Below are 115343 nucleotides of genomic sequence, written 5' to 3'. Positions count from 1 at the left end.
CGCCCGCCAGACCGACCGGCAGCCCGCGGTACTGCAGCAGCGGCGTCAGGACCAGTTCGGAGACGGCCATCAGGGACATCGCCGCCGCACTGGTGACGTAGATGGGCCAGCCGGACAGCACCACGGAGGTGGGCGCGCGTCCACCGCTCGCGCCCGCGTCCGCCTCCACAGCTCTGGCGGAGCGCAGCGTGAACACCATCGCCGTGCCGAGCACGAGACACAGCGCGCACACCGCCATGGGCACGCCCGGACCGGCCTGGAGGGCGAGCAGCACCACCAGGCCGGGCGCGGCGAGCCACACCAGTTCCGTCAGGACGGAGTCCGCGCTGAACGCCCGGGCGACGTCCTTGTCGCCCACCACCGAGGTCAGCAGCGTCCGCAGCGCGCCGGGGCTCGCGGCGGGCGCCCCGCCCGCCACGAACGAGGCGGCGGCCAGAACCGGTGGTGCGGAGTCGGGCCACAGGGCGAGCGCGGTGAACGCCGCCGCGCCGACGGCGAGCCCCGCCGACAGGTGCAGGCGCAGCCGGCGCGGATGCAGGAACGTGCCCAAGGCCCAGGCGCCCACCACCTCTCCGGCGATGAAGAACGCGGCGAGCACGCTGCCCGTCGAGTAACCACCGGTCGCCCCGTGGCCGAGGAAGACCATGGCCAGCGGCGCCATGGCGACGGGCAGTCGGGTCATGGAGGCGGTCAAGGCCCAGGCTCCGGTCTGCCGGGTGAGGATCGTGCGGTAACTCATGGGCTGCTCTCACTTCAGGGCGTACCGGTCGGGCGCGGGGGACGGGGCCGGATGCGGGCAGTCATCTCTTGGTCTCCTCGATCGACCGGGCGGATACGCACCGGAAGCCTACGGAGGGGGGACCCGGAAAGCAGCTCCTCACTTGGGCAGGTGGGTGGCGAACGAGAGGCGAACGACCTTTCGCATGGCGCAGGGGCGGCCTTCTCAGCCGCCCCTGCGGTGTCATGCGGCCCGCGGCAGGCCGCCCGACGGCCGTCAGGCCACCGGCAGCATGTCCTCGCGCGTGGGCGCCGTCACGAGGGGCGCCGGGGCCGGGGCTGCGGAGGCGACCACCTTGCGGTACACGGCCTCGTACCCGGCCGCCATGGTCTCCGGCTGGAAGTGCTCGATGACGTGGTTGCGGCAGTCCCGCGAGTCGATCGCGCCCACCGCCTCGATGGCGTCCGGCAGTTCGGTGACGTCGTCGCGGACCAGGCCGGTGACGCCGTCGAGGACGACCTCCGGCACCGAGCCGCGGCGCAGCGTGACGACCGGCGTGCCGCACACCATCGCCTCGATCATCACCATGCCGAACGGCTCCTCCCACTGCAGCGGGAACAGCAGGCAGCGCGCCCGGGCCAGCAGGTGCTTCTTGCGCTCGCCCGTCACCTCGCCGAGCCACTCCACGCCCCGGCCCAGGCGGGGCTTGATCTCGGCCTCGAAATAGGCGTGTTCGGCGGGCTCGCTGCACTTGGCGGCCAGCTTGATCTCGCGGCCCGCGGCGAGGGCGGCGTCGATGGCCAGGTGCATGCCCTTGTCGGGGGTGCAGCGGCCCAGGAAGAAGACCCAGTCCTCCTTGTCGCGCCGGTAGGGGAAGTCGGAGGCGCGCAGCGCGTTGTGCACGGTGCCCGCCCAGTTGAGGTCGGGGGCCTGGGAGCGCTGCGACTCCGAGATGGCGACGAGGTGCACACTGTCGCCCAACTGCCGGTAGTAGTCGCCGGGTTCGCCGTCCAGCGGGCCGTGCGTGGTGACCACGGTGGGCACGTTCCGGCCGCGGGCGAGGAGCGGCCCGGCGAGGGTGTGGTCGTGGACGACGTCGACGTCGAGGTCGTCCAGCAGGCGGGCGGCGGCCGCGGTGTGCCACACCTCGGGCAGCGGTTCGCCGAGGCGGGGGCCCTGCGGCACGTCGTAGGTGCGCAGCATGCGGTGGGCGCGGGTGCCGTTGCGGCCCGCCGCGATCAGGGTGACGTCGTGGCCCCGGGCGACCAGCGCGTCGGTGAGGTCGGCGCACATCGCCTCGATGCCCCCGTAGCCGCGCGGCGGGAGCTCGAACCACGGCGGCGCGACCATGGCGATACGAAGCGGCCGGTTGCTCACGTACGGCTCCTTTCGGTCATGGGTGAGCCTCGGGGCGTGCCCCTGCGGCTCACGGTCGCGCCCGGGCCTCCGCACACGGCACGGCGACGCCTCGCCATGGCGTGCCATGTCATGCCCGGATGCGCGGGCGGCGGATGTGGGTGTCACCGGCCGCGGGCGGCGTCGGCCGCGGCGGCGGTTCGGGAGGAGGAAAGTCTGCGGGGAGAGGACCCCGGACAGCCGACCGCCTGTCAGCGCGGCGGGTCCACGGCCGTGCAGGGGCATCGTTCCTGCGTCAGGGTCACGCCGGACGGCAGCCCGGTGACCTCGGCCCTGCCGTCCTCGGCGACCGTCACGCCGACCCGCGCCGTGCCCACCGGTACGTCGGTCAGCCGCAGCGCGCCGAAGCGGGCGGGCAGGTACGGGTCGAGGCGGAGGACGCCGTGCGGGACGCACACCTCGGCGCCCAGCAGTACGCGCAGCAGGTACAGGGGCGTGGCGGAGGCCCATGCCTGCGGTGAGCAGGCCGCCGGGTACGGGACCGGCTGCGCGTACTCGGCGCGGTCGAAGCCGCACAGGAGCTCCGGCAGCCGCCCGCCGAAGGCCGCCGCGGCGTCCAGGACGGCCTCGGCGACGCGCCGGGCGTGGTCGGTGAAGCCGTAGCGCATGAGCCCGGCGGCGACGAGGCCGCTGTCGTGCGGCCACACCGAGCCGTTGTGGTAGCTCATCGGGTTGTACGCGGCCATGGAGGTGGCCAGCGTGCGCACGCCCCAGCCGCTGAACATCTGCGGCGACAGCAGCCGTTCGGCGACCGCGGGCGCCCTGCCGGCGTCGACGATGCCCGTCCACAGGCAGTGCCCCATGTTGGAGGCCAGCGCGTCCACCGGCTGCTTCTCGCCGTCCAGGGCCTCGGCGTACCAGCCGTGCTCCGGCAGCCAGAACCTTTCGTTGAAGCGCTCCTTGAGCTGCCTGGCCCGCTCCCGCCACTGCCCGGCCGCGTCCGGGTCGTCGAACCGCTCCGCGAGCAGCGCCCGCGCCAGGTAGGCGCCGTGGACGTAACCCTGGACCTCGGCGAGCGCGATGGGCGGCTCCGCGATCCTGCCGTCGGCACTGTTCACGCCGTCCCAGGAGTCCTTCCAGCCCTGGTTGGCCAGGCCCCGGTCGGTGGCCCGCCGGTACTCGACGAACCCGTCGCCGTCGCGGTCGCCGTACCTGTCGATCCAGGTCAGCGCCCGGTCGGCGTGCGGCAGCAACGCGCGTACGGCGTCCGGTTCGACGCCCCAGCGGCACAGCTCTCCGAGCAGCATCACGAACAGGGGAGTGGCGTCGACGGTGCCGTAGTACACCGTGCCGCCGAGCGCGAGCGACGCCTCTACGCCGAACCGCAGCTCGTGCGGGATGCGACCGGGCTCCTCCTCGGTCACCGGGTCGGTCTTCGTGCCCTGATGGCGGGCGAGCGTCTGGGCGGTACCGAGGGCGAGTTGGGGATCCAGCGGCAGCGACATCAGCGCGGTGAGGATGGAGTCCCGCCCGAACAGCGCCATGAACCAGGGCGCGCCGGCCGCCACGACAGGCGTGTCCGGGTACTCCGGGTCGAAGATCCTCAGCGCCCCCAGGTCCTGACAGCTCCGCCGCAAGGTCAGCGCCAGCGACTCGTCACCCACCCTGATCCGCGGCCCGGACTCCCGCCACTCGGTGGTCCGCACCGAGGGGCCGGCCTGCTCCACCGGCCGCTCCAGCGGGAACGACGTCGGCGTCTCCACCCCGTCGATCACCGGGGTGACCAGCATGGACGACCGCCAGGTGCCGCGCGGCGGCACGACCGCACGGAAGGTGAGCTGCCCGGGCGAGCTGATCGCGCCCTCCGCGACGATCCGCACCCCGCGGCTCTGCCCACGCCACTGCCGGGTGAGGGCGAGGACCCCGTCGCCGTAGTCGACGCCGTACTGGCCGCGCGGCCGGACCCGCCCCTCCTTCACCTCGAACAGGTCGGCGAAGTCGGCCTCGACGCGCAGCGTGAGCACACAGGCGGCGGCCTCGTTGCCGAGGTTGCGCAGCACCAGGTCCTCGCGCATGCCCGCGCCCACGAAGCGGCGCCGCTCCAGCAGCACGGTGGCCTCACTGTGCCCGGGACGCGGCCGGGCCCGCCCCAGGAACAGGGCCTCATACGGCTCCTGCGCGATGACGGAGAGCGGGTCGATCTCCTCGTCGTCCAGGCGCAGTTGCCACACGGACAGGATGCGGGTGTCGCGGTGGAAGAGCCCGTGGGGCATGCCGGGCACGAGGTCCCCGCCCCGCTCGGACAGGCAGAAGGACGACCCCTCGATCAGGGTCACGGAGTCCCCACCGCTCTGCGTGGCTTCCCCGGCGAACGTCCAGCCCTCGCCCATCGATCACCTTCCTCGTGAGAAAGACGATTCGACCGGGATTTCTTATACGACGAAGCTCAACTTTCCTGCAAGTCCGCGCACGGCTTCCGCGGTGCGCCCGGCTGAGGTTCGAGCGGGACGAACCCGGTGGGGGCCGGCCGACCGGTGCCCGGCGGCCCCTTCCCATAATGGTTTGACGAAGTCCTGTCGGATGTCTTGACACCCCGGGCGGCTGCGGCGAGGCTCTCGCCCGAAAGGTGATCGTCCGAGCGTGACAGCACGTCAGGCTCCCGTGGCTTCGGTTCCGTGCCTGCCGCTGCCGCCCCAGGGCACCACAGGTTCTTCCTCCCCCCCGGTGCGCGGTTGCGCGCGTCCGCACGCCGTCTCTCAGCCCCACCCGCACAGGAAGGTCCCCGCACATGTTCCGCTCCGCCCGCAGGGCCGCACAGCGCACCACCAGGCTCACCCGCACCGTCATGGCGGCGGCGGTCGCCCTGAGCAGCGGTGCCCTCATCGGCCTGGCCACCGTCCCGGCGTCGGGCGCCGACAGACCGGCCGCCTCCCTCAACCCCGGCCAGTTCAACGGCGTGAACTGGGCCGACCCCCGCGACAACTACGCCAACGACCCCGTGGTCCTGTCCGGTCTGAGCCTCACCGACGACTACGCCACCACCTACGCCAAGGCCAGCGGCGTGATCAAGGGCTTCCGGAAGAACCTCCGGGCCAACACGGTGCGGCTGCCCATCAACCCCTACACCGTGAACGGCTCCTACTGGAGCTCCTACCGCGCCGTCATCGACGCGGCCACCGCCCACGGCTTCAAGGTCATCCTCAGCTACTGGGAGGGCACCGGCGCCCAGAAGGACGGCTTCGTCGACAACCTGCCGGACTTCTGGCGCATGTGGGGCACCGTCACCCACACCTACCAGCGCAACCCACTGGTCTACTTCGAGCCGATGAACGAGCCGCACGGCTACACCGCGGGGGCGTGGGCCGACCTGGTGGCCCAGTGGATCGGCAATTACCCGTCCGTCCCCAGGAGCAGGATCTTCGTCAGCGGCTCCGGCTACAACGACAGCGTCGTCAGCGTCTGCGCGGACCACCGCCTCGACGGCACGTACCTGTCCCTGCACCACTACGGCTTCTGGAAGCAGAGCGCCACGTACTCCGAGTGGGTCAGCGACCTCAAGGCGCGCCTCGGCACCTGCGCCTGGCGCACCGTCGCCGACGAGTTCGGCGCCCCCATGACGACCGGACTGAACTACAACCGGCCCGCCGCGGCCGGCAGCGACCCCAACTCGGTCGCCTTCATACAGGCCGACACGGACGTGTTCCGGCAGCTCCACATGGGATCGGTCTACTGGCCGGGCCTGCGCACCGGCGACACCTACAGCATCCAGACCCTCACCGGCAGCGGCACCCACCTGGGCCTGGCCACCACCAACCAGTCCGGCGCGGACCGTCTCGCCTGGGCATGGGGCAAGGGACACCCGGCGACCGAGCAGTGACTACGACCCGGTGACCCCGGGGGAGAGCAGGACGTCCGCGAGACGCTCCGCGAACTCCCCCGGGTGTTCCACCGCGCCGATGTGGCCGCCCGGGAACTCGGTGAACGCGGCACCGGTCAGCTCGGCCGCCGACGTGGCCGTGCGGTGGAGGAGCCCGCCGCGGGAGTCGGCACCGGCGGCGAGGGTGAGACGTGCGGAGACGGTCTTCAGGGCGGCCAGGTCCGGTGCGTACGCCGTGAACGAGGGCAGGACGCGGGTGAGGAAGATCCCCATCGGGGTGGTCAACTCCTCGCCGAGCGCGGGTGGTTCGCCCTCCGTCGGACCGGCGGTCGCGGGCCTGCCTTCCAGCCCGGCGGCCAGCCGGGCCCCGGCCGCCTTCACCCCGGCCGCGCGATAGGTGTCGCACACCTCCGCGAACATCGCCCGCTGCCGGTCCGCGTCCGCAAGCACCTCCACCACGGGCGGCTCGTGCGCGACCACGTGCCGCAGCCGCTCGGGGTGGCGCGCGAGCAGGTCGAGGGCCGCGATCCCGCCGGAGCTGAGGCCGAGGACGTACGCGGAGGCGCCTTCGGGAAGGACGGCTTCGAGTACCCGGCGCGCACCCTCGCTCCAGTGCGCGACCCGCTGATCGGTGACGGGCCGTCCGAGGTGGCCGTGTGCGAGGCCGAGCGGGTCGTAGGTGACGACGGTGAAGCGGTCGGTGAGGCGGTCCGTCATCCCGTCCAGCCCCATGGGGTGCCCCGCCCCGCCGGGGACGACCAGCAGGACGGGACCTGTGCCGCACACGTCGTGGTGGAGGTCAGTCACGGTTCTTCGTCTCCTCACGGGGCCAGTTCGCCAGAGCGACGTGCAGGGCCTCGATCGCCCTGTCCCAGGACGCCTGTACGTCCCGGGGCGCGCCGAAGCCGCCGGTGGCCTCCAGGGCGCAGTATCCGTGGAAGGTACTGCGCAACAGCCGGACGGCGTCGGTGAGATCGGGCTCTTCCAGGCCGTAGGCGCGCAACATGCCGTAGGTGATCTCGGCGGTGCGGCGCAGGGCGGGGGAGTCGGTGACGAGGGCCTGGTCGATCCGGATCTGTGTGGCCGCGTACCGGCCCGGATGCCGGTGGGCGTACTCCCGGTAGGCGCCCGCGAAGGCGGCCAGCGCGTCCTTGCCGGCGCGCCCGGCGGCGGCGGCGGCGATGCTGTCGATCATCTCGCCGCCGGCCAGCAGGGCGATGCGGGTGCGCAGCTCGCGTAGGTTCCTGACGTGCGAGTAGAGGCTGGCGTCCTTCACGCCGAAGTGACGGGCCAGGGCGGACACGGTGACGTTCTCGAAGCCCACCTCGTCCGCCAGGTCGGCTGCCGCCGCGACCACCCGCTCGACGGTGAGCCCGGCTCTGGGCATACGAGGACCACCTTCCAAAACCTAGAGGGTCTAGCCTATCTCCTAGGATCCCTTCCAGCAGTCCTTTGCCCATGCCGTCTGTCGTGGGCCGTGCCGGCCGGGTGTCGGCGTGGACGGCGTCAGCCACCTGCGGTGTTCCGCCCGTCCGCCGTGTGACGTCGAGGAGGCGCCAGGCCCGGCCCGGTGCTGTCATGGAGACGGCGGAGGAGCCGGCGGCGCAGCGGAGTCCGGCGCGTCGCGCGTCGTCCGCCCGGGCGGTCCGACCGGGGCCGTCTCGTCGCACCGCGGAGGAGGCTGATTGTCATGCTGCACCGCCGCACGGTCGGTGACGTGATGACCGAGGACGTGATCACCCTCCGCCCCGACACACCGTTCCACGAGGTCGCCGCCCTGCTGGACGCGAACGACATCGCCGCGGCGCCGGTCGTCGACGAGGACGGCGCCCCGGTCGGCGTCGTGTCCGCGTCCGACGTGCTGCGGCACGAGACCGGGATGCCCGATGCACAGGGGCGGGACGGGGACGACGAGCATGCCTGGGTCAAGGCGCGGGCCCGGACCGCGGGCACGCTCATGAGCAGCCCCGTCTTCGCCGCCCGCGCCGACTGGACGATCCCCCGGGCCGCCCGGGAACTCCGCAGGCGGCACGTCAAGCAACTGCCGGTGGTCGACGACGACGGCCTGCTCACCGGCATCGTCAGCCGAAGCGACCTGCTGGACGCCTTCATTCGCTCCGACGCCGAGATCCGCAGCGAGGTCGAGCGGAATGTCCTCGGACGCATCCTCGGCCTGCACGAGGGAACCATCGCGGTCGAGGTCCGGGAGGGCGCCGTCACCCTGCGGGGCCACGTCCCGGAGCCCCGTCTCGGCCCGGTGGTGGTGGGGCTGTGCCAGGGCGTCGACGGTGTCGTCGCCGTGGACGCCCATCTCGTCGCGGGGCGGCCGGGACTTTCGCAACAGGCCCCGGGGTCACCGGGCGGAACGTGAGGTCGTCCGGGCGGAGGCGGCGGCCGCGCGGAGTACGAGGTGTGACGGGACGGCTCAGGGCCGCCGTCCGCTCGGCGTACAGGCGTACGGTGGTACGTCTTGATCGTTCGTCGCGTACGAGGGTGTGCGGGCAGGGGGGAGCGACCGGTGCGGGAGGGCACAGATGCGGGATCGCCGGAGCGGAACCGGGACTTCGGGATCTTCTGGGCGGCGCAGACCCTCTCGGTCCTCGGTGACTCCTTCGCCCTGATCGCGCTGCCGCTGCTGGTGCTGGAGGCCACCGGGTCCCTCGCCCGGATGGGGCTGTTGACGGCGGTCGGGGGTGCGGCGTCGGTGCTGACCGGTGTGTTCGCCGGTGTGGTGGTGGACCGGTTCGACCGCAGGAAGCTGCTGATCGCCTGTGACCTGGCGCGGATGGTGCTGTACGGGCTGGTTCCGCTGGTGTGGCTCGGCGGACCGCGGGTCTGGCTGCTGTACGCGGTGCTGCCCCTGTGCGAGGCCGTCGGGATGGTGTTCTCCGTCGCGTACGTCACCGTGGTGCGCGGCCTCGTCGACGGCGAGCGGATCACCGCCGCGAACGGCCGGCTGAACGCGACCGCCGCGGCGGCGGGGGTGGTCGGCCCGCTCGGCGCGGGTGTCGTGGCCGCGTGGGCGGGGCCGGCCGGAGCCGTCGCGGTGGACGCGGTGAGCTTCGGCGTGTCGGCGCTCTGCCTGACCCTCGTACGGCTCCGGAAGTCCCCACTCCCCGCCCCGGCGACGACCCGGCGGGGACTGGCGAAGGACCTCCTCGCCGGTGCGTCCTTCCTGTGGCGCCACCCGGTGCTGCGCGCCCTGACCGTGCTGCTGTCCCTGTTCAGCTTTCTCGAGCTGGGCCTCGACGACCTGCTCATCTACCACCTCAAGCACGACCTCGGGAAGACCGACGGCACCGTCGGCACCGTCCTTGCGGTCGGCGCTCTCGGGACCATCGCCGGGGCCCTGCTGGTGGCACGGGTGCGGCACGGGCTCGGTTTCGGACCCACCTGGATCGGGGCCGTGACCGTCTGCGGCGGCGCGCTCGCCGGCATCGGCTGGGCCCGTGACGTACCGGCCGTCGCCTTCCTCATGGCGGCGTTCCTCGGATGCGTCAGCATCGCCGGGACCTGCTCGATGTCCCTGCGCCAGCAGGTGACCCCCGAGCACCTGCTGGGCCGGGTCACCTCCGCGTTCTGGACGATCCACTACGCGGCGGCCCCGGTCGGCGCGGCCGTGGTCACCTGGGCGGCCCAGCACCACGGTACGGCGCCGGTGGGGGTGGTGGCCGGAGCCTGCTGCGTGGGCATCGCGGCCCTGGCCCTGTTCACCCCTGTACGGACCCGCCACCCGGAGGCGGCCCCCGAGGCCGCCTGACCGGTCCTGCACGGCCGTCACCCGTTCACCCTCGTGTAGTGCCCAGGCTCCACCGCCACAGCAGCCGAGCCCCCGGATACGCGCCACGGCGGCGGGATGCCGGTCAGCATCTTGATGGTGGCCCGCGAAGTGCAGGCTCAGGCCGAGACCGGCACCCGACGGCGACAGGCCGTACTCGGCGCGCAGGCCCGGGACCGGCGGGCCGTAGAGCGCCTGGAGCATGCCGATGAGGACGAAACCGACGCAGGACGCGGCCGCGGCCGGACGACTGAACAGCCGTCCGGCCGCGGAGGTCCTCAGGACCGTGTCCGTCAACTGACCTCCGAGAAGACGAAGGAGAACTCCGCGGGCTCGGCCCGCAGGACGTACTGCGGCAGCGGGCCCGGACCGCACGACTGGGAGCCGATGCCGTGCTGGCCGTGGTCGAGGTTGACCCACACCGTGTCGCCGGGCGTGAGGTCGGTGCGGTGCCGGGCGGCGTCCAGCTGCTCGTTCGTCCAGCGGCGGGCGCTGAAGAAGAACTCCGGGTCGCCCTCGATGCGCAGCCCGCCGATCTCCGCCCAGCGGACGTCGGCACGGGCGCCGTTCTCCTGCGGGCGGACGTACGGCGTCTGCAGACCGTCGACCGTGGACTCCCAGCGGCCGAGCTGCGAGGCCGACCTCGTGTCCGGGTACGCCTCGCCGGGGCCGCCGCCGAACCAGGTGACCCGGTCCGCCGACCCGGACAGCCCGAACCGGATGCCGAGCCGGGGCAGCGGCACCGTCCAGTCGCCCTCCGGCCCCACGGACACGGTCAGCCGCAGCCGCTGACCGTCGGACGTCCAGCGGTACACCGTGGCGAGGCCCACCTCCCAGGCCGCGGGCGCCACCCGGGTCCGTACGGTCAACGCCCCGTCGCCGAGCTCGACCGCGTCCAGACGGTGCCGCATGCGGTGCAGGCCGAGCTTGCGCCACATCAGGCCGTAGCGGAGGTCGGTCTGCCACTCGGCGCCGTCGTCGTTGTCGGTGGTGGCCCGCCACACGTCCAGGCGCAGACCCGTCACGTCCACGCCGCCGACGGCCGTCAGCGCGCCCGTGCGGGCGTCGAAGGTACCCGGGCCGAGGGTGATCCGGCCGTCGGTGAGTGCGGGAGCCGCGCCCGCGGCGGCCGGGACCGGCACCCGTCCGGAGACCGGGAACTGGGCCCACGCCACCTGGTGGCCCTTCGGCCCCCACACGGTGTCCGCCGCCAGCACCGCCCGCACCGTCCACTGTGTCTCACCGCCACGCGCCTCGGGCGGCTCGGGCAGCTTGACCTCCGCCGACTCCCCGGCCGCGAGCACCGGCACCGAAAGCGAACCCGACTCCACGGTCTCGCCGTCGACCTGGAAGGACCACTCGAAGGCGAGCGCGGAGAGGTCCGCGAAGTCGTGCGCGTTGCGGACCCGCACTGTACCGCCGTCACCGTCGCCCTCGATGCGGACCGGCTCGATCACCTTCTTGTACTCGCCGAGGCCCGGTGACGGCTCGCGGTCCGGGAACAGCAGACCGTCGCAGACGAAGTTCCCGTCGTGCAGCTCCTCCCCGAAGTCACCGCCGTAGGCGTAGCCCAGCTCCGGGTGCTTGATGCCGTGGTCGATCCACTCCCAGATGAAGCCGCCCTGCAGCCTGTCGTAGGACTCGAACAGCCGCTGGTAGTCGGCGATGCCGCCGGGCCCGTTGCCCATGGCGTGCCCGTACTCGCAGAGGATGAAGGGCAGCTCGCGGCGCTTGTGCGTGCCTCCGTCCAGTTCGCGGCCGATCCGCTCCACCTCGGCGTGGCTCGCGTACATCCGCGAGTACACGTCCGTGTCACGGCAGTTGGTGTCGCCCTCGTAGTGCACCAGCCGCGAGGAGTCCCGCCCGTGGATCCACTCGGCCATCGCGGTCAGCCCCCGCCCGGTGCCGGCCTCGTTGCCCAGGGACCAGATCACGACCGACGGGTGGTTCTTGTCGCGCTCGACCATGCGGGCGGCACGGTCGAGCAGCGCCGGCGTCCAGCGGTCGTCGTCGACCGGGTTGTCGCGCCAGGCCTGCTCGACGAAGCCGTGGGTCTCCAGGTCGCACTCGTCGATGACCCACAGGCCGTACTCGTCGCACAGGTCGAGGAAGGCCGGATGCGGCGGGTAGTGGGAGGTGCGGACGGCGTTGATGTTGTGCCGCTTCATCAGCAGCACGTCCTCGCGCATCGTCTCCAGGTCGAGCGCGCGGCCCTTCTCCGGGTGCCACTCGTGCCGGTTGACCCCCTTGAAGAGGACCGGCCTGCCGTTGACCTTGATCAGGCCGTCGTCGAGGACGACGGTCCGGAAGCCGATCCTGAGCGGTACCCGCTCGCCCTCCGTGGCCAGCACGCCGTCGTACAGCTTCGGGGTCTCCGCGGTCCACGGCTCGACGGGCACGGTCACGGACTCGCCGGTGGCGACATCGATGTCGAGTGCGGGCACGGTCACCCGGCCGGCCACGTCCGAGTCGACCTTCAGCGTGCCCTCGCCGGTCGTGTGGTCGTAGGAGGCCTGCACGAAGAAGTCCAGGACACTGCCGGCCGGGCGGTGCAGCAGGGTGACGTCCCGGAAGATGCCCGGCAGCCACCACTGGTCCTGGTCCTCCAGGTACGAGCCAGCCGACCACTGGTGGACCCGGACCGCGAGCACGTTGCCGCCGGGCTTGAGCAGATGTCCGACGGCGAACTCGTGCGGCAGCCGGGAGCCCTTGAACTCCCCGACGTCCGTGCCGTTCAGCCAGACGCGGGCACAGGACTCGACGCCGTCGAAGCGGAGCACCGCCCCGCCGTCCGACGGCCAGTCGGACGGCAGGTCGAAGGCGCGCAGATGGTCACCGGTCGGGTTCTCGGTCGGCACGCGCGGCGGGTCGACCGGGAAGGGGTAGAGGTGGTTGGTGTAGATGGGGGATCCGAAAGAGCCGTCGCCCTGGAGGACCCAGTGGCCGGGGACCGAGACCTCCGCCCAGTCCCCCGCGTCGTATCCGGGCTCGGCGAACGCCTCGTCCTCCGCGTCCGCCGTCGCCGACAGCCGGAACCGCCAGTTGCCGTTCAGTGAGAGGGACGCGGCATCCGAGGACGCGTACCAGGCACGCGGCGGCAGGGCGCCGCTGCCCGGGGAGACGTCCTCGACGTAGTCGATGGAGGGAGGGGTGCGGAAGGTCATCGGTCTCCTAGGTCGGCCCGGTCAGCCCTTGATGCCCGTCCGTGCGACGCCCTGCACCAGCCAGCGCTGCAGGAAGAGGAAGACGAACACCAGGGGAAGGATCGAGATGGCGGTGGCCATGAAGATCAGGTGGTAGTTGACGGTCTGGTTGGTCATGTACGAGGAGAGGGCGACCTGGACGGTCCAGGCGCTGGGGTCCTGGCCGATGACCAGCGGCCACAGGAAGGCGTTCCAGCCGCTGATGAAGGTGATGGTCGCCATCGCGGCGAAGAAGTTCAGCGAGTTGGGGACGACCACCCTCCAGTACGCGCTCCAGTGGCTGAGCCCGTCCACGCGTGCCGCCTCCTCCAGTTCCTTGGGGAACCCGAGGTAGTACTGCCGGAACAGGAAGCAGGTGAAACCGCTGAACAGGCCCGGGATGATGAGACCGCGGTAGGAGTCCACCCAGCCGAGTGACGAGACGAGCACGAAACTCGGCACGAAGGTGACGGCGGTGGGGATCATCAGAGTGACGAGGACCGCGTAGAACACCTTGTTGGCGTGCTTGTACGGGATGCGGGCCAGGCCGTAGCCGGCCAGCGAGCAGATCAGCAGGGTGCCCACGGTCATCAGGACGGCGACCACCGTGGAGTTCCACAGGGACCGGCCGAAGTCGACGGTCTCGTCGTGGAACAGCTCGCTGACGTTGCCCCACTGGATGTGGCTCGGCAGCCACTTCCAGTTCTCGCCCGTGATCTCCGGGTCCGTCATCAGGGCGTTGCGGACGATCAGATAGAAGGGGATCAGGAAGAGCAGCGCGGCGACGCCGGTGGCGACGTACAGACCCGTGTTGCCGATGACGCTTCCGCGCCTGACGCGGCGCGGCTTCCCGCTCTCCGGTGCGGTGGTGGTCACTTGGACTCCTCCCCACTGCCGAAGCCCATGATCCTGCCCTGGAAGAGGGTGACGACGCAGATCAGCAGGGTCAGGATGACGGCGCCCGCGCTGCCCGCGCCGTAGTCCTGCTCCGTGCCGAGGGCCGTCTTGTACAGCTCCATGAGGGGCGTCTGGGCCCAGGTCGCCTTGGTACCGATGAGGTTGAAGAACTCGTCGAACGCCTGGTACGCCGCGATGAGGAGCAGCAGGATCACCGCGGTGGAGGTGGCGCGCAGCTGGGGCAGCGTGACGTATCGGAAGGTCTGCCAGCCCGGCTTGGCGCCGTCGATGGCGGCGGCCTCGTACAGCTCCGAGGGGATGTTCTGCAGCGCGGCCAGGAAGAGGATCATGTAGAAGCCGGCCTGGAGCCACAGGCGCGCGGTCACGAGGACCAGCCAGTACCAGGGCGGGCTCGGGTTCGACAGCCAGGCGATGTTGTCGACGCCGAGCCAGCCGAGGACGGTGTTGGCCAGGCCGAAGCGGACGCCGTTGAAGAGGGACATCTTCCAGATCAGCGCGGCGGCGACGTAGGAGCACGCGGTCGGCAGGAAGAAGACCGACCGGAAGAACGCCTTCATGAACCGCAGCCGGTGCAGCATCAGCGCCAGGCCCAGCGAGAGCGCCCAGGTGGTGGGCACGATGAACGCGGCGAACACGGTGAACGTGACCAGGGAGCCGGTGAAGTCTCCGTTGGTCAGGATCTGCGTGTAGTTGCCGAGGCCGACGAACTTGCTCGGCGTGACCGTGTAGCGGGCGTCGAAGAAGCTGAGCCAGACGCTCCACACGATGGGCACGAAGACGAAGATCACCAGGCCGATCAGGAACGGCCCGGTGAAGAGCCAGAAGTTCAGGGTGGTGCTCGCCGCCAGGCCCCGCCGCGGTCGGGCCTGGGAGGCCTTGGCCGGGGCGGGGTGGGCGACCCCGCGCGTGGTGGTGGTCGACATGTCGTGGTCCGCCCGGGCGCCTATCCGAACAGCTTCTTCAGCTCGCGGTTGACCTTCTTGTCGCAGGCGTCGAGCGCCGCCTGCGGGTCTCCGTTCTTGCGGACGGCGTTCGCGATCACGTCGTTGAACGCCGTGATCATGGCCTGGGTCCAGCCGATGTTGTCGAAGTGCCCGTAGGTGTTGAACAGCTTGACGCCGTCGGCCGCCGCGCCCGTCTTCAGCTTGGTGGCCTGCGCGGCGATCGACGCGCGGGGCGGGATGTGGAAGCCGTAGGAGGTGGAGAAGTCCGCCTGGTACTGCTTCTGGTCGATCCACAGCCACTTCACGTACTCCTTGGCCGCGTCGACGTTCTTGCTCTTGGCGTTGACGAACATCGACCAGCCGCCGTTGTACACGGACTGCTTGCCCTTCGAGCCGACCTTCGGGAAGGGGAAGACGCCGAAGTCGTCGCCGAGTGCCTGCTGCATCGCGGGCATCGACCACATGCCGCCCCACTGGATGGCGCACAGGCCCTGGTTGATCGCGGAGGGGTCCCAGAAGTCGGTCGGGGCGTCCAGCAGCAGGTGGCCGCTGGTGAACAGGGTGTGGAGCTTCTTCAGGCCCTCGGCGACGCCGTCCGTGTGGTAGGCGATCTGGTTCTTCGCGTCGAGGAAGTCGGCGCCGGCCGACCAGACCAGGGGGTTCTGGACCGCGGTGAGGTCGTTTCCGAGGAAGAGGCCCTTGACCTTGCCGGTGGTGAGCTTGGCGGCGGCCTCGATCAGCTCGTCGAGCGTGGTCGGTACCTGCACGTTCGCCTTCTCCAGCATCGACTTGCGGTAGAAGAAGAACTGCGGGTCGTCGATCATCCGGATGCCGTATATCTTCCCGTCGACCGTGTGCGACGTGATGTCGGCCGGGTCGAAGTCGTCCTTGACCGGGGCGATGATGTCGGTCAGGTCGGCCACCTGACCGCTCTTGACGAGCTGGATCTGCGGGTGGAACTCGAAGACGTCGGGTGCCTGGGCGGTCAGCACGGCCGAGAACAGCTTGGACTCGAAGTTGTTGCTGGTGATCCACTGGGTGGCCACGTTGGCCTTGGTGTAGGCCTTCGCGTAGCGCTTGACGGCCTGTTCGACGCCCGGCTCACCGTACGCGTGGAAGTACTGGACCAGGTTGATGCCCGAACCGCTGCCTCCGCCACGGCCGTTGTTGCTCCCGCAGGCGGAGAGCGTGCCGGCGGCGGCCAGGCCCGCTGCGGCCTTCAGGAGTGATCGGCGGTCCCAGTTGCTGCTGCTCATTGCCGACATGCTGACGTCCTTGTCTCGAAGCGCGGCTGCGGCTCTTGCGGCTTCGCGCGAGGTGGCTCAATGAGGTGCGGTGCGGGACGTTAGGGCTTCGGCTAAGACTTCGGCAAGGGGTTGGACAAAGCCTGCGCGAAACGCGTTGTGCCCGGTTCGGAGTGCCGAACGAGGGGGCCGGGCCCGGACGGTGAGGGCCGCCGGGTCAGGGGTGCCGACGGCCCTCGGTCCGAGGGGTGCTACCGCGGTGTCACTGCCTGGTCCAGGCCGTCCTCGGAGAAGAGCAGCTTCGCCACCCGGGCCTGGACGGAGGGCGAGAAGTGCTGGAGGTCGTTGACCCACCAGGCAGCGGAGGCGCCGATGTTGTCGATGGTCTGAGCCGCGTGCGGGGAGACCACGGCCGCCGATGGGGGCCGACCCTGGGCGAGCGGAGCGGAGAGCTTGGGGGAGTCGGCGGCCCCGGCGGGCGGTGCGGAGATCAGGGCGCCGGTGACCGCCAGTGCGGCTGCGGCGGTCGCGAGGAGGGATCGGTGGGGGGAACGGATCGTGGATCTGCTGGCGCGCGTCAACGGTGCAACCCTTCCGTCGTCATGAAGGTGGTGCGGTACGGCTCCTTGTGGGGGTGGCGCTTCTTTTGGCGGCGGCGGGCCTCTGGCTCACCGACTGGAGCGCGCCTTCGAGGGCGAACGTCGCGGCTCCGAGGCACACCGGATCGGTGGGGATGGGGGACAGGACGATCTCGGTGGCGGCGAACGGCCGCTTCAGGGCGTGCCGGGCGACGGCCTCGCGCACCTCGTTCAGCAGCGGCTCGCCGAGCGTGGCCGCGACCCAGCTGCTGAGCACGACCACCTCCGGGTTGAACAGGTTGACCAGGTCGGCGATCCCGGCGCCCAGGTAGCGGGCGGTGTCCCGCACGACCTTCAGTGCGACCGGATCCTGCGCCGCGACCCCGCGCGCGAGGGCGTCGATGGTGGCGGTCTGGTCCTCGGGGTGCAGCAGGGGGCTCTGCGGGCTCAGCTCCCGCAGGTTGAGCATGATGCCGGGGGCGCCGACGTACGTCTCCACACAGCCGTGGTTGCCGCAGTGGCACAGCCGCCCGTCCAGCACCAGCGTCGTGTGGCCCCATTCGCCGGCGCTGTTGCTGACGCCGCGGTGCAGGCCACCGCCCAGCGCCAGCCCGGCGCCGACGCCCGTGCCGAGATTGACCACCACGGCGTCCCCGTGCCCGCGGGCCGCGCCGAACCACAGCTCGGCGACCGCGCAGGCGCGCAGCGGGTTGTCCAGGTACAGCGGGTAGGCGATGTGCTCGGTGAGCAGGTCGAGCAGCGGCACGTCGTGCCAGTCCCAGTTCGGGGCGTACTCCGACACGCCCCGGTCGCGGTCGACCTGGCCCGGGACGCTGACGCCGGCCCCGAGGACGCGGGCGCCCTCCACCCCGGCCTGGGTGACGACCGAGCCGACGGCCGCGGCGACATGGGCGACGACCTGTTCGGGCCGGTTCTCGCCGGGGCGCATGTCCTCGTCGGCGCGGGCGAGCATGTTCAGCGCCAGGTCGAACAGCTCGACCCGGACGTACGTCTCGGCGATGTCGACGCCGATCAGCGCGCCCCCGGCGGCGTTGACCGCGACCAGGCCGCGCGGTCGGCCGCCCGCCGAGTCCTCGAACCCGACCTCGGTGAGCATCCCGAGGTCCAGCAGCTCACCGACGAGAGTGGCGACCGTGGCCAGACTGAGCCCGGTCGTCGCCGCCAGCTCCTGACGCGAGGTGGGGGAGTGGGCAATGATCTGGCGCAGCACCTCGTAGCGGTTCGCGGTGCGGATGTCGCGTGAGGTGCGCTTGACCGGCACGTCCCCGATCCTCCCCAGGTCACGGCGAGGCCCCGTGCCTCGGCGCGGCAGGAGCCTATGCCGGGACCGTCCTTTCTACAAGGGGTTAGGAAAGGGGCTTTAGGAAGTCGCCCGTGCCCCTGTCTCCTCCTGGGTCAAAAAGCGATCACGTCCCGCACGAAAGCGTTCCGGAACTTGCCCGCCGGGTCCAGCTCCGCCGCCAGCGCCGTGAAATCGTCCAGCCTCGGGTAACGCTCACGCAGCACCTCCGCCGGCATGGTGAAGACCTTGCCCCAGTGCGGCCGCGCCTCCAGACCGTCCAGCGCCTCCTCGACCCGGCGCACCACGGGCAGCACGGCCGCCGTGTCCTCGACCCAGGTGAAGTGCAGTGCCACGGTGTCCCGCCCGTACGCCGGGCTCAGCCACTGTGCGTCGGCGGCCACCGTCCGGACCTCGCAGGTCTGCAGCACGGGCGCGACCGTCGCCCGGATCGCGTCGAGGGCGTGCAGCGCGTTTGGCGCGTACGGGCGCGGCAGCAGATACTCGGACTGCAGCTCGGCGCCGCTGCTGGGGGTGAAGTCCGCCCGGAAGTGCGGCAGCCGCTCGTGCCAGGGGCCCGGCACTCCGAACTGCTCGGTGCAGTTGACCGCGGGCATGCCCGGCACCGGGTGCATCGCCTGGGTGGCGGGGGAGGCCCACGGGAAGTCGGGCAGCGGCTGGTCGGTGCGGCGCTTGAGCCACACCTGCCGGAAGCCAGGGGCGCGCCAGTCGGTGAACAGGCTCACGCTGTACGCCGTCGCCGCCACCGTCTCGTAGTCCAGCTCCTCCAGGGGCAGCTCGGTGAAGACGTGCTGCTCGACCTCGTACGACGGCTCCAGGTCGAGGGTGAGAGCCGTGACCACGCCGAGCGCGCCGAGGGAGGTCACGGCACCGTCGAAGCGGGGCTCGCCCCGGGAGATCCGGAGCGTCGACCCGTCCGCGGTGACCAGCTCCACCTCGCGCACGGCCGAGGCGAGCGAGCCGTTGCTGACGCCCGAGCCATGGGTGCCGGTCGCCACCGAGCCCGCCACCGAGATGTGTGGCAGGGAGGCCATGTTGTGCAGCGCGAGCCCGTGCTCGTGGACCACCCGGGCGAGCTGGGCGTACCGGACGCCACCGCCGACCCGCACCGTACGGGCCGCCGTGTCGACCTCGACCTCGTCCGGCAGGGCGGCCAGCGAGAGCAGGACGCCGTCGGCGCCCGGGTCGGCGATCTCGTTGAACGAGTGCCCGCTGCCGAGCACCCGCACGGTCGCACTGTCCGTGACGAGGGAGCGCAGCGCGTCGAGCGAGTGCGGGCGGTGCAGTTCCTTGGCGGCGTAGGTGATGTTGCCCGCCCAGTTGGTCACGGTCTCGGTCATCCCGTCGTCCCTCCCCGGGGATTGCAGTGGTTACCGGAATCCCAGCCCAAGGGCACCGGGTGATCAAGCCCGTTCGCCCTGTTTGCGTGACCGAATCCGCCCGCCTACCGCCGGTGCAAACCCGGTGAAAGGCCTCATAAGTGGGCAACGCGCGCGTCGTGCGGGGACCCGGCACGCCCGGCGGTCCGCCGGAGGCATACCGTGAGGAGTCGAGCAACACACGCCGGGAACGAGGAGAACGGGATGGGTGACAGTCGCACCGCGCTGGTCGAGGACCTGATGGAGCGTTTCCCGCACGTGCCGCGGGAGGCCGTCTTCAAGGAGGACCTGCTGCGGGGTGGAGTCGCCTTCGACCAGTCGGCGCTCAGCGACAATGAGGACGGCGACGTCAAGCCGAAGTCGTACTTCATCTTCTCCTTCGACCACGGCACCCTGCCGGAGCTGGGCGAGGCCGCGCTGCGCCGCCCGCCCGAGGAGATCATCCTCACCGGCGGCCCCTACGACCTGCGGCGGACCGTCGTCTCCGTGCGGGTGAACCCCGCCTCGCCGTACCGGGTCGCCGCCGATGACGAGGGCCTGCTCGGGCTGTACCTCGACGGCAGGCGGATCGCGGACGTCGGTGTGCCGCCCATGCCGGAGTACTACCGGCACACCCTGTCCAACGGGAAGTCCGTGATGGAGGTCGCCCCGACCATCCAGTGGGGCTACCTGATCTACCTGACCGTCTTCCGGGTCTGCCAGTACTTCGGCGCCAAGGAGGAGTGCCAGTACTGCGACATCAACCACAACTGGCGCCAGCACAAGGCGGCCGGCCGGCCGTACACGGGTGTGAAGGACGTCGAGGAGGTGCTGGAGGCGCTCGAGATCATCGACCGCTACGACACCCAGAAGGCGTCCACGGCCTACACCCTCACCGGCGGCGCGATCACCTCCAAGGTGGCCGGCCGCGACGAGGCCGACTTCTACGGGCACTACGCCAAGGCCATCGAGGAGCGCTTCCCGGGCCGCTGGATCGGCAAGGTCGTCGCCCAGGCGCTGCCGAAGGACGATGTGCAGCGGTTCAAGGACTACGGAGTCCAGATCTACCACCCCAACTTCGAGGTGTGGGACCGCCGCCTGTTCGAGCTGTACTGCCCCGGCAAGGAGCGGTACGTCGGCCGGGACGAGTGGCACCGGCGCATCCTCGACTCGGCGGAGGTCTTCGGCGCGCGCAACGTGATCCCCAACTTCGTCGCGGGCGTGGAGATGGCCGAGCCCTTCGGCTTCACCACGGTCGACGAGGCCATCGCCTCCACCACCGAGGGCCTGCGCTTCTTCATGTCGCACGGCATCACGCCCCGCTTCACCACCTGGTGCCCGGAGCCCACGACCCCGCTCGGCAAGGCCAATCCGCACGGCGCGCCGCTGGAGTACCACATCCGGCTCCTTGAGGCCTACCGCGCCACCATGGACGACTTCGGGCTCTCCTCGCCCCCCGGCTACGGTCCGCCCGGTCCGGGCCGCGCCGTGTTCTCCGTGAGTTCGTTCATGGACAGCCTCCCGGCGGACGATGTCGTGGAGGAAGGGGCCGAAGAACCGTCGCATGCGTAACAATGCGATCACGTGCCCCGCGCGCTGAGTCGCGGCGGGGCCGTGGTCCGTACAACTCCACACCGCGCAACCACTGACAAGCGGCATCTGAAGACGCCGCTTGTCAGTTGTGTGGGAGCCGTGAAAGGCTCTGGGCCTGTCGCGAGACGACCCTCAACTCCCTTGTTCTCCAGGTGAGTTGCTTTGTGGAAGCAGTTGACGCAGGAGCCCCCATGCCCGACCTGCCGACCCCCCAGGACGCCGCCGAGGCCGCGCTGTTCTCGGAGTGCTGGGACGCGGTCCTGTCGTACGCCGACCTGTGCACGTCCGGTTCGGCCACCGGCAGGCAGCTGGCCACCGAGGCCTTCTCCCACGGCATCCAGGAGGTCCGCGCGGGCGAGGCCCGGGGAAAGGCCACCGGGCGCCGCGTGCCACGCCTGCCCCGGATCCCCCTGTTGCTGACCTCGGTGCGCACCACCGCCGCGGCCTGGGAGGCGGAGGGCAGGGGACACCACCTCGACCCCGACCTGCGGCTGTGGCTCAACTCCGACAAGGCCGCCCGCTACACCGGTCCGCCCCTGAAGCGCCCGCTCGCCCTGCGTGGCCTGAAGGACATGCAGGAACCGGACGCGGCCCTGCTGTGGCTCGCCGAGGTCGAGGCGCTGCCGCTGCCCGACGTGGCCCGCCGGCTCGGCCTCGACCCGTCGGCCGCGGCCGAGGAACTCGCCCAGGTACGCGCCCTGTTCCGCGACCGTTGCCGGCGCAACCACCTCGACACGCCGATGGACCCGGACTGCCGCAGCTACGCCCGGCTGCTCGACGCGGTCACCCGCTCCTCGGGCGCGGACACACCCGAGGACCTCTCCCGGCACCTCGCGACCTGCGTGGAGTGCGCCGAGGCGGCGGCCTGCCTCAGGCTGCACGGCGGCGGCACGCCCGCCGCACTCGCCGGCGGCGTGATCGGCTGGGGCGGGCTCGCCTACCTGGAGCGGCGCCGCCGGGCGGCGGAGGCCGGGCTGAGCGGCGGGCGCGCGGACGCCGGCACGGACCGGGGCATCACCGTGGGCGCCCAGGCCAGGCCCCGGATCGGCAGGACCGGGATCCTCGCCGCCGCCGTGATCGTGTCCGCGCTCGCCCTCACCGTCTCGCTGCTGCAACTGGGCAGTTCGGACGGGGACACCACCGCGGGCGGCGAAGTGACCGGCCAGTCCGTCGCCGGACCTGGGCTGTCCTCGCCGCCCCACGGCCCGGCCGCCGGCAACGGCACGGCCGGCGCCTCCTCCACCTCCCGCCCGACCGGCTTGCACAGCGCGACGAAGAGCGGGGACTCCGACACCGAACCGCAGGGCACCTCGACGAGCCCGGTGGACGACCGGTCCACCGCCTCCGGTACCGACAAGGCCACCCCGTCGACGTGCCGGGTGAAGTACGCAGTGGTCAACCAATGGCCCGAGGGCTTCCAGGCCACCGTCACGGTGACCTCGACCCGGGCGCTCGCCGACTGGCGCATCGGCTGGACGTTCCAGGACGGCCAGCGCATCACCCAGATGTGGGACGGCACCTACACCCAGCACGGCGCCGAGGTCACCGCGAAGGCCGCCGACTACGACAAGCAGGTCGCCGCGAACGGCACGTTCGCGGTCGGCTTCCTCTCCTCCTGGCACGGCAGCAACGCCCAGCCGCGCGCCTTCACGGTGAACGGGGCGCGCTGCACGACGGCGGACTGAGCGGGCCGGAAAATGTGTTGGCGGGCTGCCGAGGCCCCGGGCTAGGGTGGCGGCAGCCACGAGCGGAGAAGGAGGTGTTGACCGATGACTGTCCTTGCGATGGGCACTGCCCGCATTCAGGAGTTCATCAAGTCCACCTCCGTGGCCACCGGCTGACACCTCGCCGCTCCCACCCGAGCGCGCCCGCCGGGGCCACCCTTGTGAAGGGTTTCCCTTGACCACCCTCTCCGCTTCCTCCGCGTCTTCTGCCTTCTCCGCACTCGTCCCCTACGGCTGGGACGACGCATGGGCGGACGCGTTCGCCCCGTACCACGCCGAAGGACTGATCGCCGGGCGTGTCATCCGCGTCGACCGCGGCCAGTGCGACGTGGTCACCGCCGACGGGCCGCTGCGCGCGGACACCGCCTTCGTCACCCCGCACGATCCCCTCCGGGTCGTGTGCACCGGCGACTGGGTCGCCGTCGAACCCGGGGGCAACCCCCGCTACGTACGGACGTATCTGCCACGCCGTACCGCCTTCGTGCGCTCCACCTCCTCCAAGCGGTCCGAGGGGCAGATCCTCGCCGCCAACGTCGACCACGCGGTCGTCGCCGTCTCGCTCGCCGCGGACCTGGACCTCGGCCGCGTCGAACGCTTCCTCGCCCTGGCCTGGGAGTCCGGGGCGCAGCCGGTCGTGGTGCTCACCAAGGCCGACGTGGTGCCGGACGCCACGACGCTCTCGTACCTGGTCCACGACGTGGAGACCACCGCCCCCGGGGTGCCGGTGCTGCCGGTCAGCGCACGGCAGGGCGAGGGGCTCGACGTGCTGACCGCGATCCTGTCCGGCGGTACGTCCGTGCTGCTCGGGCAGTCCGGCGCGGGCAAGTCCACCCTGGCCAACGCACTCCTCGGCGAGGACGTCATGCACGTCCGGGCCACGCGGGAGGTGGACGAGAAGGGCCGCCACACGACGACCACGCGCAACCTCCTCGCGCTGCCGGGCGGGGGAGTGCTGATCGACACGCCGGGGCTGCGCGGGGTCGGTCTGTGGGACGCCGAGAACGGGGTCGGGCAGGTCTTCTCCGAGATCGAGGAACTGGCCGAGCGGTGCCGCTTCCACGACTGCGCCCACGCGGCGGAACCGGGCTGCGCGGTGCTGGCGGCGGTGGAGGCGGGGGAACTGCCGCAGCGGCGCCTGGAGAGCTACCGGAAGCTGCTGCGGGAGAACCAGTGGATCGTGGCGAAGACGGACGTGCGAGTCCGGGCGGAGCTGCGGCGGGACTGGAAGAGGAAGGGAGCACAGGGGAGAGCGGCGATGGAGGCGAAGCGGGGGCGGTGGCCGTCCTAGGGCCCGGACGCCGCTCCTTCACGGGCAAACGTTGCCTGTCGGGGCACTGGCCGCCGACCGCTTTCGTGTCACTGTTCGACGTGTCGTCCGACATGGCGCGGGGGTCGGTCGACCGGCCGGAATTTTCCTGATGTCCCGTTTCCCACCGCCCCCAGCGGTGACAATTGGGGGCATGAGCCAGCAGGGGGACAGGCCCACCGGCCACCAGGACGACTGGTGGGGGCAGTTGTACGACGACTCCACCGGGGACACGGGACCGGCCCCCGCGGCCGACACCCTCGACGACCGCTTCGCCTCCGTCGCGGGGGCGGTGGGGCAGGATGCGCCGCGGGGGAGCGAGCCCCAGGGGACGGAGCCGGCGCCCGGCGACACCGCGCCGAAGCCACCACCGCTCCCCGAGGCTTCGTCCGACGCGGTGCCTCCGCCGCCTCCTGGCGCTCCGTCCGACGCTGTGGAGGGCCAGTCCCCTGACGCTTCGTCGGACGCGGTGCCTCCGCCGCCCCTGCCGCGCATCCCGCCCCCGGTCGACTACATCGGCTCCGGCCCGCCGACCTACGACCCGGAGCCCACCGCCCTCCCGCAGGCCGACCCCGACCGTCTCTCCGACCTGGTCCCCGACACCGCGCTGGACGGCGCCCGGTTCGGGTCCTGCACCCTGCGGGCGGTCTCTGCGCGTGGGGACTCGGCCCGCTTCCGGGGCGAGCCGCGACGCGACTGTCTGCTCACCGCCCGCTTCGGCACCGGGGACCAGGCCCTCGTGCTCGTCGCCATGGCCACCGGCCGCCGCGGCGCGCCCGGCGCCCACCGCGCCGCCGCCGAGGCGTGTCACTGGATCGGCCGTGCCGTCGGCCGCAGCCACCTCCGCCTCGGCGAGGACATCCGCGCCGCCCGGCGCGGCGACCTGAAGTCCGGCCTGCAACGGCTCACCGACCGGAGCCTCGGCAAGCTCCGCGCCGGCGCCGCCGCCCAGGGCGCCGACCCGGACGAGTACACCGCCGGCCTGCGCTGTCTGCTGCTGCCCGCGGACCCCGCCTGCCGTATCCGCGTCTTCTTCGGTGTCGGCGCCGGCGGCCTGTTCCGGCTGCGGGGCGGCGAGTGGCAGGACATCGAGCCGCGCGCCGCCGACACCACCGGCGAGCCGGTGGTTGGCTTCGGCTCCCCGCCCGCCGAGACCTCCGAGGGCGACCGGCTCACCATGGACCTCGGCATCACCACACCCCCCAGCCCGTACGAACCGGCGGTCGAGCCGCCCCGTTCACCCTTTCTGTTCCGTGCCTCCGTCGCCCAGCCGGGGGACACGCTCCTGCTGTGCAGCGCCGGTCTCGCCGACCCGCTGCGCGACGAGCCCGAGCTCGCCGAGCACCTGACGACCCGCTGGTCCACGGGCGAGGTGCCGGGTCTCGCCGCCTTCCTCGCCGACACCCTGGTGAGGGTGAAGGGCTACGCCGATGACCGTACGGCGGCCGCCGTCTGGGAGGCGTGATCGCGGTCCGTGTGGATACATGGATCCAGGGACAGCGAAGGGATGCGTGGATTCCATGGCCAAGCAGAACGTCGCCGACCAGTTCGTCGACATCCTCGTCCGGGCGGGGGTCGAGCGCCTGTACGGGGTGGTCGGCGACAGCCTCAACCCGATCGTGGACGCCGTACGCCGCAACTCCGCGATCGACTGGGTGCACGTACGGCACGAGGAGACCGCCGCCTTCGCGGCCGGCGCCGAGGCCCAGATATCCGGCAGGCTGACCGCCTGCGCCGGTTCCTGCGGGCCCGGCAACCTCCACCTCATCAACGGCCTGTACGACGCCCACCGCTCGATGGCCCCGGTGCTCGCCCTCGCCTCGCACATACCCTCAAGCGAGATCGGTCTCGGGTACTTCCAGGAGACCCACCCCGACCAGCTGTTCCGCGAGTGCTCCCACTACAGCGAGCTGATATCCAACCCCCGGCAGATGCCCCGGCTGCTGCAGACGGCCATCCAGCACGCCATCGGCCGCAGCGGCGTGAGTGTCGTCGCGCTCCCCGGCGACATCGCCGCCCAGCCCGCCCCCGACGGGTCCGCGGAAACCGCCCTCGTCACCTCCCGGCCCAGTGTCCGCCCGGGTGACGCCGAGATCGACCGGCTCGTGGAGATGATCGACGAGGCGGAGAAGGTCACCCTCTTCTGCGGCAGCGGCACCCGGGGCGCGCACGCCGAGGTGATGGAGTTCGCCGGGAAGATCAAGTCCCCGGTGGGACACGCCCTGCGCGGCAAGGAGTGGATCCAGTACGACAACCCGTACGACGTCGGCATGAGCGGCCTGCTCGGCTACGGCGCCGCCTACGAGGCCACCCACGAGTGCGATCTGCTGATCCTGCTGGGCACCGACTTCCCGTACAACGCCTTCCTGCCGAAGGACGTGAAGATCGCCCAGATCGACGTCCGTCCGGAGAACCTGGGCCGCCGATCCAAGCTGGACCTCGCGGTGTGGGGCGATGTGAAGGAGACCCTGCGCTGTCTCGTCCCGCGCGTGCGGACGAAGGAGAGCCGGCGCTTCCTCGACAGGATGCTCAAGAAGCACGCCGACGCGCTGGAGGGCGTCGTCAAGGCGTACACGCGGAAGGTCGACAAGCACGTCCCGATCCACCCGGAGTACGTGGCCTCCGTCCTGGACGAAGTGGCCGATGACGACGCGGTGTTCACGATCGACACGGGGATGTGCAACGTGTGGGGCGCCCGCTACATCTCGCCCAACGGCCGCCGCCGCATCGTCGGTTCCTTCTCCCACGGCTCCATGGCCAACGCGCTGCCCATGGCGATCGGTGCCCAGTTCACCGACCGGCGCCGGCAGGTGGTGTCGATGTCCGGCGACGGCGGGTTCTCCATGCTGATGGGCGACTTCCTCACCCTGGTGCAGTACGACCTTCCGGTGAAGGTGGTCCTGTTCAACAACTCATCGCTCAGCATGGTGGAACTGGAGATGATGGTCTCCGGGCTGCCCTCGTACGGCACCGCCACCAAGAACCCCGACTTCGCGGCCGTCGCCCGCGCGTGCGGTGCGTACGGCATACGGGTGGAGAGGCCGAAGCAGCTCGCGGGTGCCCTGAAGGACGCTTTCCGGCACAAGGGTCCGGCGCTGGTCGATGTCGTCACCGACCCGCACGCCCTGTCCATACCGCCGAAGATCAGCGCGGAGATGGTGACGGGCTTCGCCCTGTCCGCCTCGAAGATCGTTCTGGAGGGCGGGGTCGGCCGCATGGTGCAGATGGCACGCTCCAACCTGCGCAACGTGCCCCGGCCGTGACGCCGCGCGCCTCGCTGTGCGAGGCTCCAAGACCGGAACCCCGGCCCGATTCCGGCGGGCCGGGGTTCTCGTTCTGTTGTGTCAGACTCGGACGGCTCGGTCACTTGCCCTCGTGCTCGCGCCCGTGCTCGTGCTCGTGCTCGTGCTCCTCTTCCTCGTGGTGGTGCCGGATCACGCGGAAGCTGCCCACGACGCCGTGCTTGACCTTGACGCCGCCCTTGACGTGACGGGGGTGCACCCCGTCGCTCTGGCTCCAGGGGCCGACGATGGCGATGGGAGCGCCGTTGTCGCAGGTGGCCCCGGAGAAGACCTCGACGGTCTTCCTGCTGTCGTTGCGGATGTTGAGGCTCTTGGAGCCGAGGCCGCTCACGATCGTGACGCAACCGTCCGGGATGGCCGGGTACTCACGCTCGTTGATGCGGACCTTGCCGAAGTGCTCGTGCTCGTAGCCGCGACCGTAGTCCTCGTCGTGGTCCCCGCGGTCCTCACGGCCCTCACGGCCCTCACGGCCCTCGTTGCCCCTGCTGTTGTCGCCGTTGCCGCCCTGCGGGAGGGCGGGGGCGGCAGCAGGGGCGGGGGCCGCGGCGACCGGGGCGACGGGAGCCGCCTGGGCCGGCTCGGAAGCCGCGTTGGCGTAGGTGATGCCGGTGGCCGCCAGGGCCGCGGCAGCCGCGATCGCGGCGGTTACAACGGTGGAACGCGTTGCCATGTGCTTCTCCTGTCTGAGAGACGTCGGCTGAAAGCCGATGCGTGATTGAACGTACAGACCGTGACGATCTCTGTCATATCCGACATACCGACAATATGAATAACAATCCTTTTGGAGTAATGACGGCTGATGTCGCGTCACCGAGGAACGACCGCGTGTCCGGAAGTCGAGGAGAAACGCCGTCACGATGACTGCCGGTCTGTCGGCGGGGCATGCATGTCCGTGGAGGTGTTCGAGCAGAGGGGAACCGGCATCCATCTACGGGGCGGGGGTCATGAAGAGGCGAGCACGAGGGGGCGGTCCCGTGGTCATCGGGGCCTCCTCGGCGAAGACGACGGAGGAAGTGACCGACACGCCGACGGACCACTCGGCGGCCCCCCAGCTCAGGCGCCGGCTGGGACGGGCGGATCTACGGGCGGTGCCCGAGGCGCGCAGAGCGCTCAGGGAGTTGCTGCGGCACTGGGGAAGGCCGGGACGCTCCGAGATAGCCGAACTGCTCACAAGTGAGCTGGTCACCAACGCGCTCATCCACACCGACCGTGACGCGGTCCTCACCGCCACCCTCTCGTCGCGCGGACTCCACGTGGAGGTAAGGGACTTCGCGGGACGCAGACCGAGACTGCGCGTACCGAGCACCGACGACGGCACGCACGGCAGAGGGTTGATCCTCGTCCAGTCACTCGCGGACGCATGGGGCGTGCGGGCGCACGGCGTGGGAAAAGCGGTGTGGTTCGACCTCGGCGCGGAGGCCGTCTGAGGCAGCGCCGGAGGGGCACTCCGGAGCAGGCGTCACCAACGGGAAGGGGGCGCGGCATCGGCACAAACGGGAAGGGGGCGCGGCATCGGCGCCGCGCCCCCCTTCCCGGGATGGTGTCCGGTCTCAGCCGAACTGCTGTTCAAGGTCCTTGAGTTTGCGCTCCAGGGAGTCGAGCCGCGGCAGCGCCATCGTGTCGTCCTCGGCGGTGAGGTCGACCGTGATCGGGTCAGCGGCGGAGTTCCGGACGGGCTGGAGCGAGGGGCGGGTACCCGAGGGCAGTTCCCCCGCGGGTATGGCAGGCTCCGATGAGACCGGTGCGGGGGCCCGCTCGACGGTCTGCACCTCGACCTGACGGCCGCCGTTGCCCCCGGTGAGCGCGCGGTGGCCGCGGCTGAGCGCCTTCAGCTGCGCGCGCTCGGCCCGCTGCTGCTCGCGGCGCCGCGCCTTGTTGAGCTGCTTCTGGCGCCGGTCCTCGCGCACTTCCTCCACGGCCTCGTCCAGGCTGCGCACACCCTCGAGGAGCATCAGCGACCAGGCCTTGTAGGTCTCGATGGGTGCCCGCAGCCAGCGAACGATACGGATCTGCGGCAGCGGACGCGGCACCAGGCCCTGCTCGCGCAGCGCGGCGCGGCGGGTCTGCTTCAGTGCGCGGTCGAAGAGCACTGCGGCCGACAGCGACATGCCGGCGAAGAACTGCGGGGCGCCCGCGTGATCGACGCCCCTGGGCGCGTGCACCCAGTTGAACCAGGCGGACGCCGCCGCGAACGTCCACACCAGGATCCGGGAGCCGAGCGCCGCGTCGCCGTGGCTGGCCTCGCGGACGGCGAGCACGGAGCAGAACATGGCCGCACCGTCCAGGCCGAACGGGACCAGGTACTCCCAGCCGTCGGTCAGGCCGAGGTTCTGCTGGCCGAAGCCGACCAAGCCGTGGAAGGAGAGCGCCGCGGCGACTGCCGCACAGCAGAAGAGGAGGACGTAGGAGGCCGTGGCGTAGATGGTCTCCTTGCGCCTGCGGCGCTCCTCGGCGCGCTCCCACGAGTCGTCCGCGCTCGCGTTCTCCCCGGAGGAGCGCTTGCCACGCGCGAGCACCGCCACCGCCACCAGCATGCCCAGGAGCAGTACGGCGCCCGGAAGCAGCCAGTTCAGCGATATGTCGGTCAGTCTCATCTGGGGTCCCTTGCATTGGGATAGGGCGTAACGCCCGCCATAGTGGCCCAATCCCACCGGCCCTCAGGGGGTTTCGGGGCAAGAGGCCGCCAAGGAAGTGCGCGAGGGATGCCCAGGACGGCGTTCTGCTCGAACTGCCGCTTGAGGGGCGGGAGTTGAGTTCGAACAAGACTACCCGTACGGGTGGTTCCACGGAAAGTTCCTGCGACAGGTGAGGAACTTGTGAAACGCGTGTGGGTCGCGCGGGGTCTCGTCCGGGGCTGGATCCTACGGCACGCGGACGGTGGTCGGTCACCGGGGTCCCCGAATCTCACCCAACTGGCCTCGTGGACGGTCGGCTTGAGTGTGCGGTCGGCGTCGCGGGTACGCGGCGGGTGGTGCGGGCGTCCTCCGGGCTCGGCGTGTGGAACGGGCAACAGCTCGCCCGGACATGGGTGGGTCGTGACTCACCGCCGGGCCGACGGGTTTGCCGACGGGTTCGCGGAAGGACGGCGGAGCCGGCGTACGGCTGCTCCGCTCCTCGCCGAGTGGGGCGTACGTGTCCTCCGCCGGGGACGTGGTGGACAAGGAGGGGGCTGCCGGGGCGTGCGGGAACCACCGTGTCGCGCTACTCGATGGGTAAGGCTGGCCTTACTGGAGGTGGTCTGTGGGGGAACCGGAGCGTATGGTGCCTAAGGTGCTTTACGAGCGGTAAACAACCGTCGTGACACACATCACAGAGTGAGCGCAGAGTGCAGGACGCCGCAAGGACCGGAGGAGGAGCCCGTGGAGCAGGCCCGTTCCCGTCGCGCGGAGAGCTCTGCCGAGACGGGGCCCGCGGCGTCCGGTACGCGGGCCGTGCGGGTGCCGCACCAGCTCCACGCCGCGGACCAGCTCCACGCCGCGGACGAGGTCCGCGCCGCGGACGAGCTCCACGCCGCGGACGAGGTCCGCGAGCGGGCCGGCGCCACGGGCGCCACCCGCGGTGAGCACACCCACAGCGAGTCGCCGATCCCGCACCCGTGCGTGCGGCAGGACGCGGCCACCGCCGGATCCGTCGCGCAGGACGGGCGTCCCGTTGTGCAGCGGGCCTCCGTCCGCGGGCAGATCCTCGACGCCCTGCGCACCGCACTGGTCGCGGGCGAGCTGACGCCCGGTGAGGTCTACTCGGCGCCCGCGCTCGCCGACCGGTTCGGGGTGTCCGCCACACCCGTGCGTGAGGCGATGCAGCAGTTGGCTCTGGAAGGCGCGGTCGAGGTCGTGCCCAACCGGGGCTTCCGCGTCGTCGTGCGCGGCGCCCGCGAACTGGCCGAACTCGCCGAGATCCGTGCCCTGATCGAGGTTCCGGTGATGCTGCGGCTCGCCCGCTCGGTCCCCGCCGAGCGCTGGGCGGAGCTGCGCCCGCTGGCGGAGGCCACCATCCGCGCCGCGTCCTCCGGATGCCGGGCGACCTATGCCGAGTCGGACCGCGCCTTCCACCGCGCGGTCCTCGCCCTCGCCGGCAACGAGCAACTCCTGCGGATCGCCGACGACCTGCACCGCCGTGCCCAGTGGCCGCTGGTCGAAGCCCCCGTCTCCCGCGGCCGTGCCGACCTGCTCGCCGACGCCGCCGAACACACCGCACTGCTCGATGCGCTGGCCGCCCAGGACCTGACGGTGGTGCAGTCACTCGTACGGGAACACTTCGCCGGGGCCTCCTGACGGGGCCTCCCGGGTGGGCACAGGGGAGGGAACCGCTCCGGCGGCCCCGTGCGTGTCGGCCGGAAACGGGGCGACGGCCCCACGGGGGTGACCGATGGCGATGTTCGAAACACGGCAGCGGGCTGGGCGGGGACACCGGGACCGGCTGGTCGCGCGGGCGCGGCGGGCGGGACGGCACGGCCTCGGCGGGCGGGCGGCGGTCGTCGTCCTCACCGCCGTCGTCATCCTCCTCGCCGTCACCGCCCTCCTGGCCGGCGACCCCGCGTTCCACGACGGCCTCCGGACGTTCGTCCGAGGTCTGTGAGCGGCCGGCCGGAGGGGGTCCGGCTGCGGCGACGGACGGCCTAGTCCCCCTGACCGGTGGCGGTCTTGGAGAAGGCGTCGTGCCAGGCCGCCTTCGCGCCGGAATCGCCTATGCGGTACACGTCGACCACCGCGCCGACGGCCACGGCCACGGACAGCACGGCCGCCGCCACCCGGACGACCGCACCGCCGCGCGACCCGGCCACGGCGCCCTGCGGCGCGGGCGCCCGGCGGGCCGTCCACCACACGGCCGTCGCCAGCAGGAACAGACCGAGGGCCCACGGCAGCAGACCGTCCCCGAGCCGGGCGTGCTCGCGCACCAGGGCATCGCTGCCCACATGCCGCTCCAGCCACTCGCCCGCGTGGGAGGTGAGGGGCACGGTCACCAGCGTGACGAACGCGAGCACCGGCAGGATCAGGCCGAGCCGCCGCGCGGCCCGCGGCCACAGCGCGCTGACGACGAGCGCCAGCGCGCTCAGCGGCACCAGGACGACGACGAAGTGGACGAACAACACGTGCGCGGGCAAGCCGTTGACGACGGTCATCGGAGCGCTCCTCCAGGGGGTGGCCATGGGATCGGCGCGCCAGCCTGGCACAGCAAATTCTCAGCTTCTTCTGAGAACCGGAGGGGATGAGTCCGGGCGAATCCGCCCAAATCCCTACGATGTGGCAGGTTTCACTGGCGCCAACTGCCGCGCCAGCCACGTCGGCACACCTCCCAGCAGCCGGAACAGCCGCCCCGCCTCCGCGCGCAGCCGGGACGCCTCCGGTTCGGACTCCGCGTCCGCGAGCGACGCCAGCGCCGGTGCCGTACCGACGAGGTAGCCCAGCTCCTCGCGGATCCGCAGGGACTCGGCGAAGCCGTGCCGCGCCTCCGTCACCTCGCCGTCCCGCAGGGCGAGCCCCGCCAGGTGCCGCCAGGTGAAGGAGAGCAGCAGCGCGTCGCCGTACGCGGCGGCGCCCGCGTGCGCGCGCCGGTAGGCCGCCCGGGCAGCCTGCGGGGCGTCGGCGAGGTTCTGGGCCACCAGGCCGCGCCGGAAGTCCAGCAGGGCCCTCCCCGGCGTCCCCGGAGGGACCAGCGCCGCCGCCCGGCCGAGCGCGGCCCGCGCCTCGTCGGCCCGGTCCCGGACCCCTAGCAGGGTGGCGGCGTACGCCAAGTACCCGCGTTCACAAGCGGCCGCGCCCCGCTCCTCGTCGCTGTGGGCCTGCGCCTCGGCCGTGCGCAGCGCGTCCTCGGCCTCCTCCCAGCCCTGTTCCGTGTACAGACACCGCTCCACGAGCAGGGCGGCCCGCTGGAGGGATGCCTCGGCCGTCTCCGGATGGAGGAGGGCAGCCGCGTCGGCCCAGCAGGCGCGCGAGCGCAGCCGCCATACCGCGGTCTGGAGTGGATCGTCAGCTGCGGTCGTTCCGGTACCAGACATGGCGGTATGCGCCACGTTGCCCTCCCCGAGCACGCCATCGAGCCTTAGGTGGTGGCGGCATTCCAGCACCAATCGAGGCACCGGGCCAAGAGGGTGGGTGAAGGATTTCACAAAGTCCTGGACCGGGGCGGCGGATGATGACCCCGGTGCCCCACCGCCCTGACCTCAGCTCATGCGCAACGCGAGGAAGAAATCGAGCTTGTCCTCCAGGCGTGAGAGGTCCCGGCTCGTCAACTGCTCGATACGCCCTACCCGGTACCGCAGTGTGTTGACGTGCAGGTGCAGCCGGGTCGCGCAACGGGTCCAGGAGCCGTCGCAGTCGAGGAACGCCTCCAGGGTCGGGATCAGCTCGGCGCGGTGCCTGCGGTCGTAGTCGCGCAGCGGGTCCAGCAGACGGGCCGTGAAGGCGCGGCGCACGTCGTCCGGGACGAACGGCAGCAGCAGTACGTGCGAGGCCAGCTCCTGGTGGCCGGCCGCGCACACCCGGCCCGGGCGAGCGGCGGCGACCCGGCGGGCGTGCCGCGCCTCCTCCAGGGCGCCGCGCAGTCCCTCCGCGGAGAGCACCGCGGCGCTGACGCCCAGCGTGAGCCGGCCGTCGTCGGCGAGCCCCGCGGACAGCGGGTCCCGTACGGCCTGGAGCAGGGCGTCGGCGAGGATCCCCGGCTCGGAACCGTCGTGCTCGGAGGGCACGGCCGGAAGCGGGACGAGCGCGATCGCCTCGTCCCCCGTGTGGGCGACCGCGATGCGGTCGGCGTGCTCGCCCGAAGAGCTCGGCGAAGGGTCGACGAGGATCTCCTCCAGCAGCGCCTGGGCGACCGGCCCGGTCTCCACCTGCGCGCCGTCCCACTCGACCCGGGCCACCACCACCTGCCACTGCGGCGCCGACCCCAGCCCCGGCAGCAGCACGGGTGCGGCGACCCGCAGCCGGGCCGCGATCTCGGCGGGCGCGGCCCCCGTCTGCACCAGCTCCAGGACCTCCTGCGCGAGCCGCCGCCGTACCGTGCGCGCCGCGTCGCGCCGGTCCCGTTCGACCGCGATCAGCTGGGTGACGCCGTACAGCAGGTCGAGCCGCTCCTCGGCCCAGTCCCCGGCGTCCGCCTCGACCGCGAGCAGCCAGTCGGACAGCACCGTCTCGCGCACGTCCCGCGATCCGCCGCCGCGGCCGTTGCTGCGGATCGGGAAGAGGGAGTACGTCGTCGCGCCCAGCGTCACCCGGTGCGTTCCCCGGCGCCCCGTGCGCGTCGCCGCCAGGTGCTCGGCCGCCAGCTTCGCGCACACCTCCGCGGCCGGACCCGGCGTCGGCCCGGCGATCGGCGGGCCGGTGGGGGAGAGCACCCAGGCCCGCAGGTCGAGGTCGGAGTGGAGCAGGTCCAGCACGACGTCCGGGCCGCCGCCCGCCGGGCCGGGTGTCATCATCCGCCGGTGCCGGTCCACCACGGCCGCCAGGTCCCCGGCCCGCTCGCCGGAGACCTGCCGTACGACGTGCTCGGTGATCGTGGCGAACGCCACCGACTCGTGGACGGCGAACAGCGGCAGCCGGTGCCGGGCGCAGGCCGCGACCAGGTCGTCCGGGACGTCGCCCAGCTCCGCCTCGCCCGCCGCGAGCGCGGCCACGCCGGCGCTCGTCAGGATGCGCACGAAGGGCTCGGAGTCGGCGGGGTCGTGCCGCCACGCCAGGCCCGTGAGGACCAGTTCACCGCCGGAGAGGTACCGGCTGGGGTCCTTCAGGTCCGTGGTCATCACACCGCGCACGGTACGGTCGAGCTCGTCCTCGCCGCCGAGCAGCCGCAGCCCCAGCGCGTCGGTGTTCAGCAGTGCGCGCAGCCGCATGTGTCGTTGCCGCCGTTCTTGTCCGGAAATCCATGGTCGGTCGGCCAGGGCGTTGGCCTGGGCGTTTCGGAAGCCGTGCTCGCGGTCGCCGCCGCCGGTGCGTCGTGTTTCCAGGGCAAACCGGAGAGGTTACGGACGACCTCCGTTCATATGAATCTACAAGATGGCCGCCCTCACCAGCCAACTCCTTCATGTTTTCGGTGACTGACCCCGTTGGAGTACCCGGCGGTGTACTGACCCCACTCCACGTGAACAGCACCTGAACGAGCCGGGCCCGCCGCACCGGATATGGCTCGATCCGTACCGCCCCACCGAGACGAAGCAGAAAGAGCCGGTCATGGACTTCCTTCGCCCCGCCAGCTGGGAGGAGGCGCTCGCCGCCAAGGCGGAGCACCCCAGCGCCGTACCGATCGCGGGTGGCACCGATGTGATGGTCGAGATCAACTTCGACCACCGCCGGCCCGAGCACCTGATGGACCTCACCCGCATCGGTGACCTCTACGAGTGGGAGGTCGGCGAGGACAGCGTGCGGCTCGGTGCCTCGGTCCCCTACACCCGGATCATGGAGAACCTGCGGGCCGAGCTGCCCGGCCTGGCCCTCGCCTCCCACACGGTGGCCTCCCCGCAGATCCGCAACCGCGGCGGCGTCGGCGGCAACCTCGGCACCGCCTCCCCGGCCGGCGACGCCCACCCGGCGCTGCTCGCGGCGGTAGCGGAGGTCGAGGTCGAGTCCGTGCGCGGCGCCCGCCGCATCCCGATCGACGCCTTCTACACCGGCGTGAAGCGCAACGCCCTCGCCCCCGACGAACTGATCCGCGCCGTCCACATCGACAAGGCCGACGGCCCCCAGCAGTACTCGAAGGTCGGCACCCGCAACGCCATGGTGATCGCGGTCTGTGCCTTCGGGCTCGCCCTGCACCCCGCCTCCCGCACGGTCCGCACCGGCATCGGCTCGGCCGCCCCGACGCCCGTCCGGGCCAAGGCCGCCGAGGAGTTCCTGAACGCGGCGCTGGAGGAGGGTGGCTTCTGGGACAACGGCAAGATCATCGCTCCTTCCGTCGCCCGGCAGTTCGCGGAGCTGTGCGCCGCCGCCTGCAACCCGATCGACGACGTCCGGGGTACCGCGAACTACCGCCGCCACGCGGTCGGGGTCATGGCCCGCCGGACACTGACCTGGACCTGGGAGTCGTACCGCGGCGCCCGCCGCACCTCGAAGGGAGCCGCGTGATGCGCGTCAACTTCACGGTCAACGGACGTCCACAGGAGGCCGACGACGTCTGGGAGGGCGAGTCCCTGCTGTACGTGCTGCGCGAGCGGCTGGGCCTGCCGGGCTCCAAGAACGCCTGCGAACAGGGCGAGTGCGGCTCCTGCACGGTGCGTCTGGACGGCGTGCCGGTGTGCTCCTGCCTGGTGGCCGCCGGGCAGGTGGAGGGCCGCGAGGTGGTCACGGTCGAGGGCCTGGCGGAGTACGCCAGGCAGCGCGCGTGCGGCACGGACTCCCCCGGCACGTCGCTCGACGAGGCCAAGCGGTGGCAGGCGAAGGGCACCGACTCGCAGACCGGCGAGGGAAGCGAACTCGCGCCGGTCCAGCAGGCGTTCATCGACGCCGGTGCCGTCCAGTGCGGCTTCTGCACGCCCGGGCTGCTGGTCGCCGCCGACGAGATGCTGGAGCGCAACCCGAACCCGACCGACGCGGACATCCGCGAGGCCCTGTCCGGCAACCTGTGCCGCTGCACCGGCTACGAGAAGATCATGGACGCGGTCCGCCTGGCGGCCGCCCGGCAGTCGGAGGGGCTCTGACCATGGCCGCCAACGGAATTCCCACGACGATCACACAGGGGTCCCGGACCAAGGGCGGCATCGGCGAGTCCACGCTCCGCCCGGACGGCACGCTCAAGGTCACCGGCGAGTTCGCGTACTCGTCCGACATGTGGCACGAGGACATGCTGTGGGGCCAGATCCTGCGCTCCACGGTCGCCCACGCCGAGATCGTCTCCATCGACACCGGCGAGGCCCTCGCAACGCCGGGCGTGTACGCCGTGATGACGTACGACGACCTGCCGACCGACGTGAAGAACTACGGCCTGGAGATCCAGGACACCCCGGTCCTCGCCCACGGCAAGGTCCGCCACCACGGCGAGCCCGTCGCGATCGTCGCCGCCGACCACCCGGAGACCGCTCGTCGCGCCGCCGCCAAGATCAAGGTCGAGTACCGCGAACTCCCGGTCATCACGGACGAGGCGTCCGCGCTCGCCCCGGACGCGATCCTCGTGCACGACAACCGCACGGATCACCACGCGGCCCACGTCCCGCACCCGAACATCGTCCACCGGCAGCCGATCGTGCGGGGCGACGTCGAGGAGGCACGCAGGCGGGCCGATGTGATCGTCGAGGGCGAGTACGTCTTCGGCATGCAGGACCAGGCGTTCCTCGGTCCGGAGTCCGGCCTTGCCGTCCCCGCCGAGGACGGCGGCGTCGACCTCTACATCGCCACCCAGTGGCTGCACGCCGACCTCCGCCAGATCGCACCCGTCCTCGGCCTGCCCGAGGACAAGGTCCGGATGACCCTGGCCGGTGTCGGCGGGGCCTTCGGCGGCCGCGAGGACCTGTCGATGCAGATCCACGCCTGTCTGCTCGCCCTGCGCACCGGTAAGCCGGTCAAGATCGTCTACAACCGCTTCGAGTCCTTCTTCGGCCATGTCCACCGCCACCCGGCGAAGCTGTACTACGAGCACGGCGCGACGAAGGACGGCCGGCTCACCCACGTGAAGTGCCGGATCGTCCTCGACGGCGGCGCCTACGCGTCCTCCTCCCCGGCGGTCGTGGGCAACGCCTCCTCGCTCGGCGTGGGTCCGTACGTGGTGGACGACGTCGACATCGAGGCCATCGCCCTCTACACCAACAACCCGCCCTGCGGAGCCATGCGCGGCTTCGGCGCGGTCCAGGCGTGCTTCGCCTACGAGGCGCAGATGGACAAGCTCGCCAAGAGGCTCGGCATGGACCCGGTGGAGTTCCGGCAGCGCAACGCGATGTCCCAGGGTGCGGTCATGCCCACCGGGCAGGTCGTCGACTCACCGGCGCCGGTCGCCGAACTCCTGCGCCGCGTCAAGGCGATGCCCCTGCCGCCGGAGCGCCAGTGGGAGAGCTCCGAGGGCGCGGACGTACGACAGCTGCCCGGCGGCCTGTCCAACACCACGCACGGCGAAGGCGTCGTCCGCGGTGTCGGCTACGCGGTCGGCATCAAGAACGTCGGCTTCTCCGAGGGCTTCGACGACTACTCCACGGCCAAGGTCCGCATGGAGGTCATCGCGGGCGAACCCGTGGCCACCGTGCACACGGCGATGGCGGAGGTCGGCCAGGGCGGCGTCACCGTCCACGCGCAGATCGCCCGGACCGAGCTGGGCGTCGCCCAGGTGACGATCCACCCGGCGGACACGCAGGTCGGCTCGGCGGGTTCGACGTCCGCGTCCCGCCAGACGTACGTCACCGGCGGCGCCGTGAAGCACGCCTGCGAGCTGGTCCGCGAGCGGGTCCTGGAGATCGGCCGGCGCAAGTTCGGCTCGTACCACCCGGCTTGGGCCACGGCGGAGCTGCTGCTGGAGGGCGGCAAGGTCGTCACCGACGGGGGAGAGGTGCTCGCCGACCTGGTGGACGTCCTCGGCGACGAAGCCGTGGAGATCGAGCGCGAGTGGCGGCACCGCCCGACCGAGCCCTTCGACCTGCGCACCGGCCAGGGCAACGGCCACGTCCAGTACTCCTTCGCCGCGCACCGCGCCGTGGTGGAGGTCGACACCGAGCTGGGCCTGGTCAAGGTCATCGAACTGGCCTGCGCCCAGGACGTCGGCAAGGCGCTCAACCCCCTGTCCGTGACCGGCCAGATCCAGGGCGGAACGACCCAGGGTCTGGGCATCGCGGTCATGGAGGAGATCGTCGTCGACCCGAGGACGGCGAAGGTGAGGAACCCGTCGTTCACGGACTACCTGATCCCCACGATCCTGGACACGCCGACGATCCCGGTCGACGTCCTGGAACTGGCCGACGACCACGCCCCGTACGGCCTGCGCGGAGTCGGCGAGGCACCCACGCTGTCGTCAACTCCGGCCGTGCTCGCGGCGATCCGCGACGCGACGGGCCTGGAACTGAATCGCACTCCGGTACGCCCGGAACACCTCACGGGCACGGCGTAACCGGGCCCACCCCCGCCGCCGTTGCGGGCAGTCGTGCCTCCCCAGTGCCCTGACGGCCGCCCGCTGCACCACCGCACGCACCACCGTTCGTCTCGGGCCGTCCCCCGGGTCGTGCACATCCCAACCCCCTATGAAACTTGGGAGACGGCACCATGACCCACCCCTCAGTGGAGCCAAGGCCGACAGCCGAGGACGCGGGCACGAAGCCCCCCGTCCCGGCCGGCAGGCCCTGGCTCGACCGGTACTTCCACATATCCGCGCGCCGATCCACGCTCGCCCGCGAGGTGCGCGGCGGCATCACCACCTTCATGGCGATGGCGTACATCCTCCTGCTGAACCCCCTGATCCTGTCCGGCAGGGACGCGGCCGGGGACACGCTCGACCAGAAGGCGGTGATCACCGCGACCGCGTTCGCAGCGGCGGTCACCACACTGCTGATGGGCTTCGTCGGCAAGGTGCCACTCGCCCTCGCCGCGGGCCTCTCCGTCTCCGGTGTCCTCTCCTCCCAGGTCGCCCCCCAGATGACCTGGCCGCAGGCCATGGGCATGTGCGTGATCTACGGCGCGGTCATCATGCTCCTGGTCGTCACCGGCCTCCGCGAGATGATCATGAACGCGATCCCGCTGGCGCTGAAGCACGGGATCACCATGGGCATCGGCCTGTTCATCGCCCTGATCGGCTTCTACAAGTCCGGCTTCGTGCACCAGGGCAAGGCGACGCCGGTCACCCTCGGCCCGGCGGGCCAGCTCACCGGCTGGCCGGTCCTGCTCTTCGCCGGCACCCTCCTGCTCGTCTTCATGCTCCAGGCCCGGGGCGTCCCCGGCGCCATCCTCATCGGCATCGTCAGTGGCACCGTGGTTGCGGCGGTGCTGAACGCGGCGGGCGCCATCAAGGCCGGCGCCTGGGCGAGCGGAGCACCCGAACTGCACGGCGGCGCGGTGTCGATGCCCGACTTCTCGCTCTTCGGGCAGGTGGAGTTCGGCGGCTGGGGCAAGGTCGGCGTCATGACCGTCGGGATGATCGTCTTCACCCTCGTGCTGGCCGGATTCTTCGACGCGATGGCCACCATCATCGGTGTCGGTACGGAGGCCGGGCTCGCCGACGACAGGGGCCGCATGCCGGGGCTCTCCAAGGCGCTGTTCATCGACGGCGCGGGCGGTGCGATCGGCGGTGTGGCGGGCGGCTCCGGCCAGACGGTGTTCATCGAGTCCGCCACCGGCGTCGGCGAGGGCGCCCGCACGGGCCTCGCCTCCGTCGTCACCGGCCTGCTCTTCGCGGCGTGCCTGTTCTTCACCCCGCTGACGGCGATCGTCCCCCAGGAGGTGGCCTCCGCCGCCCTGGTAGTGATCGGCGCGATGATGCTGATGAACGCCCGCCATGTGGACTGGGCCGACCGTGCCACCGCGATCCCGGTCTTCCTGACCGTGGTCCTGATGCCGTTCACGTACACCATCACCACCGGTGTCGCCGCCGGTGTCGTCTCCTACGTCGCCATCAAGACCGCCCAGGGCAGGGCGCGGGAGGTCGGCGCCTTCATGTGGGGCCTGACGGTGGTGTTCCTGGTCTACTTCGCCCTCCACCCGATCGAGAGCTGGCTGGGCGTGCGCTAGCCGCTTCACCGAGGGACCCTCTTCACAACCGCTGTCAAGGAGACCGAGAGATGTTGGACATCGCCGAGGAGCTGGCCCGATGGGTCGAGCAGGGCCGCGATTTCGCCGTGGCCACCGTCGTGGCGGTCGGGGGCAGCGCCCCCCGGCAGCCGGGTGCGGCCCTCGCGGTGGACGCCGCCGGCACGGCGATCGGCTCGGTCTCCGGCGGTTGTGTGGAGGGCGCGGTGTACGAGCTGTGCCGGCAGGCGCTCCAGGACGGGGGAACCGTCCTGGAGCGCTTCGGATACAGCGATGACGACGCCTTCGCGGTGGGCCTGACCTGCGGCGGCGTCATCGACATCCTGGTCACCCCCGTCCGGGCGGCCGACCCCTCCCGCCCGGTGCTCGCCTCCGCGCTGGCCGCCGCGGCGCGCGGTCGGGCGGCGGCGCTGGCACGGGTCGTGTCGGGCCCGGCGGAACTGCTCGGCAGGGCGCTGCTCGTCCACCCCGACGGCACGTACGAGGGCGGCTTCGGCGGCCACCCGGAGCTGGACCGCACGGTGGCGGCCGAGGCGGGCGCCTTCCTGGACGCGGGCCGCACCGGCACCCTCGAAATCGGAGAGCAGGGCTCGCGCTGTGGAGCGCCGCTCACGATGGTGGTCGAGTCGTCCGTCCCACCGCCCCGGATGATCGTCTTCGGTGCGATCGACTTCGCCTCCGCGCTCGTCCGCATCGGCACGTTCCTCGGCTACCGGGTCACCGTGTGCGACGCCCGGCCCGTCTTCGCCACCCGCACCCGCTTCCCGGAGGCCGACGAGATCGTCGTCGAGTGGCCGCACCGGTACCTGGAGCGCACGCAGGTCGACGCCCGCACGGTCCTGTGCGTCCTGACCCACGACGCCAAGTTCGACGTACCGCTGCTGAGGCTGGCGCTGCGGCTGCCGGTCGCGTACGTCGGCGCGATGGGCTCCCGCCGCACCCATCTGGACCGCAACGAACGCCTGCGCGCGGTCGGCGTCACCGAACTGGAGCTGGCGCGCCTGAGGTCCCCCATAGGCCTCGACCTGGGCGCCCGCACACCGGAGGAGACCGCCCTGTCGATAGCGGCGGAGATCGTCGCCGCCCGGCGGGGCGGCAGCGGCGTCTCGCTCACCGGCGCCCACACCCCGATCCACCACGACACGGCCCAGGCACCGGCCGCGCGGATCGGTTCGGTGGCCTGACCGGTCGCTCCTCCCCGGTCATCGGATTCCGGCGGGCAGCGCCTGCGGGTCGGAGGGCGCGCGCCGTGCGGTGAGCACGGGCTGGTAGTACCCGTCGGGGGCCGGAGTGTGCCAGGTGATGTCGGTGAAGCCGGCTTCGGCGGCGAACTGCGTCAGCTGTGCGCGGGTCAGCGCCCAATAGGTGGTCCGGCGTACCCGGACGTCCCAGGTGCTCCCCTCGGGGATCAGCTGGAAGTGCTCCAGGTCGTAGCGCTCGCCGTCCTCGTGCCAGTGCCAGAGCTGGAAGGTGATCACCTGGCCGTCGGGCGTCCGCACGACCCGGGGCGGTGTCGCCGTGGGTCTGTCCCGGCGGGCCTCGTCGTAGTCCCGGACCGTGATCACCAACAGCCCGTCGTCCCGGAGCACCCGTCGCATGCCGAGGAGCGCGGCCTCGACGTCCCGCGCGGTGAGCAGGTGGGGGAGCGAGTTGTCCGCGCAGACGACGACGTCGAACACCGATGACCTGAAGGGCAGCAGGCGCATGTCCGCGGCAGCCGTCGAAAGGGCGGCCCCGCGGGCAGCACCCTCGGCGGCGGCGCGTGCGGCGGCGACGGGACTCAGGTCACTGCCGACGACCCGGTGCCCGGCCAGGGCCAGCCCGATCGCCTGGGTACCGATCCCGCAGGAGCAGTCCAGGATCCGGTACGGCCCCGACCCGAGACGGCGGCGGAGCAGCCCGCCCAGCACCTCGGCCTGGTGGGCCATGCTCGTGTCCCAGTCCGCGAAGATCAGGTGGTAGTCCGGGGCCAGCCGGTCGTAGAAGTCCCGCACCGAGGAGTCGGACAAGCTCCCGCCCCTTCCGGTCACCGGGCGCGCTTGCGGGCGAGGAGGTAGCCCTGCGGGGACTTCTCCCAGCCCTCGGCCGCCCGCACGAGCCGGGCGATCTCGTCGAAACCGGCGTCCGTCAGCAACTCGGAGACATGCTCGGGCCGGAAGTGGTAGACGTCGAGGGACAGGTCGTGCCCGTAGGCGTGGTCCAGGTGCCGGCGCTCGTCGCCGACCTTGAAGGCCATCAGGAGGTGGCCGCCGGGCGCCAGCACCCGGTGGAACTCGGCGAAGCACACGGGCAGTTCCTGGGGCGGCGTGTGCACCGTGGAGTACCAGGCGAGGGCGCCGGCGAGCGTGTCGTCCGCGATGCCGAGGCCGGTCATCGACCCCACCTCGAACCGCAGCGAGGGGTGGACCCGCCGGGCCACGGCCACCATCCCGGGGGAGAGGTCGACCCCGAAGGCGTCGAGCCCCAGCTTGTCCAGGTGGCCCGTCACCCGTCCCGTCCCGCACCCGAGGTCCCCGACCGGCCCGCCTCCGGCCGCCCGTACCCGCTCGGCGAACACCCCCAGCATGGCCCGGTCGAAGGGACTGTCGTCCAAGGCGTTCCTGAGCAGCCGGTCGTAGTCCGCGGCGACGGTGTCGTACGACGCCCGGGTGGTGCGGAGGTGTGTGGCATCGGTCATGACGGTGGACTGTAGACGCCACCACTGACACCGGGGGCCGGATTCGGCCTGAGCAGTCCGTCCATCGCGCGCCCGAACATCCGCCGGGCGAGCCACCCGAGCGGCCGGTCGAAGAGGGCCGGCAGGAGGCGTACGGCCAGTTCCTCCCGCCACACCACGCGCGAGCCCGTGTCGCCGTGGGGACTCACCTCGATCTCCGCCCAACCGGTGACGACACCGCCGCGTTTGACCATGCGGCACCGGGTCGGCGGCCGCCAGTCGACCACTTCCATCGGGTCGTCGAAGGCCAGCGGTCCCACGCCCGAGCGGGCCACGAACACGGTGCCGACGCCCGTCGGCGCGGGCGTCGGCACCGTGACGCGGGTCAGTGGCACCACATCGGCGTGGCGCGGCCAGTCCGTGAGCCGGAGCCAGGCCTGCTCGACCGGGAGCGGGGTGACGCGTTCGAGCCGGAAGAGGACCACCGGGGGATCGTACGCGCGCGGGTGCTCCGACACCCGGCGACGCGCCTCGGGGCCCCTACCGCATCCGCACGTGCGTAGGTACAACAGCCAGGACGTACTCTCCTGCGGAGACGCCGGTCGTCCCTGACCCGCAGTCAGGGAGTGACGTCGAGGGTCTGGCACATGCATTTCGACGTCGTCCCTGACCCGCAGTCAGGGAGTGACGTCGAGGGTCTGGCACATGCATTTCGAGGGCCTGGCACATTCATGGGAAACTCGGCTCAGACGTGCAGCAACTCCCGTGCCCGTACGGGCAGTCCGGTTTCGAACGACCGGTTCGCGGCCGGCCCCGTCACCAGGGAGCGCGCCCCGGCCGTGGCGTCCGCCGCCCGCCCCAGCGGGTCCTCGGCGTGCTCGCCGAACAGGTCCGCCGGCATCCGTACGTCCCCGCCGCCGTGCCCGCCCTCGCCGGTGGCGACCTTCACCTCGCGCGGGCGCTCCCAGAACCGGCGCAGCAGCAGCTCGGTCCGGCCCGCCTGCGCGTCGGTCTCGGCGCCGTGCAGCACCGGGCCGGTGGCGCCGTCCCGCGTCCGGCGCGGTGACCACGTGGACTCCTCGACCAGCAGCTCCAGCCGCCCCTCGCTGCCGTTGAAGGCGATGCGGTAGCCCTCCCAGGGCGCGTACGCGGTGAGGTGGTACGTCAGGCTCGCCCCGGACGCGTACCGCACCAGGACCGCCATGTCGTCCTCGATGGTCACACCCGGCCCGAACACGTTCTGGTCCCGGTGGTAGCCGTCCTCCCGCTCCGCCTCCAGGTACAGCGCGCTGAGCACCGGGGAGTCCGCGAGCCGCAGCGCGAAGGGGGCGCCGTCGGCCGCGGGGGAGCCGTGGGCACGGGTGTACGGACGGGCCAGGCCCCGGCGCCGGCCGGCCTCGTCGCCGTAGAAGAAGAGGCCGCCCTGCGCGAAGACGGTCTCGGGCCGGGAGTCCAGCCACCAGTTGACCAGGTCGAAGTGGTGCGTCGCCTTGTGCACCATCAGGCCGCCGGAGTTGGCCTTCTCCCGGTGCCAGCGGCGGAAGTAGTCGGCGCCGTGCCGCAGATCGAGCAGCCACTCGAAGTGCACCGACCCGACCTCGCCGATCTCCCCGGCCGCCAGCAGCTCCCGTACCGCCGAGTGCACCGGGTTGTAGCGGTAGTTGAAGGCGACCCGCACCTCGCGGCCGGTGCGGCGCCGGGTGTCCAGGATGCGGCGGGCCCGCTCGGCGTCCGTGGTCATCGGCTTCTCGGTGACCACGTCGCAGCCCGCCTCCAGGGCGGCCACGATGTAGTGGTCGTGGGTGCGGTCCACACTGCACACCACCACCAGGTCGATGCGCTCACGGCGCAGCATCAGTTCGAAGTCCTCGGCGTCGTACGCCGGTACGGGCGGGCGGCCCGGATGGTCGGCGGTGATCCAGTCGTTGTGGACGGCCATGCGGTGGGCGTTGACGTCGCAGAAGCCGGCCAGTTCGATCCGGTCCGCGTACGGCACTGACAGGGCCTCGGTGAAGAGCCGGGCACGGGCGCCCAGGCCCACGACGGCGGCGCGGCGGCGAGGTGCGGTGTCGGAAGTCATGCTCGGGGCTCCGTCCCACGGAAGCGGTGCAGAGGGCTTGTTGTGACATCCGCCGTGCCAAGGGCTTCTACCGCTCCGCCTTCTACGCGCCCTCCCTGCTCGGCGCGTCCATGTCCATCGCGCTCGTCTGGCGGGCGATCTTCAACGACGGCGGCACGGTCGACCACCTCCTCGGCACCGGCGGCTGGGTCACCCGACCCGGCTGGGCGCTGCTCGCGGTCGCCCTGCTGACGGTGGGGCAGTTCGGCGCACCGACGGTCATCTTCCTCGCCGGACTCCAGCAGATCCCTGGGGAGTTGTACGAGGCCGCCGAGGTCGACGGGGCGAGCCGGTGGCGGCAGTTCCTGTCCGTCAGCGTGCCGATGCTGTCCCCGGTGATCTTCTTCAACCTGGTGCTCCAGACCATCCAGGCCTTCCAGGCCTTCACCCCCGCCTTCGCGGTCAGCGCCGGCAAGGGCGGGCCCGCCGACTCGACCCTGTTCTACACGCTCTACCTCTACGACCGCGGCTTCGTCGCCTCCCACATGGGCTACGCCTCGGCGATGGCCTGGGTGCTGCTGCTGGTCATCGGCGCGGTCACCGCGGTGCTGTTCCGCACCTCGCGGTCCTGGGTCTTCCACGCCTCCGACACTGATGGGGGAGCCCGATGAGGACGACTGCCTCCACCCTGCGCAAGCCGGTCGCCCGGCGCCGGGTGGCCCTGCACGCCGGCTGCCTGGCCGCGCTGCTGGTGATGCTCTACCCGTTGGCGTGGCTGCTCGCGACCTCGCTCAAGCCCGCGGACGAGGTCATCGCCAGCCTGAACCTGCTGCCCGGTCACCTGGAGTGGTCCAACTACAAGACGGCGCTCGACGGCGTGAACGACGTCTCCGTCTGGCGGCTGCTCGGCAACTCCCTGCTCATCGCGGGGGCGCGGTCCTCGGCAACCTCATCTCCTGCTCCCTGACCGCGTACGCCTTCGCCCGGCTGCGGTTCCGCTTCCGCGCGCCGCTGTTCGCCTTCATGATCGCCACCATCATGCTGCCGCACCACGCCGTGCTGATCCCGCAGTACATCATCTTCAACAAGCTCGGCATGGTGAACACCTACTGGCCGCTGATCCTGCCCAAGTTCCTCGCCACGGAGGCGTTCTTCGCCTTCCTCATCGTGCAGTTCATGCGGGGGCTGCCGCGCGAGCTGGAGGAGGCGGCCCGGATCGACGGCTGCGGGCCGTTCCGCTCGTTCTTCCTGGTGATCCTGCCGCTGACCCGCCCGGCCCTGATCACCACGGCGATCTTCACCTTCATCTGGACGTGGAACGACTTCTTCACCCAGCTGATCTACCTCTTCTCGCCGGAGAAGTTCACGCTGACGCTGGCACTGAGGTCGTTCGTGGACGCGTCCAGCACCTCGGCGTTCGGCCCGATGTTCGCGATGTCGGTGATCGCGCTGCTGCCGATCGTGCTGTTCTTCCTCGCCTTCCAGCGGTTCCTGGTGGAGGGGATGGCGAGTTCGGGGCTGAAGGGATGAGCGGGTACGGGGCCGAAGGGATGAGCGGGCAGGGGGCCGAAGGGATCAGCGGGCACAGGGCCGAAGGGATCAGCGGGCACAGGGCCGAAGGGATCAGCGGGCGTACGGTGCGGGAGCCCGGGGAGGTCTTCGGTCCCCGGATGACCCTCTTCGCCGACGTGCTGAGCTTGGGCCTGGCGACGGCGGTCGCGTCCCTGCCGCTGCTGACCGCGCCCGCGGCGCTGTCGACGGCGTGCGCGGTCCTGCGCGGGGTGCGGGAGGGCCGGCCGGTCACGGTGGGACGGTACCTTCGGGTGCTGCGCGGCCGCCTGCGGGTCGGGGACCTGGCGGACGGGGCGGTGGCCCTCACGGGTGTCCTGCTGCTGCTGGCGACGGACCTGGCCCTGGCGGGCGCGGGCCTGCCGGGCGCGCCGGGGTTCGCGGTCACGGCAGCGGCGATCGGCGCGTGTGCCGCGGCGGTGGGCCTGCGGGCCTGTGCCCGCCCCGAGTCACTGACGGACTGGCCGACGGCGGTACGCGCGGCAGCCGGGACAGCGGCCCGGGACGCGGGCGGCAGCGCCCTCGTCCTGCTCGCCCTGGTGACGGCGGGTCTGTGCGCCTGGATGCTGCTGCCGCTGGCGTTCCTGGCCCCCGGCCCGTTGGCGATGGCCGTGACGGCGGTGGAGGGGCGGGGCCGGCAGGGGGGAGACGCGACCGACTGAACTCGGAGCCGGCCCCATCCGAAGGACAAGCCCCCCTCATCCGAGAGACGCCCTAGCCGTCCCTGCGGGGTGAACCGGTCAGCCAGGTCACGACACGGCTGATGTCGGCGAGCGTGACGATGCCGACCAGGCGCCCTTCGTCCAGCACGAGGGCCCTGCGCTCCCGGCTCTCCTGGAGGCGGGGCAGCAGCTCCACGACCATGTCGCCGGGTGCGGTCGTCTCGATGTCCGCGAGCGGGCGCATCACCTCGCCGATGGTGGTGGTCGGCCGGGCGTGCGGCGGGACGTCACGGACGCCGCCGACGGTGACCAGCCCGGCCACACCGCCGGCGGGCGCCAGGACCGGGAAGGCGGAGTGACGGAACCGGTCGAAGGCCGTCTCCGCGAGGAACTGGCCCACGGTCATCGCAGCGGGGACGGTGACCGGGTCCCGGGTCATCACCCGGCTCACCGGGACGCCGTGCAGGGCGCTGCGCAGCTCCGCCTGGCGGGCCTCCGCGGTCGCGGTGGTGATGAGGAACCAGCCGATCAGCGCCGACCACAGCCCCGACAGATTGCCCGCGAAGAGCACCGCCGCGAACCCGCCGGCCATCAGCATCCAACCCAGGACCCGGCCCGCTGCCGAGGCGCCCCGGGTCGCTCGCACCCGGTCACCGGTGCGGTGCCACAGGAACGACCGCAGCAGCCGTCCACCGTCCAGCGGGGCCGCCGGCAGGGCGTTGAACACGGCCAGCACGATGTTGATGGCGGCGAGCCAGGCGACGGCCTCGACCACCAGTCCCGAGACGTGCAGGGCGTCGAGACCCACGGCCAGGCCCGTGCACACCCCGCCCGCGACCAGGCTGGTCAGCGGCCCCACCGCGGCGATGCGCAGCTCGGCGCCGGGTGTCGGCGCCTCCGTGCGCAGCCGGGCGGCACCGCCCAGCATCCACAGCGTGATGCCGTCGACCTGGACGTCGTTGCGGCGTGCGACGACCGCGTGGGCGAGTTCGTGCGCGAGCAGCGACGCAAGGAACACCAGCGAGGTCAGCAGCGCCGCCGCCCAGTAGGTCCAGGCCGGGTGACCGGGGTGGGCCGCGGGAAGCCGCCCGCGGGCCAGGGCGACGGCGACCAGCACGATGATGACCAGCACACTCCAGTGCAGGCCGACGCGTACGCCGGCGATGCGCCCGAGAGACAGTGTCTCCTTCACCGAACCCCCCGCCTTCCCGGCGCCCGGCCCGTCGGCCGCGATCCCGCCCGAGCGGCCGCCGGGCGCGCGCCGCCTCGTCACGACGCTCTCCAGCGGAGATGATTCCTCCTCCTCTCATCGTCCGCCCGGTTCGCGGGAACGCCGAGCCGGTCCCGACAGGCGTTTCACCGTCCGCCGACCTCGTGTCATCGTGGCCCGTATGGGGACAGGACTGGACATGGCCGTGCTCGTGGGGCTGCAGGCCTCGGGGAAGTCGACCTTCTACGTGCAGCGGCTCTCCGGCCGGTACGAGCTGGTCAGCAAGGACCGGTTCCCCCGACGCTCCCGCAACAAGCAGCGGCGGCAGATGCGGCAGGTGCAGGAGGCCCTGGCGGCGGGGCGGCCGCTGGCGGTGGACAACACCAACCCGTCGCCGCAGGAGTGGGGCCCGCTGGTGGAGGTGGGCCACGCCCACGGCGCGACCGTCACGGCGTACTGGTTCCCGCCGGACCTCACGGGCTCGCTGGCTCGCAACGCCACCCGCGCGGACCGTGAGCGGGTCCCGGACATCGGTGTGTTCGCGACCCTGAAGCGGTTGCGCAGGCCGTCCCCGGCGGACGGCTTCGACGCGGTCCTGGAGGTGCGTTTCGACGGGCGCGGCGGCTTCGAGGTCCGGTGACCGGCCCTGCAGGCTTTTCCCGCTGCCCGGTCGGTGCTGCGGTCGCGTAGTCCTTCCCTGCGGCCTGGCCGAGGCAGCGCCGGGGCCGCGGCCGGTCACTCGTACACCGCGCCCGGTCGGGGCCTGGCCGGGGCGAGGAGTTCGGTGATGGTGACGAAGGTGTAGCCGCGGGCCTTGAGGGCGGAGATGATGCCGGGAATCGCGGCGACCGTACCGTTGTAGCCGCGGTTGGTGGGGTCCACGAGGTCATGCAGCAGGATGATCCCCCCGGGACCTGTCTCGGCCAGGATCCGGCTGCTGATCAGGCCGGAGTCGGTGGTCTGGTAGTCGGATGCACTGGCGCTCCAGAGGACCTGCGCCATGCCGAGTTGCCGGCAGATCGCGGTCACGGTCGCGTTCGTACGACCCTCCGGCGGGCGCAGCAGGACCGGCCTGTGGCCGATGACCTTCGCCACCGCGTCGCGGCCCTGGGTGATCTCCTTGCGCGCGTCGGCCGGGCTGATCTCGGTGAGGATCCGGTGCGACCAGGTGAGGGTCTCCACCTCGTGGCCTTCCGCGGCCATCCGCCCGACGGTCCCCGGGTACTTCCGGACGTGGTGCTTGCCCAGCGTGAAGAACGTGGCGTGCACCCCGTACCGGCGCAGGATGTCCAGGATCCGCGGGGTGCGTGCGCTCGGTGAGTCGTCGAAGGTGAGGGCCACGCACTTCGCCCTCCGGCAGTCGGCGGGCCGTTGGGGCCGTTGGGGGTTGTGGGCGGATCCGGTCGCCGTACCGCTCGCCGATGGCGCCTGCTTGGTGGTCCCGTCCCGTGGGGTGAGGCCGTTGCCGCCGCAGCCGGACGGGCCGAACGCCAGCGCCGATGCGGTCACCAGTGTGGTGACCCAAGAACCTCGGTGAGGGATACGAGGCATATGCGCGATTTTAGTCAGGGTGTGCATCGCGGGCGCCCTGAGCGGTGACGTCACCAGTTCGAGAGGTGATGTACTGGTGAACGTCGCCGTCCTCGGCCATAAAAGTGAACGTTGAATGCGGGTCCAGGAGGGTTGGACTACCCGCAATTCGTCACCCTCTTGACAGGTGACTCACGTCCATGTGAATCTGACGTCCACGGGAGCGAGAGGACTCGATCCGCCACCGACCGAGCGGAGGTCGACCATGGAAAGTCGGGGTGCTGTGGACAGTGCCGCTGTGGCACGTCAGGCGCGGTTCGGCAAGTTGCCCGAGCGCATTCGGTTCGAGGACATGGTCGAAGAAAAGCAGGCGACGCCGAACGACCCGGCAAGGGACGCCTACAACCCCGAGGGATCATGGATGTCCTTCTCCTGCCTGGCGGCCGACCTGGGCCTCTGAGTCATCCAGGGAGGGACGGCTCGCGCACCATGAACACGTCCACGGGGTCCTCGGCCTCGACCATGAACCCGTGCCGCTCGTACAGCCGTCGGGCCGGACTGCCCTGCAGGACGTTCAACCGGACCAGTACGCCGCTGCGGTCGCACCGCTCCAGCAGCACTCGCAGCACACCCGAACCGACACCGTTGCCCTGAACTCGCGGGGCCAGGTAGAAGTGCTCCAGCCAGTGGGAGTCCTCGGCCGGTCGCAGCGCCACGCAGCCGACGAACGCACCGCCCACCTCGATCACCCAGGTGTGCGCCGGATCGAATCCCTCGCGCAGCCGCTGCCGCACCCGCTGTGCGTCGTACCGCCCGAGCCGTTCGAGATCCGCCCGCAGCACCACCGCACGCAACTCGGCCACCGCCTCGACATCCGGCACCGACGCCGGCCGCATGTCCCAGTCCACCATGATCGCCACGCTACCGCGCCGGTTCTCCCCGTTCGCCGATCCATGGGCTCGACAAAGCCGGTTGAGACATCGCCCGGCTTTGGGGAAAGGTCTGTGGCCATGGAGTTCTTCTGCTACCACCGTGATCGGTCCGGCTCCGTGGCGTTGCGCCACGAACTGCGGGAAGAGCACTGGTCATACATGGACCGGTACGCGCAGGAGATGATCGCTCGCGGCCCGACCTTCGCCAGCGACATCCCCACCGGTAGCGTCCACATCGTCGATGACGATCAGCCCGCCAGGTCGAACAATCTTTCGCAGGAAGTAGAGGTCGACAAAGACTTCATGGAACCGGTGGCTGCCGTCCACGAACGCGGCATCGGCGGTGAAGCTCTCGCTGAGGAGGTGCGGGAACGCGATCGATGACGGGGTGCGCAGGAGGGAGGCGATGGAATCCAGCCCCGCAGAGCACAGCAGGCCCAACCCGACGTCGGACCAGTCGCGTTCTTGGAACGGGTCGATGATCACATGCCGCGGGTGCGGCGGATTCACAGTGATCAGCGCCTCGCCGATCGCGAGCGCGGAACTCGCGTACGCGAGACCGACCTCGACCACCGTCTGCACGCCCTCGGAGATCAACAGGTCGCGCAGCTGGTCGCAATCGCGTTCCGGCACGGTGACCGTCTCGAAGTCCGCCTGGCGGTCCCGCGTCCAGGGAGGTCCCTCCTGAGCGAGCCGACGGCGGACCTCACGTACCCGCGTCCTGCGCTCATCCGTCTTCACCGTGCCGGCCACCTTCCACGCCGAAGGATCAATTCGCTCGCAGAGCCGGGCAGATGGGCGTCAGGTGGTCAGCCCGCCTGCCACCAGCCGGTCGCTCATGTCGCCCGCCAGCCCCTTGCCCAAACCGTCGGCTTTGGCGAGCAGTGCCTCGAAGGCGCTGAGGCGACGGAACGTCTCGGCGTACGCCACCTGCTTCTCCAGGGGAAGCTGGAGCACCTGCAGACGTCGGATGTCCACCCGGGAGGAAGTGGAGGCGTGGGTGCCTGCCTGGCGCCCGTTGGCCGGCGCGCGCAGACAGCCCGCGAGGAAGTGGGCGTCCAGCTTCTCCGGGTCGGCCCGCAGGACGTAGAGCTGGGGACCGACAGCCATCGGTGGTCCTTCGTGGACCCACGCCTGGAAGGCCCGGCTCACTCCCGCGACCACGACGTCACCCTGCTCGGCGATGGCGTGCGCCGAGTCGATGGACAGGAGTCCGCCCGGACTGCCGTCGTGCAGGAGGTCGGCGACGGTGAGGAGCGGCACCGCGGCCCCGCCGGTCGGTGCCGTCGTCTCCGGGGGCTGCTGACCGGCGCGCAGCGTCAGGGCACCGGCTTTGACCAGGTCTTGCACGGTCACCGTGGTCGGGGACGTGCCGGTCTCGACGCAGAGTCCGGAGAGGTGTCGCGCGTGGTCGGCCAGGTCGGTCAGCAGCGACCCGAACTCGTCCCACTTCGCAGCCAGTTCCTTGCCGGAAGGTTCCGTCATCGACGCGGTGTGGCGACCCGGAGTGACATCGACCTCGTCGTCCAGGAGGTCGAGCAGAGGAACGCGAACAGCGCCCTCCGGCGGCTCCTGGCCGGGACAGTCCAGGGTCGCCAGCGCGGTGAGGACGAACGAACCGAGAGTGTCCCAGTCGGGGTTCGGCTCGCGGGTTCCCGGTCGTGCGAAACGTGTGGCGTCCACCAGGAGGGCGTCCTGGCTCGGGGGAGCGGCCGCGGGGCTGTCCGCCGCCGCCCGCAGGATCCACAACTGCAGGGACACACTGTGCGGTTGGGCGCAACCGGGAGGCAGCGCCACCACCGCCCGGAGTGCTCCGGTGCGCAGCAGCGAGCCGCGGATACGACGGCCCGCCTTGCGCGAGGCGACCGCGGGCGGAAGGACGAGCACGGCAGACCCGCCGGGCTTGAGGTGGGAGAGGACGTGCTGCACCCAAGCCAGTTCGGGCTCGGTGCGCGGAGGCAGCCCATGGGTCCAGCGCTCGTCGGTGGCGAGCTCCTCGTAGCCCCAGTCACGTTCGTTGAACGGGGGGTTGCACAGGGCGATGTCGGCCCTGGCCGGGGCGAAGGGGTCTTCCCGCAGCGAGTCGCCCGTGGCGATCCGCGTACGGATGTCACGGCCCTCCGCAGCGAAGTCGAGCCGCGCGGACGCCAACGCGGCCAGCGCCGGGTCCCGTTCGCACGCCAGCAGCTCGAGCCCCGGGCCGTCGTACTCCTGCGCGGCCGCGGCGGCCAGGTGCCCGGTGCCGCACGCCGGATCGAGGAAGGTCAGTCCGCCGTCCCCGGGGCCGAGACGGACGGCGAGGGCGATCCGGGCCATCAGCGTCGCGAGTGGTGGGGGCGTGGTGCTGAGTTGCCGGACATGGGTCTCCAGCCACCGTTGCAGCAGGAACTCGAAGGTCTCCCGCGGCCCCTCCTTCCGCCCCAGCTTCGCGGCCTCGGCCACCAGGTCCCGGGCCTGCGCGGAGAGTTCGGGACGGCCGGTCCGTGCCCTGGAGGAACGCATCCGGCGAGCGGCCTCCGCCACCGCCAGCCCCGACTCGTTCCGGCTGCCGAGCGCCTCGAAACGCGGCCAGAGGAGTTCGCGGCCGCCGATGTCGTCGAGCTTGCCGTTGTCCCGCAGCCACTGTTCGACCTCGGCCAGCGAGAACTGCGGGCTGACGTCGGTGCCTGCGATCCGCGTGGGGAAGGAGTCGTGACGGCGGCGCCAGTTGCTCACCGCCGCTCGGCCGACTCCTGCGATCCGGGCGATCTCGGCCAGGCTGACGGGTACGGCGTCGGGGGTACTCATCGATCAGTCTCCGAGGTACTGGGCGGCTGGGCTGGTCGGCGTCCCAGCGGCCGGATTGCAGGGAAGGCTACTACGCTTATTGACTTTGTTCACAGAGTTCGCGTTCCACGTTGATGTGTGGGGAATGTGGAGGTCCATGAATATGCCGGGTCTCGTACCGGGATCGGTGCTCCGTGACCGCTATCGACTGGAGTCGGTGCTGGGTCGAGGCGTGATGGGGCAGGTGTGGCAGGGGCGTGACCTGCCCCTCGACCGGCCCGTCGCGGTGAAGACCGTCGCCGCGGACCTGCTGGCCGTGCCGAGCAGCCGAGACGCGGCCCTGACGCGGTTCGGGCGGGAGGCGCGGGCCGCCGCGCGGCTGGATCACACGAACGTCGCCACCGTCTTCGACGCGTCGAGCACGGACGACACCTGTTGCCTGGTGATGGAACTGATCGAGGGCACCACGCTGGAGTACCTCTTCGACCAGCAGCCGGAGGGGCGGTTCGACGTCCCGTCGGCAGCCGCCGTCGCCGCCCAGTTGTGCGCGGGACTGTCCGCGGTCCATGGCGCCGACCTCGTCCACCGCGACCTGAAGACACAGAACATCATGGTCCGACGGGACGGCATCGTGAAGATCCTGGACTTCGGACTGGTCAAGCTGCTCAGTGACACGGATCCCCGGCTGACGGCGACCGGCGAGGGCATCGGCAACCTCTTCTGCGCCTCTCCCGAGATGCTGGCCGGCCGGGACGAGCTCGACGGCCGCAGCGACCTGTATGCCGTGGGTTGCCTGCTGCACCACATGCTCACCGGCGAGGCCCCCTTCCCCACCCGTCAGCCGGCGCTCCTCGCCTCCCACCACCTCACTTCACCCCCGCCCCTCGTCGCCGACGCGGGGGTGGACGTGCCCGGCGACCTCCAGGACCTGATCACGGCCCTGCTCGCCAAGCGACCGGACGAGCGCCCCTCGTCCGCCGCAGAGGTCTACGCCGCCCTCGCACCCCATCTGCCGAAGCCGGATCCCGAACTGGCCGTCAGGCGTACTCCGCCCGAGGATCCCCGCCGCCCGTTCCTTGTCCCGCAGGGCCCGATGCCCCTCTGAGTCCGTAGGGCCCGATGCCCTTCCGAGCCCCGCGCGAGGCCCGATGCCCTTCCGAGCCCCGCGCAGGGCCCGATGCCCTTCCGAGCCCCGCGCGGGGCCCGATGCCCTTCCGAGCCCCGCGCGGGGCCCGATGCCCCTGTGAGGCGAGCAGGCCCGTCCCGGCGGCTGCCCGGGGCCGGTTGTAGGCACCACCTTTCTGGTCACGCGGGGCGCAAGAGTGCCGTGACCGGTGACAGAATGGCATCTTCGGCCGGGTGCCGTGATGTTCCCGGTCGACGGGAGGTGGCGGGCGCGGCATGCGCCGGGACTGGGGGCGGGGCGCGATGCGGCGAAGCCTTGGGCGGTACGAGCTCACGCAGGAACTGGGCCGGGGCGGCATGGGGGTCGTCTGGGCGGCCCATGACCGCGACCACGGCCGTGAGGTGGCCGTCAAGGTACTCGCGCCCCGTGGTCGCGGCGCCGAACTCAGCACACTGGAACGCCGCTTCCTGCGCGAGATACGCCTGACCAGCCGCCTGTGCCACCCGGGCATCCCCGCCGTGCACGACCACGGCAACCACGAGGGCGAGCTCTACCTGGTCATGGACCTCGTCCCCGGCCGCGCCCTGGACGCCGTCGTCAAGAACGACGGCCCGCTCGGCACGGAGCAGGCAGCGGACATCGCCCGCCGCACAGCCGAGGTGCTGTCCTACGCCCACGGTCAGGGCGTCGTGCACCGCGACCTCAAACCGTCCAACCTGATGATCACCCCCGACGGTGAGGTCAAGGTCCTGGACTTCGGGGTCGCCGCCGCACTGGAGCCCCAGCCCGGCGAAACCCGCTTCACCGCCTCCAACGCCACCCCCGGCACGGTCGTCTACATGGCGCCGGAACAGGCCGTGGGCCGGACGGTGCCCGCCAGTGACCTCTACTCGCTGGGCTGCGTCCTGTACGAGTTGCTCACCGGCGCACCCCCCTTCACCGACGGCAGCCCCTTCATGCTGTACCACCGGCACGCCAACGAGCCCGTCCCGCCGCTCGCCCACCGCCGCCCCGACGTACCGGACGGACTGCGGGTGCTGGTCGAGCGGCTGCTGGAGAAGAAGCCCGAGGACCGGCCCGCCTCTGCCGCGGAGGTGGCCGCCCTGCTCGTCGCCTGGGCTCCCAGCCCGGCTCCTGCCGCCGAGGTCGCGCCCGTTCACCCGCGGCTGGCCGAGATCGAGGCCCTGCGCCGGGCCGGCCGTCCAGCCCGCGCCCTGGAGGAGTACCAGGAGCTGATGGCCGCCCCCGGCCTCGACCGCGCGGGCATCCTCGCCGCCCGGGCCGGAGCCGCCCTGTGCGTGGGCGCGCTCGGCCGCACCCGCGAGGCCCTGGACGAGCTGAAGTCCGTCCTCGCCGAACAGCGCAGCCTGCTCGGGCCGGGCCACCCCGCCGTGCTGGACACCCGCTACGAGATCGCCGTGCTGCTGGTCCGCGCCGGAGAACGGCATGCCGCCGAGGAACTGCTGCGCCGCCTCGCCGACGAGGAGGACCGGATCCTGCCCGAGGGGGACACCGGGCGCGGACGCAGCCGGGCCCTGCTGGGTCGGCTCCGACGCATGACCTGAAGCAGCGGTGGCCCGGTCCGCAGCGGGAGTTCCAACTTTGTAATCTCTGTTCACAGTTGACGGCTCGTGTTACGCTCCCGTCGCGCCGTTCCGGAGGGGAGACAGGTCACTGTCTACGGACGGCGCAGGAGACACCGAGGGGAACGGCACCCATGACGTCAGCAGTTCAGCGTGCGACCGAGCGGACGGGAGCCGAACAGCTTCCCGAGGAAGGCAATCTCGTCGAGGTACGCGGACAGTCGTGGGTGGTCGCCCGAGTTGAGCGGTCCCCGGCGGCCGACGGCGACGCCGACCGCCGGAGCGCCACGCTGGTCCACCTCCAGTCCGTGGCCGACGGCCGCTTCGGCGACACCCTCTCCGTCATCTGGGAGGTCGAGCCCGGCCGCCGAGTGCTGCCCGCGGGTTCCCTGCCCGACGCCTCCACCGGCTCGTACGACTCCCCGAACCGGCTCGCCGCGTTCCTCGACGCCGTACGCTGGTCCGCCGTCGCCTCCGCCGACGCCAAGACGCTGCAGGCGCCGTTCCGCTCGGGCGTCGCCGTGGAGCCGTACCAACTGGAGCCGGTGTCGCGCGCGGTCGGCGCACCCCGCGTCAACCTCCTCCTCGCCGACGACGTCGGTCTCGGCAAGACCATCGAGGCCGGTCTCGTCGTACAGGAACTCCTGCTGCGCGGCCGGGCCCGCCGCACCATGGTCGTCTGCCCGGCCGGCCTCACCCTCAAGTGGCGGGACGAGATGGCCGAGAAGTTCGGCCTGGAGTTCACCATCGTCGACTCCGAGCACTGCGCCCGCCTGCGCCGCACCCACGGCACCGCGGCCAACCCCTTCCGTGTCCACCCCCTCACCATCGTCTCCCTGCCCTGGCTGCGCGGCCAGAAGGCCCAGCGCCTCCTCGACGAGGTCATCGGCGCCCCCGAGGAGAGCGGTGACGGCGAGCACAAGCGCTTCTTCGACCTCCTCGTCCTCGACGAGGCCCACCACGTCGCACCCGCCGCGCCCAAGCAGGTGTACGCCGTCGACTCCCAGCAGACCAAGCTGATCCGGCGCCTCGTCCCGCACTTCGAGCACCGGCTCTTCCTGTCCGCCACCCCGCACAACGGCTACCCCGAGTCGTACACGGCGCTCCTGGAACTCATCGACGACCAGCGTTTCGCCCGCGGCGTCGACCCCGACAAGGAGGCGCTGAAGGACACCGTCGTACGACGACTGAAGTCCACCGTCACCAACGCCGACGGCACGCCCCGCTTCCGTACCCGCCGCACCCGCGAACTCCCCGTCGACTACACACCGCAGGAACGCGAGATCCACGCCCTGCTCGGCTCGTTCGCGGAATTGCGCCGCAAGAAGCTGACCCCGAAGGCCCGTGGTGGGCGCCGCGCCGCCGACCTGGTGACCCTGCTGCTGAAGAAGCGCCTGTTCTCCTCCCCGGCGGCCTTCCTCCACACCGTCCAGGTCTACCTCTCCCACCTCGCGGACACCGGCCCGGCGCGTGGCCGCACGGCCGCTGCCGAAGTCCCCGAGTGGCTGGAGGAGTTCGCCGATCTGGTCGCCGACCTGGACGACACCGGCCTCGTCGACGCCGAGGACGACGCGCTGACCCGCTCCACGTCGCTGACCCCGGCCGAGGACAGCCGGGAACTGGACCTGCTCCAGGAGATGGAACGCTGGGCCCTCACCCACGAGGCCGCCCCCGACTCGAAGGCGGAGAGCTTCATCCGCGAACTCAAGGCGATCTGCCGGACGTCCGACGGCAAGCACTGGACCAACGAGCGGGTCGTCGTCTTCACCGAGTACCGCGACACCCAGGAGTGGCTCCACGACCTCCTCCAGCAGGAGGAACTGACCGACGGCGGCCGCGTGGAACGCCTCCACGGCGGCCTGTCCGCCGACGAGCGCGAACGCATCCGCCTCGGCTTCCAGGCCGACCCCACCCGGCCCGAGGGCAAGGTGCGCATCCTCCTCGCCACCGACGCCGCCGGCGAGGGCATCGACCTGCAGAACCACTGCCACCGCCTGATCAACTACGACATACCCTTCAACCCCAACAAGCTCGAACAGCGCATAGGCCGCATCGACCGCTGGGGACAGCAGAAGGATCCGGAGATCACCCACTTCATCGGCTCCGGATGGCAGCAGGCCCAGGCCGGCTCCTACGAGGCCGACCTCGAATTCCTCTCCCGCGTCGCCAAGAAGGTCGCGCGCATGGAGCACGACCTCGGCTCCGTCAACGCCGTCCTCGCCGACGCCGTACAGCGCCGCATGACCGGCGACACCACTCCGGTCGACATCGAGAACGCCAAGCCCAAGCAGATCAAGGGCCGCCGCACCGGTGGCGAGGTCGCACCCGAGCAGAACGTCACCGCCCAGACCAGGAGGCTCGCCGACCAGTACGACGAGACGGTGACGGCGCTGGGGCTGACCCCCGCCAACGTCAAGCGTGTGGTCGACACGGCCCTGGCCCTGGACCACCAGCCGCCTCTGCTGCCGTCGACGGTCCGGGCGGAGGACTTCGAGCCGGGCGACCTCTTCGACGTACAACCCCTGTCCGGCAGCTGGGAGCGGGCGACCCGGGGACTCGCGCACAAGCTCCGCGAGGGCGAACAGCGCCCGCTCACGTTCTCCCCGGTGGTCGCCGCGCAGGCCAAGGACGACGTGGTCCTCGCCCACCTCAAGCACCCGCTGGTGGCCCTCTCCACGCGCCTGCTGACCGCCGCCGTCTGGAACGCCGACTCGATCGGCCTCAGCCGTGTCACGGCCGTCGTCTCCGACGACCCGGCCGTGACGACGACCCTGGTCTCCGCGTACGCGCGATACGTCCTGGTCGGCACCGACGGCACCCGTCTGCACGAGGAAGTCCTGTACGCGGGCGGCTGGTTCGGCGACACGGGCCGCTTCCGCCGCTGGGAGTCCGTGAACGAGCAGGGCAGGGTCCTCTCCCGGGCCCTCACCGAGGGCATCGAGGCCGCCGCGCACCTCCGCAAGGAACTGACGCAGGCCTGGCCGAAGCTCCGTGACCCCCTCTACCGCTCCCTGGAGGCCCGAGCCGCCGAACTCGGCCGCCAGTTGGAGAGCCGGCTGGCCGACCGCAGGACAGAGGAGGAGCGCCGCATCACGGCCACCCTCGAACGCTTCGAGGCCACCCTGCGCGCCAAGCTCAAGGAGGAGGGGGACGGGGAAGGCGAGCAGCTGGCCCTCCTCTCCACCCACGAGCTGACCGGCCACGAGCGCCGCCAGTTCGAGGACGACCGCCGCCGCTGGCAGGAACGCCTCGGGGGCCTTTCCGCCGAACGAGAACGCGAACTCGCCGCCATCGCCGCCCGCTACCGCGAGCCCCGCTCCCACCTCTTCCCCGCCGCCGTCGTCTTCGTCGTTCCCGCAAAGGAAGCCCGCCGATGAGCCCCCGCCGCACCGTGAGCCGTGGAGCAGCCGCCGCCAAGGCCCAGGCCATCGACGGCCGCCGGCAGCACCAGGAGTGGCTGGACCTCACCGAGGTCTCCGGCCCCTTCCTCACCATGCCCGTCCTGCTGCGGGCCTGGCCCCAGCTCGACACCCTGGAGAAGGACGAGCGCGCCCGGCTGCGTGCCCGTCACGCGGACTGGCAGACCGACACGACGGCGGGCCGCGACGAGTGGGTGGCCTACATCCTGAGCCGACTCCTCGGCTGGAACGACGCCTTGACCCTCCGCCTGGGGGAGTCGGAGCACCACGGCCTGGACCGCCTCACGCTGCGCGTCGCGGAGCACAACACCGAGGTCCGTCCCGACTTCGCCCTCGTCGACCCGGGCACGGATCTGGCGGCCGAGCCCAGCACCGAGGCCGCCGCCAAGCGGGTGCGGCTGCTCGGCATGACGGTGCCGGCGGGCACCGCACCCACCGCCCGAGCGGGCGGTGGCGGCGACTGGGCGGCGGCCCCGGCCGACCGCCTCGCCCGGCTGCTGCGCCACCACGGGGTGCCGCTGGGCCTGGTGACCGACGGCCGCTGGTGGTGCCTGGTCTGGGCGCCGCTCGGCGGCGTCACGACGACGGCCGTCTTCGACGCGATCGGCTGGAACGAGGCCGCGGAGCGAAACGTCGTCCGCGCCTTCGTGTCGCTGCTGCGGCGGCGCCGCTTCTTCGAGTACGACGAGCCCGAGACGCTGGTGGGGCTGCTCAAGGAGAGCCTGGCGGCCGGCGAGGACGTCACCGAGGCGCTGGGCGTCCAGGTACGGCAGGCGGTGGAACTCCTCGTCGACGCCATCGGGCGCGCCGACGTCAGGGCGATGGAGGACGGCGCACCCGGCCTGCACGCCTCGGGCGTCAGCGCTGGCGAGGTCTACCGCGCCGCGGTCGCGGTGATGATGCGCATAGTCTTCCTCCTCTTCGCGGAGGAACGGGGCCTGTTGCCGGCGGACAACGAGGTGTACGCGCGGTCGTACTCCGCACGCTTCCTGCGCGACGAGCTGAAGGCGCGCGCGGACGAAGAGGGCGAGGCGTCGCTGGAGCACACCAGGTCGGCATGGCACCGCCTGATCGCACTGTTCCACGCGGTCCATGGGGGAGTGGACCACCCGGGTTCCGGCCTCCACCTCCCGGCGTACGACGGCTCGATCTTCGACCCCGACACGTACCCCTGGCTGGAGCGCACCACCCCGCTCCTCCCCATAGACGACCGCACGGTGCTGCACATGCTCCAGGCGGTGCAGGAGGTCCGCGTCGGCAAGGGCAAGGACCGCGAGGTCCGCACCCTGAGCTTCCGCGCCCTGGACGTCGAGCAGATCGGCTACGTCTACGAGGGCCTGCTGTCCTTCGACGGCCGCCGCGCGACCGAGCACATGGTGGGTCTGACAGGCCCCGAGGGCCTGGAACACGAGGTGCCGCTGCGAGAGCTGGAGTCCCTGGCGGCGAAGGCCGGTGGCTCGCTGAAGACGCTGGCGAAGGCGATCCACGACAGGTGGAAGGACCCGAAGCCCCCGGCGACGGCGGGCCAGTTGGAGAAGAAGCTCGCCCCGCTGTCGGCCGAGGCCGCGGCGGAGGCGCGTCGCCGCCTGAACGCGGTGACGAAGGACCCGGCACTGACGGAGCGCCTGCTGCCGTTCATCGGCATCCTCCGCGACGACCTGCGGGGCCTGCCGACGGTCATCCCGAACGGCGCCCTGTACGTCACGGAGTCCTCGCTGCGGAAGAACACGGGCACGCACTACACGCCCCGCTTTCTCGCGGAGGAGGTCGTGCTGCACGCGCTCGAACCCCTGGTGTACGAGCCGGGCCCGCTGCAGACGGCGGACACGGGGGAGTGGCGGCTGAAGTCCTCCGAGCAGATCCTGGACCTGAAGGTCGCGGACATAGCGATGGGCTCGGCGGCGTTCCTGGTGGCGGCGTGCCGCTACCTCGCGGACCGGCTGATCGAGGCGTGGGAGTCCGAGGGCCGCGCGGACGCGATGACGTACCGGGCGGGGCGGGCCGTGGATGCCGTGACGGCGGCGGACGCGGAACAGGACCCGGTGGTCATCGAGGCCCGCCGCCAGATCATCGAGCACTGCCTGTACGGGGTGGACATCAACCCGATGGCGGTGGAGATGGCCAAGCTGTCGCTGTGGCTGGTGTCGATGGACCCGGAGCGGCCGTTCACGTTCCTGGACGACCGGCTGGTGTGCGGGGACTCGCTGCTGGGCGTGCACAGCATGGAGCAGATCCAGGGCGTGCACATGAAGCCGGAGCGACAGGCCGACATCCTGGCCGAGCAGGCGCGTGAGTTGGTGGATCGGCTGACCCGGGAGCGCCTGGCGATCACGGCGATCAAGGGTGTCGATTTGCCGGCCCTTCAGAAGAAGCGGGAGCGGTTGGAGGAGGTCAACCGCCACTCACGGCGGCTGCGGCTGGTGGGTGACCTTGTCGCTGGCGCGGCGCTGGCTACGTGCGCTTCGGGTCGCGTGCCGTGGTACGCGGAGGAGGGCGGCGAGCGGGTCAGGGACCTGTTTCCGCAGGCGGCTTGGATCGTGCAGCGGATCATGGAGGACGGGGTCGAGGACGACTCCGAGGCGGTGCGGCAGGCTCAGGCCACGGCGGAGGAGTGGCTGGGGGCGGAACTGCCGGAAGGGGCGTTGGAGCGGCGGCCCGTGCATTGGCCGTTGGTGTTTCCAGAAGTATTTTCACTGGGTGGTGGATTCCATGCGATCGTTGGTAACCCGCCCTTCTTGGGTGGCAGTCTGATCACCGGAGCTTCAGGGGAGGCTTTTCGCGAGTATCTCGTCGAACAACTGGCCAGGGGTACCCGAGGAAATGCTGACCTCGTCGCCTATTTTTTCTTGCGAGTGCATCAGCTTATCAGGCGAGGTGGGCAATCCGGACTGATCGCCACGAATACCTTGGCTCAAGGGGACAGTCGGGACGTCGGACTCGAACAGATCGTTGCGCAGGGCGTCGACATTCGGGCCGCTATCAAGAGCAGGCCTTGGCCCTCTAAATCGGCGGCTCTGGAATATTGTGCCGTTTGGACGTCCGGTGAACCCTTGGGTGATGGTGTTCCCCGACTGATCGACGGCCTCTCCGTTTCCTCGCCCATCAGCTCGTCCCTCACTGCGCAAAACCGTGTAGCAGGGTGGGTCGAGCGACTTGTCCAGAACAAGAACATCGCGTTCAACGGTTCCAAGGCGGAGGGAGTTGGATTCACACTCGATACCGGAAAAGCCATGGATATGATTTCCCGATCTGCGCGTGACGCGATGGTTGTCATGCCATTCCTCAAGGGGAAGGATGTGACCAGTCATCCCCAACAGCAAGCGGCGGATTGGGTCATCTTCTTCCGGGACATGAAAGAGGAGGAAGCGGCAAAGTTCGAAGCTCCCTTCCGATGGGTCCAAGAGCATGTCAAGCCCGAACGATCGAGGCACAAGGAAAAGCTCTGCCGTGAGCGGTGGTGGTTGTTCAAGAGGCCCACAGTTCCTCTGTACTCTGCGATTGACGAACTCGATCGTGCAATTGTTCTTCCGCGTGTGTCGAAGTATGCTCTTCCGGCCCTGGTGCCCAGTCGCCAGGTGTTCGATGAGCAGTTGATCGTCTTTGCCTCGGAGGATCCTGCTCTTTTCGCGTTCCTCAATTCCTCCATTCATTATTGGTGGATGCTCAATCGTGCCTCAACGCTGGAGACACGGATTCGGTACACTCCGACCGATATTTTTGAAACCCTTGTATGTCCCGCTCTGAACGAGCGGTTGTGTCGTGCGGGTCGACGCCTGGATCATTGCCGCCGAGCTGCGATGCTTGCTCGCAACGCAGGGCTCACCGCCCTGTACAACCTGGTGAACATGGCGACGTGCGACGACGAGGACGTTGTCGAACTCAGGCGTATTCATGAGGAGATTGACAGGGGCGTGGTAGAGGCGTACGGCTGGAATGACCTTTTGGGTGAAACGGGGCAAATTCAGCCTTCCGACTCCATGCACGGTTCCGTCATCCTGAGCCATGGATTCATTGAAACAGCTCAGGGTCCCTGTTACACCATCAATCTGTCGGCTTGCACGGAGATCCTCGACCGGCTGCGCCAGTTGAACCACCAGGCGTACGCCGACGAGGTCCACCTCGGCCTGCACAAAGGTGTGTCGGAGGAGAAGGCGAGGGAGAAGCACCCCGATCTGCCCCCGCCCTCCCCGGAAGCCCGGCGAAGGAAGGCGCAGGCCAAGAAGGGCCAGGCAGCCGACTTCAATGACGGCGCGCTTTTCCGCACCGAGGACACCATCTTCTGAACCAGCCCGTGCGCCCCCGCGCACCCCTGATTTCCTCGGCTCGGGACCCGGCGGCGCGGTCGACCTGCATCTGCCCGCCGCCTGCCGCAAGCTCCGCTTCCAGCTCTCCCGCCTCGACTACCGGGGTTGGCGCGCGGCGAACCCAGTGCCGCACCATGAAGTGCGAGGGCCTGAACGATGGGCAGGCCGCCGTCGCGTCCGTGCCACCGTCCGGCTTCACATTGACCGGCCTCGTCCAGCACATGGCAGAGGTGGAGCGGAACTGGTTCCGCCGAGTGTTCGCCGGAGAACAGGACCCGCCCATCTACGACCCGCAGGCCGACCCGTCTGCTCCGGACGGCGGCTTCGAACTGGCCGAGGGCGCCACACTGCACGACGCGCTCGCCACCTGGCAGGCGGAGATCGCCCGCGCCCGTGAGATCTGCGCCGACCGTGCTCTGACCGACGCAGGCCGCTTCATGGAGCAGGACGTCAACCTCCGCTGGATCTACGTCCACATGATCGAGGAGTACGCCCGCCACAACGGCCACGCCGACCTGGTCCGGGAGCGAATCGACGGCACCCCTGGCGTATGACGCCAGATCAGGTCCCGCCCGCCCTCCTGTGAGTGACGCGCCGCCGGGTTCCGTGCCGGGCGGCGCGTCGTGCCAGGGTGCCCAGGTGGCTGAACCTGTGCGCGTGCGCGGGATCGATGACGACGAGGGGCAGAGGCTGCTGCGGATCATCCGCAGAGGCACCGGGTCGGTGGTGACCTGGCGCCGGGCCCAGATGGTGCTGCTATCCGCGCAGCGCATGGGCGTGGTGAAGATCGCCGAGGTCACGTTTCACCAGCGCCTACCGGGTCCGCGACGTGATCCACAACTTCAACGCCGATGGCTTCGCCTCGCTGTACCCGAAGTACAAGGGCGGCCGTCCGTCCACAGAAGCCGTACGCGCACCCGCGTGGCGCCAAGTGGATGCGTCGATCAGGCGCATCCGACAGCAGAAGGCCGAACACGACCTCACCGGGGCCAAGGCCCAAGCCTCCACCGCCGAGGAACGACGGAAGGTCCGTTAGTGTTCCGATCGCGTTGCGAGGAAGAGGTCCGTCCTCGGCAACGGACTCCCTGTGAGCAAGCGGGCACACCGGACGGTTCGCTGCGCCCGCCTGTGGCTGAGGTTCGCCACTCCTGGCTCCGTGATCCCCTCCAGACCCTCGAAGCTGGAGCAGGAGGCTCTCAGATCGACCACCGCGGCGCTGCTGGCGGAACTGACCGGGACGGCGCTGGAACTGGCGGCGGTCAAGGCCAAGTATTGGTCACCGACCTGCTCGTCCGCTTCCGAAATCCCGTCGAGTTCGCCACCGGGCAGGCCCTACCCTGCCGACATGGCTCACGCGAAGACCTGCTACGTCTGCCTGCCCTGCCGGGCCTCGTACAAGCAGCCGTACGACTCGTACGACACCGCCAGGCAGCGGATCTGCCCCCGTTGCTCACAGCCGCTGATCCACGTCGGCTCCGCCTTCGCCGCACCTCGCCGCAGGGACACCGCGGCTTGGCGGACGCTCTCCGTCCTGCTCCACGCGGGCGTTCGTTTCCACAAGAGCTGCTGTGGAGGGCCCGGCTACCGTCCACGCACCTTGCGGGAGGTCCGCGAGCGGATGACGTACGCCCGCCGCAGCGGTGAGCCCATTGCCAGGGCACTCGTACGCCCCGAGGTGCCGTGACGCCGAGCTGACGCCGGCCCGACGCGGCGCAGAAACAAACCATGCGCCGGCTGGGCGCGTACGTCGTCGAAGTCGAGACCATCCTGGTCGGCCTGATCGGCCGCCAGTGGAGTCGCCGCATGGCAGTGCTTGAAGCGATCGAGGCGGACGGAACACGCTGGGAGGACCCGTCCGAGGACCAGCTGCACGACTTGCTGGCCGACATGAGCCTTACCTGGCGGTTCGTCACCGTGAGGCAGCTCGATCTCGAACCTGCCGACCAGCACTACATGCAGGTCTGTCTCAACGACGATCTGAGCTATCGGGTGGAATACCGCGAGGGAGGACCGGACAAGCACTTCCAGGCATGGGTACCCCGGGAACACGAGGTCTTCGCGGTGGAGCCTGTGGCTGAGGTGCTGCAGGCCTGGGCCTACGGGCGACCCGGTTGGCGCGAAGCTCTTCCCTGGGTCCCGTGGTCCCCCGTGGAGCAATGAGCGCGCCACCACCCGCTCACAGCCACCCATCGTGAAGGCATACGCCGAACGCCGGGGCCCGGGAGAGCCGGGGGCGCGTATACCAAGACCGTCCAGGCAGGGTTGCCAGGTCGGCGTGACTCCTTTCCGTGCAGGCCAGTTGGTAGCCCACGTGGACACGTGCGTCCCGCGCGGCCTTCAGCGCACCGGTGCGGTACAGGGACCCAGCAACGGACTGGTGGAGCAGCGGGGCGGCGTCCCCGGCGGCGCTGCGCATTGCGGAGTTCGACCAGCTGGCGGCACGCCTGAGCGCGGTCGTGGGCTTCGCGGACACGGTGACGCGTGGTGTGGAGCCCCGGCCCGCCGGGTACGCCCTGAAGCGACTTGCGGAGGGGGCATGGTCCCTTGAGCAGGCCGAGGCCTACGTGAGAGACGTCGGCGGCGAGTAGGGAGGCTCAGGACTGCGCGGGCTCACCGAAGTCCATGACGACACGCCGCCGGGCGCGGGCAGGGGACCTCGCCGTCGCACCAAGCCTGCCGTGTCCGCGCCGCGGGTCCCCGCTTCTTCCCCCGCCCGGACCCCCGGTCGCGGCAGGAGCAGGTGGTCGCCGTGCGGCAAGCGCTCATGGGTGCGGCGAGGCTGCGGACACGCCCGACGTGGGAATCACTGTCCAGAGCCGCTGGTCGAGATCTTCTGGCGATCGCCGGTGCAGACCGGGTACGGCTGCTGGCGGAGGCCGACGAGGCCGCGGGAAGGGACGGCAGCCCGCTGCTCTCGGCGCTGTTGCGAACCGACGACGGCGGCACGCCGGTCTACGTCGGACAGGTGAGCCGGGCAGTTGGCTGCGGATCACCCGCGACGCCGCCGTCCTGAAGCACTGGTACCAGCGCGGGGTGGACCGAGCCTTCGCGGTGTATGGGAATCCGCCCCGAACCCCTCCGCCTCGGCTCGAGATCGACGGGGCCCGCCTCGGGCCGAGGCCGGTGGTTTTCAAGCAGGCCGCGAACGTCGCGGGCTGCCAGGGTATGGGGTGCGCGGAGTGCAACAGTTCCCGGAGAACCGTTGCACTGTGCGCGCGGGTCGGGTCCCTCACCGGTGGATTCGCCAACAGCCACCACTTCGACGGGCCCCCACCCTGTCGACGCGCGCCGAGTGCATGGGATCGGCGCGAGTAGCCGGTCGGAAGGACCCTGTCAGTCTTCCAGGCGGACCGGCATCAGCATCGAGAAGGTCCACTCGTCGTCGGGACGGCGGATCGCCACCGGCGCCGTAGGGTCGCCGACCTCCAGAATCAGCTCGCCCCGGGCCCCGGCGCCGAGCGCGTCCAGCAGGAACTCCCGGTTGACGCCTACGTTCTCCTGGTCTTCGTCACCGTCCTCGCAGAGGGTCACCGTGCCGTCGTCCGTCAACCGGAGCACGCTGACGTCGCAGGACGCACCGTCCTGCTCGCGCACCTCGCTCGCGCGGACCGGGCCGGTCTCCAGCGCCTCCCGGAAAGCGGCCACCTCGACGAGGGCCCGGCGGCCGGTCGGCACATGGAGGAGGCGGCGGTAGTCGGGGAAGTCGTGGTCGAGGCACTGGCCGGCCGCCTGGCGGTCGCCGGACTCCAGCGACACCCGGTCACCGTTCACAGTGAGCCGCACCTGTTCCTCGCCGTGCAGCAGTGCCCGCATCGCATCGGCGAGAGGCAGCGGCACGATGGCCTGCACGCGCGGCCCGTCGTGCCCGGTGGCAGCGGCCTGCGCGACGGCCATCCGGTAGCGGTCCGTGGCCACCACGTGCAGTTCCTCCCCCTCCATGTCGAACAGGATCCCGCCGAGCATCGGCAGATCCGGGTCCGTACCGGCCGCGAAACGGACCGCGTCCAGCGCGGCGGCCAGTGCGGGCGCGGCGACGGACAGCTGGACATCGGCGGTGCGCAGTGACGTCATGGGGTTCTCCCTGTGGTCGAGTAGGGCTCGGAGCGTGGAGAACTCGCTGCGGGCCTCGGCCAGGCCCCGTTCGAGGCGGCGCAGGTGTGCCTGGAGGAGCCCGCGCACCAGGTCGGTGTCCGCGCCGGCCCAGCCGGCCAGCAGCAGCCGGATGTCCGCGAGGGGCATGCCGGCCCGGCGCAGACGGGCCAGCAACCTGGCCTCTTCGAGTTGCTCGGGCTCGTACCAGCGGTAGGCACTGACCGGGTCCACCCAAGCCGGAACCAGCACACCGGCACGGTCGTAGAACCGAAGCGCGCTCACGCTCAGTCCGCTGTCCCGGGCCATCTCCCCAATGCTGCGCATCTCGCTCTCCACACCCGGAACTGTGAGCCCTCGACAAGGTCGAGGGTCAACCCGGCCTTCGCCCGGAGTCGTCACTCTGGCAGGGCAGTCGGCCCGCGTGGTGGCCGACCCCCAACGGATCATCAAGTAGCCGGATCCGCCGATCTCCGCCACGGCGTAGCGGGAGTACGGCCATGCGCTGCCCGCGCTCTCCCGTTCGCTCACGAGGGCCCGGCAGGCCTCGCCGGCGGCCATGTCCGCCCAGGACTCGACCTGCTGCTGGTTCCACTGCACGTAGTCCGACCAGACGTACATGGCCGAATTGGCGGGGTCGAAGCCCACTTTGATCTGCTCGTTGCCGAGTACCCGATCGGTGCCGAGGCTCTGGCGCATCCCGTTGGTGCCCGCGATGATCTTCCTGGCGGCGCCGTCCGCGACCCGGATCTCGGCGCTGTCGGTGCTGGGGATCACCGCCTGCGCGAGGCCGTTGTCGTCCGGCTGCCAGTCCTGTGAGGTGCCCGAGTCCTGCGCGGAGCCGTCGTCGGCGGCCGACTGGCAGCGGGAGTTGGTGAGGAAGTCGTCCTGCCACGTCACCTGGGAGTCCTGGCCCTTCGCCACCTTCACCAAGACGTACTTGCGATACGGCAGATCCGGGTGCAGACGGAGAACGACATCCCGCACCGTCAGACACATGTTTTCCCTCGGCGGTGAAGCGGCCAGCTGGGTGCTGACCCCGGCCCGCAACCAGCCATCGGGCGGCAGGTTGGCGACGATCCGTCCGGGCTTCCCTGGACGGACGCGTCCTCCAGTGGTCAGCACGGGCACTTGGGCGAGCCAGCCGTCCGGCCACACGTTGTCGGCGCGGCCCCCGGCCCAGTGGCGCAGGGACTCCATACGGTCGGCGGCGCGCGGCAGGCCGGCGGACGACTGATGGGGTGTGGGCTGTTCAGACGGTTCAGCAGTTCCCGGCGCTGTTCCGTGTCGTCGAAGGGGCTGCGGGACTTCAGGTACTGGAAGACCACCTCGACCGTGCCGGTCACGGGGTACATCCCGACCGGCCAGAGCAGGTGGGGGCTACGGCTCGTCCCGGCGTCCAGCGTCGGGAAGCAACTGGTCTCCTCGTACCGGCCGTAGTTGACGTAACCGCCCTGTCGGCGCCAGAAGTCCAGGGCCGCCATGACGCCGGAGTACGCGTCCGGCCAGTGGTTCCGCAACTGGGCCCGGAAGCGCTCGGCCGCCGCCGAGTCCTCCCCCTCGGGAAGCGGGTCGTGCGAGACCGGCTGTGCGACGTCCTTGCCCAGCAAGGTGGCCAGCTCGGCGGCGGTCAGGCGTTGCGAGTGGTGGGCCCGGCCCCAGGAGTCGAAACGCACTCCTTCGCTCGTCAGCAGATCCTGCGGCGGCTGCCTGTCGCTGCCGTCCGCCCAGCGGAAGGAAGGGGAGATCCTGCCCTCCGAGGTGAGCACCCGGTAGGCGCCGATCACCGTCGGGTTGGCGCTCAGGTAGGCGCCGACGGCCACCGGGTGGCTGCCGATCAGCTCGGCGACATCGCCGTACGTCGTCCAGGTGCCGCTCGGCATGGCGACCAGCGCGGCCCGCAGCTCGGCCCAGCCCGGCGACTCCTCGCCGGCCGGCTTCACCCCGCCGATCGGACCGGGCCACAGCTCCACCGCGCGCTCGGCCAGACGGTCGGCACGCTGCAGGATCTCCGCCTTGCCCCAGCGCTGGGCCGAGGCGATCTCTATCCCTGACGAGTGCACAGGCCCGACCCGTTCATGTCCGGTGTCTCCGGGGCCAGGGGGCGGCTGTCCGTTGAATCCATTCCCTTTCAGACGTTGCCGTCCGCCGATATCAGGGCCGTGCGGCTGGAGATGAGCCGCATCGTCCCGCTGGGGGAGCGGCGGCGCAACCGACGAGCCGCCGCTCCACGAGGAGTTGGGCGGTGCCGTAGCCGAGTTCGCATCGCTGGTCGGCTACTGGTCAGTTGGGGGCCGAGGTCGGTAACCGGTGTACAAGCGGGGTGAGTTGTCCGACCTTGCTGATACGCTCGCTTCGTGTGCTCAGTTCACACTCATGTTCGCGCGCCGGGGGGCGCCTTGTGGTCGGGCTTGAGGTGGCCGGGCGGATGTCACCGGACGGGCCGCCTGATGGCCCTCAGCGGCAGTGGGGTGGGGCGCGTGACCCAGGATGAGAGCGGGCTGAGCGACGGTCTGCAGCCGGTCGGTTCCGTCTACCGCTACGGCGACGGCCTGCACGTACGGGTGGACGACGTGACGCCGTACGAGCTGGCCGATCCCGGCGACGGTCACGGGTACCGGCCGGGCGACGACCTGGTGCGCTGCACCCTGCACCTGAGCAACGGCACCGGGCGGCCTTTGGACGTCGACGGCATCACTTTGCTGGTGCGCGGCGGACCGTACGGCAAGACGGGCCGTCAGGTGCAGGACCACCTGAGTGACGTGCTCGACGACGCACTGGCGGGCACCGTCCGCAACGGACGCAGGGCCGCCGCGACGTGGGCCTACAGCATTCCGGCCGGCACCGCCGGCGAGCTGGACATAGAGGTCCGGTTCCCGAGCGCGCACGGCCGGGAGAGTGTCACCTTCACCACGGCCGCGACCCCCGTACCGGCATCCTTCGGCACCGGTGTCGCCGACGCGCCCACCGCACCGCTCCTGTCCGACCAGGCCGCGTTGTCCGGTGAGCATCAGCAGTCCTTGTTCGCGGACGCAGGCTCGAAGGACGAGCCCGTCCGCGGCCTCGGCGATTCTCCCGAGGCGGTTGGGCAGCCGCGCGCCGGCCGGGCCCCGCTCGACGCCGCCCCGGCCCAGCCGGCCGGCCCCGGGCGCCAGGTCACGCCATCGCGCGCACCGCGGCTGTCCGCCGACGAGCTCGACGCCGCACGCGTCCGGCAGATCTTCCGGTTCCTCGCCGAGGCCGAGGAGTCCAAGACCCGCCCCGCGCGCACACTCGACGGCGCGGCCGGCACCGTGTGGTTCGACGAACTGCCCGACGACGACGGCGTCGAGGTGATGATCGACGGCGTACTCGGCACCGACGATCCCTCCTGGCTGACCGTCGCGCGCCCCGAACGCGAGGACGCGCCGCATCCCAAGCCCCTGCTCGCGCCCTGGGTGGACGACACCCGCATCCGGGACTTCAAGCAGACCCGCGCCCCGCACCTGCGCCGGCGCATCGAACCGGAGTTTCCCGACTGGTCGCAGGGCATCCCGCTGGACAAGACCTACCACGAGCTGGACGAGCACCCCCAGCGCGAGCAGATCGAGAAGCTGTACGCCGCCTGGGAACAGCAATGGCTCGCCTGGGCGGAGCGGCGCCGCGCCATCGACCCCGTCGTCAGGCTGTACGACCGGCTGCACAAGATGCACGAGGACGCCGCGGGCCTCGGTGAGGCGTACGAACTCGTCCTCGGGCTGGGCCGGCTGACCTGGCAGACGGCCTCCGGGCAGCGGGTGGAACGGCATCTCGTCACCCACCGGGCCACCCTCCGGCTGGACCCGTCCACCGGCACGCTCACCGCCGCCCCCGACCCGACCGGCCCCGGCCTCGAACTCGAAGAGGGCATGCTCGAAGGGGCCCAGCACGTGCCGGGTCCCGTGCGGGAGAAGATCGTCGAGGTGCTGGAAGACGCCTTGGACGTGACGGACCCCGAACACCTCGACGCCGTGCACACCGCCCTGCGCAGCTGGGTCAACGCAGCGCACAGTGCCGGAAGTTACGCGCCGAGCGTGCAGCGTGCCAAGCCGCGCAGCCTCGACGTCCCGCACGTGGGACTCACCCCCGCACTCGTCCTGCGTGAGCGCAGCAGCCGCTCGACCATGGACGCGCTCAGGGCCATCGCCCGGCAGATCGACGCGGGAACGCCACCCACCGAACTGCTCGGATACATCGCGGGCCGCGACGGCGCGCTCACGGCGGCCGACCTCGCGGCGGCGGAGGACGACGCCACGGCGAACGACACCGGCGAGATGTACTTCGCGCTGCCCGCCAACGAGGAACAGCGCACGATCGCCGAACGCCTGCGCGCCAACCGGCTCGTCGTCGTCCAGGGCCCGCCCGGCACGGGCAAGACGCACACCATCGCCAACCTGGTCACGGACCTGCTCGCCCAGGGCAAGCGGGTCCTCATCACCAGCCACACCCCCCGCGCCCTGCGCGTGCTGCGCGACAAACTGCCGGAGTCCATCCGCGACCTGTGCGTGAGCCGCACCGAGGACGGCGCGGCCGCCCAGCGTGAGCTGGAGGCGTCCGTGCAGCGGATCCTCCACGAGTACGCCGGCTACGACCAGAAGCAGTCCCGGAAGCAGATCAAGGCGCTCCAGTCACGTCTCGCCAAGGCCCGCGCCGCCCAGCAGGCCATGCTGCGCGACCTGGCCGTGCTGCGCGAACAGGAGACCCACCGCTTCGACGCGGAGATCGGCGACTACAGCGGCAGCCTCCAGGAGATCGCCGAGCGCCTCACCGCGGAGGCGGGACGGTACGACTGGCTCGGCCCGGTCCCGCGGGAACAGCCGACGCTGACCGCCGACGAGGCCCTGCGCCTGCTGCACACCACCCGCGCGTACACGCCGCACCACCAGGCCCTGGCGGCCGACGTGCCCGGCCCCTCCGAACTGCCGGCCCCCGGCGACTTCGAGGACGCGGTACGCGTCGTACGGTCCGCCGAGGACGCGCACACCGCCGCGCGCCAGGACCCCCTGTGCGCGGAGTACGACACGGCCGTGAGGAGCCTCGGCGAAGCCGAACAGCAGCGGCTGTCCTCGGCGCTCGACGCGTTCTCCGCCGCCCGCGCCCGTGCGGCGTCCCTCGCCTCCCCGGCCGGCGCCTGGGCCGCGGCGCTCCTGAAGCAGGTGACCGAGGGCCAGGACTGGCAGGCACGCAGCCGCCGGGCCGCCGTCGCCGAGACACTGGCGGCCGTGGACCTCTCGCTCGCCGCCCTCGGCGCGGCCATGGTCAGCGGCCTGGAGCGGTACGACCCGGCCACGGCGCTCGCCCAGGCCACCGCGCTGCACGATGGGCTCGGCCAGGGCCAGAGGCTGCGCGGGCCCCTCGGCATGCGCTCCAAGCTGGCGAAGACGGTCGGCGGGTTCGTGGAGACCGTACGGGTCGACGGACGATCCCCGGAGGACGTCGCGACGTCGGCCGTCGTCCTCGCCCGCGTTCGGCTCGAACTGCGCCTGGCCCAGGTGGAGTCCGAGTGGGGCACTCCCGTCGCCGCCTGGCACGGACACGGGCCGCGCCTCGCACGGCTGCGGCAGGACGCGGAGGTCCTCGACGCACTGCTCGCCGTCGCCGCCGCCCGTACCGACGTCCTCACCGCCGCGGCCACCTCGCCGGCCCTGGCCGTCGCCACCTGGCACGACGCGTCCGTCGAGAACGCGGCGCGCACCCTGCTGCGCGCGGCGACCACCCTGCGCGCGGCCGAACAGTCCCGCAAGGTCATCGCGGACGCCGAGGAACTGCTGCGGGCCTGGAACGACCGGCCCGGTGTCGCACCCGCGGTCGTACACGCCCTCGACGCCGTGCGCGACCGGGACCCCGACGGCTACCGGGCGTTCAGCGACGAGATGGCCGAGGTGCGCGAGGCCGCCCGGCTGCGCGCCGAACAGGGCACGGTCCTCACCCGTGTCCGGGAGGCCTTCCCGGCCCTCGCCGACCGCATCGTCGGCACGTACGAGGACACCGCCTGGGACACCAGGCTGCCCTCGATCGCCGAAGCCTGGGCCTGGTCCGCGTGGCGCGAGCGCATGGAGCGGCTGACCGATCCCGAGGCCGAGCGCGCCCTGCGCAGGCGGCTGACGGAGGCCGACGACGAAGCGCGCATCGTGCTCGCGCGGCTCGCCGCCGCCCGCGCCTGGCACCGCTGCCTCGGCCTGCTCACCGGCGACCAGTCCCGGGCGCTCAGCGCCTACCAGCAGGCCGCCCGGCGCATCAAGGGCAAGTACCAGCACCGTTACCGGCGTGACGCACAGGCCGCCCTGCGCAAGGCGCAGACGGCGGTGCCGGCCTGGATCATGCCGCTGCACCAGGTCGCCGAGACGGTGCCCATGGACCGGCCCGGCATCTTCGACGTCGTCATCGTCGACGAGGCCAGCCAGTCGGGCCTGGAGGCCATGCTGCTGAGCTGGCTCGCCGACCGGATGGTCGTCGTCGGCGACAGCAAGCAGGTCAGCCCGTCCAACGTCGGCCTGAAACAGGACGAGTACTTCCACCTCAGGGACCGTCTGCTCACCGCGCTGGAGCCGGACGTCCGCAGCCTGTTCGGCCCCGAGTCCAGCTTCTTCGACCTGACGGAAGCGCTCTCGGCGGGCCGCGGCACGCTGATGCTCAAGGAGCACTTCCGGTGCATGCCGGAGATCATCTCCTTCTCCAACGACCTCTGCTACAACCGTGATCTGCTGCCCCTGCGGCAGTACGGCGCCGACCGGCTGCCCCCGGTCCGCACCGTGTACGTCGAGGACGGCGAAGCCCACGGAGTCAACTCCCGGCTGACCAACACCGCGGAGGCCGAGGCCCTGGTCGACACGATCGTCCGCTGCTGCGCCGACCCCGCCTACGACGGCAGGACCATGGGTGTCATCAGCCTCCGCGCGAGCAGGGGACACCTGACGGAGCTGGAGAACCTGCTCGTCGAGCGCCTCGACTACGAGCAGCGGGAGGAACGGCGCATCCGGGTCGGCGACGCCGAGGACTTCCAGGGCGACGAGCGGCACATCATGTTCGTCTCCTGCGTCAACTCGGCGACGACCGCGGCCGGGAGCGTCCCGGGCGGCTTCAACGGCAAGACCTACGAGCAGCGGATCAACGTGGCGGCCTCCCGCGCGCAGGACCAGGTGTGGGTGTTCCACAGCGCGCGGGTCGAGCAGTTCCACGAGAACGACCTGCGCCGACGGTGGCTCGACCACCTCACCCGGCCGGCGGAGGAGGAAAGCGCCGCCGTCCAGGGGGAGGTGCTGCCCGACGTCCGGCACGAAGCGTTCGACAGCCTGTTCCAGCAGAAGGTGTACCTGGAGCTGACGGCGCGGGGCTACCGGGTCCGCCCGGGATACAAGGTGGGCCGCCACACGATCGACCTGGTCGTCGAGGGCGGCACACGCCGACTCGCGGTCGCCTGCGACGGTGACGCCTTCGCCGAGGGGGAGGACGCCTCCACCGGGGCCGCCCGGCAGCGGGACCTGGAACGCGTCGACTGGACGTTCGTCCGCATCCGGGGCAGCCGGTTCCACCTCGACCGTGAGCAGGCACTGGCCCCGCTCTGGGCCGAGCTGGAACGGCTGGGCATCGAGCCGGTGCGGGAGGAGCCGACGAAGCCCGCCGTCACCGGTGACCCCGAGCGGGCCGGGATCGAGCGGGCCGGGATCGAGCGGGCCGGGATCGAGCGGGCCGGGATCGAGCGGGCCGGGATCGAGCGGGCCGGGACCGAGCGGGCCGGGACCGAGCCGGCTGGTGAGGATCTCGCGATCGAGCAGCAGGGCGCGGTGAGCGCGGTGAGCGCGGCCGCGGGGACCGACGCCGAACGCGTCCGGGCGACGCAGGCACGGCCGGAGCCGACGGCACCGGTCGATCCGCGGGAGTCGCTGCGTGGTCCGGCCCGGCCGACGACTCCTGCTTCGGGCCGGGAGATCCCCACCGCCGTGTTCCACCGGCTGGTTCGCGAGGTGCAGCAGTTGCAGGCGGCCCTCGACGCACCTGACGAGACCCCCGAAGGAGCGGACCCGGCGCAGCTGGTCTTCCTCCGGAAGACCCAGGCCGACCGGCGTGACCGGCGTACGCAGCGCCTCACCTTCCTGCGGACGTTCCTGGACACGGTCCGCGTCGTGCGGGAGCCGGCCGTCCCGGGCGTCGTGATCCCCGGCGCGCTGCTCGTCTTGGAGTTCGACGGCCAGGTCGACGAGGACCACCTGTACACCGTCGCCGAACTGCCCACCGAGGAGGCGGACATCGTCTCGCCCTCATCACCGCTCGGGCATGCGTTGATGTGGCAGCCCACCGGACGCGAGATCTCGTACGACGCGTCGCAGGACAAGCCGCGCACGGTCGTCGTGCGGGAGATCCGGGCCTAGGGGCCTGTTGCGCGGACGCGCCCTGTCACGCGGACCGCACGTTCGGTTCCGCGTGACAGGGCCCTGTGCGTCTCAGCCGGCGACCGGATCCAGCATGCGGCTCCGCTCACCGCTCCAGGAGATCGCCAGCGCGTCACGTGCCCGCGTACAGGCCACGAAGAGCAGGCAGTGCTCGGCCAGCAGATCCGAGCGGTGCTGTACGGCGTCCTCGTCGGCGGGCGTCACCTGCGGAGCGAAGGGGAGCACGCTCGACGTCACGCCCACGACGGCCACGCAGCGGAACTCCAGTCCCTTCATCCCATGCATCGTCGCCACGCGCACCCCCGACACCTCCGGGCCCGGGTCGTCCTTGACCGCGACCGCCGGGAGGCCCTCCCGGCGCAGGCGCGCGATGACCGCGTCGACCAGCGTGTTGAACCGGGCGCACACCGCCACGTCGGACGGCTTGACCCCGTCCTGGTCCACCCAGACCCGGATCTGTTCCACCAGTGCCCGCAGTTCGTCGTCCTGACTGGTGTAGCCCCGGGCCACCGGCACGCGGCCGTGCAGCTCGGAGCGGTAGCCCCGCAGCGAGTCCCGGCCGCCGTCCTCGTCGTCGTCCTCACCGAGCCGGCCCACCGACTGACCGTCGAGAAGGGACGCGGACCAGCGCAGGATCTCCTCCGTACTGCGGTAGTTGAGGCGCAGCCGGGACGTGCGCCCGCGCACATCGATGCCCAGCGAGCGCAGCGAGACCCGGGAGTCGTAGATGCGCTGGTGGGGATCGCCGACGAGGAACAGGTCGTCGGACTGCGGAGCGACGCAGGCCCGCAGCACCCGCCACTGGGCCGGGTGCAGGTCCTGTGCCTCGTCCACCACGACGTGCCGGTAGCGCGGCCCCTTCTCGGCCAGGATCCGGGCGGCCTGGTCGCACAGCATGGTGTACGTCGCCGAGTCGCGGGAGGCCAGATCGCCCATGAACCGTTCCATGACCCGCCACAGCCGCGCCCGTTGCACCCGCCCCACCTGAGTGCCACGCCCCCGGCGCACACAGCGGAGGTACTCCTCCGGCGTGCGCAGCCCCTGGGCCAGGACGACGTTGCGGAACTCCTGGGACAGGAAGCGTTCCGACCAGGGCAGGTCCTCGCGCGCGGCGGCACGGGTCCAGGCGCTCTTCTCGGCCGCTGCCGACAACGGCTTCGGTGAGCTGCCCCGCGCCTCCCGTATGACCCGCGCGGCCAGCGAGTCCACCGTCGTGACGTCCACACGGTCGAGCAGCCGGGCGTCGGCGTCCCCGAGCAGCAGGGCCAGGCTGTCCCGCAGGGCGGCCGCCATGGCGTTGGTGAAGGTGGTGAGCAGGATACGGTCACCCTCGCGTCCCGTGCGCAGCAGATGCCGTACCCGATGCAGGGCGACGACGGTCTTGCCGGTGCCGGGTCCGCCCGTCACCTGGGCCGGTCCGTTGAAGCCCGGGTGGTAGGCGTACCGGCGCTGGGCGGGGTGCAGGAAGACGCGCCAGCGGGTGAAGTCCTCGGTGAGGATGCGTTCGAGCTCACCGGGACCGGTCACTTCCACGATCCGGTTGGGCGTGTTGAGGATCGCCTCGCTGAGGGTGACGGCCGGCCGGTCCTCGGCCGTGCGCACCGTCTGCCCGCGGGGTGCGATCAGCTGCTCCCAGACGTCCTCGGGCGAGTAGTCGGCCGCCAGGTACTCCAGCACCTCGTACTGGTCGGCGGGCATCATGGGCGGTGCCATCACCGCCAGGTCGTCGGCCGTGACGCACACGCGCGCCAGCCGCAGGACCTGCTCGTCGATGCCGAGGTCGCGCAGCACGGTGTCGGAGTGCTTCGCGAACAGACGGGCCGGGGTCTCGACCGCCTTGGACTCGAAGTAGGTCTCCATCTGTTCGAGGGCCTCGACGTTGCGCACCTCGAGGCCGCCGGTGGCGCCGTTGACCGAGTAGGCGCGCTTGCAGGCCCAGTTGATGGCCTCGTCGTGCGGGGCCACCCGCAGCAGCGTGTACAACTCGCTGCCGTCGTCCGGGGCGAGGAGGACCCCTCGGTAGAACCTGGTGACCCGGATGGTACGGATGCGGGGGTCTCGCGCCCCTTCCAGCTTCTCCAGATGCATCCCCTTGCTGGCGTGGAGCTGAGGCACGGTCAGGCTCCGGAACATCTGGATCGCGTCGTTGACCTCCTTCTGGACTGGTCTCTGCAAGGAGATCAGATCCGCGACGAAGTCGTCGGAGAGGGCGAGACGGGGCATGGGCGTCCTCGGGTCGCGGGCGGCGGTGGGCGTGCAACAGCCTAAAGACTGACGGGATGCCGAGCGACGGAGCTCCCCATAATCGTTGTGTGAACTCAGTCAACGATCTATATTTCTGATGCCGTCACACCATCGGCGCAGCCCCGTACTTCAACGGACCCGTCCGGAAGGACCCACCGCATGCCGGCCCAGCCTGCCCAGGCCGCTGTCCCGCACCCACTCGACGAAGTCCCCCAGACCTTCCGCTCCGGGGACTCCTACGCGGTGCGGGACGCACTCGTGACCTACCTCCGCCGGGACCTGCTGGGCCCCTGGGACGGTGAGACGGAAACCCTGCCGAGCGCCTCCTCCGGGCCACGCGACCGGTACCTCGTCGGCATGCTCGGTCCGCGCCCCCAGGCTGTGACCACCGACCGCATCGCCCGTGCGGCCGCACAGAGCGCGGACGGCGAGTCGGGCGACGAGCAGGAGGGCGACGACAGCGACCTGCAGGACCGGTTGAGCCCGCAGGCCGCCGGACACATCTGGGCGTCCTCCATGGGCCTGTCCTTCACCGTCCCGGCCTCCGTCGGCACCCTCAGCGCCACCGTCCGCTGGGGTCGCTACACGCAGTCGGACCAAGCCACCGACCGGGGCACGACCCGCAGGGTCTGGTCCCGTGAGCCCGTCGAGCGCCTGGTGGACATCGACGTGACCGACGGGGCCGACCGTGCCGTCGAACTCGACGGCGATGCCGTGGTCCTCGACGTGCAGGTGCGCCGGCACACCGGCCGCACGGGCGGAGAGGACCTGCGCATCGTCGAGCTGGCCCTGGTGAACCGGCAGCCGGACAGCCGGGACGCGCGAGACGCCAACTGGCTCTTCCAGACCGAGATCGACGTCACCGCCTTTCCCGACGAGCAGGCCGCGGTCTTCCTGCCGGTCGACGATCCCCTGGACACGGCCGGCCACGGCAACGTTCCGGAAGACGCCGAGGAGCGACGGCTGCGCCTCCTCTATCGGGACAGCCTCAGCCACGCCAAGGGCCGCAATGTCGCCGTCCACGCACACGTCCGCGACGGCGAGCGCAACGCCCACCGCCTGACCACGGTCTGGCTCCCCGAGTACGACGTGCGGGCCACCACCGCGCCGGCAATCGAGGAGCAGCGCCTGCTCCAGGGGCTTGAGCTGGGCATGGACGAACTGGCGGCGCTCGCCGTGCCCGACCGCCGCGCCGAACTCAGCAACGCACTCGCTCCGCTGGCCGACGGGTACGGCGCCTGGCTGGAACAGCAGCGCCACGCCGCCCGCTCGCTCCCCGACGACCTGCGCGCGTCGGCCGAGGTCGCGATCGAGCAGGCACTCGAGGTCTGCGACCGCATCACGCTCGGCATCGACCGGCTCGTCGCCGACGACACGGCCCTGACGGCCTTCCGGTTCGCCAACCGCGCCATGGCCCTGCAGCGGCGCAACACCGCCATCGCAGCCGCACGCGCCGGCCGTGAGAACGACCCCCTCTCCTACCGCGAGGCCCGCACCGAGGTGCACGGCAGGGGCAAGGCGGCGGCCAGCTGGCGTCCGTTCCAGCTCGCCTTCGTCCTGCTGAACATCGCCTCCCTCACCGAACCCGGACACCCGCACCGCGGCACCGGCCGCCAAGCCCTCGTCGACCTGCTGTTCTTCCCGACCGGCGGAGGCAAGACCGAGGCGTATCTGGGCCTCGCCGCCTACACCTTCGCGCTGCGGCGCCTGCAGGGCACGATCGGCTCGGGAGCCGAGGCCCGCAGCGGCGAGGCCGGGGTGGGCGTCCTCATGCGCTACACCCTGCGGCTGCTGACCGCCCAGCAGTTTCAGCGCGCCGCCGCCCTGGTGAGCGCCTGTGAAGTCCTGCGCCGCGAGGAGTTCGCGCGGGACCGGCGCTGGGGCGCCACCCCGTTCCGCATCGGGCTCTGGGTGGGTACGTCCGTCTCGCCGAACTGGTTCGAGGAAGCGAAGGAGCAGATCGCCGAAGCCAAGGAGAACGCCAGCGACAAGCACGCCCGCGTCCTCCAGGTCCTCACCTGCCCCTGGTGCGGCAGCGGACTGACCGCGCGCTCCCACATGGAGTACGACGAAGGACGCCGCCGAATCCTGCTGTACTGCCCGCGCGGGGAGGGGCAGGACCGCTGCCCCTTCTCCCGTCGCGAAGCGCTCGGCGAGGGGATACCCGTGCTCACCGTCGACGAGGAGATCTACCGGCTGGCGCCCTCGCTGCTGATCGCCACGGTCGACAAGTTCGCCCAGCTCCCGTGGAACGGCTACGCCGGCCTGCTGTTCGGCAGGGTCACCGAGTTGTGCGCACGCCACGGTTACCGTCATGACGACCTGGACGCCAAGACCGGTTGCGGTGGCCGGCACAACGCCAGGGGCGACCTGCCCGGTGTCACCGCCCAGCCCGTCACCCGCCTGCGGCCCCCGGACCTCATCATCCAGGACGAGCTGCACCTGATATCCGGGGCGCTCGGCACCACCGTCGGCCTCTTCGAAGCCGCCGTCGACCAGCTGTGCACATGGAGCTTCACCGACGCCCACGGACGGCGCCGCGAAACCGGTCCCAAGATCGTCGCATCCACCGCGACCACCAAGCGGGCCGCCGACCAGGTGCGGGGCGTCTTCGGCCGCGAGGTCGCCGTCTTCCCGCCCCAAGTGCTCGACGTCGGCGACACGTTCTTCTCCCGGCAGGTGGAGCTGAGCCGGGACAACCCCGGCCGCCGCTATCTCGGCGTGTGCGCGCACGGAACGCGTCTGAAGGCGGCCGAAATCCGCGTCGCGGAGATCCTGCTGCTCGCCGGACAGCAGCTCTTCGACGACTACGGCCGGCCGGCGGACCCGTACATGACCCTCGTCGGCTACTTCAACGCCACACGTGAACTCGCCGGCATGCGGCGGTACATGGACGACGACATCACCACCCGTGTGCGGGCCAACGGCAGCCGCAAGGGCCAGGACACGCTGTCCGACCGCATCGTGAGCAGAACGGGGATGCTCAGCATTCAGGAGCTGACCTCCCGAATCTCCTCCGCGGACATCGGTGCCGCCCTCAAGCGGCTGGAGATCGAGTTCGACCCCGAGCGGGACACCTCGGTGCGACGGCGAGCCTTCCTGCGCGAGTACGCGGCGGCGGTGAAGGAGAAGCGCGAACCCCGTGCCTCCATGACGCCGACCGTCCGTCAGGCCGTCGACGTGGTCCTCGCCACCTCCATGCTGCAGGTCGGTGTCGACGTCTCCCGCTTCGGCCTGATGCTGGTCGTCGGCCAGCCCAAGAACACCGCCGAGTACATCCAGGCGTCCTCCCGGGTCGGCCGTGACGCCACGCGTCCGGGCCTGGTGGTGACCCTCTACAACTGGTCGCGCCCCCGCGACCTCGCGCACTACGAGGACTTCGAGCACTACCACGCGACGTTCTACCGCCAGGTGGAGGCCCTCTCCGTCACCCCGTACACCCGCCGCGCACTCGACCGGGGCGTCGCCGCCACCTACGTCGCCGCACTGCGCCACGCGGCCTACGACACCTCCCGCAACCTCGACGCCCACCACGTCGACCTCGACGGAGCTCTCGCGCAGGACGTGGAACGGCGGCTCCTGGAACGCGCCGAGCGGGTGGGAGGCGAGCGGCCCCGCCAGTACCTGGGCGAACGGCTGGACCGGCTGAAGGACGAATGGCGCCGCAAGCGCGACGAGAGCAGCTCGGCCCTCGGCTACCGCAAGGAGAAGCACAAGACGACCGTCGTGAACGGACTGCTGAGGCGGGCGGACGGATCCCGGTGGACCGAGCTCACCGTCGGCATGTCGATGCGTGAGACGGAGAACGAGATCAACCTGCTCCTGCCCGGCGGCGAGGCGTTCCTGGAAGAGCCCTCGGGCGGCGGACCCGACTGGTCGTTCGGCGCCTCGGGAGCCGACTCCGACCCCGACCCCGACACGGCGAGCACCGTGGACAGCGACGAGTACGGGCCCGTCACGGCCGACACGGTCAGGAAGGCACAGCGATGAGCACCCATGGCAGCAACCGCAGGGTCGGCGCCGTACGGCCCAGCCACCTCATGTTCACCGCCGGTGTCGGCGCGCTTGTCGACCTGCCCAACTTCTCCGTCCTCATCCGGGGTATCGATTCCTGGAGCCACTCCGGTGTCACCGACTACGACATCGACGAGCCGCGGCTCCGCGCCGCCGTCAACCGGTCCCTCCAGCGCTACGGACGCGGACGGGTCGAGCAGCTGCGCGCCGCTCCCTGGCTCGAGGGCGCCGACACCGACCCCAAGGGCTGGGCGGCCCAGGGGGTGGGAGTGCCCGTCATCCCCTTCCCGCAGTGGTTGCGCTGTACCGCGTGCAACGTGCTGGCCGCCATCGACTCCGGTGAGTTCGCCTTCTTCAACTCCAACCCGAGGACACCGCACGAGGCGAAGTTCGTCCACGACTGCAAGCGAGGCAAGCCGCTCGCCGTGGCCGCCCGCTTCACCCTCGTCTGTACCGCCGGCCATCTCGACGAGTTCCCTTACACCGCGTACGTCCACCACGGCCAGGCCTGCGACAAGACACCGCGCCCGAAACTGCGCATGAAGGACCATGGCGGCAACCAGGCCGCCAACGTCACCATCGAGTGCGTCGCCTGCGGCGTGCAGCGCAACATCCGGGAAGCCATGGGCGAGCGGGGCCGCCGCAACCTGCCCTCGTGCCGTGGACGGCACCCGCACCTCGGCACCTACGAGCCGAACGGCTGCGAGCAGGAGCCGGTCCTGATGGTGGCGGGAGCGTCCAACCAGTGGTTCCCGCTCACCCTCAGCGCCCTGGCCCTGCCCAAGGCGCAGGGCGGAGACATCGACAAGCTTCTCGACGACCACTGGCCCGACCTCGAACTCATCGAGGACCGCGGGCAGTTCGACTTCATGGCGCGCATGCCCAAGTTCGCCTTCCTGAAGGAGTTCGACTCCGACGCGGTCGTGGCGGCGATCACGGCCCGCAAGCAGGGGACGGCCGGACCGGCTCCCTCCGCGCCCGACGTCCAGGCCGACCTCTTCGGACCCGAGTGGGACGCGCTCTCCGGCCCCGTCCCCGCCCCCAGCGACGACTTCGCACTGCGTCAGATCCCGGTTCCGGCCCGCCTGAGCGGGCTCTTCGCCGACCTACGGCAGGTCGAACGGCTGCGGGAGGCGCGGGCGCTGATCGGCTTCACGCGCCTGGACGCGCCCGACCCGGAGTCACCGGAGATCGCCACGCGCGTCGAGCTGTCCCGCGGGGTCCGGAACTGGGTGCCGGCCAGCGAGGTGCGCGGCGAGGGAGTCTTCCTGCGGGTGCGGGACGACCTGATGGCCGAGTGGGCCGCTCGGATGGAGAAGTCGCCACAGATGGAAGCGCACCGGGAGGCGTACGCGCGGTTCCGCTCCAACCGGAGGTCGGACCGCAAGACCAGTGACTTCGATCCCTATCACGGCTGGCCCGGAGCACGGTACATCGCTCTGCACACCCTCTCCCATCTGCTCATCCGCACCATCGCCCTGGAATGCGGCTACAACTCCGCCTCGCTCGCCGAACGGATCTATGCGGGAGACGAACAGAACCCGAGAACGGGCATCCTCATCTACACCGCGGTTCCGGACTCCGAAGGGACCCTGGGCGGTCTGGTGTCCCTCGCCGAGGAGCGCGAGTTCGACCGGATCGTGCGCCGCGCGCTGACCGACGCCGGGCACTGCTCGGCCGACCCGCTGTGCGCCGAGCGCCTGCCGCACGACCCCGCCGACTTCCTTCACGGAGCCGCGTGCCACGTCTGCCTTTTCGTGTCGGAAACCACCTGTGAACGCGGCAACCGGTTCCTGGACCGCCGTTTCCTCGTCCCGCTGGCCGGGGACCGGGACCCGGTGCTGACGCCGGCCGGCCTGCTGTCGTGAGCCGACCCGCGTTCGAGGCCGCCGCCGAGACCGCCGTCGCGGCCCTCGGACTGTCCCGGAGCAAGGACCTCGTCGGCCTGCTCGCTCAGGGCCGCTCCCGGGAACGGATACTGACCGAACTGGCGACGCCGGCAGCCGGCGAGGCCGTCGCGCGACTCTGCGACGCGATGCAGTCGGAGTCGGTGCCGCCCGCCGAGGCTGCTGCCTATGTGCGCGGCTATGTCGCCGCACGGCGCCGGACCCGGGACACGGTCCGGGTCCGCACGGTGTGGAGCGGCCCCTCGACACCGGCCGTACCGGTGCGCGCCACCGCCCAGGTGCTCGTTGAGGTCATCAACGGGGCGCAGCACGAACTGCTGGCCATGACCTACGCCGCCCGTCCGTATCCGGCGCTGACCCGAGCCCTGAGGAAGGCTGCGGACAGGGGCGTGGAGATGCACGTCGTGGTCGAGACACTGGCCGGCGCGGGCGGCCTTCTCTCCGGAAAGGAACCGGCCGACGCGTTCGCCTCCGTGCCCGGGCTGCTTCTGTGGGAATGGGCCCGGACCCCGGCCGAACAGGCTCGCTCACGCCAGCACGCCAAGCTCGCGGTCGCCGACCGCCGCACCCTCTTCCTCGGCAGCGCCAACCTGACCGAGTCCGCGGCGCGGCGCAACATCGAGGCCGGTGTCCTGGTGAACGGCGGGGAAGCACCGCGGCGCGCCGCGGAGCACATCGTGGAGCTGCAACGCCTGGGCATTCTCAGGCGCCTTCAGCCCTGACGCGCGATTCCGGCGAGCCCGGCCGGCGAGGGGCAGGTGGCATCGACCCATTCGATGGGTTGATCAGTCGCGCTCACGGCAGTGGTCGGCCGACGAGCCGGCCGTTGACGCGAGAGCGGCCGTGCGCTGGTCGAGCCTGCGGAGCGCCATGTCCCCCCACTGGAGGTTCTCCCGTTCGAAGGACATTCCGCGCAGCAGGGTGAGGTACGGGCCGATGCGCTCGGCCTCGGCGAAGTACGCCTCCTCCGACCGGCCGGCGAGGAGGCGCTGCCGGAGCCTCTCGTAGCGGGCGAGCTTGGCGGTGGCCCACTCCATGCGCTCGGTGATGGCCCTTCGCACCGCCTCGATGTCGCCGGCGTCCACGCACTGCACCTTGACCAGCAACTCGTCCCGGATCACCGCCGGCCTGCCCGGGGGTTCGGCCGTGTAGGCGCGGACGGCCTCCCGCCCTGCCTCCGTCAGGGAGAACAGTCGCTTGTTGGGGCGGCGCTCCTGCTCGACGACACGAGCCGTGACCAGTCCCTCGGCCTCCATGCGCTCCAGCTCCCGGTAGAGCTGCTGGGGCGTCGACATCCAGAAGTTGGCGACCGTCGCGTCGAACGCCTTCGCGAGGTCGTAACCGGATGCCTCACCCTCCAAAAGCGCGGCCATCACCGCGTTCCGCAAAGCCATGGGAAACAAACTAGCACCGGTGTGATTAGTCAACGAGGTGCATGAGGTGACTGACAGTCGCTCCCGATCCTGCCAAGCCCACCCGTGGACAAGGTATGCCCTGCCGGTCTAACGTCCACTCCATCTATTCAAATTATTGAGTATGTGAGGCGAGGTTCATGCACCCCTTCCGCAAGGCCGTCGAGAGCGGTGACATGGACGCCGTGGCCGCCCTGCTGGCCGACGACGTCGTCTTCACCAGCCCGGTCGCCTTCAAGCCGTACCCGGGCAAGGCGATCACCGCCGCGATCCTGCGCGGCGTGTCCCGAGTCTTCGAGGACTTCACCTACGTTCGTGAGATCGCCAACCCCGACGGCCGCGACCACGCCTTCGTCTTCACCGCCACCGTCGCCGGCAAGAAGCTCCAGGGCTGCGACTTCCTGCACTTCGACGAGAACGGCAGGATCGACGAGTTCACGGTGATGGTGCGCCCGCTCTCGGCCGCCCAGGCGCTGGCCGAGGCCATGGGCGCCCAGTTCGAGCGGATCGCCCGGGAGGCCGCCGAGCAGTGACGGCGCGACCGGCTTCGAGCCGACGTGACCTACCGACGACGTGGGGCGGTCGCGCTGTGGTGGGCAGTCCAAGGAGAAGCAACCCACGGACCTGGAGGTGCACATGGATCCCGGCGATCTCAGCAGGTCGAGTGACCGGCGACGTTGAACGTCAACTCAGAAGACGTCGCGGTACTGGTTGAAGCCGGTGCCGATCCTGACCGGGGATGTGAAGGGGGCGGCCGCCTTGCCCGTCCCCTTGTACAGCGACAGGTTGCCCTTGGAGTCGCGGGCGAGCAGGTCGCTGTGGCCGTCGCCGTCGACGTCACCCGTGGCCACCAGCTTGTTGAACTGGTTCCAGCCGGGGCCCACCTTCAGGCGGGGCATGAACGGCTTCCGCAGATCGCCCGTGCCCCTGTACAGCCAGAGGACGCCCTGCTTGTCGCGGGCGACGATGTCCGGCTTGCCATCGCCGGTCAGGTCACCCTGGCCGGTGATCTGGGTGAACTGGTTCCATCCGGGGCCGACCTTGACGCGCGGTGCCAGCGAACCGTCCGCCTTGGTCTGGAAGCGCCAGAGGACGCCCTGCCTGTCACGGGCCAGCAGGTCTGGGTGCTTGGCGCCGCCCAGGGTGCCGGGGGAGAAGGCGGCGTTGTACTGACCCCATCCGGTGGCCACCTCCTTGAGCCTCCCGTGGCGCCAGAGATTCAGTGTGCCGTCGTCCATGACGTGGTATTCACCGTCCTGATAGCCGGTCAGATCGGGATCGATCGACACCCCGTACCTGAAGTGCGGCCAGACGTAGGCGCCCGACCGGTCATCGAAGCCGCCTTTTCCGTCGGGCAGGTAGGCGGAACCGACGGCCACGGGGCGGTGTGCGGGCCTGGCGGCGACGACGTGTACGGGGCGCCGAAAGCCCTTCCTGTCGCGCGTAGATCACAACACGGACACAGCGTCACTCCGGGATCACTCAAAGTGCGTGTTCGGGTGCATGATTCGGCCACCCCCGGCCTTCAAGGAGACCCATGCGCCGCAACACCATCTCCCTGCTCGCCGCAGCCGTGCTCATGCTGACCGGATGCTCCCCCTTCGGCTCGCGCAGCGGCACACCCTCGGCCCCGAGCCCTCCCGCGCCAGCGGGAGCGGCCGCCGACGCGGAGCAGATCGCCAGGTGCACCAAGGCGATCGTCGCCGCCAAGAACGACACCGCGGACAACGGCCTGCCCGAGTGCGCGAAGCTGTCGCCGGACGACTACCTCAAGGCGATCGAGAACGCCAAGAAACAAGGAGGCGATCGGTGATGGGTCGGCGCCCGCCGCCGCCCGGGAGCGGGACGACGAGCGGTCCCTCCGGGATTCCGGCGGGGCACTGCTCCGCCCGGCCCCGGCCCTCCGCGGCCCCAGGCTTGCGGACAGTGGGTGTCCGCAAGCCCCGCTAGCGTCCTCCGCATGACGAAGACGAGCCCCGCGGCACGGAAGGCCGGCCGGACCACAGCCACCGCTCCCGTCCTCCACCACCGCGCCCTCAACCGCGCAACCCTCGCCCGACAGCTGCTGCTCCGCCGCTCGCCGCTGTCCGCCAAGGCGACCGTCGCGCACCTGGTGGGCCTCCAGGCGCAGAACGTCAAACCGCCGTACTACGCGCTCGCGGCACGACTGGAGGGCTTCGCGCCCGAGCATCTCTCGCGGCTCATGGCCGACCGCGAGGTCGTCCGTATCGTCACCCTGCGCTCCACCATCCACACCCACACCGCCGACGACTGCCTCATCCTGCGGCCGTTCGTCCAGCCCGCCCGTGACCGGGAACTCACCGCCTTCCGCAAGGGTCTCGCCGGCGTCGACCTCGACCGGCTCGCCGCCCTCGCCCGCGACCTCGTGGAGGGCGAACCGCGCACCATGACCCAGCTGCGCGAGGCGCTGCTCGCCGAGTGGCCGGGCGCCGACCCGCAGGCCCTCGCCCTGGCCGCCCGCTGCCGGCTCCCCCTCGTCCAGGTCACCCCGCGCGGCCTGTGGGGCTCGAGCGGCCAGGTCGCGCTCACCACCGCCGAGCACTGGCTGGGACGCCCCGCCGAGCCCGCCCCCGTGCCCGACGCCGTCATCCTGCGCTACCTCGCCGCCTTCGGCCCGGCCTCGGTGAAGGACATGCAGACCTGGGCGGGCCTGACACGGCTGAAAGACGCCTTCGAGCGGCTGCGTCCGCAGCTCGTCACCTTCCGGGACGAGCACGGCGTCGAACTCTTCGACCTGCGCGACGCGCCGCGCCCCGACCCGGACACCCCCGCCCCGCCGCGCTTCCTGCCCGAGTACGACAACCTGCTCCTCTCCCACGCCGACCGCGCCCGCGTGGTGCCCCCCGGCCTCAGGGGCCGCAACGCGGTGGGCAACCAGGCCTACCGCACCCTGCTCGTCGACGGCTTCCTGGCGGGTGTGTGGAAGCCCGCGGAGGACTCACTCGTCATCGAGACCTTCCGCGAGCTGACCAAGGCCCAGCGGGACGCGGTGGTCGAGGAGGGGGAGCGGGTGCTGGCCGTGCTGCACGAGGGCATGACGTGCGACGTGCGGTTCGGGACCGTCCTACGACCCTGACGCCTCAGTCCGCCCGCCCGGTCACCGCCACCGTCAGCCCGAGACCGATCATCGTGAAGCCGCCCGCGCCGCCGATCAGGGACAAGCGTCGGTCCGAGCGGGCGAGCCAACTGCGGGCCGCGGAGGCCGTCAGCCCCCACAGGGTGTCCGTGACCAGGCCGATCGCGATCGGGACCAGGCCCAGCAGGAGCATCTGCAACGGCACGTGCCCGGTGGAGTGGTTGACGAACTGGGGGAGTACCGCGGCGAAGAACACCACCCCCTTGGGGTTGGTCGCGCCCACCAGGACGCCGTCCAGAACCGTACGGAGATCGCCGCGCGCCGGGCCCGCCGGCACGGGCCTGATCGCCGACGCCTTCAGCTCCTTGCGGTGCCGGAACGCCTGCACGCCCAGGAAGACCAGGTACGCCGCCCCGGCCAGCTTCACCGCCATGTAGAGCGCGACCGACCGTTCGACCAGCGAACCGATGCCGAACGCGACCGCCACCACCAGCAGATACGAGCCGAAGACATTGCCGAGCGCGGTCGCCACGGCGGTGCGGCGGCCGTGGGCGAGCGCCCGGCCGATCACGAACAGCACGCTGGGGCCCGGGATCACGATCACCAGCAGGGACATCGCGGCGAAGGCCAGGAAACGGTCTGTGGACACCATGTGCGACCCTCCCATCCGTCGTCCTTTCGAAGAGGCGTCCCTTCGAAGAGGCGCCCGTTCGAAGAGGCGTCCATTCAAACAGGCGGGTGCGGGCCGAAGCCATGGAAGTGACATGGAAAGGGGGCGTTGCGGGCCGCTCGTGGAGGCCCGCAGCGCCCCCTGGTATCTCCCCGGGGTGTTACCCCAGGAGCCTTCTGGGGCCTGTCGGCGCAGCCGTTGCCCCAGGAAGTGATCCCTGCCAGGACGCCCCCGGTGAGCGGGGGACCGCCGCTGTCGCCCTGGCAGGTGTCCACGCCGCCGGAGAGGTGTCCGGCGCCACGTCGCCACCGTCGGTGGCGTCCGTGCAACTCGGGTTGATGCAGATCGTGTCGGCTTCACCGACCGTGCCCGGGGTGGCGGCAGCGGTCGCCACGGTGACAGCGGCGGCCTTTCTGACGCGTTTCGGCCCGGACATGGGTCTCCTCGTGGGTTGCCGGTGGGGGTTCGCGCGGGTGGGGACCGACCCCGGTGTGCCCGGCGAGCGGCACGCTTTTACGCTAGAAGCCGGAGGGGTTCCCTCCCAATGAGGGAAGCCCCTAGGCGCGTTGGGCAGGGAAAACCCTCGGTCTGCGCGCGTGAACCGGGCAACGGACGTGCCGTGTGCGCCGGTTCAGCCCGCGCGGTGCCCGGCCGCCAGACGCACGATGTCCACCCGTGACCGGATGCCCAGCTTGCGGTAGACCCGGGTCAGTGTGGCCTCCACCGTCTTGACGCTGATGAACAGCCGGGCCGCGATCTCCCGGTTCGTCGCACCCTCCATGACCAGCGCGGCGACCTGCCGTTCCGTCGCGGCCAGGTTGTCGAGAGCGGCCGCCGCGGCCGGCGCCGGGCCCGCAGGGCCCGTGACCGCCGCCGTCTCCACCTGACGCAGCCACGGCATCGCCCGGCAGCGGCGGAAGAGACGGGTCGCCTCGTCGTACGACGCCGGGCCCGGCCGCCCGGCGCGCAGGCCCGCCAGCGCGTAGGCCGCCCGGGCCTCCTCCAGGCCGTAGCCGAGCTTCGCGAGCCGGTCCCGGGCCGCCGTCAGCTGACGTTCGGCCGCGTCCACCTCGCCGCGTGCCGCGCGGGCCAGGGCCTCCGCCCGGTCCAGCACCGCGAGCACGCTCTCCCGCCGGAGCCTGAGCGCATGGGCGCGGGCGGTGTCGATGACGTCCTGCGCCTCCGCCGGCTCCCCGACGCGTACCAGCGCCTCTGCGAGGTCGCCGTGCCAGCGGCCCCGGGCCGGATCCGTGACCCCGAGGCCCTCCTCCAGCTCCCTCACCCGGCGCAGGGACCGGACGCACCCCGCCGCATCCCCGGCCACCAGCTGAGCGTGCCCCAGCGCGGCCAGCGCCCGCGACAGGTAGATGACGTCGCCGTCCTCCTCGGCCCGGGTCACGGCCTCCTGCGCCAGCGTCAGCGCCCGCTCGGCCTCACCGCCCGCCGCCTCCGCGAGGGAGGTGAGCATGGCGCTCGCGGCCTCCCCGATCCCGGTGTCCCGCGCCAGTCTGAGGCTCTCCCGCGCGAGGTCGAGGGCCCGCCCGCAGTGCCCGGCCCGCAGTTCGGTCTCGGCGAGGCCGCGCAGAAAGTGCACCTCGGCCTCGACCATGCCGCGCCGCCGGACCTCGCGCAGCAGCGCGCTGACCGTCTTGCGTGCCTCGGCGAGCTGGTCGCTCATGATCAGCCAGCGGAACCGTACGGCCCCGACGCCGTTGTGGTCGCACGCCACCCGCGCGTCCTGCGGTTCCCTCATCGCCCGCTTGATGGTGCGCGGTGCGTCCGGATGCCCCATCAGGGTCTCGGCCTGTGCCTGGAAGGCCAGGGCCAGCAGCTCGTTGCGCCGGTCGCCGGCCCGCGCCGCCAGTTCCGCGGCGAGGGCGCCCTCCTGCCGGGCCCGGGCGAAGTCGCCCTCCACCAGCAGGGCCCGCCAGGCGAGCTGGTAGTGCACCAGGGTGAGCAGCCGGGGGTCGTCGCCCGCGTCCGCCAGCGCTTGCGGGAAGGCCGCGTCGACCTCGGTCATCGCGTGCCCGGCGGCGTCGATCACCACCATCCACGCCCGCACCCGGTCCGCCGGCTGCGTCGCGTGGGCCAGCACCTCACGGGCGATGTCCCGGGCGAGGTCGGTCTCCCCGGCGGTCAGCGCGTCCTCGGCCGCCTGCAGCCGCCGCTCGTCGGGACCCGGTACCGCGTCCGCAGGGGTGTGCCGGGCGGCGAGCAGCCCGAGCCCTGCCGCCACCGAGGGCGCGCCCCGGTCCCGGGCGGCGGACGCGGCCTCGCCGAGGCGGGCGGCCACCCGTGGATCGGTGCCGGTGGTCGCCAGCGCCAGGTGACGGGCCCGCTCGATCGGGTCGGAGGCCGCCGTGGACAGGGCGGCGTGCACATCGCGCCGCTCCTGGGGGCTCGCCTGCGCGTACAGGGCGGCCGATATCAGCGGGTGCGCGAACCGTACGACTGGTGCGTCCCGTTCCGTCACCAGCAGCCCGAGCTCGGCGGCCTGCGCGGTCTCCGCCTCCGCGTTGTCCCGGCCGGCCGCGCGCAGCAGGGCCAACGTCGGCCGGGCCCCCGCGCTCGCCACCAGCAGGGTGCGGCGCGCCTGGTCGGACAGCGCCTCCAGCCGGTTGAGCACCAGCGTCCTGAGCGAGGTCGGCACGGGCAGCGGCTCGCCGGGCCTCGGCGGTGTCGGGCTCTCGGCGAGGGCGCGGCCGAGCTCCAACGCGAACAGCGGGTTTCCACCGCTGGTGCGGTGGATGTCCCGCACCGTGGAGCGGGGCAGTCCGGTGTAGCCACGGTGGTCGAGGAGCGTGGCGGTCTGGGCGCGCGAGAGCGGGCCCACCTGGAGGGCGAGGGTGTCCGGCGGGGAGGCACTGAGATGGCGGTCGTACTCCTGGCCCCGCTCGGCGTGGGTGCGCACGGCGCACAGCATCTGCACCGGCGTGCCGCCGAGGCGGCGCGCGGCGAAGCCGAGGAGCTCGGTGCTGGCCGGATCCAGCCACTGCAGGTCGTCGGCGACGATCAGCACGGGACCGCGGGCGGCGAGCACACGGAGGGTCGAGAGCACGGCGAGCCGCAGCGCGAGTCCGTCCCGTTGCAGCGTGGACTCGCCGCGGCCGGTGAGCGCGGACTCCAGCGCGGTGCGCTGGGGGGCGGGGAGCTGGTCGGCGACCTCGTCCATGACGAGCCCGAGCAGGTCGGCGAGGGCCAGGAAGGGAAGGTGGGATTCGGACTCGGTCGCCGAGCAGCGCAACACGGTGCGCACCGCTTCGCCGTATTCCGTGGCCAGCGTGCGCAGCACCGTCGACTTTCCTATTCCGGCGGGGCCGTGCAGCAGCACACTTCCCCCGTCGGCGAGCTGCCGGCGCGCTGCCGTGCACAGCTCCTCCCGGCCGATGACCAGGTCATGGTGGGGTCTCGCAGGCTCCTTGAAGTCCCGTCGCACGGTGCCGCTCCCCTCCGGGTGTCGTGTCGTGGGCAATATTAGGCGTCCCGTCATTGAAAATTCGGACGGCGGCACGATGAGGGAAACAACGACACGATGACGTAACGGAATTCATCGAAGCCCCGAATGAATGGGGGACCGACAATCCCAGGGGTGCAAAAAGTTCGGCTGAGTGCAAAAAGGGCGGGTCGGTGGTGATCCACAGGAAAGCGCCGCCGCCGCGCCGCAGCGGCTACGGCAGCACCCCGGCCCGCCGCGCCGCCACCACCGCCTCCCATCTGCTGTGCGCGCCCAGCTTCCGCATCGCCGAGCGCAGATACCCCTTCACGGTCTCCGGGCGCAGCCCCAGCCGCTCGGCGGCCGCCGCGTTCGTCGACCCGACCGCCACACACGCCAGGACGTCCACCTCCCGAGGGGACAGCCCTATGTTCCCCGTCGCGGGCCCCGGAGACGCCGCCCCGGCCAGCCGCCCGCACACTTCGAGGAGTTCCGCCCGCAGCGCCTGGTCCTCCACCCGCTGGGCGAGCGCCCGCAGCGCGCCGTGCGCCTCGCGCACCTGCTCCCAGGCCGGCCCGGCCGGGCCCGAGGGCTCCCGCACCGCCGTCAGCAGGGTGCGCGCCTCGTCCCGGGCGACCAGCGCCTGCTCCACGTCCCGCGCCGCCGCCACCGCCGCGCTCAGCGTGCGGTCGCCCAGCGGCTGCGCCGACCGCAGGGCGCCGTACAGAACCCCGCGCACCCGGCGCCGTACGACGACCGGCACCGCGAGGACGGACCTCAGGCCCTCCGCCGCCACCGCCGCGTCGTACTCGTGGCTGATCTGCCGGGACGCCGAGTAGTCGGTCACCGCGCAGGGCCGGGCCAGCGCGGCAACCTTGCCGCCGAGGCCGCTGCCGGAGACGACGGCGAGCGAGCTGAGCGCCGTCGTCGCGGTGCCACTCAGTTCGCTGATGCGTATCTGTGGCCGCCCGGACTCCACCAGGCCGCCGAAGGCGACCGGCAGCCCCGTGGCGCGCCGCAGCCGCACCAGCGCGCTCCGCACCTGAACCGTCTCGGCTGCGTCAGCTGCCACGTGCTCGCCCCTCCGTCGCGGCGCCCCCCGTTCGGGGGTGGTGAGACCTGCGTCACCGATTACACGATGTGAGGTGGCTGTCCGGCAATGAGGAGGACACATGACGGCGAACACCGACGCGACGGAAGCGTTCCGGACCGCGCGGAATTTCCTGCTGGCGCACCGCGAGGACTACGCGACGGCGTACGAGGGCTTCCGCTGGCCACGCCCGGCACACTTCAACTGGGCGCTCGACTGGTTCGACGTCATCGCGGACGGCAACGACCGCACCGCGCTGCACATAGTCGAGGAGGACGGCTCCGAGGAGCGCCGCAGCTTCGCCGAGATGTCCGAGCGCTCGAACCGGGTCGCCGGCTGGCTCCGGGAACGGGGCGTGCGCGCCGAGGACCGCATCCTGGTCATGCTCGGCAACCAGACCGAGCTGTGGGAGACCGCGCTGGCGGCGATGAAGCTGCGTGCGGTGGTCATCCCGGCCACCCCGCTGCTGGGCCCCGCGGACCTGCGCGACCGTGTCGACCGGGGGCGGGTCCGGCATGTGATCGTGCGCGCGCAGGACACGGGGAAGTTCGCCGAGGTGGCCGGTGACTACACCCGGATCGCGGTCGGCGGCGCGCCGGAGGGCTGGCGGGCGTACGAGGACGCGTACGCGGCCGGCGTGGGCTTCGAGCCGGACGGGCCCACCCACGCCGACGACCCGCTGATGCTGTACTTCACCTCCGGCACCACCGCCCGGCCCAAGCTGGTCGAGCACACGCACGTCTCGTACCCGATCGGCCATCTGGCGACGATGTACTGGATCGGCCTCAGGCCCGGGGACGTGCACCTGAACATCTCCTCGCCGGGCTGGGCCAAGCACGCCTGGTCGAACCTGTTCGCCCCGTGGAACGCGGAGGCGACGGTGTTCATCCACAACTACACGCGCTTCGACGCGCCCCGGCTGATGGCGGAGATGGACCGCGCGGGCGTGACGACGTTCTGCGCGCCGCCGACCGTGTGGCGCATGCTGATCCAGGCCGACCTGACCCTGCTGCGCACCCCGCCGCGCGAGGCGGTCGCCGCCGGTGAGCCGCTGAACCCCGAGGTGATCGAACAGGTGCGCAGGGCCTGGGGGGTGACCATCCGGGACGGCTTCGGGCAGACCGAGACGGCCGTGCAGGTCTCCAACAGCCCCGGCCAGCCGCTGAAGACGGGCTCCATGGGGCGGCCGAGCCCCGGCTTCCGCGTGGAGCTGCTGGATCCGGTGACCGGCGCGCCGGGCGCGGACGAGGGTGAGATCGCGCTCGACCTGTCCGTACGGCCGGTCGGCCTGATGACCGGCTACCACGGCGACCCGGACCGTACGGCCGAGGCCATGGCGGGCGGCTACTACCGCACCGGCGACATCGGCTCCCGGGACGCGGACGGCTACATCACCTACGTCGGGCGGGCCGACGACGTCTTCAAGGCCTCCGACTACAAGATCTCCCCCTTCGAGCTGGAGAGCGCGCTCCTGGAGCACGAGGCGGTGGCCGAGGCGGCCGTGGTGCCCGCACCGGACGAATTGCGCCTCGCCGTGCCGAAGGCGTACGTCGTGCTCGCGGAGGGCTGGCAGCCCGGCCCGGACACCGCGAAGGTCCTCTTCGAGCACTCCCGTGAGGTGCTCGCCCCCTACAAGCGCATCCGCCGCCTGGAGTTCGGGGACCTGCCCAAGACCGTCTCCGGCAAGATCCGCCGGATCGAGCTGCGCGAGGCCACGGCCGCGGGCTCGCAGAACGAGTACCGCGAGGAGGACTTCCGGTGACGCGACCGACGGAGCTGTCGTACACGCACGGGACGAGCACGACGCCGCTGCTCGGCGACACCATCGGCGCCAACCTCGACCGCGCGATCGCCGCGGACCCCGACCGCGAGGCCCTGGTCGACGTGCCGACCGGACGGCGCTGGACCTACGCCGAGTTCGGCGCGGCGGTCGACGAGGTGGCGCTCGGGCTGCTCGCCAAGGGTGTGCGCAAGGGCGACCGGGTCGGCATCTGGGCGGTCAACTGCCCCGAGTGGGTGCTGGTGCAGTACGCCACCGCCCGCATCGGCGCGATCATGGTGAACATCAACCCCGCCTACCGCGCCCACGAGCTGCAGTACGTGCTGAAGCAGGCCGGGATCTCGCTGCTGGTCGCCTCCCTCGCCCACAAGACGAGCGACTACCGGGCGCTTGTCGGCCAAGTGCGCGGCAGCTGCCCGGAGTTGCGCGAGACCGTCTACATCGGCGACCCCACCTGGGACGCGCTCACGGCGGGCGGGGCGTCGGTCCCGCGCGAACGACTGGCGTCCATCGCGGGCGAGTTGAGCTGCGACGAGCCGGTCAACATCCAGTACACCTCCGGCACCACCGGCTTTCCGAAGGGCGCCACGCTCTCCCACCACAACATCCTCAACAACGGCTACTGGGTGGGCCGTACGATCGGCTACACGGAGCAGGACCGGGTGTGCCTGCCGGTGCCGTTCTACCACTGCTTCGGCATGGTCATGGGGAATCTGGGCGCCACCTCCCACGGCGCCTGCATCGTCATCCCCGCGCCGTCCTTCGACCCGAGGGCCACTCTGGGGGCCGTCCAGCAGGAGCGCTGCACCTCCCTGTACGGCGTACCGACGATGTTCATCGCCGAGCTGAACCTCCCCGACTTCGCGGAGTACGACCTGTCGTCCCTCAGGACCGGCATCATGGCGGGCTCGCCGTGTCCGGTCGAGGTGATGAAGCGGGTGGTCGGCGAGATGCACATGGAGCAGGTGTCCATCTGCTACGGCATGACGGAGACCTCCCCGGTGTCGCTGCAGACCCGGATGGAGGACGACCTGGAGCACCGCACGGGCACGGTGGGCCGGGTCCTGCCGCACATCGAGGTCAAGATCGTCGATCCGGCGACCGGGGTGACCCTGCCGCGCGGTGCGGCGGGCGAGCTGTGCACCCGCGGCTACAGCGTGATGCTCGGCTACTGGGACGAGCCCGACAAGACCGCAGAGGCCGTCGACCCCGGCCGCTGGATGCACACCGGCGACCTCGCGATGATGCGCGAGGACGGTTATGTCGAGATCGTCGGCCGCATCAAGGACATGATCATCCGCGGGGGCGAGAACATCTACCCGCGTGAGATCGAGGAGTTCCTGTACGCACATCCGAAGATCGCCGATGTGCAGGTGGTCGGGGTCCCGCACGAACGGTACGGCGAGGAGGTCCTGGCCTGTGTGATCCCGCGTGACCCGGCCGCCCCGCCGACCCTCGAGGAGGTGCGGGCCTTCTGCGAGGGGCAGCTCGCCCACTACAAGATCCCGAGCCGGCTGCAGATCCTGGACGCCTTCCCGATGACGGTCTCGGGGAAGGTCCGCAAGATCGAGCTGCGGGAGAGGTTCGCGGAACCGGTTTAGGACGAGGGGCGGTTCAGGCCAGACCGGCGGCCAGGTCGTCGGCCTGGCTGTTCACCGGCTGCGGCGCGCCGGTGAGGTCGAGGACGAAGAGCGGGACGCCGAGGCGGTCGGCGGCGGCCCGGGCGTCGTCGGTGTATCCCGCGAGTGAGAAGCAGACGCAGCGTGCGGACTCCGACAGGGCGGTGAGCCACAGGCACTCCACGTCCCGCAGCGACGCCGGGTGCACGGTCGGCTCCACCAGCGCCCGCATCCCCTCCGCCGTGAGCAGGACGCCGCTGGGCGGACGCCCCCCGGCGCGCCGCACGTCGTGGTGGCCGAGCCGGCGCAGCCAGAGCGCGGCCGCGGTGACGGCGTCGGCGGCCGTACGGATGGTGACGGGCTGGAAAACGGGACTCCGCGCATGCGGACCGCCCGCGCCGTCCCCTGCGGAACCGGGGCGTGGCGCCCCGCTCACCGGGACACGGAGGATCGTCCCGCACGGGCAGTCCAGCTCCGGGCAGGGCCACTGGCCCTCACGGCCGCAGCTCCCGCAGCGGACCGTGACCCAACCGTCGTCCCAGGTGCGGTGGGTGACCACAAAGGGCCCCGCGAGGTGGTCCAGCGGCGGTGCGACGGGTGCGCCGCACACACACGGATACGACGGCGCGGCGTAGACGTGCTCGCGTCGGCAGACGGGACAGGACACCGGCACGCTCTCGGGCATGGCTCCCATGGTGCTTGCGTCGACGCCCATTTGTCCCCGGCTTCTGCGATAGCGCACACCTGAAGGGCCGTCTCTTGACGGCTCTCCACACCATGCCTACATTGCTTCCAGATAGCAGAAACAAGATTCCGCCATCCGGAATAATGGCAAGCGCTGGAAAGCAAACCGGAAGGCGTATCGGTGCTCACCGCGGGGCGCGACGGGAGCGCGAGTCCGACAGCCGAAGCAGGAGTACTCCATGGCTCGTATGACCGCTGCCCGCGCGGCAGTCGAGATCCTCAAGCGTGAGGGCGTCCGTGACGCGTTCGGGGTTCCGGGTGCGGCGATCAACCCGTTGTACGCCGCCCTGAAAGCGTCCGGCGGCATCCACCACACCCTGGCCCGCCATGTCGAGGGCGCCTCCCACATGGCGGAGGGCTACACCCGCACCCGCCCCGGCAACATCGGCGTGTGCATAGGAACCTCCGGTCCGGCCGGGACCGACATGATCACCGGGCTCTACTCGGCGACCGGTGACTCCGTCCCGATCCTCTGCATCACCGGCCAGGCCCCGACCACGGTGCTCCACAAGGAGGACTTCCAGGCCGTCGACATCGCGTCGATCGCCGCGCCCGTGACGAAGATGGCCGTCACCGTGCTGGAGGCCGCGCAGGTGCCGGGCGTCTTCCAGCAGGCGTTCCACCTGATGCGCTCCGGTCGTCCCGGTCCCGTCCTCATCGACCTGCCGGTCGACGTCCAGCTCACCGAGATCGAGTTCGACCCGGAGACGTACGAACCCCTGCCGGTCTACAAACCCACCGCGACCCGCGCCCAGATCGAGAAGGCGCTCGCACTGCTGAACGCCTCCGAGCGCCCGCTGATCGTCGCCGGGGGCGGAGTCATCAACGCCGACGCCACCGAACTCCTCGTGCGCTTCGCCGAACTGACGGGCACCCCGGTCGTGCCGACCCTGATGGGCTGGGGAGCCATCCCCGACGACCACGAGCTGCACGCCGGCATGGTCGGCCTGCAGACCTCGCACCGCTACGGCAACGCGACCTTCCTGGAGTCCGACTTCGTCCTCGGCATCGGCAACCGCTGGGCGAACCGCCACACCGGGCGCATCGACGTCTACACCGCCGGGCGGACGTTCGTCCACGTCGACATCGAACCCATGCAGATCGGCAGGATCTTCGCCCCCGACTACGGCATCGCCTCCGACGCGAAGGCGGCTCTGCACCTGTTCGTCGAGGTGGCCGAGGAGCTGAGGCGGGCCGGCAGGATCCCCGACCGCTCCGTCTGGGCCGCCACCGTGCGCGAGAGGAAGGCCCACCTCAAGCGTCGTACGCACTTCGACGACATCCCGATCAAACCGCAGCGTGTCTACGAGGAGATGAACAAGGCCTTCGGCCCCGAGACGCGGTATGTGACGGCGATCGGCCTCTCCCAGATCGCCGGCGCCCAGATGCTGCACGTCTACCGCCCGCGGCACTGGATCAACTGCGGCCAGGCGGGCCCCCTCGGCTGGACGATCCCGGCCGCGCTGGGCGTGGCGAGGGCCGATCCGGAGGCGTCCGTGGTCGCGCTCTCCGGTGACTATGACTTCCAGTTCATGATCGAGGAGTTGGCGGTCGGGGCCCAGCACAGGATCCCGTACATCCACGTGCTCGTGAACAACTCCTACCTCGGCCTGATCCGCCAGGCGCAGCGCGCCTTCGACATGGACTTCCAGGTCAAGCTGGAGTTCGAGAACATCAACTCACCCGAACTGGGCGTCTACGGCGTCGACCACGTCAAGGTCGCCGAGGGCCTCGGCTGCAAGGCGATCCGGGTGACGGACCCGGACGACCTGGCCCCGGCCTTCGAACAGGCCAAGAAGCTCGCCGCGGAGTACCGGGTGCCCGTGGTCGTCGAGGCGATCCTGGAGCGCGTCACCGACATCTCCATGTCGACCACCAACGACATCAGCGACGTCGTCGAGTTCGAGGAGAGCGTTTAGTCGGGGCCGTTCAGGGGGCTGCCCGGGACTGACAACCGGCCGCCGTCCGGAGCGCGCCCGCCGACTGGTCGTCCCGTCGGTGCGCGCCTACCTCGCGGTTGCGTCCCGGTGCTGCTCGTGTGGGGCCACCACGGCCCGCCCCCACGGGCCGTGGTCCTCGGGCTGACGCCCCGGTGGAGCCCGCCGCCCCCGTGTCGGCGAGCCCCACCTGTCGAGAATGTGCCCACCGCCAGGGGCAGTTGAAGCACCTTGACCGGTGTTCAGAGGTTCATTTGAGGGTTGCGTAGACGGTGTACGTCTGTATGCGTACACGCCCTCACTCGATCTCGTGCTCCGACAGCCCCGGCCAGTCCTCGGGCCCGCCGCCCTGCCACTCGACCAAGTCGCTCTCCTCGACCTCGATCCGGTCCAGGTCGGCCAGGCGCAGGATCTCTATGACGTCGTCCAGGTGGGAGGCGATCCCGAGGGTCACGTCGCCCTCGGTGACTCGCCGGGACCCGTCCAGCGCCGGGGCGTGGACCACGATGTGCGGATGCTGCGGTGACTGTTCCATGGGTTCAGCCTCCTTCGGCGGCGCCGGATCCGCACGCCGGTACACGCAGAGCGCCGGATACGAAACGATGCGTATCCGGCGCTCCGGTGGTGGCGGGAGTCACGGCGGACGCGACGGCTCCGGGACGTCCCTCTCAGGCCGAGAGGCAGGCCCAGGACCTTCACCACCGCACTGGCTCGCGGAACGCCGCGGCCCCCGCCTGTCCTTGGTCCCACGTGGGGTGCGGGACGGTTCCGGGCCGCGGCGGCGCCTGGGCGCGACAGGACAAGTGTCGGCGCCGCCGCGGCCCGGAAGCTCTCGGGCTCAGACCTGGGCGCCCGACAGGCGCTCCACGCCTCGCAGCAGGGCCGAGTGGTCCAGGTCGCCGTCGCCTTGTGCGCGCAGACTCGCCAGCAGTTGGGCGACCACCGCGCCCACCGGCAGGGCGGCGCCGACCGTGCGGGCCGCGTCCGTGACGATGCCCATGTCCTTGTGGTGCAGGTCGACACGGAAGCCCGGCTTGAAGTCGCGGCGGAGGAAGGTGTCCTTCTTGCGGGTCAGCACGGTGGAGCCCGCGAGTCCGCCGGCCAGGACGTCGAGGGCCGCCCTCAGGTCCACACCCGACTTCTCCAGGAAGACCACGGCCTCGGCGCACGCCTGGATGTTCACGGCGACGATGAGCTGGTTGGCGGCCTTCACGGTCTGGCCCGAGCCGTGCGGGCCGCACAGCACGATGGTCCGGCCCAGGGCCTCGAAGATGGGCCTCGCCTCGTCGAAGTCGGCCCGGTCGCCACCGACCATGATCGACAGTACCGCCTCGATCGCGCCGGCCTCGCCGCCCGACACCGGGGCGTCGAGCACCCGGATGCCCTTCCGCCTGCCGGCCGCGGCCAGGTCGACCGAGGTCTGCGGGGTGATCGAGGACATGTCGATCAGCAGGGCACCGGGGCGGGCGTTCTCCAGGATGCCGTCCGGGCCGTACGCCACCGCCTCGACCTGCGGGGACGCCGGCACCATCGTGATGATCACGTCAGCATCCCGCACGGCCTCGGCGACGGATCCGGCGGCGGTGCCGCCCGAGGCGGCCAGGCGGTCCAGCTTGTCCCGCTCCAGCGTGTAGCCGGTGACGTCGTAGCCGGCCTTGATCAGGTTCTCGGACATGGGGGAGCCCATGATGCCGAGGCCTATCCACGCGATCGCCGGGCGGGCCGGGCGGGAAGGAGCTGCGGGTGTGCTCATGAGGGGTGCCTCTCTCACGCTTGCGATACGTCTGCGGGTCGCTGTTCAGCGCGCGGCCCGGGCCTGGACCGGTAGCCAGCCGAAGTTCTCCGCGCTCGGGCCGTCGCCGGGCTTGTACTCCAGCCCCACCCACCCCTCGTAACCGGCCTTCCTCAGCCGGTCGAGCAGGTCCTCCAGCGGCAGCGTCCCCGTGCCCGGCGCGCCACGGCCCGGGGTGTCGGCGATCTGGACGTGACCCGTCCGGTCCGCGTACCGCTCGATCACCTGCGACAGGTCCTCGCCGTTCCTGGACAGGTGGTAGAGGTCCATCAGGAAGCGCGCATTGCCCAGTCCGGTCGCCTGGTTGACCCTGTCGACCACCTCGACGGCGGCCGGCGCGGACACCAGCGGGTACAGCGGCGACTCGGGCTTGTTCAGGGCCTCGATCAGGAGCGTGGCGCCGATCCGGTCGGCCGCCCGCGCCGCGAGGACCAGGTTCTCCAGTGCGAGCGCGTCCTGCTCGGCCGGGTCGACGCCGTCGACGCGGTTGCCGTACAGGGCGTTGAGCGCACCGCAGCCCAGCGACTCGGCGAAGCCGGCCACCACGTCGACGTTCGCCCGGAACTTCGCCGACTCCTCACCGGGCACGGACAGGGCGCCGCGGTCCGGGCCCGGCAGCCGGCCGGCGTAGAAGTTCAGACCCGTGAGACGTACTCCCGCGTCCTCGATCGCCTTCCTCAGCAAGTCCAGTGCGGACCGTTCGGGGACGGGGGAGTCGACCCAGGGCCACCACAGCTCGACCGCGGTGAAGCCGGCCGCCGCGGCGGCCGCCGGGCGGTCCAGGAGCGGGAGTTCCGTGAAGAGGATCGACAGGTTGACGGTGTAGCGGTGGTCTGAGAATCCCATCGGTATGGCGCTCTCTGCCGGGCTGGACTGGGCTGGACTTTCGTATTGTGGAATTTGTTTTTTGCTACTCGGAAAGGCTGCCTCTCCGGGTCGTCACTGTCAAGAGCGCGCACGAAAAGTGCCCCCCACGCGGACCGCGCGGGGGGCACAGGGCGAGGGCGGGAATCACAGGGCGTCGACGGCGCTCACCTTCCAGCCCGTGGAGGTGCGGGTGAGGGTCATGCGCACCCGGTTGAGATCCAGACGCGATCCCGACACCTGGGTGCTCTGCGTGCTCTGGTCGACGAACAGCAGAACGACCGCCTCGTCGGGCGCGGCCGACACCACCGAGGCCGCCGCCACCGTCGCCCTCACCACGCCGTGGTACTTCGCCGCCGTCGGACCGACCACCGTCTTCGTGGTCTTCAGGTACTGGTCACGGAAGGCACCGGTCAGATGGCCGCGGGCCCGGGCGAAGTCCTGGTCCAGGTGCCGGTAGTCGTACGACAGCACGACCGGCGCGGCCTTCCGGGCGGCCGCCAGCGCCTGACTCCGTGCCTGGTCCGCCCGCCGGCCCTCCCGGTACTGCCATCCGAGGACGGCCACGGCGACCAGGCCCGCCACGAGCACGACACACAGCGCCGCGGTCAGCAGCCTGCGTCCGCGTGCGGGCCCCGGCGTGAGCTGCTCCGGCTCCTCCTCGGCGCTCGGCTCGGGAGGGTCGTCCCAGCCGTCGGGGCGTTCGATCAGCACCGTGCGCGAGGAGGGCCGCCCCTCGCGGCCCTCGGGGACCTCGCGTTCCGACCGTGCGGAGCGCTTGGCCGCCGCGCGTGCGGCCGCGGTGAGGGCGCGTCGGGTGGTGGTTCCGGCGCCGCGCGCTTTCGTGGTCGGGTTCGCCATGGTCTGTCTCCTCAACTGTGCTGGCGTGGGTCAGCCCACGAACTCGACGTCGGAGGTCAGCCAGCGCCCGTGCTCGCGCACGAGGTCGAGCTGCAGCCGGTAGGTGCGCGCCTGCCCCTCGGGCGCGGCGGTGTTGGTCACCTTGCTGTCGGCGACCACCAGGACCCGGGCCGAGTCGGCGTCGGAGCGGACGATGCCCGCCTCGAGGACCTGCCCCTCGGACACCGACTTGTTCTGGGCGACGAGCTTCGTCAACTGCGCGGTCTGCGCGGCGAACTCCTTCTTGAACTCCCCGGTCGCGCCCTTCAGTACGTTCCCGCTGTCCCGGTCGTAGTGCCGGTAGTCGAGCGAGGTGAAGTTCAGCGCCGACTGGCGGGCCGCCGCCAGGACCTCCTGCCGGCGCTGGTCGGCCGTGCGCTGGTCGGCGAGGCGCAGGCCCAGCCAGACGGACAGCACGGTCGTCAGCACGGTGGCGGCCACGAGCCCGGCGGAGAGCATCCGCGAGCGCCCCCACCTCGTGACGCGCAAGCGCCCCCATCTCATGACATCGGTCCGACCAGCAGCCATTGCCACGACTCCTTTCCGAAGACGGTCTGTTCGCCGCCCGCCGAGCCGATCTCGACGGGCCTCCCGTCCGGGCCGGTGGCGGCTCCGGTCTCCGGGTCGTACGGGGTGACGTACGCGGCCTGGTTCGCGCCGCCGTAACCCGGCGCTGCGCCGGGGGCGTTCTGCGCGCCCCGCACCGAGGTCTTGCCGCCGCGCGGCGCCGTGCAGTGGGCGCCGGTGTTCGCCGGGCGCGTTCCGGTGTCCGAGGGGTCGCGCCGCGCCGTTCCGTATCCCTGGGTGCAAGGCGGCGGATCGCCGGCGTTCACGACGAGCCCGAAGTGGAAGGTGCCGTCCCCGGGCACGACGGTGTAGCTGCCCGCGACATTGACCGGGAGGGTGACAAGTGCCTGCTCCAGCCCGGGCAGCCGGGCGACGGTGACCTGACCGCCGCTGATCAGGTTGGCCAGCAGGACCGGCAGGGTCGGCCGGGTGGACCGCAGCAGGGAGTCCACCTCCTGCGCGGCGGGCGCCGCGTTGCCCACGACCCGGCGCAGGTCCCCGTCGCTCGCCTTCAACTGCGCGGTGAGCGCGGCCAGATCACGGGAGAACGACTTGATCGCCGACCCCTTGTCGGCCTGCGTCTTGAGCACCTTCCGCGAGTCCTCGATCAGCGACACCGTCTGCGGGAGCGAGTCGGACGCCGACTCGACCAGCTGGTTGCCGGAATCCACCAGACGGCTCAGGTTCGGTCCGGTGCCGGCGAACGCCTTGCCCAACTCGTCGACGGTGGTGCGCAGGTCGTCCTTGCCGACGGAGTTCACCAGCCGGTCCAGGCTGAGCACGAGATCGGTGACCGGCAGCGGCACCCGGGTGCGGCTGCGCGGGATCGGGCTGCCGTCCATCAGGTAGGGACCGCCGGAGCGCCGGGGTTGCAGATCGACGTACTGCTCACCCACCGCCGACCGGTCTGCGACCACCGCCAGGGTGTCGGCGGGGATCCTCGGGGTGCCCCCCTTGATGTCCAGGGCCACCGACACCCCCGAGCCGTCCAGCCGCATGGCGCCCACCCGGCCCACCGGCACCCCGCGGTAGGTGACCTCGGCGCCGGTGAAGATGCCGCCCGACTCGGGGAAGTCGGCGGTGACGGTGTAGCCCCGGCCGAGCACGTCGTCCGCCAGCCCGGTGTACTCGGCGCCGACGTACGACACCCCGAGCGCGGTGACCGCGGCGAAGGCGAGCAGCTGGGCCTTGACCATACGGGTGATCACGGCTGTATCCCCTTCAGCATCAGCTCGGCGAGCGCGAGGTCGATCCCCGGCGGCAGCGGGCGCGCCGCGTCGGACGTGCCGTAGCTCGCGGTGCACACCGGCGGGCACAGCACACCGCCGCCGCCCGTGGGCGCGGAGGGGGTGGCCGACGGCTTCGGCACCTTCGGCAGACCGGGCGCGCTGGGCAGCGCGGTGGGCACCGGCACCGGCACGCTCGGCAGACCGGGAAGGGACGGTGTCGGAACCGGCTGTTTCCCGGATCCGCCGCTCTTGCCGCCCTTGCCGGGCTGATCGGCGAGGTTGCCGTACAGGTCTGCCAGGTTGAGATCGGCGGTGATCTTCAGGTTGACGTAGTCGCCCTTGACGGCGTCGACCACGTTGCGCGGGAACGGGTATGTCGTCAGCAGCTCAAGGGAGTTCGGCAGGTCGTCGCCCGCCTTGTTGAGCTGTTGGAGGATCGGCTGGAGTTCCTTCAGGTTGGCGACGGTGTCGTCCCGCGAGGCGTTGACGACCCGCGTGCCGGTCGTGCCGAGCTGGGACAGCGCGGTGAGCATCTTCGTCAGGTCGCGCCGCTGGTCGGCCAGTACCTTCAGGGCGGGCGGGATCGTGTCGACGGCCTGGGCGATCGTCTCCTTCTCCGTGCCGAGCCGCTTGGCCAGCCGGTCGATGCCCTTGAGCGCGCGGACGATGTCCGAGCGCTGCCGGTCCAGGCCGCCGAGGAACGTGTCGAGCTGTTTCAGCAGTGACCTGACCCTGGTCTCACGGCCGTCCAGGGCCTTGTTGAGCTCCACGGTGATCGTCTTGAGCTGGGCCACACCGCCGCCGTTGAGGAGCGCGGACAGGGCGGACAGCACTTCCTCGATCTCCGGGTTGCGGCCGCTGCGGGACAGCGGGATCACGGCGCCGTCCCGGAGCCGGCCCACGGAGGCGGTACCGGTCGGCGCGGACAGCGCGACGTACTTCTCGCCGAGCATGCTGGTCTGCGCGATGTCGGCGACCGCGTTGGCGGGCAGCTTAACCGAGTCGGCCACCCGCAGCCGCACCCGCGCGTGCCAGCCGTCCAGCTCGACCTTCTCGACGGCGCCCACGGTGACGTCGTTGACCTTGACCGCCGACTGCGGCACCAGGTCGAGGACGTCCCGGAACTCCACCGTGACGTGGTAGGCGTGCCCGTCGGAGGCGGCACCTCCGGGCAGCGGGATGTCGTACCAGCCGTTGAAGGCGCACCCGGACAGCAGCAGCGAACCCGCCGCCGTCCACGCGACCGTCCGGCCCGTGTGCCGCGCGCTCATGCCGCACCCCCGAGGATTCCGCCGAGGGTCCGGTCGACCGTGCCCGTGCCCACGGGGGCGGCAGGAAGCTTGGGCAGTGAGTCGAAGAGCTTGTGCAGCTGTGCGCAGTCGGGGTTCCTGCCGCCCGCGTCGCCGGTGGTCTTCAGCAGGGAGCAGAGCAGGGACGCCGGGTCCTGCGGAGCCTGGGCGTTGTTGCGGGTGTCGAGGGTGCCGGCGGACGGGTTGTAGGCGTTCTGCAGGTTCGACAGGCCGGTCGGGGCGACGTCCAGCAGCTCCTGAAGCGCGGCCCGTTGGGTGACCAGCACCTGAGTGACCTTGCTGAGTCCCGCGACGTCCGAGGTCAGTGCCGCCTTGTTGTGCTTCACGAAGGCGGAGACGTCGGCGAGCGCCGTGCCCAGGTACTTCAGCGCCGCCGCGAGGTCCTGGCGCTCCCCGGCGAGCTGCCCCGCCACCTCGGCGAGGTTGTCGTTGAACGACCGCACGCTCTGGTCGTCGGCCGCCAGCGCCGCCGTGAACACCTGGAGGTTGCGTACGGTGCCGAACAGGTCGCCCCGGCCGTCGGACAGCGTGGTGACAGCCTGGGAGAGGTCCTCGACGGCCTGGTTGAGGTTCGTGCCCTGGCCCTTGAGGTTGTCCGCGCTCACCCCGAGCAGTCGTGACAGCGAGCCGTCCTTGTTGGCGCCCTTCGGGCCGAGCGCCTCGGCCGTGGTGTGCAGGCTGTCGAAGATCCGGTCCAGCTCGACCGGGACGGCCGTGCGCGACTCGGGGATGACGGCGCCGTCCGCAAGCACCGGGCCGTTGCGGTAGACCGGCAGCAGCTGCACGTAACGGTCGCTGACCACCGACGAGTTGATGATCGCGGCCTGGGCGCCCGCGGGGACCTTCCGCCCCGCGTCGTACTCCAGGTCCACCCGCACCCGGTCACCCTGGGGCGTGATCTTCTTGACCTCGCCGATACGGACGCCGAGGACACGGACGTCGGAGCCGGGGTAGATGCCGACGGTGCGCGGGAAGTACGCCGTGACGCGGACCGTACGCGGGTGCGGCCACAGCACGACGGCGAGGACGGCGACCACCGCGAGCACGGTGAGCAGGGCCAGGGCCTGCCGGAAGCGTGTGTTCACTGGGAGCCTCCCGTGCGCGGCACCACCGGGGCGGCGACCAGGTTCTGGACGTAGGAGTCGAACCAGCGGCCGTTGCCGAGGGTGTTGGTGAACAGCCGGACGTAGGGCGCGAGCAGGCTGACGCTGCGGTCCAGGCTCGCCTGGTTGCGCTCCAGCATCCGGACGAACGTGTTGAGGTTCTGCAGCGCGGGCCCGATCTCCTTCCGGTTGTCGTCGACCAGGCCCGACAGTTCGATGCCCAGCGCCGCCGACGTCTTGAGAAGGGTGTGGATCGCCGCGCGCCGTGCGCTGATCTCCTGGAGGAGCTTGTCGCCGTCCTTCACCAGCGCGGAGAAGTCCTTGGTGTGCTGGGCCAGCACCCCGGTGACCCCGTTCGCGTGCTTCAGGAGGTCACCGAGGGCCTGGTCGCGCGAGGCGATCGTCCGGGAGATCCGGGACAGCCCCTGAATGGAGGCCCGCACCTCGGCGGGGGAGTCCTGGAAGGTGGTGGAGATGGTGTCCAGGGCCTTCGCCAGCCGCTGCGTGTCCACCTTCTCCGTCGTGGTGGTCAGATCGCTGAACGCCTGTACGACGTCGTACGCCGACACCGTCCGCCCGATCGGGATCTCGCCGCCCGGCTTCAGCCGGCCGGGCCCCTTCGGGTACAGCGCCAGGTACTTCGCGCCCAGGATCGTCTTCACCCGGATCGCGGCGGTCGTCGCGGTGCCCATCGCCGGGTCACCCTTGATCTTGAACGTCACCTTCACGTGGTCGCCGTCGAGGTCGACGCCCTCCACCTTGCCGACCTTGACGCCGGCGATCCGCACCTCGTCGCCCGGTTTGAGTCCGCCCGCCTCGGAGAAGGCCGCGCCGTACGTCTCGCCGTCGCCGATCAGCGGCAGGCTGTCGGCGTTGAACGCGGCGAGGGTCAGCAGGGCGAGGACGGTGAGGCCCACGGCGCCGACCACGACGGGGTTGCGCTCGCGGAAGGGCTTCAGGCGGGGGCGCCGCAGCCGGATCGCGGGCAGCTTCGGCGGCAGGACGTGCACCTTCACCAGGGGTTCCGGGCCCCGGGTCCGGCGCGGCAGAGGGCGGGGCCTCGGCAGCCTCGGGGGGAGGACGTGCACCTTCACGAGAGGTTCCGGGCGGCTCGGCCTGCGGGGCAGCAGCCGGACCGTCGGCAGCTTCGGGGGCAGGACCCGCACCTTCACCAGGGGCTCGGGGCGCCGGGTCCTCCGGGGAGTGACGGGCGTCCTCATGCGCCGCACCTCGCCTGCGCCACATGGAAGTCGGGGGTGATGACCTGCTTCGTCTTCGGCAGCACGATCCGGCCGTCGAAGTCGCAGAGGTAGAAGTTGAACCACGAGCCGTACGACGCCGTCCCCGTCAGCGCGTTCAGCTTGTTCGGCAGCCGCTGCAGCACACCCTCCACGGTCTTCTCGTTCCTGTTCAGCGTTCCGGTGAGCCGGTTCAGCCCGGCGATGTCGTCCTTCAGCGGCGGACGCGCGTCCTGCAGCAGCCCCGAGGTGGCCTCGGTCAGGTCGCCGATGCTCACCAGGGAGTCCCCGATGGGCTTGCGGTCGGCGGACAGCCCGGAGACCACGCGCCGCAGCTGGGTGATCAGCTCGGAGAAGCGCGCGCCCCGCTTGTCGAGCGTGTCCAGCACGGTGTTGAGGTTGTCGATCACCGAGCCGATCAGCTGGTCCCGGTCGGCGAGGGTCGTGGTGAGCGACGCCGTGTGCGCGAGCAGGCTGTTCACGGTGGAGCCCTCGCCCTGCAGGGTCTGGATGATCTCGGTGGCCAGCTGGTTGACGTCGTTCGGGCTGAGCGCGGCGAACAGCGGCTTGAAGCCGTTCAGCAGCGCGTTGAGGTCCAGCGCCGGCTGGGTCCTCGACAGCGGGATGGTGCCGCCGGGCCGCAGCCGGGTGCCGTCGCCCGCGCCCTCGGTCAGCGCGATGTACCGCTGACCGACCAGATTCCGGTAGCGGACGACCGCGTGGGTGCTGGTGAGCAGCGGGCGGTCCGCCGCCACGGTGAAGGTGACCTCCGCCAGCGTCCGGTCCTTGATCCGGATGCCCTCGACCTGACCGACCCGCACCCCCGCCACCCGGATGTCGTCGCCGTTCTCCAAGCCGGTGACGTCGCTGAACACCGCGTGGTAGGTGTCCTTGGGGGTGAAGGAGACGTTGACGATGGTGGCCGCGAGCAGGGCCGTCGCCGCGATCGTCACCAGCGCGAACAGGCCGAACTTGATCAGCGGCGCGGCGGTCTGCCGCGCTCCTGCCGTCCTCATGCGACGCTCACCGCCGTTCCGCGGGCCAGCGGCCCGAACAGCAGGGTCGCCACGGGCGGCACCTGATCGGCGGGCACGCCCATGACGGGAGCCACGAGCGAGCCGACGGCCCGCTGTTCGGCCCGGGTGGCGGACACGTCGACACCTCCGGGAAGAGCGCCGCCGCCCGAACCACCGGACGACGTGCCGTCGTTGAGCTTGGGTTTCGGCGCGGGCACCTGCGGATGGGGCACGCCCCGGCAGTCGGGCCCCGACCGGTCCGCGTAGCGCGGCTCCTCGCCGGGCTGGTACGCGCCCTGCGGACGGACGACCTCCAGGGTGATCCGCATCTCGCCGCCCCGGAACGCGTCCTCCGACGCCTGTTCCTCATGGACCAGGCCCTGCAGGAGGCAGGGGTACTCGGGGGAGTAGCGGGCGAACAGCTCCAGTGTGGGGCGGGAGACCCGGCCGAGGGTGATCAGCCGGTCGCCGTTCTCGTCGAAGAAGTCCCGCCCGGTGCCCGCGACGGTCGCGGTGGTGCGCAGCGCGGCGGCCAGCTGGTCCTTCTTCTCGACGAGGGTGCGGCTGGTGGTGACGGTGTTGCGCAGGACCGCCATCAGATCGGGTGCCGCGTCCCCGTACACCTGAGCGACGTCGGCGAGACGCGAGATGTCCTCCTGCAGGGACGGCAGATGCGGATCGAGGCGCCGCAGATACGCCTCCACCCGGGTCAGGTTGTCCCCGATGCGGTCGCCGCGGCCCTCCAGCGCGGTGGCGAACGCCGAGAGCGTGGCGTTGAGTTCGCCGGGCTGGACGGTGCGCAGCAGCGGCAGCAGGTCGTTCATCAGCTGCTGCACCTCGATGCCGACCTTGGTGCGGTCCTGGGTGATGACGTCCCCGGCGCGGATGGGCCGGGCCGACGACTGCGCAGAGCCGGCGGGCGGCACCAGGTCGACGTACTTCTCGCCGAACAGCGTCTTGGGCAGCAGCCGGGCGTGCACGTCGGACGGGATGAACGTGACGTACTGCGGCTTGAGCGCGAGGTCGAGCGTCGCCTTGGTGCCGTCCGCGTGCACCGCGCGCACCTCGCCCACCAGCAGCCCGCGCAGCTTGACGTCGGCGCGCGGCTCCAGCTGGTTGCCGAGGCTGTCGGCCTGGAGCGTCACGCGCACCACGGAGGTGAACGCCTGCTGGTAGACCGCCACCGCCAGCGACAGCAGCAGCCCCAGCACGGCGATGAACGCGACGCCGTACAAACGAAGTCTCCACACTCTCACCGGCTCACCCCGCGATCCGTACGGTCGTGTTGGCGCCCCAGATCGCGAGGCTCAGGAAGAAGTCCAGGACGTTGATCGCCACGATGGAGGTGCGCACCGCCCGGCCCACCGCGACCCCGACCCCGGCGGGGCCGCCGCTCGCGTGGTAGCCGTAGTAGCAGTGCACCAGGATGATCAGGACCGCGAACACGATCACCTTGCCGAACGACCACAGCACGTCGACGGGCGGCAGGTACTGGTGGAAGTAGTGGTCGTACGTGCCCGTCGACTGCCCGTAGTAGCCGGTCGTGATGGTGCGGGCGGCGAGGTACGACGACAGCAGCCCGATCACGTACAGCGGGATCACGGCGACGAATCCGGCGATCATCCGCGTCGTCACCAGGAACGGCAGCGAGGGCACGCCCATCACCTCCAGCGCGTCGGTCTCCTCGCTGATCCGCATCGCGCCGAGCTGCGCGGTGAAGCCCGCGCCGACCGTCGCGGACAGGGCGAGCCCGGCCACCAGCGGGGCGATCTCCCGGGTGTTGAAGTACGCCGACAGGAACGCCACGAAGTTGGAGGTGCCGAGCTGGTTGAGGGCCGCGTAGCCCTGCAGGCCCACCTCGGTGCCGGTGAAGAACGACATGAAGGCGATCACGCCGACCGTGCCGCCGACGACGGCGAGCGCGCCCCGGCCGAAGCTCACCTCGGCGAGCAGCCGCAGGATCTCCTTCTTGTAACGGCGCAGGGTGCGGCCGGTCCACGCCAGGGAACGGCCGTAGAAGGAGAGTTGCGAGCCGAGGTCTTCCAGGGAGCGCAGGGGGCGTTCGAGGAGTCTTTGAGGGCGCATGGCTAACCCCTCTGCGGGACGACCTGGAAGTACACCGCGGTCATCACGAAGTTCGTCACGAACAGCAACATGAAGGTGATCACCACCGACTGGTTGACGGCGTCCCCGACGCCCTTCGGGCCGCCCTTCGCGTTGAGCCCCTTGTACGAGGCGACGATCGCGGCGATGGCTCCGAACACCAGCGCCTTGATCTCGGCCGCCCACAGGTCGGACAGCTGGGCGAGGGTGGTGAACGACGCCAGGTACGCGCCCGGCGTTCCGTTCTGGAGGACGACGTTGAAGAAATAGCCGCCGGCCACACCGACGACCGACACCAGCCCGTTGAGCAGGACGGCCACCACCATGGACGCCAGCACCCGGGGGACGACGAGCCGGTGGATCGGGTCGATGCCGAGCACCTGCATCGCGTCGATCTCCTCACGGATCTTGCGCGCCCCGAGGTCCGCGCAGATCGCGGTGCCGCCCGCGCCCGCGATCAGCAGCGCGGTGACGATCGGCGACGCCTCGCGCAGCACGGCCAGCACCGAGGCGGCACCGGAGAACGACTGCGCGCCGAGCTGCCGCGTCAGGCTGCCGATCTGCAGGGCGATGACCGCCCCGAAGGGGATCGACACCAGTGCCGTGGGCAGGATCGTGACACTCGCGACGAACCACGCCTGCTGGATGAACTCCCGCGCCTGGAACGGCCGTCGCGGCAGCGTCCGTACGACGTCCAGGGCCAGCGCGAACAGGTTGCCCGAGTGGCGCAGCGGCGCGGTGGGGGACAGGCTCATGCGTCGGCGGCCTCCTTCCGGTGCAGTGCGGCCTCCCGCCGGGCGATGGCCTCCCAGCGGGGCGGGCGGGTGATGCCCGGGCCCGGCAGCAGCCGGGGCGTCAGCTCCTGCGGGGTGCTGTCACCCAGCTCCGCCAGCTCCTGCTCGACCTGGGCGGCGTCCTTCTCCTCCGCCATGCCGATGGGCCCCTGCATCCGGCCGTTCAGGAACTGGCGCACCACGGGCTCGTCACTGGTCAGCAGCTGCTCGCGCGGCCCGAACATGACCAGTTCGCGGCGGAACAGCAGCCCGATGTTGTCGGGGACCTGGCGGGCCGAGGCGATGTCGTGGGTGACGATCAGGAAGGTGGCGCCGGTCTGTGCGTTGAGGTCGACGATGAGCTGGTTGAGGTAGGCCACGCGCACCGGGTCGAGGCCCGAGTCCGGCTCGTCGAACAGGATGATCTCCGGGTCGAGCACCAGCGCCCGGGCGAGCCCGGCCCGCTTGCGCATACCGCCGGAGATCTCACCGGGCAGTTTCCCCTCGGCGCCGAGCAGACCGACCATGTCCATCTTCTCCAGCACGATCCGCCGGATCTCGGACTCGGACTTGCGGGTGTGCTCGCGCAGCGGGAAGGCGATGTTGTCGTAGAGGTTCATCGAGCCGAACAGCGCGCCGTCCTGGAACAGCACCCCGAACAGCTTCCGCACCTCGTACAGCTCGCGCTCGCGCAGCCTGGTGATGTCCCGGTCCGCGACCTTCACCGAGCCGCGGTCGGGTCTGAGCAGCCCGACGAGTGTCTTGAGGAACACGGACTTGCCCGTCCCCGAGGGGCCGAGCATCACCGAGACCTCCCCGGCGGGCAGCGTCAGCGAGACGTCCTGCCAGATGACCTGGTGACCGAAGGACTTGGTCAGCCCCTCCACACAGATCTCGACACCCATCCGCGCTCCACCCTTCGCCCGCGTGAGCAGCTCCGACATCTGCTCTACGGGGAGGGGTGGGGCGTCCGTCGCTCGGAAGCGGCAGTTTTTTCGGACGCGTGGACGGGGCCGGGGGCGCGGTTCCTACGGCACCGGTGTGGGCCGGCCCTGCGGCAGCTTCACGGAAGGCGTGCTCGGGGTGGGCACGGGCAGTGAGGCGGACGGTGGGGACGGAGTGCCCGACGGGACCGGCGGAAGTGACGGGACGGCGGACGGGACCGGCAGGTTCGGCACGGTGGGTACCGCGCTCACGCCGGGGACGCCGGGCGCCGACAACCCCGGAAGTGGGGCCGAGGAGACCTCCGGTCCTACGGCACCGGTGTGGGCCGGCCCTGCGGCAGCTTCACGGAAGGCGTGCTCGGGGTGGGCACGGGCAGTGAGGCGGACGGTGGGGACGGAGTG

The 115343-nt window shown here is 71.3% G+C and carries 84 protein-coding genes and 7 pseudogenes (1 of these 91 running past the window's edge); 41 read left to right on the top strand and 50 right to left on the bottom strand.

Features of this window, described 5'->3' with window-relative positions; translation table 11 throughout:
• The 3 genes from ACFYZJ_RS01310 to ACFYZJ_RS01300 all read right to left on the bottom strand — a co-directional run.
• Positions 1 to 739, bottom strand: partial view of a hypothetical protein gene (locus ACFYZJ_RS01310; RefSeq protein ID WP_388561574.1) — the 5' portion only. The gene continues 494 nt to the left of window position 1, outside the view; the window shows 739 of its 1233 coding nt (coding positions 1-739); the start codon lies at positions 737 to 739; the stop codon falls past the left edge of the window.
• Positions 740 to 994: 255 nt separating this feature from the next.
• On the bottom strand, positions 995 to 2095 hold the full coding sequence (locus ACFYZJ_RS01305) for a glycosyltransferase family 4 protein (protein ID WP_388561572.1): 1101 nt from the start codon (positions 2093 to 2095) through the stop codon (positions 995 to 997).
• Between the two features lie 230 nt (positions 2096 to 2325).
• Positions 2326 to 4464, bottom strand: a complete 2139-nt coding sequence (locus ACFYZJ_RS01300; RefSeq protein ID WP_388561570.1) for a glycogen debranching N-terminal domain-containing protein — start codon at positions 4462 to 4464, stop codon at positions 2326 to 2328.
• A gap of 398 nt (positions 4465 to 4862) precedes the next feature.
• Here ACFYZJ_RS01300 and ACFYZJ_RS01295 point away from each other — a divergent pair, with 398 nt between their 5' ends.
• Complete coding sequence (locus ACFYZJ_RS01295) at positions 4863 to 5951, top strand: cellulase family glycosylhydrolase (RefSeq protein WP_388561568.1); 1089 nt, start codon at positions 4863 to 4865, stop codon at positions 5949 to 5951.
• On the opposite strand, the gene ACFYZJ_RS01290 is transcribed toward ACFYZJ_RS01295, so the two are convergent.
• Together ACFYZJ_RS01290 and ACFYZJ_RS01285 are read right to left on the bottom strand one after the other, a co-directional pair.
• A complete protein-coding gene (locus ACFYZJ_RS01290) occupies positions 5952 to 6758 on the bottom strand; it encodes an alpha/beta fold hydrolase (protein WP_388561566.1) in 807 nt (268 codons plus the stop codon).
• Positions 6751 to 7338, bottom strand: a complete 588-nt coding sequence (locus ACFYZJ_RS01285) for a TetR-like C-terminal domain-containing protein (RefSeq protein ID WP_388561564.1) — start codon at positions 7336 to 7338, stop codon at positions 6751 to 6753. Before ACFYZJ_RS01285 ends, ACFYZJ_RS01290 begins: the two co-directional genes overlap by 8 nt.
• Before the next feature lie 303 nt (positions 7339 to 7641).
• Between ACFYZJ_RS01285 and ACFYZJ_RS01280 the strand changes: the two genes are divergently transcribed.
• Both ACFYZJ_RS01280 and ACFYZJ_RS01275 read left to right on the top strand, forming a co-directional pair.
• The gene (locus ACFYZJ_RS01280; RefSeq protein WP_388561562.1) at positions 7642 to 8322 is read left to right on the top strand and encodes a CBS domain-containing protein; all 681 of its coding nucleotides are present in this window, start codon (positions 7642 to 7644) and stop codon (positions 8320 to 8322) included.
• 147 nt (positions 8323 to 8469) lie between these two features.
• Entirely contained in the window at positions 8470 to 9711 is a 1242-nt protein-coding gene (locus ACFYZJ_RS01275) for an MFS transporter (RefSeq protein WP_388561560.1), read from the top strand.
• Positions 9712 to 10022: 311 nt separating this feature from the next.
• On the opposite strand, the gene ACFYZJ_RS01270 is transcribed toward ACFYZJ_RS01275, so the two are convergent.
• The 7 genes from ACFYZJ_RS01270 to ACFYZJ_RS01240 all read right to left on the bottom strand — a co-directional run bounded on the left by ACFYZJ_RS01270 (position 10023) and on the right by ACFYZJ_RS01240 (position 19256).
• Complete coding sequence (locus ACFYZJ_RS01270; protein WP_388561558.1) at positions 10023 to 12893, bottom strand: glycoside hydrolase family 2 TIM barrel-domain containing protein; 2871 nt, start codon at positions 12891 to 12893, stop codon at positions 10023 to 10025.
• Between the two features lie 21 nt (positions 12894 to 12914).
• A complete protein-coding gene (locus ACFYZJ_RS01265) occupies positions 12915 to 13787 on the bottom strand; it encodes a carbohydrate ABC transporter permease (protein WP_388561556.1) in 873 nt (290 codons plus the stop codon).
• Positions 13784 to 14752: a carbohydrate ABC transporter permease gene (locus ACFYZJ_RS01260; protein WP_388561554.1), complete on the bottom strand. Its 969-nt coding sequence runs from the start codon at positions 14750 to 14752 to the stop codon at positions 13784 to 13786. Before ACFYZJ_RS01260 ends, ACFYZJ_RS01265 begins: the two co-directional genes overlap by 4 nt.
• Before the next feature lie 20 nt (positions 14753 to 14772).
• Positions 14773 to 16038, bottom strand: a complete 1266-nt coding sequence (locus ACFYZJ_RS01255) for an ABC transporter substrate-binding protein (protein ID WP_388561552.1) — start codon at positions 16036 to 16038, stop codon at positions 14773 to 14775.
• A gap of 230 nt (positions 16039 to 16268) precedes the next feature.
• Entirely contained in the window at positions 16269 to 16598 is a 330-nt protein-coding gene (locus ACFYZJ_RS01250; protein WP_388561550.1) for a hypothetical protein, read from the bottom strand.
• 19 nt (positions 16599 to 16617) lie between these two features.
• Positions 16618 to 17877, bottom strand: a complete 1260-nt coding sequence (locus tag ACFYZJ_RS01245; protein WP_388561549.1) for an ROK family transcriptional regulator — start codon at positions 17875 to 17877, stop codon at positions 16618 to 16620.
• Between the two features lie 134 nt (positions 17878 to 18011).
• Complete coding sequence (locus ACFYZJ_RS01240; protein WP_388561547.1) at positions 18012 to 19256, bottom strand: D-arabinono-1,4-lactone oxidase; 1245 nt, start codon at positions 19254 to 19256, stop codon at positions 18012 to 18014.
• 243 nt (positions 19257 to 19499) lie between these two features.
• Between ACFYZJ_RS01240 and ACFYZJ_RS01235 the strand changes: the two genes are divergently transcribed.
• The 5 genes from ACFYZJ_RS01235 to ACFYZJ_RS01215 all read left to right on the top strand — a co-directional run bounded on the left by ACFYZJ_RS01235 (position 19500) and on the right by ACFYZJ_RS01215 (position 27160).
• Entirely contained in the window at positions 19500 to 20846 is a 1347-nt protein-coding gene (locus ACFYZJ_RS01235) for a radical SAM protein (RefSeq protein ID WP_388561545.1), read from the top strand.
• Positions 20847 to 21058: 212 nt separating this feature from the next.
• On the top strand, positions 21059 to 22552 hold the full coding sequence (locus ACFYZJ_RS01230; protein WP_388561543.1) for a cellulose binding domain-containing protein: 1494 nt from the start codon (positions 21059 to 21061) through the stop codon (positions 22550 to 22552).
• Positions 22553 to 22766: 214 nt separating this feature from the next.
• Positions 22767 to 23879 carry a ribosome small subunit-dependent GTPase A gene (gene rsgA / locus ACFYZJ_RS01225; RefSeq protein ID WP_388561541.1) on the top strand — a complete coding sequence of 371 codons (1113 nt, stop codon included), beginning with the start codon at positions 22767 to 22769 and terminating at the stop codon, positions 23877 to 23879.
• Positions 23880 to 24051: 172 nt separating this feature from the next.
• A complete protein-coding gene (locus ACFYZJ_RS01220) occupies positions 24052 to 25362 on the top strand; it encodes a protein phosphatase 2C domain-containing protein (RefSeq protein ID WP_388561539.1) in 1311 nt (436 codons plus the stop codon).
• Positions 25363 to 25417: 55 nt separating this feature from the next.
• Positions 25418 to 27160: a pyruvate dehydrogenase gene (locus ACFYZJ_RS01215; protein WP_388561537.1), complete on the top strand. Its 1743-nt coding sequence runs from the start codon at positions 25418 to 25420 to the stop codon at positions 27158 to 27160.
• 100 nt (positions 27161 to 27260) lie between these two features.
• On the opposite strand, the gene ACFYZJ_RS01210 is transcribed toward ACFYZJ_RS01215, so the two are convergent.
• Positions 27261 to 27869, bottom strand: a complete 609-nt coding sequence (locus tag ACFYZJ_RS01210) for a hypothetical protein (RefSeq protein WP_388561535.1) — start codon at positions 27867 to 27869, stop codon at positions 27261 to 27263.
• A gap of 304 nt (positions 27870 to 28173) precedes the next feature.
• Here ACFYZJ_RS01210 and ACFYZJ_RS01205 point away from each other — a divergent pair, with 304 nt between their 5' ends.
• Positions 28174 to 28626, top strand: a complete 453-nt coding sequence (locus ACFYZJ_RS01205; protein ID WP_388561533.1) for an ATP-binding protein — start codon at positions 28174 to 28176, stop codon at positions 28624 to 28626.
• Positions 28627 to 28749: 123 nt separating this feature from the next.
• Here the strand turns inward: ACFYZJ_RS01205 and ACFYZJ_RS01200 are convergent, their stop codons facing one another.
• Positions 28750 to 29793 carry a DUF2637 domain-containing protein gene (locus ACFYZJ_RS01200; protein ID WP_388561531.1) on the bottom strand — a complete coding sequence of 348 codons (1044 nt, stop codon included), beginning with the start codon at positions 29791 to 29793 and terminating at the stop codon, positions 28750 to 28752.
• Between the two features lie 765 nt (positions 29794 to 30558).
• Between ACFYZJ_RS01200 and ACFYZJ_RS01195 the strand changes: the two genes are divergently transcribed.
• Positions 30559 to 31473, top strand: a complete 915-nt coding sequence (locus ACFYZJ_RS01195; RefSeq protein ID WP_388561529.1) for a GntR family transcriptional regulator — start codon at positions 30559 to 30561, stop codon at positions 31471 to 31473.
• A 94-nt stretch (positions 31474 to 31567) separates the two neighbouring features.
• A complete protein-coding gene (locus ACFYZJ_RS01190; protein WP_388561527.1) occupies positions 31568 to 31777 on the top strand; it encodes a hypothetical protein in 210 nt (69 codons plus the stop codon).
• Positions 31778 to 31817: 40 nt separating this feature from the next.
• On the opposite strand, the gene ACFYZJ_RS01185 is transcribed toward ACFYZJ_RS01190, so the two are convergent.
• The 3 genes from ACFYZJ_RS01185 to ACFYZJ_RS01175 all read right to left on the bottom strand — a co-directional run bounded on the left by ACFYZJ_RS01185 (position 31818) and on the right by ACFYZJ_RS01175 (position 35027).
• Positions 31818 to 32321, bottom strand: coding sequence for a DUF2231 domain-containing protein (locus tag ACFYZJ_RS01185; RefSeq protein ID WP_388561525.1), 504 nt, complete (start codon positions 32319 to 32321; stop codon positions 31818 to 31820).
• A gap of 114 nt (positions 32322 to 32435) precedes the next feature.
• On the bottom strand, positions 32436 to 33212 hold the full coding sequence (locus ACFYZJ_RS01180) for a hypothetical protein (protein ID WP_388561523.1): 777 nt from the start codon (positions 33210 to 33212) through the stop codon (positions 32436 to 32438).
• 150 nt (positions 33213 to 33362) lie between these two features.
• Positions 33363 to 35027, bottom strand: a complete 1665-nt coding sequence (locus ACFYZJ_RS01175; protein ID WP_388561521.1) for a PucR family transcriptional regulator — start codon at positions 35025 to 35027, stop codon at positions 33363 to 33365.
• A gap of 337 nt (positions 35028 to 35364) precedes the next feature.
• Between ACFYZJ_RS01175 and ACFYZJ_RS01170 the strand changes: the two genes are divergently transcribed.
• The 5 genes from ACFYZJ_RS01170 to ACFYZJ_RS01150 all read left to right on the top strand — a co-directional run bounded on the left by ACFYZJ_RS01170 (position 35365) and on the right by ACFYZJ_RS01150 (position 42026).
• On the top strand, positions 35365 to 36255 hold the full coding sequence (locus ACFYZJ_RS01170; protein ID WP_388561519.1) for an FAD binding domain-containing protein: 891 nt from the start codon (positions 35365 to 35367) through the stop codon (positions 36253 to 36255).
• Complete coding sequence (locus tag ACFYZJ_RS01165) at positions 36255 to 36827, top strand: (2Fe-2S)-binding protein (RefSeq protein WP_388561517.1); 573 nt, start codon at positions 36255 to 36257, stop codon at positions 36825 to 36827. Before ACFYZJ_RS01170 ends, ACFYZJ_RS01165 begins: the two co-directional genes overlap by 1 nt.
• A gap of 2 nt (positions 36828 to 36829) precedes the next feature.
• On the top strand, positions 36830 to 39214 hold the full coding sequence (gene pucD / locus ACFYZJ_RS01160; RefSeq protein WP_388561515.1) for a xanthine dehydrogenase subunit D: 2385 nt from the start codon (positions 36830 to 36832) through the stop codon (positions 39212 to 39214).
• 152 nt (positions 39215 to 39366) lie between these two features.
• Positions 39367 to 40824 carry an NCS2 family permease gene (locus ACFYZJ_RS01155; protein WP_388561513.1) on the top strand — a complete coding sequence of 486 codons (1458 nt, stop codon included), beginning with the start codon at positions 39367 to 39369 and terminating at the stop codon, positions 40822 to 40824.
• A gap of 50 nt (positions 40825 to 40874) precedes the next feature.
• Entirely contained in the window at positions 40875 to 42026 is a 1152-nt protein-coding gene (locus ACFYZJ_RS01150; protein ID WP_388561511.1) for an XdhC family protein, read from the top strand.
• Positions 42027 to 42044: 18 nt separating this feature from the next.
• Here the strand turns inward: ACFYZJ_RS01150 and ACFYZJ_RS01145 are convergent, their stop codons facing one another.
• The 4 genes from ACFYZJ_RS01145 to ACFYZJ_RS01130 all read right to left on the bottom strand — a co-directional run bounded on the left by ACFYZJ_RS01145 (position 42045) and on the right by ACFYZJ_RS01130 (position 45578).
• Positions 42045 to 42851 (bottom strand): class I SAM-dependent methyltransferase, encoded by an 807-nt coding sequence (locus tag ACFYZJ_RS01145; RefSeq protein ID WP_388561509.1) that lies wholly within the window; start codon positions 42849 to 42851, stop codon positions 42045 to 42047.
• Between the two features lie 17 nt (positions 42852 to 42868).
• Complete coding sequence (locus ACFYZJ_RS01140; RefSeq protein ID WP_388561507.1) at positions 42869 to 43519, bottom strand: class I SAM-dependent DNA methyltransferase; 651 nt, start codon at positions 43517 to 43519, stop codon at positions 42869 to 42871.
• On the bottom strand, positions 43516 to 43983 hold the full coding sequence (locus ACFYZJ_RS01135) for an SRPBCC family protein (protein ID WP_388561505.1): 468 nt from the start codon (positions 43981 to 43983) through the stop codon (positions 43516 to 43518). The genes ACFYZJ_RS01140 and ACFYZJ_RS01135 overlap by 4 nt, the downstream gene beginning before the upstream one ends.
• A gap of 260 nt (positions 43984 to 44243) precedes the next feature.
• Positions 44244 to 45578, bottom strand: coding sequence for a Gfo/Idh/MocA family protein (locus ACFYZJ_RS01130; RefSeq protein ID WP_388561503.1), 1335 nt, complete (start codon positions 45576 to 45578; stop codon positions 44244 to 44246).
• Between the two features lie 50 nt (positions 45579 to 45628).
• Here ACFYZJ_RS01130 and ACFYZJ_RS01125 point away from each other — a divergent pair.
• The 3 genes and pseudogenes from ACFYZJ_RS01125 to ACFYZJ_RS01115 form a co-directional block, all read left to right on the top strand.
• Positions 45629 to 46228, top strand: a pseudogene (locus tag ACFYZJ_RS01125) (carbohydrate ABC transporter permease); the annotation flags it as partial.
• A pseudogene (locus tag ACFYZJ_RS01120) lies at positions 46225 to 47087 on the top strand (carbohydrate ABC transporter permease). The pseudogenes ACFYZJ_RS01125 and ACFYZJ_RS01120, both read left to right, overlap by 4 nt.
• A gap of 140 nt (positions 47088 to 47227) precedes the next feature.
• On the top strand, positions 47228 to 47788 hold the full coding sequence (locus ACFYZJ_RS01115; RefSeq protein WP_388561501.1) for a hypothetical protein: 561 nt from the start codon (positions 47228 to 47230) through the stop codon (positions 47786 to 47788).
• A gap of 52 nt (positions 47789 to 47840) precedes the next feature.
• Here ACFYZJ_RS01115 and ACFYZJ_RS01110 read toward each other — a convergent pair whose 3' ends face one another.
• Complete coding sequence (locus ACFYZJ_RS01110; RefSeq protein WP_388561499.1) at positions 47841 to 49061, bottom strand: site-2 protease family protein; 1221 nt, start codon at positions 49059 to 49061, stop codon at positions 47841 to 47843.
• 118 nt (positions 49062 to 49179) lie between these two features.
• Between ACFYZJ_RS01110 and ACFYZJ_RS01105 the strand changes: the two genes are divergently transcribed.
• Complete coding sequence (locus ACFYZJ_RS01105) at positions 49180 to 49638, top strand: AAA family ATPase (RefSeq protein ID WP_388561497.1); 459 nt, start codon at positions 49180 to 49182, stop codon at positions 49636 to 49638.
• 95 nt (positions 49639 to 49733) lie between these two features.
• Here ACFYZJ_RS01105 and ACFYZJ_RS01100 read toward each other — a convergent pair whose 3' ends face one another.
• On the bottom strand, positions 49734 to 50549 hold the full coding sequence (locus tag ACFYZJ_RS01100) for a polysaccharide deacetylase family protein (RefSeq protein ID WP_388561495.1): 816 nt from the start codon (positions 50547 to 50549) through the stop codon (positions 49734 to 49736).
• A gap of 244 nt (positions 50550 to 50793) precedes the next feature.
• Here ACFYZJ_RS01100 and ACFYZJ_RS01095 point away from each other — a divergent pair, with 244 nt between their 5' ends.
• The gene (locus ACFYZJ_RS01095; protein ID WP_388561493.1) at positions 50794 to 50988 is read left to right on the top strand and encodes a hypothetical protein; all 195 of its coding nucleotides are present in this window, start codon (positions 50794 to 50796) and stop codon (positions 50986 to 50988) included.
• Between the two features lies 1 nt (position 50989).
• Here the strand turns inward: ACFYZJ_RS01095 and ACFYZJ_RS01090 are convergent, their stop codons facing one another.
• Positions 50990 to 51439, bottom strand: coding sequence for a GNAT family N-acetyltransferase (locus ACFYZJ_RS01090; RefSeq protein ID WP_388561491.1), 450 nt, complete (start codon positions 51437 to 51439; stop codon positions 50990 to 50992).
• A gap of 99 nt (positions 51440 to 51538) precedes the next feature.
• On the opposite strand from ACFYZJ_RS01090, the pseudogene ACFYZJ_RS01085 reads away from it, so the two are divergent.
• A pseudogene (locus ACFYZJ_RS01085) lies at positions 51539 to 51718 on the top strand (YciI family protein); the annotation flags it as partial.
• A 33-nt stretch (positions 51719 to 51751) separates the two neighbouring features.
• Here the strand turns inward: ACFYZJ_RS01085 and ACFYZJ_RS01080 are convergent.
• Positions 51752 to 51970: pseudogene (locus ACFYZJ_RS01080) on the bottom strand (class I SAM-dependent methyltransferase); the annotation flags it as partial.
• A gap of 291 nt (positions 51971 to 52261) precedes the next feature.
• The gene (locus ACFYZJ_RS01075) at positions 52262 to 54247 is read right to left on the bottom strand and encodes an N-6 DNA methylase (RefSeq protein WP_388561489.1); all 1986 of its coding nucleotides are present in this window, start codon (positions 54245 to 54247) and stop codon (positions 52262 to 52264) included.
• A gap of 136 nt (positions 54248 to 54383) precedes the next feature.
• Between ACFYZJ_RS01075 and ACFYZJ_RS01070 the strand changes: the two genes are divergently transcribed.
• From ACFYZJ_RS01070 to ACFYZJ_RS01030, 9 genes and pseudogenes are all read left to right on the top strand, one after another.
• The gene (locus ACFYZJ_RS01070; protein WP_388561487.1) at positions 54384 to 55331 is read left to right on the top strand and encodes a serine/threonine-protein kinase; all 948 of its coding nucleotides are present in this window, start codon (positions 54384 to 54386) and stop codon (positions 55329 to 55331) included.
• A 296-nt stretch (positions 55332 to 55627) separates the two neighbouring features.
• Positions 55628 to 56917, top strand: a complete 1290-nt coding sequence (locus tag ACFYZJ_RS01065) for a protein kinase (RefSeq protein ID WP_388561485.1) — start codon at positions 55628 to 55630, stop codon at positions 56915 to 56917.
• A 152-nt stretch (positions 56918 to 57069) separates the two neighbouring features.
• Positions 57070 to 60312 (top strand): DISARM system SNF2-like helicase DrmD, encoded by a 3243-nt coding sequence (drmD, locus tag ACFYZJ_RS01060; RefSeq protein ID WP_388561483.1) that lies wholly within the window; start codon positions 57070 to 57072, stop codon positions 60310 to 60312.
• Positions 60309 to 64637: an Eco57I restriction-modification methylase domain-containing protein gene (locus ACFYZJ_RS01055; protein WP_388561481.1), complete on the top strand. Its 4329-nt coding sequence runs from the start codon at positions 60309 to 60311 to the stop codon at positions 64635 to 64637. Before drmD ends, ACFYZJ_RS01055 begins: the two co-directional genes overlap by 4 nt.
• Before the next feature lie 155 nt (positions 64638 to 64792).
• Positions 64793 to 65212, top strand: a pseudogene (locus ACFYZJ_RS01050) (DinB family protein); the annotation flags it as partial.
• 85 nt (positions 65213 to 65297) lie between these two features.
• Positions 65298 to 65560, top strand: a pseudogene (locus ACFYZJ_RS01045) (helix-turn-helix domain-containing protein); the annotation flags it as partial.
• Between the two features lie 443 nt (positions 65561 to 66003).
• On the top strand, positions 66004 to 66342 hold the full coding sequence (locus tag ACFYZJ_RS01040) for a deoxyxylulose-5-phosphate synthase (protein ID WP_388561479.1): 339 nt from the start codon (positions 66004 to 66006) through the stop codon (positions 66340 to 66342).
• 41 nt (positions 66343 to 66383) lie between these two features.
• Positions 66384 to 66818, top strand: coding sequence for a hypothetical protein (locus ACFYZJ_RS01035; RefSeq protein WP_388561477.1), 435 nt, complete (start codon positions 66384 to 66386; stop codon positions 66816 to 66818).
• A gap of 188 nt (positions 66819 to 67006) precedes the next feature.
• Positions 67007 to 67246, top strand: a complete 240-nt coding sequence (locus tag ACFYZJ_RS01030) for a hypothetical protein (protein WP_388561475.1) — start codon at positions 67007 to 67009, stop codon at positions 67244 to 67246.
• A gap of 745 nt (positions 67247 to 67991) precedes the next feature.
• On the opposite strand, the gene ACFYZJ_RS01025 is transcribed toward ACFYZJ_RS01030, so the two are convergent.
• Positions 67992 to 69074: a MerR family transcriptional regulator gene (locus ACFYZJ_RS01025; protein WP_388562196.1), complete on the bottom strand. Its 1083-nt coding sequence runs from the start codon at positions 69072 to 69074 to the stop codon at positions 67992 to 67994.
• A gap of 791 nt (positions 69075 to 69865) precedes the next feature.
• Positions 69866 to 70810 (bottom strand): MGMT family protein, encoded by a 945-nt coding sequence (locus ACFYZJ_RS01020; RefSeq protein WP_388561473.1) that lies wholly within the window; start codon positions 70808 to 70810, stop codon positions 69866 to 69868.
• Positions 70811 to 71227: 417 nt separating this feature from the next.
• Here ACFYZJ_RS01020 and ACFYZJ_RS01015 point away from each other — a divergent pair, with 417 nt between their 5' ends.
• Positions 71228 to 77134, top strand: coding sequence for an AAA domain-containing protein (locus tag ACFYZJ_RS01015; protein ID WP_388561471.1), 5907 nt, complete (start codon positions 71228 to 71230; stop codon positions 77132 to 77134).
• 72 nt (positions 77135 to 77206) lie between these two features.
• On the opposite strand, the gene ACFYZJ_RS01010 is transcribed toward ACFYZJ_RS01015, so the two are convergent.
• Entirely contained in the window at positions 77207 to 79378 is a 2172-nt protein-coding gene (locus ACFYZJ_RS01010) for a UvrD-helicase domain-containing protein (RefSeq protein ID WP_388561469.1), read from the bottom strand.
• 180 nt (positions 79379 to 79558) lie between these two features.
• Here ACFYZJ_RS01010 and drmA point away from each other — a divergent pair, with 180 nt between their 5' ends.
• Genes drmA through drmC form a run of 3 tightly spaced genes read left to right on the top strand, consistent with a single transcriptional unit; the run spans position 79559 to position 86042 of the window.
• Complete coding sequence (gene drmA, locus ACFYZJ_RS01005; RefSeq protein ID WP_388561467.1) at positions 79559 to 83389, top strand: DISARM system helicase DrmA; 3831 nt, start codon at positions 79559 to 79561, stop codon at positions 83387 to 83389.
• On the top strand, positions 83386 to 85281 hold the full coding sequence (drmB, locus tag ACFYZJ_RS01000; RefSeq protein ID WP_388561465.1) for a DrmB family protein: 1896 nt from the start codon (positions 83386 to 83388) through the stop codon (positions 85279 to 85281). Before drmA ends, drmB begins: the two co-directional genes overlap by 4 nt.
• On the top strand, positions 85278 to 86042 hold the full coding sequence (gene drmC, locus ACFYZJ_RS00995) for a DISARM system phospholipase D-like protein DrmC (protein ID WP_388561463.1): 765 nt from the start codon (positions 85278 to 85280) through the stop codon (positions 86040 to 86042). The genes drmB and drmC overlap by 4 nt, the downstream gene beginning before the upstream one ends.
• A 63-nt stretch (positions 86043 to 86105) precedes the next feature.
• On the opposite strand, the gene ACFYZJ_RS00990 is transcribed toward drmC, so the two are convergent.
• A complete protein-coding gene (locus tag ACFYZJ_RS00990) occupies positions 86106 to 86714 on the bottom strand; it encodes a PadR family transcriptional regulator (RefSeq protein WP_388561461.1) in 609 nt (202 codons plus the stop codon).
• A gap of 158 nt (positions 86715 to 86872) precedes the next feature.
• Here ACFYZJ_RS00990 and ACFYZJ_RS00985 point away from each other — a divergent pair, with 158 nt between their 5' ends.
• Positions 86873 to 87265 (top strand): nuclear transport factor 2 family protein, encoded by a 393-nt coding sequence (locus tag ACFYZJ_RS00985; protein ID WP_388561459.1) that lies wholly within the window; start codon positions 86873 to 86875, stop codon positions 87263 to 87265.
• 156 nt (positions 87266 to 87421) lie between these two features.
• On the opposite strand, the gene ACFYZJ_RS00980 is transcribed toward ACFYZJ_RS00985, so the two are convergent.
• The gene (locus tag ACFYZJ_RS00980; RefSeq protein WP_388561457.1) at positions 87422 to 88111 is read right to left on the bottom strand and encodes an FG-GAP repeat domain-containing protein; all 690 of its coding nucleotides are present in this window, start codon (positions 88109 to 88111) and stop codon (positions 87422 to 87424) included.
• 158 nt (positions 88112 to 88269) lie between these two features.
• On the opposite strand from ACFYZJ_RS00980, the gene ACFYZJ_RS00975 reads away from it, so the two are divergent.
• Both ACFYZJ_RS00975 and ACFYZJ_RS00970 read left to right on the top strand, forming a co-directional pair.
• Positions 88270 to 88545, top strand: coding sequence for a hypothetical protein (locus ACFYZJ_RS00975; RefSeq protein WP_388561455.1), 276 nt, complete (start codon positions 88270 to 88272; stop codon positions 88543 to 88545).
• 147 nt (positions 88546 to 88692) lie between these two features.
• Positions 88693 to 89829: a winged helix DNA-binding domain-containing protein gene (locus tag ACFYZJ_RS00970; protein ID WP_388561453.1), complete on the top strand. Its 1137-nt coding sequence runs from the start codon at positions 88693 to 88695 to the stop codon at positions 89827 to 89829.
• Positions 89830 to 89833: 4 nt separating this feature from the next.
• Here ACFYZJ_RS00970 and ACFYZJ_RS00965 read toward each other — a convergent pair whose 3' ends face one another.
• The 4 genes and pseudogenes from ACFYZJ_RS00965 to ACFYZJ_RS00950 form a co-directional block, all read right to left on the bottom strand.
• Complete coding sequence (locus tag ACFYZJ_RS00965; RefSeq protein WP_388561451.1) at positions 89834 to 90481, bottom strand: LysE family translocator; 648 nt, start codon at positions 90479 to 90481, stop codon at positions 89834 to 89836.
• A gap of 74 nt (positions 90482 to 90555) precedes the next feature.
• Positions 90556 to 90795: pseudogene (locus tag ACFYZJ_RS00960) on the bottom strand (trypsin-like serine protease); the annotation flags it as partial.
• Between the two features lie 335 nt (positions 90796 to 91130).
• Entirely contained in the window at positions 91131 to 93989 is a 2859-nt protein-coding gene (locus tag ACFYZJ_RS00955; protein WP_388561449.1) for an ATP-binding protein, read from the bottom strand.
• Positions 93990 to 94167: 178 nt separating this feature from the next.
• The gene (locus ACFYZJ_RS00950; protein ID WP_388561448.1) at positions 94168 to 95004 is read right to left on the bottom strand and encodes a response regulator transcription factor; all 837 of its coding nucleotides are present in this window, start codon (positions 95002 to 95004) and stop codon (positions 94168 to 94170) included.
• 100 nt (positions 95005 to 95104) lie between these two features.
• On the opposite strand from ACFYZJ_RS00950, the gene ACFYZJ_RS00945 reads away from it, so the two are divergent.
• Together ACFYZJ_RS00945 and ACFYZJ_RS00940 are read left to right on the top strand one after the other, a co-directional pair.
• Positions 95105 to 96784, top strand: a complete 1680-nt coding sequence (locus tag ACFYZJ_RS00945; RefSeq protein WP_388561447.1) for an AMP-binding protein — start codon at positions 95105 to 95107, stop codon at positions 96782 to 96784.
• Positions 96781 to 98403, top strand: a complete 1623-nt coding sequence (locus tag ACFYZJ_RS00940; RefSeq protein WP_388561445.1) for an AMP-binding protein — start codon at positions 96781 to 96783, stop codon at positions 98401 to 98403. Before ACFYZJ_RS00945 ends, ACFYZJ_RS00940 begins: the two co-directional genes overlap by 4 nt.
• A gap of 13 nt (positions 98404 to 98416) precedes the next feature.
• Here the strand turns inward: ACFYZJ_RS00940 and ACFYZJ_RS00935 are convergent, their stop codons facing one another.
• A complete protein-coding gene (locus ACFYZJ_RS00935) occupies positions 98417 to 99115 on the bottom strand; it encodes a hypothetical protein (protein WP_388562194.1) in 699 nt (232 codons plus the stop codon).
• A 229-nt stretch (positions 99116 to 99344) separates the two neighbouring features.
• Here ACFYZJ_RS00935 and gcl point away from each other — a divergent pair, with 229 nt between their 5' ends.
• The gene (gcl, locus tag ACFYZJ_RS00930; RefSeq protein WP_388561443.1) at positions 99345 to 101084 is read left to right on the top strand and encodes a glyoxylate carboligase; all 1740 of its coding nucleotides are present in this window, start codon (positions 99345 to 99347) and stop codon (positions 101082 to 101084) included.
• 316 nt (positions 101085 to 101400) lie between these two features.
• Here gcl and ACFYZJ_RS00925 read toward each other — a convergent pair whose 3' ends face one another.
• From ACFYZJ_RS00925 to ACFYZJ_RS00860, 14 genes are all read right to left on the bottom strand, one after another.
• A complete protein-coding gene (locus ACFYZJ_RS00925) occupies positions 101401 to 101637 on the bottom strand; it encodes a hypothetical protein (RefSeq protein ID WP_388561441.1) in 237 nt (78 codons plus the stop codon).
• Between the two features lie 303 nt (positions 101638 to 101940).
• Positions 101941 to 102855, bottom strand: coding sequence for a 2-hydroxy-3-oxopropionate reductase (locus tag ACFYZJ_RS00920; RefSeq protein ID WP_388561439.1), 915 nt, complete (start codon positions 102853 to 102855; stop codon positions 101941 to 101943).
• 45 nt (positions 102856 to 102900) lie between these two features.
• The gene (locus ACFYZJ_RS00915; RefSeq protein ID WP_388561437.1) at positions 102901 to 103740 is read right to left on the bottom strand and encodes a TIM barrel protein; all 840 of its coding nucleotides are present in this window, start codon (positions 103738 to 103740) and stop codon (positions 102901 to 102903) included.
• 165 nt (positions 103741 to 103905) lie between these two features.
• The gene (locus tag ACFYZJ_RS00910) at positions 103906 to 104619 is read right to left on the bottom strand and encodes a hypothetical protein (protein WP_388561435.1); all 714 of its coding nucleotides are present in this window, start codon (positions 104617 to 104619) and stop codon (positions 103906 to 103908) included.
• 30 nt (positions 104620 to 104649) lie between these two features.
• Complete coding sequence (locus ACFYZJ_RS00905; protein ID WP_388561433.1) at positions 104650 to 105162, bottom strand: hypothetical protein; 513 nt, start codon at positions 105160 to 105162, stop codon at positions 104650 to 104652.
• Complete coding sequence (locus ACFYZJ_RS00900) at positions 105159 to 106433, bottom strand: MCE family protein (protein WP_388561431.1); 1275 nt, start codon at positions 106431 to 106433, stop codon at positions 105159 to 105161. Before ACFYZJ_RS00900 ends, ACFYZJ_RS00905 begins: the two co-directional genes overlap by 4 nt.
• Positions 106430 to 107725 (bottom strand): MCE family protein, encoded by a 1296-nt coding sequence (locus tag ACFYZJ_RS00895; RefSeq protein ID WP_388561429.1) that lies wholly within the window; start codon positions 107723 to 107725, stop codon positions 106430 to 106432. The genes ACFYZJ_RS00900 and ACFYZJ_RS00895 overlap by 4 nt, the downstream gene beginning before the upstream one ends.
• Positions 107722 to 108825 (bottom strand): MCE family protein, encoded by a 1104-nt coding sequence (locus ACFYZJ_RS00890; protein ID WP_388562192.1) that lies wholly within the window; start codon positions 108823 to 108825, stop codon positions 107722 to 107724. Before ACFYZJ_RS00890 ends, ACFYZJ_RS00895 begins: the two co-directional genes overlap by 4 nt.
• A 20-nt stretch (positions 108826 to 108845) precedes the next feature.
• On the bottom strand, positions 108846 to 109826 hold the full coding sequence (locus tag ACFYZJ_RS00885; RefSeq protein ID WP_388562190.1) for an MCE family protein: 981 nt from the start codon (positions 109824 to 109826) through the stop codon (positions 108846 to 108848).
• A gap of 257 nt (positions 109827 to 110083) precedes the next feature.
• The gene (locus ACFYZJ_RS00880; RefSeq protein ID WP_388561427.1) at positions 110084 to 111121 is read right to left on the bottom strand and encodes an MCE family protein; all 1038 of its coding nucleotides are present in this window, start codon (positions 111119 to 111121) and stop codon (positions 110084 to 110086) included.
• Complete coding sequence (locus tag ACFYZJ_RS00875) at positions 111118 to 112377, bottom strand: MCE family protein (protein ID WP_388561425.1); 1260 nt, start codon at positions 112375 to 112377, stop codon at positions 111118 to 111120. Before ACFYZJ_RS00875 ends, ACFYZJ_RS00880 begins: the two co-directional genes overlap by 4 nt.
• A gap of 4 nt (positions 112378 to 112381) precedes the next feature.
• On the bottom strand, positions 112382 to 113206 hold the full coding sequence (locus ACFYZJ_RS00870; RefSeq protein ID WP_388561423.1) for an MlaE family ABC transporter permease: 825 nt from the start codon (positions 113204 to 113206) through the stop codon (positions 112382 to 112384).
• A gap of 2 nt (positions 113207 to 113208) precedes the next feature.
• Positions 113209 to 113922 (bottom strand): MlaE family ABC transporter permease, encoded by a 714-nt coding sequence (locus tag ACFYZJ_RS00865; RefSeq protein WP_388562188.1) that lies wholly within the window; start codon positions 113920 to 113922, stop codon positions 113209 to 113211.
• Between the two features lie 53 nt (positions 113923 to 113975).
• The gene (locus tag ACFYZJ_RS00860) at positions 113976 to 114902 is read right to left on the bottom strand and encodes an ABC transporter ATP-binding protein (RefSeq protein WP_388561421.1); all 927 of its coding nucleotides are present in this window, start codon (positions 114900 to 114902) and stop codon (positions 113976 to 113978) included.
• Positions 114903 to 115343: the final 441 nt, after the last annotated feature.

It is taken from the genome of Streptomyces sp. NPDC001848, assembly GCF_042891915.1.
Lineage (GTDB): Bacteria > Actinomycetota > Actinomycetes > Streptomycetales > Streptomycetaceae > Streptomyces.
Note: the sequence above shows the minus strand (reverse complement) of the source record. Positions and strands in the feature narration are given on the sequence as shown.

Coding starts and splice junctions, on each gene's coding strand:
- ACFYZJ_RS00895 (WP_388561429.1), bottom strand. CDS start 107,725: ATGAGCGCGCGGCACACGGGCCGGACGGTCGCGTGGACGGCGGCGGGT.
- ACFYZJ_RS01215 (WP_388561537.1), top strand. CDS start 25,418: ATGGCCAAGCAGAACGTCGCCGACCAGTTCGTCGACATCCTCGTCCGG.
- ACFYZJ_RS00985 (WP_388561459.1), top strand. CDS start 86,873: ATGCACCCCTTCCGCAAGGCCGTCGAGAGCGGTGACATGGACGCCGTG.
- ACFYZJ_RS01070 (WP_388561487.1), top strand. CDS start 54,384: ATGAATATGCCGGGTCTCGTACCGGGATCGGTGCTCCGTGACCGCTAT.
- ACFYZJ_RS01105 (WP_388561497.1), top strand. CDS start 49,180: ATGGGGACAGGACTGGACATGGCCGTGCTCGTGGGGCTGCAGGCCTCG.
- ACFYZJ_RS01200 (WP_388561531.1), bottom strand. CDS start 29,793: ATGAGACTGACCGACATATCGCTGAACTGGCTGCTTCCGGGCGCCGTA.
- ACFYZJ_RS00860 (WP_388561421.1), bottom strand. CDS start 114,902: ATGGGTGTCGAGATCTGTGTGGAGGGGCTGACCAAGTCCTTCGGTCAC.
- ACFYZJ_RS00870 (WP_388561423.1), bottom strand. CDS start 113,206: ATGCGCCCTCAAAGACTCCTCGAACGCCCCCTGCGCTCCCTGGAAGAC.
- ACFYZJ_RS01300 (WP_388561570.1), bottom strand. CDS start 4,464: ATGGGCGAGGGCTGGACGTTCGCCGGGGAAGCCACGCAGAGCGGTGGG.
- ACFYZJ_RS01055 (WP_388561481.1), top strand. CDS start 60,309: ATGAGCCCCCGCCGCACCGTGAGCCGTGGAGCAGCCGCCGCCAAGGCC.
- drmD (WP_388561483.1), top strand. CDS start 57,070: ATGACGTCAGCAGTTCAGCGTGCGACCGAGCGGACGGGAGCCGAACAG.
- ACFYZJ_RS00910 (WP_388561435.1), bottom strand. CDS start 104,619: ATGGCGAACCCGACCACGAAAGCGCGCGGCGCCGGAACCACCACCCGA.
- ACFYZJ_RS00945 (WP_388561447.1), top strand. CDS start 95,105: ATGACGGCGAACACCGACGCGACGGAAGCGTTCCGGACCGCGCGGAAT.
- ACFYZJ_RS01155 (WP_388561513.1), top strand. CDS start 39,367: ATGACCCACCCCTCAGTGGAGCCAAGGCCGACAGCCGAGGACGCGGGC.
- ACFYZJ_RS00935 (WP_388562194.1), bottom strand. CDS start 99,115: ATGGGAGCCATGCCCGAGAGCGTGCCGGTGTCCTGTCCCGTCTGCCGA.
- ACFYZJ_RS01130 (WP_388561503.1), bottom strand. CDS start 45,578: ATGACTTCCGACACCGCACCTCGCCGCCGCGCCGCCGTCGTGGGCCTG.
- ACFYZJ_RS01260 (WP_388561554.1), bottom strand. CDS start 14,752: ATGTCGACCACCACCACGCGCGGGGTCGCCCACCCCGCCCCGGCCAAG.
- ACFYZJ_RS00965 (WP_388561451.1), bottom strand. CDS start 90,481: ATGGTGTCCACAGACCGTTTCCTGGCCTTCGCCGCGATGTCCCTGCTG.
- ACFYZJ_RS01240 (WP_388561547.1), bottom strand. CDS start 19,256: ATGACCGAGACCGTGACCAACTGGGCGGGCAACATCACCTACGCCGCC.
- drmB (WP_388561465.1), top strand. CDS start 83,386: ATGAGCACCCATGGCAGCAACCGCAGGGTCGGCGCCGTACGGCCCAGC.
- ACFYZJ_RS01185 (WP_388561525.1), bottom strand. CDS start 32,321: ATGACCGTCGTCAACGGCTTGCCCGCGCACGTGTTGTTCGTCCACTTC.
- ACFYZJ_RS01075 (WP_388561489.1), bottom strand. CDS start 54,247: ATGAGTACCCCCGACGCCGTACCCGTCAGCCTGGCCGAGATCGCCCGG.
- ACFYZJ_RS01230 (WP_388561543.1), top strand. CDS start 21,059: ATGCCCGACCTGCCGACCCCCCAGGACGCCGCCGAGGCCGCGCTGTTC.
- ACFYZJ_RS01235 (WP_388561545.1), top strand. CDS start 19,500: ATGGGTGACAGTCGCACCGCGCTGGTCGAGGACCTGATGGAGCGTTTC.
- ACFYZJ_RS01035 (WP_388561477.1), top strand. CDS start 66,384: ATGCGCCGGCTGGGCGCGTACGTCGTCGAAGTCGAGACCATCCTGGTC.
- ACFYZJ_RS01210 (WP_388561535.1), bottom strand. CDS start 27,869: ATGGCAACGCGTTCCACCGTTGTAACCGCCGCGATCGCGGCTGCCGCG.
- ACFYZJ_RS01190 (WP_388561527.1), top strand. CDS start 31,568: ATGGCGATGTTCGAAACACGGCAGCGGGCTGGGCGGGGACACCGGGAC.
- ACFYZJ_RS01220 (WP_388561539.1), top strand. CDS start 24,052: ATGAGCCAGCAGGGGGACAGGCCCACCGGCCACCAGGACGACTGGTGG.
- gcl (WP_388561443.1), top strand. CDS start 99,345: ATGGCTCGTATGACCGCTGCCCGCGCGGCAGTCGAGATCCTCAAGCGT.
- ACFYZJ_RS00880 (WP_388561427.1), bottom strand. CDS start 111,121: ATGAGGACGGCAGGAGCGCGGCAGACCGCCGCGCCGCTGATCAAGTTC.
- ACFYZJ_RS01115 (WP_388561501.1), top strand. CDS start 47,228: ATGACCCTCTTCGCCGACGTGCTGAGCTTGGGCCTGGCGACGGCGGTC.
- ACFYZJ_RS01040 (WP_388561479.1), top strand. CDS start 66,004: ATGGCTCACGCGAAGACCTGCTACGTCTGCCTGCCCTGCCGGGCCTCG.
- ACFYZJ_RS01285 (WP_388561564.1), bottom strand. CDS start 7,338: ATGCCCAGAGCCGGGCTCACCGTCGAGCGGGTGGTCGCGGCGGCAGCC.
- ACFYZJ_RS01270 (WP_388561558.1), bottom strand. CDS start 12,893: ATGACCTTCCGCACCCCTCCCTCCATCGACTACGTCGAGGACGTCTCC.
- ACFYZJ_RS01165 (WP_388561517.1), top strand. CDS start 36,255: ATGCGCGTCAACTTCACGGTCAACGGACGTCCACAGGAGGCCGACGAC.
- ACFYZJ_RS00905 (WP_388561433.1), bottom strand. CDS start 105,162: ATGAGATGGGGGCGCTTGCGCGTCACGAGGTGGGGGCGCTCGCGGATG.
- ACFYZJ_RS01280 (WP_388561562.1), top strand. CDS start 7,642: ATGCTGCACCGCCGCACGGTCGGTGACGTGATGACCGAGGACGTGATC.
- ACFYZJ_RS01255 (WP_388561552.1), bottom strand. CDS start 16,038: ATGTCGGCAATGAGCAGCAGCAACTGGGACCGCCGATCACTCCTGAAG.
- ACFYZJ_RS01025 (WP_388562196.1), bottom strand. CDS start 69,074: ATGCGCAGCATTGGGGAGATGGCCCGGGACAGCGGACTGAGCGTGAGC.
- ACFYZJ_RS00915 (WP_388561437.1), bottom strand. CDS start 103,740: ATGGGATTCTCAGACCACCGCTACACCGTCAACCTGTCGATCCTCTTC.
- ACFYZJ_RS01175 (WP_388561521.1), bottom strand. CDS start 35,027: ATGCGGCTGCGCGCACTGCTGAACACCGACGCGCTGGGGCTGCGGCTG.
- ACFYZJ_RS00925 (WP_388561441.1), bottom strand. CDS start 101,637: ATGGAACAGTCACCGCAGCATCCGCACATCGTGGTCCACGCCCCGGCG.
- ACFYZJ_RS00975 (WP_388561455.1), top strand. CDS start 88,270: ATGCGCCGCAACACCATCTCCCTGCTCGCCGCAGCCGTGCTCATGCTG.
- drmA (WP_388561467.1), top strand. CDS start 79,559: ATGCCGGCCCAGCCTGCCCAGGCCGCTGTCCCGCACCCACTCGACGAA.
- ACFYZJ_RS01150 (WP_388561511.1), top strand. CDS start 40,875: ATGTTGGACATCGCCGAGGAGCTGGCCCGATGGGTCGAGCAGGGCCGC.
- ACFYZJ_RS01010 (WP_388561469.1), bottom strand. CDS start 79,378: ATGCCCCGTCTCGCCCTCTCCGACGACTTCGTCGCGGATCTGATCTCC.
- ACFYZJ_RS01095 (WP_388561493.1), top strand. CDS start 50,794: ATGGAAAGTCGGGGTGCTGTGGACAGTGCCGCTGTGGCACGTCAGGCG.
- ACFYZJ_RS01170 (WP_388561519.1), top strand. CDS start 35,365: ATGGACTTCCTTCGCCCCGCCAGCTGGGAGGAGGCGCTCGCCGCCAAG.
- ACFYZJ_RS01140 (WP_388561507.1), bottom strand. CDS start 43,519: ATGACCGATGCCACACACCTCCGCACCACCCGGGCGTCGTACGACACC.
- ACFYZJ_RS00920 (WP_388561439.1), bottom strand. CDS start 102,855: ATGAGCACACCCGCAGCTCCTTCCCGCCCGGCCCGCCCGGCGATCGCG.
- ACFYZJ_RS01090 (WP_388561491.1), bottom strand. CDS start 51,439: ATGGTGGACTGGGACATGCGGCCGGCGTCGGTGCCGGATGTCGAGGCG.
- ACFYZJ_RS00955 (WP_388561449.1), bottom strand. CDS start 93,989: ATGACGGGACGCCTAATATTGCCCACGACACGACACCCGGAGGGGAGC.
- ACFYZJ_RS00970 (WP_388561453.1), top strand. CDS start 88,693: ATGACGAAGACGAGCCCCGCGGCACGGAAGGCCGGCCGGACCACAGCC.
- pucD (WP_388561515.1), top strand. CDS start 36,830: ATGGCCGCCAACGGAATTCCCACGACGATCACACAGGGGTCCCGGACC.
- ACFYZJ_RS01065 (WP_388561485.1), top strand. CDS start 55,628: ATGCGCCGGGACTGGGGGCGGGGCGCGATGCGGCGAAGCCTTGGGCGG.
- ACFYZJ_RS01100 (WP_388561495.1), bottom strand. CDS start 50,549: ATGCCTCGTATCCCTCACCGAGGTTCTTGGGTCACCACACTGGTGACC.
- ACFYZJ_RS01295 (WP_388561568.1), top strand. CDS start 4,863: ATGTTCCGCTCCGCCCGCAGGGCCGCACAGCGCACCACCAGGCTCACC.
- ACFYZJ_RS00990 (WP_388561461.1), bottom strand. CDS start 86,714: ATGGCTTTGCGGAACGCGGTGATGGCCGCGCTTTTGGAGGGTGAGGCA.